91 protein-coding genes, 9 rRNA genes, 1 pseudogene and 5 riboswitches (2 of these 106 only partly in view) are annotated in these 115,343 nt (G+C 42.8%); of the genes and pseudogenes, 79 read left to right on the plus strand and 22 right to left on the minus strand.

Features of this window, described 5'->3' with window-relative positions; all coding sequences use genetic code 11:
• The 3 genes in view from essC to essA are tightly spaced (each overlapping or abutting the next) and all read left to right on the plus strand, a layout consistent with a single transcriptional unit that may run on beyond the window.
• Positions 1–699, plus strand: the end of a protein-coding gene (gene essC / locus QNH43_RS01880; RefSeq protein ID WP_283916605.1) for a type VII secretion protein EssC. It extends 3,783 nt beyond the left edge of the window; 699 of the gene's 4,482 nt are visible here — the last part of the coding sequence; the start codon falls outside the window, past its left edge; its stop codon occupies positions 697–699.
• A complete protein-coding gene (gene esaA, locus QNH43_RS01885) occupies positions 692–3,619 on the plus strand; it encodes a type VII secretion protein EsaA (RefSeq protein WP_283916606.1) in 2,928 nt (975 codons plus the stop codon). The genes essC and esaA overlap by 8 nt, the downstream gene beginning before the upstream one ends.
• On the plus strand, positions 3,606–4,088 hold the full coding sequence (gene essA / locus QNH43_RS01890) for a type VII secretion protein EssA (RefSeq protein WP_283916607.1): 483 nt from the start codon (positions 3,606–3,608) through the stop codon (positions 4,086–4,088). Before esaA ends, essA begins: the two co-directional genes overlap by 14 nt.
• Before the next feature lie 347 nt (positions 4,089–4,435).
• Here essA and QNH43_RS01895 read toward each other — a convergent pair whose 3' ends face one another.
• Both QNH43_RS01895 and QNH43_RS01900 read right to left on the minus strand, forming a co-directional pair.
• Positions 4,436–5,386: an ABC transporter substrate-binding protein gene (locus QNH43_RS01895; protein WP_283916608.1), complete on the minus strand. Its 951-nt coding sequence runs from the start codon at positions 5,384–5,386 to the stop codon at positions 4,436–4,438.
• Positions 5,387–5,389: 3 nt separating this feature from the next.
• Positions 5,390–5,935 (minus strand): hypothetical protein, encoded by a 546-nt coding sequence (locus QNH43_RS01900; RefSeq protein ID WP_283916609.1) that lies wholly within the window; start codon positions 5,933–5,935, stop codon positions 5,390–5,392.
• A gap of 158 nt (positions 5,936–6,093) precedes the next feature.
• A riboswitch (cobalamin riboswitch) is annotated at positions 6,094–6,313 on the minus strand.
• 189 nt (positions 6,314–6,502) lie between these two features.
• Between QNH43_RS01900 and QNH43_RS01905 the strand changes: the two genes are divergently transcribed.
• From QNH43_RS01905 to QNH43_RS01990, 18 genes are all read left to right on the plus strand, one after another.
• Positions 6,503–7,459, plus strand: a complete 957-nt coding sequence (locus tag QNH43_RS01905; protein WP_283916610.1) for an AAA family ATPase — start codon at positions 6,503–6,505, stop codon at positions 7,457–7,459.
• A gap of 38 nt (positions 7,460–7,497) precedes the next feature.
• Positions 7,498–8,652, plus strand: a complete 1,155-nt coding sequence (locus QNH43_RS01910) for a DUF58 domain-containing protein (protein ID WP_283916611.1) — start codon at positions 7,498–7,500, stop codon at positions 8,650–8,652.
• Positions 8,649–10,847, plus strand: a complete 2,199-nt coding sequence (locus QNH43_RS01915; protein ID WP_283916612.1) for a DUF4129 domain-containing transglutaminase family protein — start codon at positions 8,649–8,651, stop codon at positions 10,845–10,847. The genes QNH43_RS01910 and QNH43_RS01915 overlap by 4 nt, the downstream gene beginning before the upstream one ends.
• A gap of 36 nt (positions 10,848–10,883) precedes the next feature.
• Positions 10,884–10,985: riboswitch (purine riboswitch) on the plus strand.
• Positions 10,986–11,127: 142 nt separating this feature from the next.
• Positions 11,128–12,684, plus strand: a complete 1,557-nt coding sequence (gene guaA / locus QNH43_RS01920; RefSeq protein WP_283916613.1) for a glutamine-hydrolyzing GMP synthase — start codon at positions 11,128–11,130, stop codon at positions 12,682–12,684.
• Positions 12,685–12,910: 226 nt separating this feature from the next.
• Positions 12,911–13,012: riboswitch (purine riboswitch) on the plus strand.
• Between the two features lie 105 nt (positions 13,013–13,117).
• The gene (locus tag QNH43_RS01925) at positions 13,118–14,449 is read left to right on the plus strand and encodes an NCS2 family permease (protein WP_063235528.1); all 1,332 of its coding nucleotides are present in this window, start codon (positions 13,118–13,120) and stop codon (positions 14,447–14,449) included.
• A 153-nt stretch (positions 14,450–14,602) separates the two neighbouring features.
• A complete protein-coding gene (gene glcT / locus QNH43_RS01930) occupies positions 14,603–15,445 on the plus strand; it encodes a glucose PTS transporter transcription antiterminator GlcT (RefSeq protein ID WP_283900321.1) in 843 nt (280 codons plus the stop codon).
• Positions 15,446–15,659: 214 nt separating this feature from the next.
• A complete protein-coding gene (ptsG, locus tag QNH43_RS01935; RefSeq protein ID WP_283916614.1) occupies positions 15,660–17,729 on the plus strand; it encodes a glucose-specific PTS transporter subunit IIBC in 2,070 nt (689 codons plus the stop codon).
• A 383-nt stretch (positions 17,730–18,112) separates the two neighbouring features.
• A 16S ribosomal RNA gene (locus tag QNH43_RS01940) occupies positions 18,113–19,663 on the plus strand.
• 178 nt (positions 19,664–19,841) lie between these two features.
• Positions 19,842–22,773: ribosomal RNA gene (locus QNH43_RS01945) — 23S ribosomal RNA — on the plus strand.
• A gap of 64 nt (positions 22,774–22,837) precedes the next feature.
• A 5S ribosomal RNA gene (rrf, locus tag QNH43_RS01950) occupies positions 22,838–22,953 on the plus strand.
• 531 nt (positions 22,954–23,484) lie between these two features.
• Positions 23,485–25,035, plus strand: a 16S ribosomal RNA gene (locus tag QNH43_RS01955).
• A 178-nt stretch (positions 25,036–25,213) separates the two neighbouring features.
• Positions 25,214–28,145, plus strand: a 23S ribosomal RNA gene (locus tag QNH43_RS01960).
• Between the two features lie 64 nt (positions 28,146–28,209).
• Positions 28,210–28,325 (plus strand): 5S ribosomal RNA (gene rrf, locus QNH43_RS01965).
• The 16S, 23S and 5S rRNA genes sit together here, the layout of an rRNA operon.
• An 853-nt stretch (positions 28,326–29,178) precedes the next feature.
• On the plus strand, positions 29,179–30,381 hold the full coding sequence (locus QNH43_RS01970; protein ID WP_283916615.1) for an MFS transporter: 1,203 nt from the start codon (positions 29,179–29,181) through the stop codon (positions 30,379–30,381).
• 70 nt (positions 30,382–30,451) lie between these two features.
• Positions 30,452–31,213, plus strand: coding sequence for a type I 3-dehydroquinate dehydratase (gene aroD, locus QNH43_RS01975; protein WP_283916616.1), 762 nt, complete (start codon positions 30,452–30,454; stop codon positions 31,211–31,213).
• Between the two features lie 60 nt (positions 31,214–31,273).
• Positions 31,274–32,158, plus strand: coding sequence for a quinate/shikimate dehydrogenase (locus tag QNH43_RS01980; protein WP_283916617.1), 885 nt, complete (start codon positions 31,274–31,276; stop codon positions 32,156–32,158).
• A 279-nt stretch (positions 32,159–32,437) separates the two neighbouring features.
• Positions 32,438–33,646 carry an MFS transporter gene (locus QNH43_RS01985; protein WP_283916618.1) on the plus strand — a complete coding sequence of 403 codons (1,209 nt, stop codon included), beginning with the start codon at positions 32,438–32,440 and terminating at the stop codon, positions 33,644–33,646.
• Between the two features lie 222 nt (positions 33,647–33,868).
• Entirely contained in the window at positions 33,869–34,882 is a 1,014-nt protein-coding gene (locus tag QNH43_RS01990) for a LacI family DNA-binding transcriptional regulator (protein ID WP_283916619.1), read from the plus strand.
• Positions 34,883–35,003: 121 nt separating this feature from the next.
• Here the strand turns inward: QNH43_RS01990 and QNH43_RS01995 are convergent, their stop codons facing one another.
• Positions 35,004–35,561: a shikimate kinase gene (locus tag QNH43_RS01995; RefSeq protein ID WP_283916620.1), complete on the minus strand. Its 558-nt coding sequence runs from the start codon at positions 35,559–35,561 to the stop codon at positions 35,004–35,006.
• Between the two features lie 768 nt (positions 35,562–36,329).
• Between QNH43_RS01995 and QNH43_RS02000 the strand changes: the two genes are divergently transcribed.
• The 16 genes from QNH43_RS02000 to purD all read left to right on the plus strand — a co-directional run bounded on the left by QNH43_RS02000 (position 36,330) and on the right by purD (position 55,035).
• Positions 36,330–37,880 (plus strand): 16S ribosomal RNA (locus tag QNH43_RS02000).
• 178 nt (positions 37,881–38,058) lie between these two features.
• Positions 38,059–40,990: ribosomal RNA gene (locus tag QNH43_RS02005) — 23S ribosomal RNA — on the plus strand.
• Positions 40,991–41,054: 64 nt separating this feature from the next.
• Positions 41,055–41,170, plus strand: a 5S ribosomal RNA gene (gene rrf / locus QNH43_RS02010).
• A gap of 540 nt (positions 41,171–41,710) precedes the next feature.
• The gene (locus QNH43_RS02015; RefSeq protein ID WP_283916621.1) at positions 41,711–41,911 is read left to right on the plus strand and encodes an NETI motif-containing protein; all 201 of its coding nucleotides are present in this window, start codon (positions 41,711–41,713) and stop codon (positions 41,909–41,911) included.
• A 74-nt stretch (positions 41,912–41,985) separates the two neighbouring features.
• A riboswitch (purine riboswitch) is annotated at positions 41,986–42,087 on the plus strand.
• A 175-nt stretch (positions 42,088–42,262) separates the two neighbouring features.
• Positions 42,263–42,751, plus strand: coding sequence for a 5-(carboxyamino)imidazole ribonucleotide mutase (purE, locus tag QNH43_RS02020; protein ID WP_098370632.1), 489 nt, complete (start codon positions 42,263–42,265; stop codon positions 42,749–42,751).
• Positions 42,735–43,895, plus strand: coding sequence for a 5-(carboxyamino)imidazole ribonucleotide synthase (gene purK / locus QNH43_RS02025; RefSeq protein WP_283916622.1), 1,161 nt, complete (start codon positions 42,735–42,737; stop codon positions 43,893–43,895). The genes purE and purK overlap by 17 nt, the downstream gene beginning before the upstream one ends.
• Entirely contained in the window at positions 43,892–45,184 is a 1,293-nt protein-coding gene (gene purB, locus QNH43_RS02030; RefSeq protein ID WP_076372692.1) for an adenylosuccinate lyase, read from the plus strand. The genes purK and purB overlap by 4 nt, the downstream gene beginning before the upstream one ends.
• A gap of 104 nt (positions 45,185–45,288) precedes the next feature.
• Entirely contained in the window at positions 45,289–46,008 is a 720-nt protein-coding gene (gene purC, locus QNH43_RS02035; RefSeq protein WP_283916623.1) for a phosphoribosylaminoimidazolesuccinocarboxamide synthase, read from the plus strand.
• Positions 46,001–46,255 (plus strand): phosphoribosylformylglycinamidine synthase subunit PurS, encoded by a 255-nt coding sequence (gene purS, locus QNH43_RS02040; protein ID WP_034306118.1) that lies wholly within the window; start codon positions 46,001–46,003, stop codon positions 46,253–46,255. Before purC ends, purS begins: the two co-directional genes overlap by 8 nt.
• Complete coding sequence (gene purQ / locus QNH43_RS02045; protein WP_283916624.1) at positions 46,252–46,938, plus strand: phosphoribosylformylglycinamidine synthase subunit PurQ; 687 nt, start codon at positions 46,252–46,254, stop codon at positions 46,936–46,938. The genes purS and purQ overlap by 4 nt, the downstream gene beginning before the upstream one ends.
• The gene (purL, locus tag QNH43_RS02050) at positions 46,922–49,144 is read left to right on the plus strand and encodes a phosphoribosylformylglycinamidine synthase subunit PurL (protein WP_283916625.1); all 2,223 of its coding nucleotides are present in this window, start codon (positions 46,922–46,924) and stop codon (positions 49,142–49,144) included. Before purQ ends, purL begins: the two co-directional genes overlap by 17 nt.
• A complete protein-coding gene (gene purF, locus QNH43_RS02055; RefSeq protein ID WP_076372696.1) occupies positions 49,129–50,544 on the plus strand; it encodes an amidophosphoribosyltransferase in 1,416 nt (471 codons plus the stop codon). Before purL ends, purF begins: the two co-directional genes overlap by 16 nt.
• Before the next feature lie 42 nt (positions 50,545–50,586).
• A complete protein-coding gene (gene purM / locus QNH43_RS02060) occupies positions 50,587–51,612 on the plus strand; it encodes a phosphoribosylformylglycinamidine cyclo-ligase (protein ID WP_098370360.1) in 1,026 nt (341 codons plus the stop codon).
• Positions 51,612–52,187: a phosphoribosylglycinamide formyltransferase gene (purN, locus tag QNH43_RS02065; protein WP_063595368.1), complete on the plus strand. Its 576-nt coding sequence runs from the start codon at positions 51,612–51,614 to the stop codon at positions 52,185–52,187. Before purM ends, purN begins: the two co-directional genes overlap by 1 nt.
• Before the next feature lie 18 nt (positions 52,188–52,205).
• Positions 52,206–53,741 (plus strand): bifunctional phosphoribosylaminoimidazolecarboxamide formyltransferase/IMP cyclohydrolase, encoded by a 1,536-nt coding sequence (gene purH / locus QNH43_RS02070; protein ID WP_283916626.1) that lies wholly within the window; start codon positions 52,206–52,208, stop codon positions 53,739–53,741.
• Between the two features lie 19 nt (positions 53,742–53,760).
• Entirely contained in the window at positions 53,761–55,035 is a 1,275-nt protein-coding gene (purD, locus tag QNH43_RS02075) for a phosphoribosylamine--glycine ligase (protein ID WP_283916627.1), read from the plus strand.
• 49 nt (positions 55,036–55,084) lie between these two features.
• On the opposite strand, the gene QNH43_RS02080 is transcribed toward purD, so the two are convergent.
• Positions 55,085–55,351: a YgaP-like transmembrane domain gene (locus QNH43_RS02080; RefSeq protein WP_283916628.1), complete on the minus strand. Its 267-nt coding sequence runs from the start codon at positions 55,349–55,351 to the stop codon at positions 55,085–55,087.
• 146 nt (positions 55,352–55,497) lie between these two features.
• Between QNH43_RS02080 and QNH43_RS02085 the strand changes: the two genes are divergently transcribed.
• The 16 genes from QNH43_RS02085 (at position 55,498) to QNH43_RS02160 (ending at position 73,642) form a co-directional block, all read left to right on the plus strand.
• On the plus strand, positions 55,498–57,243 hold the full coding sequence (locus QNH43_RS02085; protein WP_076372706.1) for an adenine deaminase C-terminal domain-containing protein: 1,746 nt from the start codon (positions 55,498–55,500) through the stop codon (positions 57,241–57,243).
• 43 nt (positions 57,244–57,286) lie between these two features.
• Complete coding sequence (locus QNH43_RS02090; protein WP_283916629.1) at positions 57,287–58,327, plus strand: DUF3048 domain-containing protein; 1,041 nt, start codon at positions 57,287–57,289, stop codon at positions 58,325–58,327.
• Between the two features lie 26 nt (positions 58,328–58,353).
• Complete coding sequence (locus QNH43_RS02095) at positions 58,354–58,668, plus strand: YerC/YecD family TrpR-related protein (RefSeq protein WP_283916630.1); 315 nt, start codon at positions 58,354–58,356, stop codon at positions 58,666–58,668.
• Between the two features lie 220 nt (positions 58,669–58,888).
• The gene (locus QNH43_RS02100; RefSeq protein WP_283916631.1) at positions 58,889–59,572 is read left to right on the plus strand and encodes a heptaprenylglyceryl phosphate synthase; all 684 of its coding nucleotides are present in this window, start codon (positions 58,889–58,891) and stop codon (positions 59,570–59,572) included.
• Between the two features lie 61 nt (positions 59,573–59,633).
• Positions 59,634–61,880 (plus strand): DNA helicase PcrA, encoded by a 2,247-nt coding sequence (gene pcrA, locus QNH43_RS02105; protein WP_283916632.1) that lies wholly within the window; start codon positions 59,634–59,636, stop codon positions 61,878–61,880.
• Between the two features lie 103 nt (positions 61,881–61,983).
• Entirely contained in the window at positions 61,984–63,990 is a 2,007-nt protein-coding gene (gene ligA / locus QNH43_RS02110) for an NAD-dependent DNA ligase LigA (protein WP_283916633.1), read from the plus strand.
• A gap of 11 nt (positions 63,991–64,001) precedes the next feature.
• Positions 64,002–65,171, plus strand: a complete 1,170-nt coding sequence (locus tag QNH43_RS02115; RefSeq protein WP_283916634.1) for a CamS family sex pheromone protein — start codon at positions 64,002–64,004, stop codon at positions 65,169–65,171.
• 380 nt (positions 65,172–65,551) lie between these two features.
• Complete coding sequence (gene gatC / locus QNH43_RS02120; RefSeq protein ID WP_076372748.1) at positions 65,552–65,842, plus strand: Asp-tRNA(Asn)/Glu-tRNA(Gln) amidotransferase subunit GatC; 291 nt, start codon at positions 65,552–65,554, stop codon at positions 65,840–65,842.
• 12 nt (positions 65,843–65,854) lie between these two features.
• Positions 65,855–67,315, plus strand: coding sequence for an Asp-tRNA(Asn)/Glu-tRNA(Gln) amidotransferase subunit GatA (gene gatA, locus QNH43_RS02125; RefSeq protein ID WP_076372750.1), 1,461 nt, complete (start codon positions 65,855–65,857; stop codon positions 67,313–67,315).
• Positions 67,316–67,327: 12 nt separating this feature from the next.
• Positions 67,328–68,755, plus strand: coding sequence for an Asp-tRNA(Asn)/Glu-tRNA(Gln) amidotransferase subunit GatB (gene gatB / locus QNH43_RS02130; RefSeq protein ID WP_076372752.1), 1,428 nt, complete (start codon positions 67,328–67,330; stop codon positions 68,753–68,755).
• 165 nt (positions 68,756–68,920) lie between these two features.
• Positions 68,921–69,463 carry an RNA polymerase sigma factor gene (locus QNH43_RS02135; protein WP_283916635.1) on the plus strand — a complete coding sequence of 181 codons (543 nt, stop codon included), beginning with the start codon at positions 68,921–68,923 and terminating at the stop codon, positions 69,461–69,463.
• Positions 69,460–69,927 carry a hypothetical protein gene (locus tag QNH43_RS02140; protein WP_283916636.1) on the plus strand — a complete coding sequence of 156 codons (468 nt, stop codon included), beginning with the start codon at positions 69,460–69,462 and terminating at the stop codon, positions 69,925–69,927. Before QNH43_RS02135 ends, QNH43_RS02140 begins: the two co-directional genes overlap by 4 nt.
• The gene (locus tag QNH43_RS02145; RefSeq protein ID WP_283916637.1) at positions 69,920–70,990 is read left to right on the plus strand and encodes a hypothetical protein; all 1,071 of its coding nucleotides are present in this window, start codon (positions 69,920–69,922) and stop codon (positions 70,988–70,990) included. The genes QNH43_RS02140 and QNH43_RS02145 overlap by 8 nt, the downstream gene beginning before the upstream one ends.
• Positions 70,987–71,913: a LiaF transmembrane domain-containing protein gene (locus QNH43_RS02150; protein ID WP_283916638.1), complete on the plus strand. Its 927-nt coding sequence runs from the start codon at positions 70,987–70,989 to the stop codon at positions 71,911–71,913. The genes QNH43_RS02145 and QNH43_RS02150 overlap by 4 nt, the downstream gene beginning before the upstream one ends.
• A gap of 176 nt (positions 71,914–72,089) precedes the next feature.
• Positions 72,090–73,004, plus strand: coding sequence for a diacylglycerol kinase (locus tag QNH43_RS02155; protein WP_076372762.1), 915 nt, complete (start codon positions 72,090–72,092; stop codon positions 73,002–73,004).
• 62 nt (positions 73,005–73,066) lie between these two features.
• Positions 73,067–73,642 (plus strand): GNAT family N-acetyltransferase, encoded by a 576-nt coding sequence (locus QNH43_RS02160; protein ID WP_283916639.1) that lies wholly within the window; start codon positions 73,067–73,069, stop codon positions 73,640–73,642.
• 44 nt (positions 73,643–73,686) lie between these two features.
• On the opposite strand, the gene QNH43_RS02165 is transcribed toward QNH43_RS02160, so the two are convergent.
• Complete coding sequence (locus tag QNH43_RS02165) at positions 73,687–73,905, minus strand: methionine aminopeptidase (protein WP_101225004.1); 219 nt, start codon at positions 73,903–73,905, stop codon at positions 73,687–73,689.
• Positions 73,906–74,094: 189 nt separating this feature from the next.
• Here QNH43_RS02165 and rlmD point away from each other — a divergent pair, with 189 nt between their 5' ends.
• Positions 74,095–75,465, plus strand: coding sequence for a 23S rRNA (uracil(1939)-C(5))-methyltransferase RlmD (rlmD, locus tag QNH43_RS02170; RefSeq protein WP_076372768.1), 1,371 nt, complete (start codon positions 74,095–74,097; stop codon positions 75,463–75,465).
• A 194-nt stretch (positions 75,466–75,659) separates the two neighbouring features.
• Entirely contained in the window at positions 75,660–76,181 is a 522-nt protein-coding gene (locus QNH43_RS02175; protein ID WP_397223242.1) for a YitT family protein, read from the plus strand.
• Positions 76,182–76,189: 8 nt separating this feature from the next.
• Here the strand turns inward: QNH43_RS02175 and QNH43_RS02180 are convergent, their stop codons facing one another.
• From QNH43_RS02180 to QNH43_RS02195, 4 genes are all read right to left on the minus strand, one after another.
• Positions 76,190–77,050: a DUF421 domain-containing protein gene (locus tag QNH43_RS02180; protein ID WP_283916640.1), complete on the minus strand. Its 861-nt coding sequence runs from the start codon at positions 77,048–77,050 to the stop codon at positions 76,190–76,192.
• 28 nt (positions 77,051–77,078) lie between these two features.
• Positions 77,079–77,285 carry a DUF1657 domain-containing protein gene (locus tag QNH43_RS02185; protein ID WP_076372773.1) on the minus strand — a complete coding sequence of 69 codons (207 nt, stop codon included), beginning with the start codon at positions 77,283–77,285 and terminating at the stop codon, positions 77,079–77,081.
• Between the two features lie 198 nt (positions 77,286–77,483).
• Positions 77,484–78,488 (minus strand): stage V sporulation protein AD, encoded by a 1,005-nt coding sequence (gene spoVAD, locus QNH43_RS02190; protein WP_076372775.1) that lies wholly within the window; start codon positions 78,486–78,488, stop codon positions 77,484–77,486.
• Between the two features lie 460 nt (positions 78,489–78,948).
• A complete protein-coding gene (locus QNH43_RS02195) occupies positions 78,949–79,152 on the minus strand; it encodes a DUF1657 domain-containing protein (RefSeq protein ID WP_057278507.1) in 204 nt (67 codons plus the stop codon).
• 271 nt (positions 79,153–79,423) lie between these two features.
• Between QNH43_RS02195 and QNH43_RS02200 the strand changes: the two genes are divergently transcribed.
• From QNH43_RS02200 to QNH43_RS02210, 3 genes are read left to right on the plus strand one after another with little or no spacing between them, the layout of a single operon-like run.
• Positions 79,424–79,819, plus strand: a complete 396-nt coding sequence (locus QNH43_RS02200; protein ID WP_283916641.1) for a hypothetical protein — start codon at positions 79,424–79,426, stop codon at positions 79,817–79,819.
• Entirely contained in the window at positions 79,816–81,093 is a 1,278-nt protein-coding gene (locus tag QNH43_RS02205; RefSeq protein ID WP_283916642.1) for an ammonium transporter, read from the plus strand. The genes QNH43_RS02200 and QNH43_RS02205 overlap by 4 nt, the downstream gene beginning before the upstream one ends.
• 44 nt (positions 81,094–81,137) lie before the next feature.
• Positions 81,138–81,365: a hypothetical protein gene (locus QNH43_RS02210; protein WP_283916643.1), complete on the plus strand. Its 228-nt coding sequence runs from the start codon at positions 81,138–81,140 to the stop codon at positions 81,363–81,365.
• Positions 81,366–81,664: 299 nt separating this feature from the next.
• Here the strand turns inward: QNH43_RS02210 and QNH43_RS02215 are convergent, their stop codons facing one another.
• Positions 81,665–82,102: a coiled-coil domain-containing protein gene (locus tag QNH43_RS02215; protein WP_283916644.1), complete on the minus strand. Its 438-nt coding sequence runs from the start codon at positions 82,100–82,102 to the stop codon at positions 81,665–81,667.
• A 249-nt stretch (positions 82,103–82,351) separates the two neighbouring features.
• Here QNH43_RS02215 and QNH43_RS02220 point away from each other — a divergent pair, with 249 nt between their 5' ends.
• The 5 genes and pseudogenes from QNH43_RS02220 to QNH43_RS02240 all read left to right on the plus strand — a co-directional run bounded on the left by QNH43_RS02220 (position 82,352) and on the right by QNH43_RS02240 (position 86,763).
• A complete protein-coding gene (locus QNH43_RS02220) occupies positions 82,352–83,008 on the plus strand; it encodes a 5-bromo-4-chloroindolyl phosphate hydrolysis family protein (protein ID WP_283916645.1) in 657 nt (218 codons plus the stop codon).
• The gene (locus QNH43_RS02225; protein ID WP_283916646.1) at positions 83,005–84,177 is read left to right on the plus strand and encodes a toxic anion resistance protein; all 1,173 of its coding nucleotides are present in this window, start codon (positions 83,005–83,007) and stop codon (positions 84,175–84,177) included. Before QNH43_RS02220 ends, QNH43_RS02225 begins: the two co-directional genes overlap by 4 nt.
• 11 nt (positions 84,178–84,188) lie before the next feature.
• Positions 84,189–84,758: a nitroreductase family protein gene (locus QNH43_RS02230; RefSeq protein ID WP_283916647.1), complete on the plus strand. Its 570-nt coding sequence runs from the start codon at positions 84,189–84,191 to the stop codon at positions 84,756–84,758.
• Positions 84,759–85,370: 612 nt separating this feature from the next.
• Positions 85,371–85,448: pseudogene (locus QNH43_RS27695) on the plus strand (SEC-C metal-binding domain-containing protein); the annotation flags it as partial.
• Positions 85,449–85,767: 319 nt separating this feature from the next.
• Positions 85,768–86,763 (plus strand): S8 family peptidase, encoded by a 996-nt coding sequence (locus tag QNH43_RS02240; RefSeq protein WP_283916649.1) that lies wholly within the window; start codon positions 85,768–85,770, stop codon positions 86,761–86,763.
• 51 nt (positions 86,764–86,814) lie between these two features.
• Here the strand turns inward: QNH43_RS02240 and QNH43_RS02245 are convergent, their stop codons facing one another.
• Together QNH43_RS02245 and QNH43_RS02250 are read right to left on the minus strand one after the other, a co-directional pair.
• Positions 86,815–87,477: a YcnI family copper-binding membrane protein gene (locus QNH43_RS02245; RefSeq protein ID WP_283916650.1), complete on the minus strand. Its 663-nt coding sequence runs from the start codon at positions 87,475–87,477 to the stop codon at positions 86,815–86,817.
• A gap of 18 nt (positions 87,478–87,495) precedes the next feature.
• On the minus strand, positions 87,496–89,130 hold the full coding sequence (locus QNH43_RS02250; protein ID WP_283916651.1) for a copper resistance protein CopC: 1,635 nt from the start codon (positions 89,128–89,130) through the stop codon (positions 87,496–87,498).
• A gap of 300 nt (positions 89,131–89,430) precedes the next feature.
• Here QNH43_RS02250 and QNH43_RS02255 point away from each other — a divergent pair, with 300 nt between their 5' ends.
• The gene (locus QNH43_RS02255; RefSeq protein ID WP_283916652.1) at positions 89,431–90,966 is read left to right on the plus strand and encodes a cadherin-like beta sandwich domain-containing protein; all 1,536 of its coding nucleotides are present in this window, start codon (positions 89,431–89,433) and stop codon (positions 90,964–90,966) included.
• A gap of 52 nt (positions 90,967–91,018) precedes the next feature.
• On the opposite strand, the gene QNH43_RS02260 is transcribed toward QNH43_RS02255, so the two are convergent.
• The 3 genes from QNH43_RS02260 to QNH43_RS02270 all read right to left on the minus strand — a co-directional run bounded on the left by QNH43_RS02260 (position 91,019) and on the right by QNH43_RS02270 (position 94,028).
• Positions 91,019–92,650 (minus strand): PAS domain-containing sensor histidine kinase, encoded by a 1,632-nt coding sequence (locus QNH43_RS02260; protein ID WP_283916653.1) that lies wholly within the window; start codon positions 92,648–92,650, stop codon positions 91,019–91,021.
• 113 nt (positions 92,651–92,763) lie between these two features.
• The gene (locus QNH43_RS02265) at positions 92,764–93,420 is read right to left on the minus strand and encodes a TVP38/TMEM64 family protein (protein WP_076372801.1); all 657 of its coding nucleotides are present in this window, start codon (positions 93,418–93,420) and stop codon (positions 92,764–92,766) included.
• 122 nt (positions 93,421–93,542) lie between these two features.
• Positions 93,543–94,028 carry a QueT transporter family protein gene (locus QNH43_RS02270; protein ID WP_283916654.1) on the minus strand — a complete coding sequence of 162 codons (486 nt, stop codon included), beginning with the start codon at positions 94,026–94,028 and terminating at the stop codon, positions 93,543–93,545.
• Positions 94,029–94,034: 6 nt separating this feature from the next.
• Positions 94,035–94,079: riboswitch (PreQ1 riboswitch) on the minus strand.
• A 169-nt stretch (positions 94,080–94,248) separates the two neighbouring features.
• On the opposite strand from QNH43_RS02270, the gene QNH43_RS02275 reads away from it, so the two are divergent.
• Both QNH43_RS02275 and QNH43_RS02280 read left to right on the plus strand, forming a co-directional pair.
• Positions 94,249–94,770 (plus strand): YbaK/EbsC family protein, encoded by a 522-nt coding sequence (locus tag QNH43_RS02275; RefSeq protein ID WP_283916655.1) that lies wholly within the window; start codon positions 94,249–94,251, stop codon positions 94,768–94,770.
• 132 nt (positions 94,771–94,902) lie between these two features.
• Positions 94,903–95,715: a hypothetical protein gene (locus tag QNH43_RS02280; RefSeq protein WP_283916656.1), complete on the plus strand. Its 813-nt coding sequence runs from the start codon at positions 94,903–94,905 to the stop codon at positions 95,713–95,715.
• Between the two features lie 76 nt (positions 95,716–95,791).
• Here QNH43_RS02280 and QNH43_RS02285 read toward each other — a convergent pair whose 3' ends face one another.
• Entirely contained in the window at positions 95,792–96,088 is a 297-nt protein-coding gene (locus QNH43_RS02285; RefSeq protein WP_076372809.1) for a DUF3892 domain-containing protein, read from the minus strand.
• Between the two features lie 286 nt (positions 96,089–96,374).
• On the opposite strand from QNH43_RS02285, the gene adhP reads away from it, so the two are divergent.
• Positions 96,375–97,388, plus strand: a complete 1,014-nt coding sequence (adhP, locus tag QNH43_RS02290) for an alcohol dehydrogenase AdhP (protein ID WP_076372823.1) — start codon at positions 96,375–96,377, stop codon at positions 97,386–97,388.
• 40 nt (positions 97,389–97,428) lie between these two features.
• Here adhP and QNH43_RS27600 read toward each other — a convergent pair whose 3' ends face one another.
• The 4 genes from QNH43_RS27600 to QNH43_RS02305 form a co-directional block, all read right to left on the minus strand.
• Entirely contained in the window at positions 97,429–97,599 is a 171-nt protein-coding gene (locus QNH43_RS27600; protein WP_349654797.1) for a helix-turn-helix domain-containing protein, read from the minus strand.
• 97 nt (positions 97,600–97,696) lie between these two features.
• Positions 97,697–98,860, minus strand: a complete 1,164-nt coding sequence (locus QNH43_RS02295) for a sigma-54-dependent transcriptional regulator (RefSeq protein ID WP_349654798.1) — start codon at positions 98,858–98,860, stop codon at positions 97,697–97,699.
• A 4-nt stretch (positions 98,861–98,864) separates the two neighbouring features.
• Positions 98,865–100,481 carry a GAF domain-containing sensor histidine kinase gene (locus QNH43_RS02300; protein WP_283916657.1) on the minus strand — a complete coding sequence of 539 codons (1,617 nt, stop codon included), beginning with the start codon at positions 100,479–100,481 and terminating at the stop codon, positions 98,865–98,867.
• A 12-nt stretch (positions 100,482–100,493) separates the two neighbouring features.
• Positions 100,494–101,642: an iron-containing alcohol dehydrogenase gene (locus QNH43_RS02305; RefSeq protein WP_283916658.1), complete on the minus strand. Its 1,149-nt coding sequence runs from the start codon at positions 101,640–101,642 to the stop codon at positions 100,494–100,496.
• A gap of 271 nt (positions 101,643–101,913) precedes the next feature.
• Here QNH43_RS02305 and QNH43_RS02310 point away from each other — a divergent pair, with 271 nt between their 5' ends.
• From QNH43_RS02310 to QNH43_RS02345, 8 genes are all read left to right on the plus strand, one after another.
• Positions 101,914–103,317: a M28 family peptidase gene (locus QNH43_RS02310; protein ID WP_283916659.1), complete on the plus strand. Its 1,404-nt coding sequence runs from the start codon at positions 101,914–101,916 to the stop codon at positions 103,315–103,317.
• A gap of 236 nt (positions 103,318–103,553) precedes the next feature.
• Entirely contained in the window at positions 103,554–103,979 is a 426-nt protein-coding gene (locus QNH43_RS02315; protein ID WP_241590107.1) for a YwqH-like family protein, read from the plus strand.
• Entirely contained in the window at positions 103,979–104,269 is a 291-nt protein-coding gene (locus QNH43_RS02320; protein ID WP_098370402.1) for a YwqI/YxiC family protein, read from the plus strand. Before QNH43_RS02315 ends, QNH43_RS02320 begins: the two co-directional genes overlap by 1 nt.
• Positions 104,266–106,419, plus strand: coding sequence for an ADP-ribosyltransferase (locus tag QNH43_RS02325; protein WP_283916660.1), 2,154 nt, complete (start codon positions 104,266–104,268; stop codon positions 106,417–106,419). The genes QNH43_RS02320 and QNH43_RS02325 overlap by 4 nt, the downstream gene beginning before the upstream one ends.
• Positions 106,420–106,428: 9 nt before the next feature.
• Entirely contained in the window at positions 106,429–107,451 is a 1,023-nt protein-coding gene (locus QNH43_RS02330) for an ADP-ribosylglycohydrolase family protein (RefSeq protein WP_283916661.1), read from the plus strand.
• A 140-nt stretch (positions 107,452–107,591) separates the two neighbouring features.
• The gene (locus QNH43_RS02335; protein WP_283916662.1) at positions 107,592–107,768 is read left to right on the plus strand and encodes a hypothetical protein; all 177 of its coding nucleotides are present in this window, start codon (positions 107,592–107,594) and stop codon (positions 107,766–107,768) included.
• A 9-nt stretch (positions 107,769–107,777) separates the two neighbouring features.
• A complete protein-coding gene (locus QNH43_RS02340; RefSeq protein WP_283916663.1) occupies positions 107,778–107,951 on the plus strand; it encodes a hypothetical protein in 174 nt (57 codons plus the stop codon).
• 144 nt (positions 107,952–108,095) lie between these two features.
• Positions 108,096–108,287 (plus strand): hypothetical protein, encoded by a 192-nt coding sequence (locus QNH43_RS02345; RefSeq protein ID WP_283916664.1) that lies wholly within the window; start codon positions 108,096–108,098, stop codon positions 108,285–108,287.
• 414 nt (positions 108,288–108,701) lie between these two features.
• Here the strand turns inward: QNH43_RS02345 and QNH43_RS02350 are convergent, their stop codons facing one another.
• Together QNH43_RS02350 and QNH43_RS02355 are read right to left on the minus strand one after the other, a co-directional pair.
• Positions 108,702–109,958, minus strand: a complete 1,257-nt coding sequence (locus QNH43_RS02350; protein WP_283916665.1) for a DUF445 domain-containing protein — start codon at positions 109,956–109,958, stop codon at positions 108,702–108,704.
• A gap of 301 nt (positions 109,959–110,259) precedes the next feature.
• Positions 110,260–111,231 carry a bile acid:sodium symporter family protein gene (locus tag QNH43_RS02355; RefSeq protein WP_283916666.1) on the minus strand — a complete coding sequence of 324 codons (972 nt, stop codon included), beginning with the start codon at positions 111,229–111,231 and terminating at the stop codon, positions 110,260–110,262.
• 395 nt (positions 111,232–111,626) lie between these two features.
• Here QNH43_RS02355 and QNH43_RS02360 point away from each other — a divergent pair, with 395 nt between their 5' ends.
• From QNH43_RS02360 to QNH43_RS02375, 4 genes are all read left to right on the plus strand, one after another.
• Positions 111,627–112,304: a response regulator transcription factor gene (locus tag QNH43_RS02360; RefSeq protein ID WP_076370693.1), complete on the plus strand. Its 678-nt coding sequence runs from the start codon at positions 111,627–111,629 to the stop codon at positions 112,302–112,304.
• Positions 112,301–113,680 (plus strand): sensor histidine kinase, encoded by a 1,380-nt coding sequence (locus QNH43_RS02365; protein WP_283916667.1) that lies wholly within the window; start codon positions 112,301–112,303, stop codon positions 113,678–113,680. The genes QNH43_RS02360 and QNH43_RS02365 overlap by 4 nt, the downstream gene beginning before the upstream one ends.
• Before the next feature lie 99 nt (positions 113,681–113,779).
• On the plus strand, positions 113,780–114,886 hold the full coding sequence (locus QNH43_RS02370; protein ID WP_283916668.1) for an ABC transporter permease: 1,107 nt from the start codon (positions 113,780–113,782) through the stop codon (positions 114,884–114,886).
• Positions 114,883–115,343, plus strand: partial view of an ABC transporter ATP-binding protein gene (locus tag QNH43_RS02375; RefSeq protein ID WP_283916669.1) — the 5' portion only. Its footprint extends 217 nt past the window's final position; only the first 461 of its 678 coding nucleotides appear in the window; its start codon is at positions 114,883–114,885; its stop codon lies beyond the right edge, outside the window. Before QNH43_RS02370 ends, QNH43_RS02375 begins: the two co-directional genes overlap by 4 nt.

Here is a 115,343-nt window from a genome sequence, read left to right on the forward strand (position 1 = left end):
TCCATTCCAATCGGGCTTTCAGAGGAAAGTGTTGCACCTGTTTTCGTGGAGTTGAATTCCAATCCATTCCTGCTTGTCGTAGGACAGTCACGTAAAGGGAAAACGAATGTCCTTAAAGTGCTCCTGGAATCGTTGCTTACACAGGCAATTGGGGAAATTGGTTTATTTGACGGAGTTGACCGTGGCCTATCTACTTATGCTTTAGAGGAGAAGGTGAGCTATGTGGAAACAAAAGATCAGATAACCGAATGGCTCGATCATATCACTGAAATATTTGAAGAACGTGAAAGAAGTTATCTAGCGGTATTGGAAAATAAACCGATGAAGCAACTGGAATTCCCGCCGATCATGTTTGTCATAGATAGCATTTCAAGGATCCAGCAAACGATAGACAGCAGGATTCAGGATAGGATCAGCGGTTTGATGAAACAGTACAGCCATCTCGGCTTTAGTCTGATTGTCGCTGGAAATGCCAACGACTTCACGAAGGGGTATGATTCTTTGACAACCGAACTGAAACAAGTCAGGCAGGCTGTTTTGCTTCTTAAAAAATCGGACCAAAGCTTGTATACCCTCTCCTATTCCAGAAAAGAAGAAGAAATACAGCCGGGTTACGGATACTTTGTGCTGAATGGCCAGGAGAGTAAAATCCAAATACCTCTAAGTGAAGAAAGAAGGAGAGTGCAAGAGAGTGTCTGAAAAAATAAAACCGATGCTATTAATCGGTAAAATACTGGTGATCTTAGCGTTGCCGATCTTGTTTTTTTCTTATATTGGCCAAAATCCAATGAAAAAGACAGAAACGGCTTCCCGTGAAATCGCCATTGTAAATGAAGATAATGGCACTGAATTTAATAATAATCCTATTTTCGTGGGCTCAGAGCTTGTTACTACATTGGACAAGGATTCTGAATATCAGTGGTTTGTGGTTAATAGAAGTACGGCGGAAAGTGGACTTGCAAATGAAAAGTATGATGCAATTATATATTTTCCGTCCGATTTTTCAGAGAATATTTATACGTTCGATGATGAACAGCCTGTCAAGGCGGGGATAAAGTACAAGGTACAACCTAGTTTGAATGCAGAGAACATGGAAAAGGTACAAAAGGAATTAGAGAAGACAAAGAGTAAAATGAATAAGCATATTTCAACACAGTATTGGAGCTATGTTTCCCAATCGGTCGAGGACATCCGTAAGAAGTTCGATAATGTCCTTGCTAAAGAAATCGCTTTTCAAAACACGATGTATGAGTTTTATACTCCAAGCTCGGAAAGCCTTGCTGGTGAAATCAAGCAGCATAAGGACATGCTTGAAGGAGTCTTTGCCCAAACGAAGGATGCTGGCAAAACGAGTAATGAAACAATGGATGAAATAGGGAATACCAAGACTCAAATGGCTTCCTTTGTAGAAGATGTAGTTTCTTTTGAGGAATATCAAAAAGCTCAAAGTATTCTTTTTGAGAAGGCTTCGGCTCAAAATCAGCAACTTGTCAACGAGAGTGTTCAATCATATGACAAGGTGCTGAATGAGGGGAGCCAGTCGATACCGGAGATTCAGCAAGGGATGAATACGAAATACAGCCTTAATGATCAAGGCATTAGTGAGAATGTTGGAATCATGCAGCAGAAACTCGATTCCAGCAGTAATGAATTGGACCAATTTTCAACAAGCATGAAAGACAAACAAGTAGAACAAATTACGAAAATCACCCAAGATCAACAAAGCTCGATTGAACAATTGAAACAAACGGAAGAGGCGGGTCTTGATGACCTTCAGTCTACCTTGCTTGTTCAAAGAGGAAATCTTGCAAGCAGCTCTGGTGATGGGGAGGTCATTGATGAAGGAACGACGCCTATAGAAGATATTGAAACGGAAACGGAAAAAGGTGAATCGGTTGCTGCACCTGAAAAGAAGGACCCGATTGATGAACTGTCGCTACAGGTATTGCTGGATCAAATAAATGGGATCAACACGGCACTTGAAAGTTTGGTGCCGGCTGAAGGAAGTGAAGGAGCTGCTGAACAAATCAACATCCTTACAGCAGAACTCCAAGCGGAAATCAATAATCTGAGCGGAACGGTAAACGGCAGGACAGGGAATTATAACCAAGTGATAACTGAGTTTAATACACTGGTAGATTCATATAATGAGCTGCTGGCGCAGTTTACGCAATTACAAGCTGATTATAATGAACTCGGCACGAATTATAAGGATTTAGGTGACCAATGGAAAAAGTCACAGGAAGATATTCAAAAATTACAGGACATCCAGAGTATGACAATCGATGAGGCCATCGCGGAAATCAAGACTCTCGAACAGTCACTTCTTGAAAAAGTGGGGGGAGAAAGGCGAGCGGTTCTAGTGAGGGCCTTTGAGAATCCTATCACCAACCGGGATTCAACTACCCTCCTTGCCTATTACGGTTCACTCTCATCTTATGGAGAATTGGCTGAAAGAGTCACGGAAGCAAATGTAGATAAGGTATTTGCAGCCAATATAAAAGAATTGGAAAACTTGAAAAATGGGGTTTCCGGAAACGTAGATGAAGAAGCGAAACTCGTTAAAGCCAGCTTAGCAGGAGTCAATGAGAACTTCGGCATGTTCTCAGATTCCATTAAGGGTTATATGAAAGAATATGATGCTAACGTTGAAACGGGGCAGAAAGCCACTTTAGCTGAATTAGCGGCAATTACCGGTAAGGCTCAAGAAGTGTCTGCCAGTTTGTCGGATCATATGGAAGTTCCTGAAATGGAGGCCGAACCTCCAGTTAATCTTGATGGAGAAATGTTTGTATCACTTCAAGACAATACGGCAACAACTGTCGGCTTCATTTCCGAACTTGTCAATTCTGTAGCGGAACGACAGGCCACGGTCACGAAGGATACAGCGGACCTGCAAGCGAAAGTGGGGTCAGTACAGGAAAGGGCCGATCAGCTTAATGATAATTGGTCCCAAAATGTAGACTCAACCGAAAGAATCAAGACGGACGTATATAGTGTATTGAACAATACTCTAGTCGATGATCAGCAGAACGGGTATGTGTACGAATATTTAGCGAATCCCGTACAAATCAGCGGGGAAGTCCTTCATCAGGAAAAGGTAAATATCCCGCCAATCGTCATGTTGGTGATCATACTCATTTCTGGGTTATTGATCGGTTTCTTCCTGCATCATTATGAAACCATTCCAATGATGGTCCATGCGGCCTTGTTTACCTTACTGAACCTGATCGTAGGTTTAATCATCAGCATGTATGGGTTGAAGATCTATCCGCTGGGAGATATGCAGGAGATTAAATGGACCGTTTTCACCGTCCTGCTTTTATTCTTCTGTTCAGCGTTTACCCGACTTGCCTTCTCGATTGGGCCGTTTGTCGGTGCTATCCTGGTGATTGGTTTGATCAGTTTCTTTACCATTCCATTATTGGATTTAATCATGCCTAATTTCAATGTAGACCACCCGGTTGCAGACGTATACATGTCCATTCAATTCGGTAATCAGTCGGCATTCATTCCGGCTAGTATCATCTTGATTGTGCTGACGCTTATTGCAACGATCATTCCGTATATAGTGAAGCGTCTTACAGAAAGAAGAGCAATGGCCCATGAAGTGGAATAAATACGTGATGCCTGTCTTGCTCATCCTGTTTTTTAGCCATGCGCCTCATGGCGGGGCGGAAGAGGAACCCATGGTGGAGCCCAATGAATATCAAGAAAAGGATATTGATATTCAAACGGAGTATTTCCATGAAGAAGGATTGTTGGAACAGAAGCGGAAACTGCCTGAAGAACAAAAGGACCTCACTTTTGAAAGAGGGAAATATGATGCCGTTGACTCGATGAAGGACTCACTGTTTCTGTCTCCGGTAACGGAGAATCAGAATAATACCATCGCTTCAAAATCAGAACAGCTTGGATTATTCTCGGAAGTCGCCATTCGGACGAGAAGCGAAGAAGAAACAGAGCCTTCCCTTAATTTTGACCTGACGATATTGCTCGGCATCGTTTTGGCACTTTTGGTCGTTTGTTTGTTTTTTATCCTTATCCCGAAATTGGGGAAGCTGAATGGAGATGTTAAACGAAAATGAAAACAGCCCGATTCCTAAGTCAGGAATCGGGCTGTTTTGCTACATATCCATAACGGTTTTAATAAGCCCTAAAAGAAGGGCGGCCGCGAAGATCAAAATGAAGAATTTTTTATACATGATCAGTACCTCTTATATCTTATGACTGGATTGCATTCATTTTAGCATAAACAAGACAGAAAAGAAGTTTCCTTAAAATGTACAGATCGGTAGGGAGTGGCTTCATTGCCTTTATGAAAAGGTGGACCATTTATTGGAGTTTCTAAAAGGGGTTCGGAATTTTTTAATTCCGAACCCCTTTTGTCTACAAACTTAGATGCGCCGATTAATTGGTGCATCCTCCTATCGTGTTATTTGAACAAGTCAGGATAAACAGTCTTTGCTGCGAGTTCCACAGCTTCCCCGATCCTTGGTCCAGGACGTGACATGACATTTTCATCAAGCAAATGGACGTCATCGTTTTTCACAGCATCGATATCTTCCCAGCCCTTACGCGATTTAATTTCACCAACGGCATCATCTGCATACGTGGCGGTGGTGATGATGGATTTAGGGTTCCTTTTGACGATTTCTTCATCGGATACTTTAACCCAGCCTTTTTGGTCATCAAAGATGTTTTTTATGCCGGCAGTGTCAAGGATTTCATTTTGGAAGGTCTCCGATCCTGTTGTATAGATTTCCGGAGCAGGACTAACTTCAAAGTATGTTTGTTCCTTTTCATCCAAAGTTTTCACTTTTTCTTCGACACTTGTAATTTGGGATTTGATATCTTTCACTAATTCATCCCCTTTTTCGGCAACACCCATCACTTTAGCGATCTGCCCGATATCACCATATACATCATCGAAATTAGCCGCAGATTTAATGATGAATACAGGGATGCCGGCATCTTCGAGGGGTTTCAGTGCCGTTTCATCACCAATGCTATAAGCTATGATGGCATCAGGTTTCAAGGCAATGATTTTTTCTGCATTGATATTAACAGAGTCTGAAACATGTTCGATATCCTTCGCTTCCTCTGGATAATTATCGAAGTCTGTCACGCCAACGACTTTATCACCTTGTTCAAGGGCAAATAAAATTTCCGTATTGCTTGGCTGAAGTGAAACGACCTTTTCCGGGATTTTCTCGAATTTTATTTTCTTACCAGTATCATCCGTAACGGTATAGTCCCTGATTTCTTCGCCCTTCTTAGTATCTTTATTATCCTTTGAGGATTGATCATCGTTCACTCCGCATCCGCTAAGGAAAAGCGTAAGCATCAGCATGGAAATCCAACTGAATCGTAGGGTTCTCTTCATTATTTATTCCTCCGTTTTCTTTTTCATTGTTTTGGTTGGGTAGGATTTACTTATAAAAGTAATCTCCTCGACCCCCTGTTGCTTATTGACGTAGACTGCCATCACGAAAAATACATTTGCAAGCAAGTGAGTGTAATCAAAAAGAATTCCCGGAATTTCCTTTTCTAGACTTACCTTGTGTAAAGCTCGCACGGACTTTTTGGCTTCACTGCGGCAAGTATGCAAAGTACATGCTGCGGTTGATCCTTGTGGGAGGACGAATGTTTCGATTCGATCCTTCACTTCGGCGACATACCGGTCGTAGATTGCACTTAAACGGTCGAGGTCATCGCCGGTAATGGCTAATTTCCCACGGACTGAACCATTTAAATGGTAAGCCATAGGCAACAATTCCATTAAGTCATGGTATACATCGGGGACATTCTCAGTAAGTGAGGCGGCCAAGCCGATTTGTGTCGTCAATGAGTCTGTACGGATTTCAAAATCGACGGTCGATACGGACTCACGCATGTATGGGTAGTATAAAAAACGAAAGTCTTTCTTTGTCATAAATCTTCCTCCTTTTACGTTTTGGGTGAATGACCTCCGTATTGCTTTTCCCAGCAAGACAAATAGCCGACCAAGGGTTTCGGTCGGCTTCGGGCATCTATGTATCTGTAGTAGAAAAAAGATGGGAGAGCCGTACAATCTCCCATCTTCCGAAGAGCATAATACGATGAAAAAAGGCAGGTCTCCTGGCTTATGCGTCATTTTACTCTAAGAACCTTCCCATTTGGGTTAAATGGACGGTAATCAGCGTGCGATTACATCCTCAAATAGTGGTATGCATCTTATTTCATTAGCACTTACAGTTGCGGAAACAGCTTCGGTTTTAAACCGAATTCCCTATTAAGCTGACAATGCAGCACCTTTTTCTGCAAGGTTCATATTCACTTAGCAACAGTTTACCATACCTTTTTCAATAGGCCGCATTAATATTTTTAGACAAATTCGTTTATGGTTTACCGAATATCTAGTAAACTTACAATGTAAGGGTTAATTGGAGCTTAATGTAAAAATTTCGATATAGAAAAGGTATGAAATAATAGTGATACTGTGAATCCCGGGAGGTAGAGAATGATTTATAAGCAGGTCAATCAAAAACTGGAAATGGTTCTGGGGAATGTCGAAAAGGTGATTATCGGAAAACGGGATATAGCAGAACTAAGTATTGTGGCACTCCTTTCCGGTGGACATGTCTTATTGGAGGATGTTCCGGGCGTGGGGAAGACAGTCATGGTAAGGGCACTGGCAAAATCTATAGGTGCAAGCTTTAAGCGAATTCAATTCACACCTGATTTACTTCCTTCTGATGTTACTGGTGTTTCGATCTTCAATCCTAAGGAACAAGAATTCATTTTTAGGCCAGGTCCGATAATGGGACATATTATTTTAGCCGATGAAATTAACCGGACCTCGCCGAAAACCCAGTCTGCATTGCTTGAAGCCATGGAAGAGGCAAGTGTGACGATTGATGGTGTCACAAGGGGATTGGAGAAGCCATTCTTCGTAATGGCGACACAAAATCCGATCGAGTACGAGGGAACATATCCGCTTCCGGAGGCTCAATTGGATAGATTCCTATTAAAAATGAAAATGGGCTATCCAGGTGTGGAAGAAGAGATAGAGGTTCTTAATAGAGCTCAATACACGGTACCGCTTGAGGAGCTGGAATCCGTCATCACATTGGATGAATTGATAGAATTACAGGCTGACGTAAAAGCTGTGATAGTGGATGACACAATAAAACGATATATTGTTGAATTGGCGAATCGAACACGTACGCATGAAGGGGTCTATTTAGGTGTAAGCCCGCGTGGATCGATAGCATTGATGAAGGCAGCCCAGGCTTACGCGCTGATCCAGGGCAGGGACTATGTTCTGCCGGACGATGTTCAATATTTAGTTCCATTCGTATTTTCCCACCGGCTTATTTTGAAACCTGAAGCGAATTATGATGGCTTCGATGCTGGAATGGTGATACATGAAGTTGTGGCGACAACACAGGTGCCAGTGAAGCGGGCTATGACCTGATGCGCAAATTCATCAATATTTTAAGGGGAAATATGAGTGTGGTCGGACTGGTATTACTCATGACCGTTTCCTTTTGCTATGCAATGTTTCAAGGCGGTTTTGTCAGTTGGTTCATTTTTTATTCATTTTTGCCGTTTTCTGTGTACGCTTTGATTCTGCTGTTTTATCCGCTGCAGGATTTGACCGTTGAGAGAAAGGTCAATAAAAGGGAATGCCATTCCGGCGAATCTGTTGAAATAGCATTGACGTTTACCCGTAAAAACCGGCTGCCTCTATTATTTATGGTGGTAGAGGAGGAATTGCCTCAACAGCTGGAAGATAGGGGGTTCCAAAGGAAAATAATTATCTTTCCTGGATTCAGGCGTACCTTCAACATGTCATATACCTTGGAAAACTTGGAGCGTGGAGAGCATTCCTTTCAATTGATCCGCTTTTGGATTGGGGACTTTTTCGGGTTAGTCGAAAAGGAAGCGATATATAGTTCACCTCTGAAAATAACTGTTTTTCCTCGTTATCATGAGCTTGCCTACAGTGATCTTGATCGAGTGTTCAATCAGGGGGCAGTGGTTTCAACAAAGAAAACACAACGGGAACATTCAGTGGTCTCCGGAGTAAGGGAATATCAGCCAGGCGATCAGTTGTCATGGATTAATTGGAAGGCGACGGCCAGAACGAGTGAAATCATGACGAAGGAATTCGAAGTGCAGAAAAACCGGGATGTATTCATCATGCTTGATGAAAAGCCGTCTGATCTATTCGAAGAATCCATTGTAATGGCGGCTTCTCTTGCCCACGCCATGTTAAAGAAAGGCATGGAAATTGGGTATGTGAGTATGGGATCGAGGTTGATCATACCGGCAGCAGCAGGAAATAACCAGAAACGAAAGATTTTTTACAGACTTGTTAAAGAAGAGCCGGGTGTTGTAAACGCATTGAACGAAAGTGTCAGGAAGGGTATTCTTCCGGCAAACGCTGCTGTGATATTCATCGTTACAGACTTAACCTTAGAAAAGGTGGACATATTGAGCGCTTTCCGGCCTAATCAGGGATTAATGTTATGTGTTAAGAAACAGGCAGATCTTACTGATGAGGAAAGGTTGTCAAGTTCTACAGCTGTTTCGAGGGGGATAAAGGTTAGCTTTTTTGAAAATGGCCAACTAAAGTTTGATAGACCAGGGGTGATGGCAAAATGAATGTCACTACCGATAAGCTGGAAAGGTTCATGCATGTCCTAATGTATGTATTTGGTCTGGTGTTGATTACTGAATGGTTAAGGCCTGTCGATAAACTAACGGATACAGGTAATATCATCATTTTTATCTTATTTTTGGTCTATTCCCTGCTACTGCATTATTTCCGCATACATTGGTCAATGCGATTTATTCTCATTAGTTCTTATATAATGATTTCATTACAGTTCCTCCATTCAAAAGACGCTTTATTTCAATTGTCATGGCTGAAAGGATTTCTAGCGGATTTTAAGGGCAATCTTGGTTTTATATATGATGGGAATTGGGAGTTGATCACAAATCCATTTCGAACGTTGCTATTCTTTGTCCTTCTTTGGCTTGTAACATATTTGATTCATTACTGGGTGATGGTTAGGCAAAGCATCTTTTTCTTTTTTATGTTAACGGTGATTTTTATATCTGTACTTGACACATTCACTCCTTATGTGGGGGATATGGCAATGATTAGAATAATCATCATCGGGTTCTTGATGCTGGGCCTGCTTTCCCTGCTGCGACTGACGATACAGGAGAGGATTAAGATTCCGATGGTTTCCATCAATAAGTGGATCTTGATGCTGACCGGCATGATATTGGTAAGTGTCCTTGTTGGTTTCGCTGCACCTAAGCTCTCTCCGCAGTGGCCGGACCCGGTGCCTTATATTACTTCTTATTCTGATGAAGCGGGGAAAGAAGAAGGTGGTTCGAAGCGTAAAAGTGTCGGATATGATGAAGACGATTCGGAACTTGGCGGTTCGATAGAGCCGGATAGTTCCATCGTTTTTTATAATAATGCTCCTGCAGGACATTACTGGAAAGTTGAGAACAAGGATATTTATACCGGTAAAGGGTGGGTTTCCATCATGGAAACGGACTTTCACACTTTTTCCAACGGACAGGATATGGCATCTTTAGGTATTTACGACGTTCCTGAAATGGTGAGGACAGAAGAAATGACGGCAAAAGTGTCCATGACGGAATCATATTCCCATATCCTTCATCCGCAGTCCGGGTATTTAAAAAAGATTGAGGCCAAAAACGGGGTGGATTTCAAATATTATCAGGGTATGGACAAAGTGATATCCGAACAGGGTATTGGCGAACGAATGTCCCCGAAAGAGTATGAGCTTTTCTATGATATGCCGAGTTTTGATATAGCTGAGTTAAGGAAGGTAACGGATCACGACGAATCGATGGATTTAATAATGGAAAAAAACACTCAGCTTCCAGAGGGATTGCCAAACCGGATATATGAATTGGCATCCCGGCTTACAAGAAATGAAACGAATTGGTACGATAAGGCAAAAGCCATTGAGGATTATTTTGACGGACCTGAATTCATTTATTCTAAGGACGATATTCCGTATCCGGAGAGCAATCAAGATTATGTCGATCAATTTTTATTCGAGACACAGATAGGGTATTGCGATAATTTTTCAAGTGCAATGGTCGTTTTGCTAAGAGCCGCCAATATACCTGCAAGGTGGGTAAAGGGTTATACGGAAGGGGAAAAATCAATCCTTGAGGGCGAATCCGTTTATAAGGTGACCAATAATAATGCACATTCCTGGGTCGAGGTTTATTTTGCAGGGATCGGCTGGGTTCCCTTCGAGCCGACAAAGGGTTTCGATGGGGAAGTTGAATTTTACGATTCGGAATTGAAACAGGAAGTGAAGAACCCTGAAGAAACCCCAACTAATGAAGAGCAAACAAAGAAAGCTACCAGGGAATTTCATGATACACCCGATAGGGAAACTCGAACATCCGTGAAAACTGGTATTGGGAACATGGAAAGGTTCTTAAAATGGATTGCCATCACACTGTCAGGTGTATTGATACTCGCTTCTATTGGTTATTTCTTCAGAAGGAAGTGGATTCCTCATCTGCAGATTCTTCGTTATAGAAAGAAAACAGGTGCTCATTTCCCGGCAGCCTATTTAATATTATTGAAACAATTAAAACGAGCTGGGTTGGTTCGTCCGGAGGGGCAAACTTTAAGGGAGTACGCAGCCTATGTGGATGCAGTGTACGATACGGATGAAATGAGTGAATTGACGGCTAAATATGAGTTAATGATATATCGTGGAGACGTGGAAGTTGGCGAATGGAAACACTTTCAAGAGGGTTGGGAAAGCTTAATGAGAAAAACTAGCTCTTGACCAGGTTTTTATTATATTGATACAATAACAAAAACTAACTTAAACTAATATATCCTTCATATATCCTCGATAATATGGATCGAAAGTTTCTACCGAATCACCGTAAATGATTTGACTATGAAGGCGGATTTTAACAGGAAAGCTGAAAATCTGCCTTCGTCTATACTTTTTCTGTATTTTTGAGGGTGGATTTTTAGTTTTTCTTTTTTTATGATAATATTTTTTATAAGAAATTATCACTCGATTTTATGAGTGAATTACATTGATAGAGGTGACGTTTGTGCCGGGGAAAACAGAATTGCAAAAAAACCAGGAAATGATCGTAGTACTTGATTTCGGAAGCCAATATAATCAATTGATCACTCGTCGTATCCGCGAATTTGGTGTGTACAGTGAGCTTCATCCTCATACAATTACTGTAGAAGAAATCGAGAAAATGAACCCAACGGGAATTATTTTCTCAGGGGGCCCGAACAGTGTTTATGATGCGAATGCATTTGGTTGTGATGAACGCATTTTCGAAATGGGCCTTCCGATTTTCGGTATTTGTTATGGCATGCAGCTTATGACTAAACATTTTGGCGGTAAGGTGGAGCCAGCGAAAAACCGTGAATACGGAAAAGCGACACTTGCCATCCAAAATGAGTCCAAGTTATTCAGCGACCTGCCAAAAGAACAAATCGTCTGGATGAGCCATGGTGATTTAGTTGTGGAAACGCCTGAAGGTTTCCAAATTGATGGGACGAACCCGTCTTGCCCAATTTCGGCTATGAGTGACGAGTCACGTAAATTGTATGCCGTTCAATTCCATCCAGAAGTCCGTCATTCAGTATACGGTAATGACATTTTGAAAAATTTCGTATTCGGCGTTTGTGGCTGTAAAGGTGACTGGTCAATGGAGAACTTCATTGAAATAGAAATGGAGAAAATCCGCCAAACGGTCGGAGATAAAAAAGTGTTATGCGCATTGAGCGGCGGTGTGGATTCATCCGTGGTTGCTGTATTGATCCATAAAGCGATTGGCGATCAGCTGACATGTATTTTCGTTGATCATGGATTACTTCGTAAAGGGGAAGCCGAAGGTGTAATGGAAACATTCAGTGAAGGCTTCAATATGAACGTAATCAAGGTCGATGCAAAAGAACGTTTCCTATCGAAACTTGCTGGCGTTTCAGATCCGGAACAAAAACGGAAAATCATCGGTAACGAGTTCATCTACGTATTCGATGACGAAGCAACGAAGCTCGAAGGAATTGATTTCCTTGCACAGGGTACACTTTACACAGACATTATCGAGAGTGGTACGGCCACTGCACAAACAATTAAATCGCATCACAACGTTGGCGGTCTGCCGGAAGATATGCAATTTAAATTGATTGAGCCATTGAACACTCTATTCAAGGATGAAGTGCGGGCACTTGGAAGTGAAATGGGCATTCCGGATGAAATCGTTTGGCGTCAACCATTCCCGGGCCCAGGTTTAGGTATTCGTGTATTAGGCGAAATTTCAGATGAAAAACTAGAAATCGTTCGTGAATCTGACCATATCTTACGTGAAGAAATTAAAAAGAATGGTTTGGAACGTGAAATTTGGCAGTACTTTACGGTGCTTCCTAACATTCGAAGCGTTGGGGTTATGGGCGACGCGCGTACGTATGATTATACAATCGGAATCCGTGCTGTTACATCCATTGACGGAATGACGTCCGATTGGGCGAGAATCCCATGGGATGTACTTGAAATCATCTCAACGAGAATCGTTAATGAAGTAAACCATGTAAACCGCGTCGTGTATGACATTACGTCTAAGCCGCCTGCAACGATCGAGTGGGAATAGAAGATTAAAATCATCCAATCAGTGAAGGAATTGACCTTCACTGATTTTTTTTGGTTAAATTAATTTTTGAATATGTAGATTACTTACATTTCCCGTATGTTGGCGAATATATAGTCATAATAAGTAAGGAATATATAGTGAAAAGCGAACATTGCCTAAAATTACATAAAAAATATTCGTTTGGTATATTGACGATTATTTTAGTGATTGGTACACTATACCTATAATAATAAAAAAACATAATTGTCGTATAATATTGGGGATATGGCCCAAAAGTTTCTACCAAGCTGCCGTGAACGGCTTGACTACGATGTGTATGGATTGGCGAGTATGGATAAACCGCCACTTCTTTACATGACCGCAGTCAAGCCCCGTTCGAAAGTGAATGGGGCATTTTCTGTTGGCTTATGATTTTAGATAGGGGAGACTCATAATGAAAAATTATTTTCGGTTTAACGAGCTGGGAACTAATTATCGCCGTGAAATACTTGGCGGGCTGACTACGTTCCTTTCAATGGCATATATCCTGGTTGTTAACCCTGTGATGCTGACTTTACAAAGCATCGAGGACTATCCGGATGAATTGAGAATGGACTACGGAGCGGTTTTTGCAGCTACCGCCTTAGCAGCTGCAATTGGCTCGATATTGATGGGGCTTATAGCCAGGTATCCAATCTCGCTTGCCCCGGGCATGGGATTGAATGCTTTCTTCGCTTTCACCGTTGTACTTGGTTTTGGGATTCCTTGGCAGACGGCTTTATCAGGGGTATTGATTTCAGGTATAATCTTCGTTTTGCTTTCCCTATCGGGAATACGTGAGAAAATCATTAATGCAATTCCGGTCGAATTGAAATACGCAGTTGGAGCCGGTATCGGTTTGTTCATTACCTTTGTAGGGTTTCAGAATGCTGGAATCATCACGAATGATGACAGCGTGCTTGTCGGACTGGGCGACTTGACATCAGGAAATACATTATTGGCTGTGTTCGGAATTGTCGTAACCGTCATTTTGATGACGAGAGGCGTCAAAAGCGGCGTGTTCATAGGAATGGTCATTACGGCCATTGCAGGGATGATCTTTGGACAAGTTCCGGTGCCGGAGAAAATAATCGGTGCCGTCCCTAGCATAGCGCCAACATTCGGGGTTGCTTTCGATGCCTTCGGAAATCCCGGTGATCTCTTCACTGGTCAAATGTTAATCGTGATATTGACCTTCTTGTTCGTAGCTTTCTTTGATACAGCCGGTACGTTAGTGGCTGTTGCGCAACAAGCTGGACTAATGAAGGATAATGTACTTCCTAGAGTGGGAAAAGGATTGCTTGCTGATTCATTATCCATCGTTTCAGGAGCAATTCTTGGTACATCCACCACGACATCATATGTAGAGTCTACATCAGGTGTTGCGGCTGGTGCTCGAAGCGGTTTTGCGGCTGTAGTGACAGGTTTACTGTTTGTCCTATCCCTTTTCTTCTTCCCGCTTCTTTCAGTGGTGACATCTGCGGTGACTGCGCCGGCATTGGTTATAGTCGGAGTGTTAATGGCATCATCACTTAAAAATATTGACTGGCAGAAGTTCGAAATTGCAGTTCCGGCCTTCTTTACGGTCATCATGATGCCTATGACATATTCAATTGCGACAGGTATAGCTTGCGGATTCATTTTCTATCCGATCACCATGTCGATGAAAGGGAGAGCTAAAGAGGTTCACCCAATCATGTGGGGTCTTGGAGTCGTCTTCCTGCTATATTTCATTTTCTTGAAGTAATAATGCAAGTGTATAAGGAGAGTCCCGATTTCGGGGCTCTTCTTTCATGTTGTAAGAGAAAGCTCATATCGTGTATAGTAAAAAGACTAAGTACTTAGTACTTTATCCTGTATGGGGCATAGGGATGACTTTGAGAAAAAAAGAGGGAGAAAAATGAATGGTTTTATCGTTGAAAAGGTTTTGAACAATAACGTGGTGATTGCCACGCATCCGTCGTATGGAGAAGTCGTTTCTATTGGAAAGGGCTTAGGCTTCAACCGAAAGAAGGGCGAAGAGTTAAGTCCGGAACTTGCGGAGAAAACGTTTGTCCTGAAAAATGTTAAGGAACAGGAAAGTTACAAAAAACTTTTGCCGCAGATCGATCAAAATCTTCAAGCTGCCATTATAGAATCCATTCATCTCATTAACGACCGAGTAACTGGAAAACTCAATGAACATATACATGTCGGCTTAACTGATCATTTATTGTTCGCCCTTCAGCGTGTTTCACAAGGAATGACTATCAAAAACCCATTCTTGAAAGAAACGATAACCCTTTATCCTTTTGAACATGATATTGCTGTTGATGTAATCGAATTAATTCAAGATAAGACAGGCATAGGCCTGCCCCAAGGGGAAATCGGTTTTATTACGCTTCATATTCATAGTGCAATATCAAATAAGGACTTATCGGAAGTCAATCAGCATTCGCAGTTAATCTATCATCTTATCCAAGTCGTTGAAGAACAGCTCAACGTACAAATTAATAAGGATAGCATAGACTATTCACGTTTGGTCCGTCATTTAAGATTCATGATAGACAGGGTGTTGGCTGGGGAAAAAGTTGAGGAACCCGAAAAAATAGCAATGCTATTGAAAGAAGAATATCCTCTGTGTTACAATATCTCTTGGAAGCTAATAAAAATTATGCAGCAGAAATTAGGCAAACCGGTTTGTGATGCGGAAGCTGTCTATCTAACGATGCATATCCAACGATTACAAAAGAAAATAAAATAAAAGTACATTAACTTACGTGTTACTGATTCGATCAGGCATAAGTGAGGAGAATGATTGTTATGAAAGAGGGTATTATATACCTGAATTTTCATTTCAATCCTATCTTTGCTTATGCCTTTTTTGTATTTGAATTCTGATGCGTGGGAAGATGAATGCCATCGTTTAATGTAACCGTTTTATTAGCATGGAAAAACAGTAAAGAGGAGGAAAACCTATGTTTAAGAAGTTGTTTGGCGTTTTGCAAAAAATCGGAAAAGCTTTGATGCTTCCTGTAGCCATTTTACCGGCGGCCGGAATTTTACTTGCGTTTGGTAATGCATTGCAAAACGAAACTTTGTTGGATATCGCCCCGTTTCTTGCGAGTGGCGGAGTGGAAATGGTTGCATCGGTAATGGAGAATGCCGGAAATATTATTTTTGGGAATCTTCCCTTGTTGTTTGCTGTTGGGGTCGCAATTGGGTTAGCTGGCGGAGAGGGTGTTGCCGGCCTGGCTGCGATTATCGGGTTCTTGATCATGAATGTAACGATGGGAACTGTTCTTGGGATTGACGCTGCCGACATTGAGAACAATGGTGCGGTGTATAGCAATGTCCTGGGGATCCCGACGTTGGGAACGGGCGTGTTCGGCGGTATTATTGTCGGTGTCATGGCTGCTGTTATGTATAATAAATTTTATGAAATTGAACTGCCTTCTTATTTAGGATTCTTTGCAGGTAAACGTTTTGTACCCATTGTAACAGCCGCAAGCGCAGTTATTCTTGGGTTGTTGATGATTTTGGTTTGGCCGACGATTCAATCGGGGTTAAATTCATTTTCCGAAAACATGTTGGGTGCTAACCTGACTCTGGGAGCGTTCGTGTTTGGGGTTGTAGAACGTGCGTTGATTCCTTTTGGATTGCATCATATCTTCTATTCGCCATTCTGGTTCGAATTTGGCAGCTATATCCCTCAAGGCGGGGGAACGCCAGTCAGAGGAGACCAAGCCATCTTCATGGCACAAATTAAAGATGGTGTACAGAATTTAACGGCAGGTACCTTCATGACCGGTAAGTATCCATTCATGATGTTTGGGTTACCAGCTGCGGCTTTGGCCATTTATCATGAAGCAAGACCGGAAAGAAAGAAAATAGTCGGGGGCTTGATGGCTTCTGCGGCACTTACATCTTTCTTGACGGGGATTACTGAGCCACTTGAATTTGCATTCTTATTTGTTGCACCGGTGCTTTTCGGAATCCACTGTCTGTTTGCGGGTCTATCATTCATGACCATGCATTTACTGGATGTGAAAATCGGGATGACGTTTTCAGGTGGGTTGATCGATTACGTACTGTTCGGTTTAATTAATCCGCAAACCAATGCATGGATCGTTATTCCGGTTGGTTTGGTCTTTGCGGTTATCTATTACTTTGGATTCCGATTTGCGATAAGGACGTTTAACCTTAAAACTCCGGGCCGTGAAGTGGAAGAGGATGAGGAAGCGGAAGGATCTGCAAGTACAGCGGGAAGTCTTCCTGGAGATATCTTGGATGCTATGGGCGGAAAAGAAAATATTTCTCACTTGGATGCATGCATTACCCGTCTTCGTGTATCAGTCAATGACATCGGTAACGTTGATAAAAATAGGTTGAAGAAACTTGGTGCCGCTGGAGTTCTGGAAGTGGGCAATAACATCCAGGCAATCTTCGGGCCGCGTTCGGAAACTATTAAGGGGCAAATGAAAGATATCATCGATGGAAAAAGGCCTCGTAAAGTAGAAGCGTCTCCTGAAGTAGGCGTGGAAAAACAAATTGAGGATGTCGTCCCGAACCCTTTACGGACGGATGAAGATTCCGAGCGTTTTGTTTCTCCTATTAAAGGGGAATTAAAACCGATCACGGAAGTGCCTGATGCAGTTTTTGCCGAAAAAATGATGGGTGATGGATTTGCAATTGTACCGGAGGAAGGCTTGGTTGTTTCTCCTGTAGACGGTACTATCGTTAACCTATTCCCGACTAAACATGCAATAGGTATCGTTTCAGAAGCTGGACGTGAAATCTTGATTCATGTCGGGATCGATACAGTTAAGTTAGAAGGCAAAGGTTTCGAAGCACTTGTCGCTCAAGGAGATAAAGTGACAAGCGGACAGCCGCTGCTTAAAGTTGATATAGAGTATGTCAAAAACAATGCCAGCTCTATCATTACGCCAATCGTCTTTACTAACCTTTCCGAAGGTGAAGGTGTGAAGATTGAAAAGGCCGGAAATGTAGATAGGGAAGAAGCGGACGTAATTTCCATCAATAAATAATCATTAATAACAGGAGGGCAGCTATTATCGGCTGCCCTCCTGTTTTTGATAATTCATTAGCAGGGTCCGGCTTCTATAGAAGGAAAGTAGTGTATATATAGAAGAAGGTGGGTCATGAAAAAAATAAGGGAATTTTAAAAGATTAAATTGACTTATCTATATGCAAGTGCTAATATATTAAATACACCGCTTGAGACAAAAAAGATAAACAAGTAAATGATAATTTGTTGTTGACTTTATGTTTGAAAGGTGTTAGACTAATTAAGTCGCTAAAACAAGCGATGGAAAATATTGCTCTTTGAAAACTGAACAAAACAAAGCGCCAACGTTAAATTTTAAGTGAGCACACACTATCAAAAAAGCGAATGAGCAAGTCAAACATTTCTTCGGAGAGTTTGATCCTGGCTCAGGACGAACGCTGGCGGCGTGCCTAATACATGCAAGTCGAGCGAATCGACGGGAGCTTGCTCCCTGAGATTAGCGGCGGACGGGTGAGTAACACGTGGGCAACCTGCCTATAAGACTGGGATAACTTCGGGAAACCGGAGCTAATACCGGATACGTTCTTTTCTCGCATGAGAGAAGATGGAAAGACGGTTTACGCTGTCACTTATAGATGGGCCCGCGGCGCATTAGCTAGTTGGTGAGGTAATGGCTCACCAAGGCGACGATGCGTAGCCGACCTGAGAGGGTGATCGGCCACACTGGGACTGAGACACGGCCCAGACTCCTACGGGAGGCAGCAGTAGGGAATCTTCCGCAATGGACGAAAGTCTGACGGAGCAACGCCGCGTGAACGAAGAAGGCCTTCGGGTCGTAAAGTTCTGTTGTTAGGGAAGAACAAGTACCAGAGTAACTGCTGGTACCTTGACGGTACCTAACCAGAAAGCCACGGCTAACTACGTGCCAGCAGCCGCGGTAATACGTAGGTGGCAAGCGTTGTCCGGAATTATTGGGCGTAAAGCGCGCGCAGGTGGTTCCTTAAGTCTGATGTGAAAGCCCACGGCTCAACCGTGGAGGGTCATTGGAAACTGGGGGACTTGAGTGCAGAAGAGGAAAGTGGAATTCCAAGTGTAGCGGTGAAATGCGTAGAGATTTGGAGGAACACCAGTGGCGAAGGCGACTTTCTGGTCTGTAACTGACACTGAGGCGCGAAAGCGTGGGGAGCAAACAGGATTAGATACCCTGGTAGTCCACGCCGTAAACGATGAGTGCTAAGTGTTAGAGGGTTTCCGCCCTTTAGTGCTGCAGCTAACGCATTAAGCACTCCGCCTGGGGAGTACGGCCGCAAGGCTGAAACTCAAAGGAATTGACGGGGGCCCGCACAAGCGGTGGAGCATGTGGTTTAATTCGAAGCAACGCGAAGAACCTTACCAGGTCTTGACATCCTCTGATAACCCTAGAGATAGGGCTTTCCCCTTCGGGGGACAGAGTGACAGGTGGTGCATGGTTGTCGTCAGCTCGTGTCGTGAGATGTTGGGTTAAGTCCCGCAACGAGCGCAACCCTTGATCTTAGTTGCCAGCATTCAGTTGGGCACTCTAAGGTGACTGCCGGTGACAAACCGGAGGAAGGTGGGGATGACGTCAAATCATCATGCCCCTTATGACCTGGGCTACACACGTGCTACAATGGATGGTACAAAGGGCTGCAAACCTGCGAAGGTAAGCGAATCCCATAAAGCCATTCTCAGTTCGGATTGCAGGCTGCAACTCGCCTGCATGAAGCCGGAATCGCTAGTAATCGCGGATCAGCATGCCGCGGTGAATACGTTCCCGGGCCTTGTACACACCGCCCGTCACACCACGAGAGTTTGTAACACCCGAAGTCGGTGAGGTAACCTTCATGGAGCCAGCCGCCTAAGGTGGGACAGATGATTGGGGTGAAGTCGTAACAAGGTAGCCGTATCGGAAGGTGCGGCTGGATCACCTCCTTTCTAAGGATAATTACGAGAGCGCTTTTGTTTTGTTCAGTTTTGAATGAGTAATTCATTCAAATAGGAAAGAGATGCATCACGATGTGATGAAAATCCTTTCTGCTTTGTTCCTTGAAAACTAGATAATAGATAGAAGGCAATTAATTTTTTTCAAAGCATCTGTAAGATCTTTTTTAACGGTTAAGTTAGAAAGGGCGCACGGTGGATGCCTTGGCACTAGGAGCCGATGAAGGACGGGACTAACACCGATATGCTTCGGGGAGCTGTAAGTAAGCTTTGATCCGGAGATTTCCGAATGGGGAAACCCACTGTTCGTAATGGAACAGTATCTTTACCTGAATACATAGGGTACTGAAGGCAGACCCGGGGAACTGAAACATCTAAGTACCCGGAGGAAGAGAAAGCAAACGCGATTTCCTGAGTAGCGGCGAGCGAAACGGAATTAGCCCAAACCAAGAGGCTTGCCTCTTGGGGTTGTAGGACACTCAACATGGAGTTACAAAGGAACGGGGTAAATGAAGCGATCTGGAAAGGTCCGTCGAAGAAGGTAAAAACCCTGTAGTTGAAACTTCGTTCCCTCCTGAGTGGATCCTGAGTACGGCGGGACACGAGAAATCCCGTCGGAAGCAGGGAGGACCATCTCCCAAGGCTAAATACTCCCTAGTGACCGATAGTGAACCAGTACCGTGAGGGAAAGGTGAAAAGCACCCCGGAAGGGGAGTGAAATAGATCCTGAAACCGTGTGCCTACAAGTAGTCAAAGCCCGTTAATGGGTAATGGCGTGCCTTTTGTAGAATGAACCGGCGAGTTACGATTTCATGCGAGGTTAAGTTGATGAGACGGAGCCGCAGCGAAAGCGAGTCTGAATAGGGCGAATGAGTATGAGGTCGTAGACCCGAAACCAGGTGATCTACCCATGTCCAGGGTGAAGTTCAGGTAACACTGAATGGAGGCCCGAACCCACGCACGTTGAAAAGTGCGGGGATGAGGTGTGGGTAGCGGAGAAATTCCAATCGAACCTGGAGATAGCTGGTTCTCTCCGAAATAGCTTTAGGGCTAGCCTCAAGATGAGAGTATTGGAGGTAGAGCACTGATTGGACTAGGGGCCCCCAACGGGTTACCGAATTCAGTCAAACTCCGAATGCCAAATACTTATTCTTGGGAGTCAGACTGCGAGTGATAAGATCCGTAGTCGAAAGGGAAACAGCCCAGACCACCAGCTAAGGTCCCAAAGTATACGTTAAGTGGAAAAGGATGTGGAGTTGCTTAGACAACCAGGATGTTGGCTTAGAAGCAGCCACCATTTAAAGAGTGCGTAATAGCTCACTGGTCGAGTGACTCCGCGCCGAAAATGTACCGGGGCTAAACGTATCACCGAAGCTGTGGATTGACACCATTGGTGTCGATGGTAGGAGAGCGTTCTAAGGGCGTTGAAGTCAGACCGGAAGGACTGGTGGAGCGCTTAGAAGTGAGAATGCCGGTATGAGTAGCGAAAGAAGGGTGAGAATCCCTTCCACCGAATGCCTAAGGTTTCCTGAGGAAGGCTCGTCCGCTCAGGGTTAGTCGGGACCTAAGCCGAGGCCGAAAGGCGTAGGCGATGGACAACAGGTTGATATTCCTGTACCACCTATACATCGTTTGAACGATGGGGGGACGCAGAAGGATAGGGTAAGCGCGCTGTTGGATATGCGCGTCCAAGCAGTTAGGCCGGAAACGAGGCAAATCCCGTTTCCATTAAGGCGGAGCTGTGATGGCGAGGGAAATATAGTACCGAAGTTCCTGATTCCACGCTGCCAAGAAAAGCCTCTAGTGAGATGTAAGGTGCCCGTACCGCAAACCGACACAGGTAGGCGAGGAGAGAATCCTAAGGTGTGCGAGAGAACTCTCGTTAAGGAACTCGGCAAAATGACCCCGTAACTTCGGGAGAAGGGGTGCTTTTTAGGGTGAATAGCCCAGAAAAGCCGCAGTGAATAGGCCCAGGCGACTGTTTAGCAAAAACACAGGTCTCTGCGAAGCCGCAAGGCGAAGTATAGGGGCTGACACCTGCCCGGTGCTGGAAGGTTAAGGGGAGAGGTTAGCGCAAGCGAAGCTTTGAACCGAAGCCCCAGTAAACGGCGGCCGTAACTATAACGGTCCTAAGGTAGCGAAATTCCTTGTCGGGTAAGTTCCGACCCGCACGAAAGGTGTAACGATCTGGGCACTGTCTCAACGAGAGACTCGGTGAAATTATAGTACCTGTGAAGATGCAGGTTACCCGCGACAGGACGGAAAGACCCCGTGGAGCTTTACTGCAGCCTGATATTGAATTTTGGTACAGCTTGTACAGGATAGGTAGGAGCCTGAGAAGCCGGAGCGCCAGCTTCGGTGGAGGCGTTGGTGGGATACTACCCTGGCTGTATTGAAATTCTAACCCGCGCCCCTCATCGGGGTGGGAGACAGTGTCAGGTGGGCAGTTTGACTGGGGCGGTCGCCTCCTAAAGAGTAACGGAGGCGCCCAAAGGTTCCCTCAGAATGGTTGGAAATCATTCGTAGAGTGTAAAGGCACAAGGGAGCTTGACTGCGAGACCTACAAGTCGAGCAGGGACGAAAGTCGGGCTTAGTGATCCGGTGGTTCCGCATGGAAGGGCCATCGCTCAACGGATAAAAGCTACCCCGGGGATAACAGGCTTATCTCCCCCAAGAGTCCACATCGACGGGGAGGTTTGGCACCTCGATGTCGGCTCATCGCATCCTGGGGCTGTAGTCGGTCCCAAGGGTTGGGCTGTTCGCCCATTAAAGCGGTACGCGAGCTGGGTTCAGAACGTCGTGAGACAGTTCGGTCCCTATCCGTCGCGGGCGCAGGAAATTTGAGAGGAGCTGTCCTTAGTACGAGAGGACCGGGATGGACGCACCGCTGGTGTACCAGTTGTCTTGCCAAAGGCATAGCTGGGTAGCTACGTGCGGACGGGATAAGTGCTGAAAGCATCTAAGCATGAAGCCCCCCTCAAGATGAGATTTCCCATGGCGCAAGCTAGTAAGATCCCTGAAAGATGATCAGGTTGATAGGTCAGAGGTGGAAGCATGGTGACATGTGGAGCTGACTGATACTAATAGATCGAGGACTTAACCAACGCTTTTTAAAAAATGAAATACCTTCTTATTATCTAGTTTTGAAGGAACAACGTTCCTTACATGTTTGGTGGCGATAGCGAAGAGGTCACACCCGTTCCCATTCCGAACACGGCAGTTAAGCTCTTCAGCGCCGATGGTAGTTGGGGGTTTCCCCCTGTGAGAGTAGGACGCCGCCAAGCCATTTAGAAAGATCAGCCATCCTGGCTGGTCTTTTTTGTTTCGAGGTCATGAAACAAGAATGAAAACTTTTAAGGTTTTTTCAGGATACCTTCAGCTCTGTCCAACTAATGTGTGTATTTTCCTTCAGTAAAACGGACCCTTGAACCCATTCATGATCTCACTTTGAGAGAAGAAAATATTTATTTTGAAATGTGTTGACTTTATGGCAGGAAAGGATTAATATAAATAAGCACCAACTAAGACAAACGAAAAACTTCATCACTTTCGGCAGATTGCTGAAAGAAATAACTGTTGACTTCTTACTATGAAAATGATAAGATGAAATGGTCGCTGAAAAACACAGCGATTTAAAATAAGTTAAAAACTTCGCAGAAGTTGACAACTAATCAATAAGATGTTATGATGAATAAACAGCCGTTCGAAAGAACGAATGTGAAATTGCTCTTTGAAAACTGAACAAAACAAAGCGCCAACGTTAAATTTTAAGTGAGCACACACTATCAAAAAAGCAAATGAGCAAGTCAAACATTTCTTCGGAGAGTTTGATCCTGGCTCAGGACGAACGCTGGCGGCGTGCCTAATACATGCAAGTCGAGCGAATCGACGGGAGCTTGCTCCCTGAGATTAGCGGCGGACGGGTGAGTAACACGTGGGCAACCTGCCTATAAGACTGGGATAACTTCGGGAAACCGGAGCTAATACCGGATACGTTCTTTTCTCGCATGAGAGAAGATGGAAAGACGGTTTACGCTGTCACTTATAGATGGGCCCGCGGCGCATTAGCTAGTTGGTGAGGTAATGGCTCACCAAGGCGACGATGCGTAGCCGACCTGAGAGGGTGATCGGCCACACTGGGACTGAGACACGGCCCAGACTCCTACGGGAGGCAGCAGTAGGGAATCTTCCGCAATGGACGAAAGTCTGACGGAGCAACGCCGCGTGAACGAAGAAGGCCTTCGGGTCGTAAAGTTCTGTTGTTAGGGAAGAACAAGTACCAGAGTAACTGCTGGTACCTTGACGGTACCTAACCAGAAAGCCACGGCTAACTACGTGCCAGCAGCCGCGGTAATACGTAGGTGGCAAGCGTTGTCCGGAATTATTGGGCGTAAAGCGCGCGCAGGTGGTTCCTTAAGTCTGATGTGAAAGCCCACGGCTCAACCGTGGAGGGTCATTGGAAACTGGGGGACTTGAGTGCAGAAGAGGAAAGTGGAATTCCAAGTGTAGCGGTGAAATGCGTAGAGATTTGGAGGAACACCAGTGGCGAAGGCGACTTTCTGGTCTGTAACTGACACTGAGGCGCGAAAGCGTGGGGAGCAAACAGGATTAGATACCCTGGTAGTCCACGCCGTAAACGATGAGTGCTAAGTGTTAGAGGGTTTCCGCCCTTTAGTGCTGCAGCTAACGCATTAAGCACTCCGCCTGGGGAGTACGGCCGCAAGGCTGAAACTCAAAGGAATTGACGGGGGCCCGCACAAGCGGTGGAGCATGTGGTTTAATTCGAAGCAACGCGAAGAACCTTACCAGGTCTTGACATCCTCTGATAACCCTAGAGATAGGGCTTTCCCCTTCGGGGGACAGAGTGACAGGTGGTGCATGGTTGTCGTCAGCTCGTGTCGTGAGATGTTGGGTTAAGTCCCGCAACGAGCGCAACCCTTGATCTTAGTTGCCAGCATTCAGTTGGGCACTCTAAGGTGACTGCCGGTGACAAACCGGAGGAAGGTGGGGATGACGTCAAATCATCATGCCCCTTATGACCTGGGCTACACACGTGCTACAATGGATGGTACAAAGGGCTGCAAACCTGCGAAGGTAAGCGAATCCCATAAAGCCATTCTCAGTTCGGATTGCAGGCTGCAACTCGCCTGCATGAAGCCGGAATCGCTAGTAATCGCGGATCAGCATGCCGCGGTGAATACGTTCCCGGGCCTTGTACACACCGCCCGTCACACCACGAGAGTTTGTAACACCCGAAGTCGGTGAGGTAACCTTCATGGAGCCAGCCGCCTAAGGTGGGACAGATGATTGGGGTGAAGTCGTAACAAGGTAGCCGTATCGGAAGGTGCGGCTGGATCACCTCCTTTCTAAGGATAATTACGAGAGCGCTTTTGTTTTGTTCAGTTTTGAATGAGTAATTCATTCAAATAGGAAAGAGATGCATCACGATGTGATGAAAATCCTTTCTGCTTTGTTCCTTGAAAACTAGATAATAGATAGAAGGCAATTAATTTTTTTCAAAGCATCTGTAAGATCTTTTTTAACGGTTAAGTTAGAAAGGGCGCACGGTGGATGCCTTGGCACTAGGAGCCGATGAAGGACGGGACTAACACCGATATGCTTCGGGGAGCTGTAAGTAAGCTTTGATCCGGAGATTTCCGAATGGGGAAACCCACTGTTCGTAATGGAACAGTATCTTTACCTGAATACATAGGGTACTGAAGGCAGACCCGGGGAACTGAAACATCTAAGTACCCGGAGGAAGAGAAAGCAAACGCGATTTCCTGAGTAGCGGCGAGCGAAACGGAATTAGCCCAAACCAAGAGGCTTGCCTCTTGGGGTTGTAGGACACTCAACATGGAGTTACAAAGGAACGGGGTAAACGAAGCGATCTGGAAAGGTCCGTCGAAGAAGGTAAAAACCCTGTAGTTGAAACTTCGTTCCCTCCTGAGTGGATCCTGAGTACGGCGGGACACGAGAAATCCCGTCGGAAGCAGGGAGGACCATCTCCCAAGGCTAAATACTCCCTAGTGACCGATAGTGAACCAGTACCGTGAGGGAAAGGTGAAAAGCACCCCGGAAGGGGAGTGAAATAGATCCTGAAACCGTGTGCCTACAAGTAGTCAAAGCCCGTTAATGGGTAATGGCGTGCCTTTTGTAGAATGAACCGGCGAGTTACGATTTCATGCGAGGTTAAGTTGATGAGACGGAGCCGCAGCGAAAGCGAGTCTGAATAGGGCGAATGAGTATGAGGTCGTAGACCCGAAACCAGGTGATCTACCCATGTCCAGGGTGAAGTTCAGGTAACACTGAATGGAGGCCCGAACCCACGCACGTTGAAAAGTGCGGGGATGAGGTGTGGGTAGCGGAGAAATTCCAATCGAACCTGGAGATAGCTGGTTCTCTCCGAAATAGCTTTAGGGCTAGCCTCAAGATGAGAGTATTGGAGGTAGAGCACTGATTGGACTAGGGGCCCCCAACGGGTTACCGAATTCAGTCAAACTCCGAATGCCAAATACTTATTCTTGGGAGTCAGACTGCGAGTGATAAGATCCGTAGTCGAAAGGGAAACAGCCCAGACCACCAGCTAAGGTCCCAAAGTATACGTTAAGTGGAAAAGGATGTGGAGTTGCTTAGACAACCAGGATGTTGGCTTAGAAGCAGCCACCATTTAAAGAGTGCGTAATAGCTCACTGGTCGAGTGACTCCGCGCCGAAAATGTACCGGGGCTAAACGTATCACCGAAGCTGTGGATTGACACCATTGGTGTCGATGGTAGGAGAGCGTTCTAAGGGCGTTGAAGTCAGACCGGAAGGACTGGTGGAGCGCTTAGAAGTGAGAATGCCGGTATGAGTAGCGAAAGAAGGGTGAGAATCCCTTCCACCGAATGCCTAAGGTTTCCTGAGGAAGGCTCGTCCGCTCAGGGTTAGTCGGGACCTAAGCCGAGGCCGAAAGGCGTAGGCGATGGACAACAGGTTGATATTCCTGTACCACCTATACATCGTTTGAACGATGGGGGGACGCAGAAGGATAGGGTAAGCGCGCTGTTGGATATGCGCGTCCAAGCAGTTAGGCCGGAAACGAGGCAAATCCCGTTTCCATTAAGGCGGAGCTGTGATGGCGAGGGAAATATAGTACCGAAGTTCCTGATTCCACGCTGCCAAGAAAAGCCTCTAGTGAGATGTAAGGTGCCCGTACCGCAAACCGACACAGGTAGGCGAGGAGAGAATCCTAAGGTGTGCGAGAGAACTCTCGTTAAGGAACTCGGCAAAATGACCCCGTAACTTCGGGAGAAGGGGTGCTTTTTAGGGTGAATAGCCCAGAAAAGCCGCAGTGAATAGGCCCAGGCGACTGTTTAGCAAAAACACAGGTCTCTGCGAAGCCGCAAGGCGAAGTATAGGGGCTGACACCTGCCCGGTGCTGGAAGGTTAAGGGGAGAGGTTAGCGCAAGCGAAGCTTTGAACCGAAGCCCCAGTAAACGGCGGCCGTAACTATAACGGTCCTAAGGTAGCGAAATTCCTTGTCGGGTAAGTTCCGACCCGCACGAAAGGTGTAACGATCTGGGCACTGTCTCAACGAGAGACTCGGTGAAATTATAGTACCTGTGAAGATGCAGGTTACCCGCGACAGGACGGAAAGACCCCGTGGAGCTTTACTGCAGCCTGATATTGAATTTTGGTACAGCTTGTACAGGATAGGTAGGAGCCTGAGAAGCCGGAGCGCCAGCTTCGGTGGAGGCGTTGGTGGGATACTACCCTGGCTGTATTGAAATTCTAACCCGCGCCCCTCATCGGGGTGGGAGACAGTGTCAGGTGGGCAGTTTGACTGGGGCGGTCGCCTCCTAAAGAGTAACGGAGGCGCCCAAAGGTTCCCTCAGAATGGTTGGAAATCATTCGTAGAGTGTAAAGGCACAAGGGAGCTTGACTGCGAGACCTACAAGTCGAGCAGGGACGAAAGTCGGGCTTAGTGATCCGGTGGTTCCGCATGGAAGGGCCATCGCTCAACGGATAAAAGCTACCCCGGGGATAACAGGCTTATCTCCCCCAAGAGTCCACATCGACGGGGAGGTTTGGCACCTCGATGTCGGCTCATCGCATCCTGGGGCTGTAGTCGGTCCCAAGGGTTGGGCTGTTCGCCCATTAAAGCGGTACGCGAGCTGGGTTCAGAACGTCGTGAGACAGTTCGGTCCCTATCCGTCGCGGGCGCAGGAAATTTGAGAGGAGCTGTCCTTAGTACGAGAGGACCGGGATGGACGCACCGCTGGTGTACCAGTTGTCTTGCCAAAGGCATAGCTGGGTAGCTACGTGCGGACGGGATAAGTGCTGAAAGCATCTAAGCATGAAGCCCCCCTCAAGATGAGATTTCCCATGGCGCAAGCTAGTAAGATCCCTGAAAGATGATCAGGTTGATAGGTCAGAGGTGGAAGCATGGTGACATGTGGAGCTGACTGATACTAATAGATCGAGGACTTAACCAACGCTTTTTAAAAAATGAAATACCTTCTTATTATCTAGTTTTGAAGGAACAACGTTCCTTACATGTTTGGTGGCGATAGCGAAGAGGTCACACCCGTTCCCATTCCGAACACGGCAGTTAAGCTCTTCAGCGCCGATGGTAGTTGGGGGTTTCCCCCTGTGAGAGTAGGACGCCGCCAAGCCATTTAAAAAGATCAGCCATCCTGGCTGGTCTTTTTTTGCGTTATAAAATCAAAAAACTGTAAAAATTATGAGGCCCCATTATTTCTATATATACAGAAGTTGTTATATCATCATCCGCATCGTTTTGACCCATCCTCAACTTAAGCGAGATATTCTTCCAACTTACTTAGGAACGGGGTATTCATATCGACTGCAAATAACTGGAATTGGATTTAAATAAACAGCAGTTCATATATTTTAGCTAAAAAGAAATTTATTCAGAAACTGATAACTAAAAAGGTGGAGAATATCGAAAGGAAGGGAGCCTTCATAAATAATAAAATAATTTGTGCCACAGTAAATATAAGTGTTCTTCATCTTGTATGAACAATAACACTTTTAACGTAAATAGGATCCAAAATGAGCACTTCGGAAATTAGAAGTAATGAGTATGAGGCTCGCTTTATAGTTATTAAGGACTGTTTCGTAAGTTTGACACAATTAAATTAGCGCAGTATAATAGTTTGGTAGAACGATATACTAAAGAAAGTTAACTAAATAACTTTAGCGCAAGAGCTAATTCAATACCTTTTGAATTTAGAAGCTAATCGTTCAATATTAGTATAACGATATACCAATATTGTTGGTAGAACGATGTACTAATATTAACTAAGATTAGTAGAACGATATACTAGTCTGCTTAAGTTAGTAGAACGATGTACTAACTTAAGCAGGTTAACCTAATCAAGTTTATTGTTTTTATTTAGTACGTAACTTGTTTCTTAAATTTATGGTATGGGGCAAGGGGGAAACTTCTGAAAGGCTTAAGAATCAAATTGTATTTCGATAACTTTTTTAATAGGGGTGTGTTTCATGAAAAATCCATTTATAAAAATGGCCACAGGTTTATATATTAGCTATTTTATTTTAGGCATGATCAATATTATCATTGGGTCAAATATGGAAAATTTATCCGAACAATTAAATGCAAGTGCCTCAGGGATAAGTTACTTGGTCTCTGCAATAGGAATCGGTAAGTTAGTTTCCTTGTTTTTCGCAGGTAGACTGTCGGATAAGTTAGGAAGGAAGCCGTTTGTCGTTTCAGCATCTTTTATCTACCTGATCTTCCTCATAGGTATACCTTTGGCTCCTAACTATACATTGGCATTTATATTTGCTGTGTGTGCTGGTGTTGCAAACTCATTTTTGGATGCTGGTACGTATCCAGCACTAATTGAGGCTTTTCAAAAGAAAGCAGGTTCCGCTACTGTATTAATAAAAGCATTCGTTTCAGTCGGTGCCGCACTTCTACCATTTATCATGGCGTTCTTTATGGCTAGAGATATGTTTTACGGATATACATTCTTCTTAATGGCCGCTGTTTATCTTGTTAATGGATTTTTCCTGCTTAAGGTTTCATTCCCGGATCATAAAGCTCAAATCCAGACTCAAGATGATGAACAAGCTGTGCCGGTTCAACACCAATTCCTCTCAAAACCGAAGTTTGCTCAGGAGGGGGTTGCCATCATACTATTAGGCTTCACATCAACTGCTTTATTCATGCTGGTTCAAGTCTGGCTCCCGAACTTTGGACAAGATGTATTGGGGCTGACCCAAGCTAAGGCTGTTCAATTGCTTAGTTACTATAGCATTGGCTCCCTTGTTTCTGTCATATTACTAGCAGTCCTATTGAATAAAGTCATTAAGCCCATTACCGTCATGATTATTTATCCGATCATTGCTGCATTATCTTTATTGTCACTCCTATACATCCAACAACCATTTATAACTGTTTTGAGTGCTTTCTTCATAGGGCTTTCAACTGCAGGGGTGTTCCAATTGGCCATGACAATAATAACAGAGTTCTTCCCTGCCAATAAAGGGACGATTACTTCGTATGTAAACATTGCAGCTAGTTCAGCCTTTATCATCATACCTTTCGTTACAGGTATCATTTCTAAGAGTGCTGGTTTAACTGCGGTCTTCTTGTTTGATGTGGCAATTGCGGTAGTAAGTATTTTATTGGCCGTATTCGTTGCCTATCGATACAAAAAGGTAATTAAGGTTTCCAATTAAACGGTTTTAGCCGAAAAATCAGCGGGGCATGAATCTCCACTGAAGATAATGATAAAAGGGGGAAACATCCATGAAAACAATCACGATCAAAGACGTAACGATCGGAGAAGGGGTACCAAAGATCATCGTTCCACTGATGGGAACAACTGAAGAAGAACTGCTTAAAGAAGTTGAAACGGTAAATGCGCTACAGCCGGATATCATTGAATGGCGAGTAGATGTCTATGAACAAGTCGAAAGCTTAGAAGCCGTTTCGGATATGATTTCTAAACTTAGAAGTGCTGTACCCAATACTTTGCTGCTTTTCACTTTTAGAAGCCATAAAGAAGGCGGGAACAAGGAAATCAGCGATGAATATTATTTCCAACTTCTTCATGCAGCAATTGGAACGAAGAATATTGATCTTGTCGATGTGGAATTATTTTTTGAAGAATCATCAGTGAAAGAGACTGTAAAGGCAGCTGAAGAAAATGGCGTATACGTAGTAATGTGTAACCATGATTTCGATAAGACACCAGCAAAAGAAGAAATCATTTACCGATTGCGTAAAATGCAGGAATTTGGCGCCCATATTCCAAAAATCGCTGTAATGCCCCAGACGGTTGGTGACTTACTCGTTTTATTAGATGCAACTTACACGATGAAAACAAAGTATGCCGATCGTCCATTCATTACGATGTCAATGTCGGGCACAGGCCTGGTCAGTCGATTATCAGGTGCGGTGTTTGGATCTGCTTGTACATTCGGTGCCGGAAAAGAAGCATCTGCCCCAGGACAAATTCCTGTTGCTCAATTAAGAGATGTATTGGAGATCATTGATCAAAACATTTAACTCATAATTCCTTCCAAGAAGGAGTTTATATAAAGTTTTAAAAATCAGGGGGAATAGAACATGGAAAATTTAGGACGGATTAATGGGAAAACAGAATTAGTAGGATTGCTGGCAACACCTATCGGCCATTCTTTATCACCTGCAATGCATAATTTGGCTTTCGATAAATTAGGCTTGAATTGCGCCTATTTAGCATTTGAAGTTGGAAATGAACAGCTGGAAGATGCAGTCAAAGGGATGCGTGCATTAAATGTGAAAGGATTTAACGTATCCATGCCTAATAAAATGAAAATCCTTCCGTATCTTGATGAATTGGCAGACAGTGCTAAATTTTCAGGAGCCGTTAATACAGTTGTCAATGTCGATGGAAAGTTCGTAGGGCACAGTACCGATGGAATGGGATATACTCGGAACCTAAAAGAACATGGTATAGATATTAATGGCAAGAAAATGACTCTTATCGGTTCTGGTGGGGCTGCTACTCCAATTGCCATTCAATCTGCGTTGGAAGGTGTGGCGGAAATCAGCATTTTTGCTCGTGATGATGCTTTCTTCCCGCAAGCAGTAGAGAATGTACGGATCATCAATGAAGATATGAAGCACTTAAATGTGAAAGCTAATGTATACCCTCTTGAAAATGTTGAACAATTAAAGGCTGAAATCGCAACTAGTGATATTTTGGCAAATGGAACCGGCGTTGGCATGAAACCACTTGAAGGCTTAAGTGTCATTCAAGACGAATCAATGCTGCGTCCTGATTTAATCGTAACCGATGTTGTATACATCCCACGTAAATCTAAACTTATGGAACAAGCTGAGGCTGCCGGTGCTACAGCCATTAATGGCCTTGGGATGATGCTTTGGCAAGGTGCATTGGCCTTTGAATTATGGACAGGACAACAGATGCCTGTTGATTACATCAAAGAGCAATTGTTTGCAGAATAAGATGATTCCACTCTGGAGATTATTCTCCATTTTATCGTAATAGAGGTTTAGTCATAATCGATGTGCATCATCGTTATATGATTACCATCAAATGAGTGCAGAAACCTCGGAGCTAAGAAAATGCAGGGAGTGAAATTCCTTGTTTTTCTTAGCATTTTTTTTTGAAAAGTGGTTTTCATGTAAATGGATAACATAAAGGGGAGGCACTAATGTAATTACATTTTGCATTAAAGTGTCCTAGGGGAGAAACACAACGTGATTTATTATAGGGGTGTAATAATGAAAAATCAGTATTTTAAATCGGCATCTGGCATGTATATTAACTATTTTCTGCTGGGGATGGTAAATATAATTCTCGCCTCAAACATGCCCTCTTTAACAGAACAATGGGATACGGACTCTACTGGCATCAGTTATCTTATTGCAGCTATAGGAATAGGTAGATTACTCACCTATGGTCTCTCGGGAGTATTATCTGATAAATTTGGAAGAAAGCCATTGGTCATTGTCTCTTCGGTTATAATGGGAGTTTTTTTAATTGGGATTCCATTTTCCCCCACATATGAAATGGCCTTTGTATTTGCTTTACTTGCGGGAATATCCAACTCAGCCATGGATGCTGGTACATATCCGGCGCTAACTGAAATGTTTCCTGAATCTGCTGGTTCCGCCAGTGTTATGGTCAAGGCTTTTGGTTCACTTGGTGCAACCATCCTGCCATTACTCATCTTGTTTCTTACTAGGAACCAATTATTTTATGGGTTTTCATTTTTATTACCGGCTGTCATCTATTTCATGAATATGTTTTTTATGTTGTCCGCTTCATTTCCAAAAAGCAAATCCGATGCTGTCAGTCATGAGGAGGGTTTGCATATGAACAGGTTCATAACTGAACCTAAATTTTGGAGCGAAGGAGTCGCGCTAATCATAATTGGGTTTACATCAACTGCGTTATTTACAGTTTCGCAAATCTGGTTACCGAGTTTCGGCCAGGAAGTTGCAGGGATGTCATCTTCAGGTGCAATTAAATTATTGAGCTTTTATAGTGTTGGATCTCTAATTTCCGTCCTGCTATTATCCATCTTATTAAACAAATGGATTAAGCCCGTGACGGTGATATTGCTTTATCCAATGATTACTTTTCTTACGGTAATCATCATATTAACGATACATTCACCTATTGTCTTAAGTATTAGCTCCTTTTTCCTTGGAGCATCGACAGCTGGGATATTTCAATTAACCATTGCAATAATGACTGAACTCTTCTGGAGGAAAAAAGGAACTGTAACGGGGATCGTTGCGACGGCATCCAGTTTGGCGAGCGTCATATTACCAATTGCAACGGGCTTGATCGCTAAGAGTGGAGATATATCGCATATATTTCTTTTCGATTGCTTTATTGCAACGATAGGAATCCTAGCTGCAGCTTTTGTTTATTACCGGTATAAAAAATTAACACAGCACCAGACCATATTTAACCATGGCTAAAATATTGAAGGAGTATTAAAACTCCATCTGCTATAACTAGGGTGGCGTTTTTTTGGGGGATAATGAATATTGGATATAGATGTATGGGAGGGATTATTAATCGATGAGATAACCATGTTCCAAAAGCAAGGGTGTAATAATGACAGTAACTATATTATTATTATAGTAAGAACATGATAATAATAAGTACATCAAAAATACATTCAAGATGGTGATTGAACTATGAAACAATCCAAAAAAGGACGGGTCACGCTGCAAGAGGTAGCGAAACATGCTGGGGTATCTACATCCACTGCTTCCCTTATCGTTCGTAATAACCCCCGAATATCGGAAGCGACGCGAAAAAAGGTATTAAAATCCATGCATGAATTGGGCTATGTTTACGATAGAATTGCAGCAAACCTAAGGTCGCGGAGTTCCGATACTGTAGGAATCATCATTACCGACATATCAAATACCTTTTTTTCAGAATTCCTGATAGGCGTTCACGATGCATTGGATGAGGTCGGGTATACAGTGTTGCTGGGGACTACATTCGACTCGGTTGCCAAGCAAGACCATCTCCTTTCGACCATGATGGAGCATAGGGTGGGAGGCCTGATTCTTTGTCCTGTCTCTGAAAGCTCACAAGATACAATTGAACGGTTAAATGAAATTGACACGCCTATGGTCCTTGCTGTTAGGGAACTACCTGGAGTGAATAGTGACTATGTAGGCATAGATTATCCAGAAGGAGCCAGGATCGCTATTGATCATCTCCTTGGAAAGGGGCATAAAAGAATTGCGCTCCTTGGTGGCATCAAGGAATCTTCTACTTGGATCGAGAGAATGGAGGGATACCGTGAAGCTCTTTCAAGAGCTGGATTGGAAGTGGATGAATCGTTGGTGATAGATAGTGCCCCTACACGGGAAGGAGGGCTGGAGGCTGTATTGAAAGTACTGGAGAATCCTAATCCGCCTACGGCGATTTTTTGCTTTAGTGACTTAATTGCCTTCGGTGTTATGCAAGGATTAATGATGAAAGGATACACACCTGGAAAAGATATAGATATCGTAGGGTTCGATAACGTTCCAGTCGCAGAAATCTATCATCCTCCGCTAACGACCATTTCCTCATTCCCTAGACGTATTGGAAAAGAGGCAGCGAATCTTCTGTATCAGCAAATGGAGAAAATTGAACGTGAACAACAGCGAATCATATTGAATCCGGAACTCATTATTAGAGAGTCCTCCTAAAAAAGAAAAATAAAAAGGTGATTAGTTTACAGGAGGCTAGGAATCCATACCGCTGTACCCTTTTCATCTTTTCTATTATTCTTTTATTGGGAACATTGATTACATAACAAAAAGGATGGTCTTACTTAAGCGGTTCATAAATATCCCAGGCCACTTTCAATGAATCGACTATGAAGTCTGCCACTTCATCAACATCAAGATCATTGGTATTCACTTTTGAATGATGATAGGAGTATATTTCTTGTCTGGTGTAAAAGAGTTCTTCGATTTCCTCAAGGGACCGACTTTGTAAAACAGGTCTACTATCAATTAATAAGCCGATTCTCTCTTTCCAGTATTCCCAAGATAAGTCCAGATAAAAGACAATGCAATTGGATAAACAGATATTCCGTATATCCTCTTGTAAAAATGCCCCGCCACCAACTGAAATGATTTTCAATTGTTGTTGACTGAAGCTTTCAATCACACTTTTTTCTTTTTCGCGAAAAACTTTTTCGCCAAACTTCTTGAATATTTCTGTAGTGGGCATATTGAATTCCTTTTCAATTTCTTGATCTATATCAATAAAGTCCCTATATAATTTCCTTGCTACTTTCTGTCCGATCGTCGTCTTTCCTACCCCCATAAAGCCAATAAAAACGATACTTTGCATCCTCAAAGATGTGTTTTTATTAATCATTTATAAATCCCTCTCCCAACTATTTTTATAATGATTAAAAGTCTCTCCTGAAATTTTTAAAATATATTTATTATAGTACAAGAAAGTAAAATTGTAAAAAAAATTTTTTAATATTTGGACAATGGAATTCCGTGATTTAGCGGTATATTTTAAATCAATCCATTCGAAAGGAACAATCAGTTTTCTTTATCGATTTATACATCTAACTATACGTCCATCCAGTTTGTTATTGCCGATCCCTATTACTTACAGGTTTTAGGGATTTTGCCTAAAGCATTATTAGGTTGAAGGGGAATTGTTACAAATGGGTCTTTGATTTAATGAAAAGGGTGGAGCGATGATTTTGTTCGTTTGCATGTTTTAAGCGGAAGCCAAGGGACGACGAGTGCATTTATTCCTATCAAGTGATTAAATCATTTAACAAAGAAATGTATTGACTTTATATTGGGAAAGGATTAATATAAATAAGCACCAACTAAGACAAACGAAAAACTTCATCACTTTCGGCAGATTGCTGAAAGAAATAACTATTGACTTCTTACTATGAAAATGATAAGATGAAATGGTCGCTGAAAAACACAGCGATTTAAAATAAGTTAAAAACTTCGCAGAAGTTGACAACTAATCAATAAGATGTTATGATGAATAAACAGCCGTTCGAAAGAACGATTGTGAAATTGCTCTTTGAAAACTGAACAAAACAAAGCGCCAACGTTAAATTTTAAGTGAGCACACACTATCAAAAAGCAAATGAGCAAGTCAAACATTTCTTCGGAGAGTTTGATCCTGGCTCAGGACGAACGCTGGCGGCGTGCCTAATACATGCAAGTCGAGCGAATCGATGGGAGCTTGCTCCCTGAGATTAGCGGCGGACGGGTGAGTAACACGTGGGCAACCTGCCTATAAGACTGGGATAACTTCGGGAAACCGGAGCTAATACCGGATACGTTCTTTTCTCGCATGAGAGAAGATGGAAAGACGGTTTACGCTGTCACTTATAGATGGGCCCGCGGCGCATTAGCTAGTTGGTGAGGTAATGGCTCACCAAGGCGACGATGCGTAGCCGACCTGAGAGGGTGATCGGCCACACTGGGACTGAGACACGGCCCAGACTCCTACGGGAGGCAGCAGTAGGGAATCTTCCGCAATGGACGAAAGTCTGACGGAGCAACGCCGCGTGAACGAAGAAGGCCTTCGGGTCGTAAAGTTCTGTTGTTAGGGAAGAACAAGTACCAGAGTAACTGCTGGTACCTTGACGGTACCTAACCAGAAAGCCACGGCTAACTACGTGCCAGCAGCCGCGGTAATACGTAGGTGGCAAGCGTTGTCCGGAATTATTGGGCGTAAAGCGCGCGCAGGTGGTTCCTTAAGTCTGATGTGAAAGCCCACGGCTCAACCGTGGAGGGTCATTGGAAACTGGGGGACTTGAGTGCAGAAGAGGAAAGTGGAATTCCAAGTGTAGCGGTGAAATGCGTAGAGATTTGGAGGAACACCAGTGGCGAAGGCGACTTTCTGGTCTGTAACTGACACTGAGGCGCGAAAGCGTGGGGAGCAAACAGGATTAGATACCCTGGTAGTCCACGCCGTAAACGATGAGTGCTAAGTGTTAGAGGGTTTCCGCCCTTTAGTGCTGCAGCTAACGCATTAAGCACTCCGCCTGGGGAGTACGGCCGCAAGGCTGAAACTCAAAGGAATTGACGGGGGCCCGCACAAGCGGTGGAGCATGTGGTTTAATTCGAAGCAACGCGAAGAACCTTACCAGGTCTTGACATCCTCTGATAACCCTAGAGATAGGGCTTTCCCCTTCGGGGGACAGAGTGACAGGTGGTGCATGGTTGTCGTCAGCTCGTGTCGTGAGATGTTGGGTTAAGTCCCGCAACGAGCGCAACCCTTGATCTTAGTTGCCAGCATTCAGTTGGGCACTCTAAGGTGACTGCCGGTGACAAACCGGAGGAAGGTGGGGATGACGTCAAATCATCATGCCCCTTATGACCTGGGCTACACACGTGCTACAATGGATGGTACAAAGGGCTGCAAACCTGCGAAGGTAAGCGAATCCCATAAAGCCATTCTCAGTTCGGATTGCAGGCTGCAACTCGCCTGCATGAAGCCGGAATCGCTAGTAATCGCGGATCAGCATGCCGCGGTGAATACGTTCCCGGGCCTTGTACACACCGCCCGTCACACCACGAGAGTTTGTAACACCCGAAGTCGGTGAGGTAACCTTCATGGAGCCAGCCGCCTAAGGTGGGACAGATGATTGGGGTGAAGTCGTAACAAGGTAGCCGTATCGGAAGGTGCGGCTGGATCACCTCCTTTCTAAGGATAATTACGAGTGCGCTTTTGTTTTGTTCAGTTTTGAATGAGTAATTCATTCAAATAGGAAAGAGATGCATCACGATGTGATGAAAATCCTTTCTGCTTTGTTCCTTGAAAACTAGATAATAGATAGAAGGCAATTAATTTTTTTCAAAGCATCTGTAAGATCTTTTTTAACGGTTAAGTTAGAAAGGGCGCACGGTGGATGCCTTGGCACTAGGAGCCGATGAAGGACGGGACTAACACCGATATGCTTCGGGGAGCTGTAAGTAAGCTTTGATCCGGAGATTTCCGAATGGGGAAACCCACTGTTCGTAATGGAACAGTATCTTTACCTGAATACATAGGGTACTGAAGGCAGACCCGGGGAACTGAAACATCTAAGTACCCGGAGGAAGAGAAAGCAAACGCGATTTCCTGAGTAGCGGCGAGCGAAACGGAATTAGCCCAAACCAAGAGGCTTGCCTCTTGGGGTTGTAGGACACTCAACATGGAGTTACAAAGGAACGGGGTAAACGAAGCGATCTGGAAAGGTCCGTCGAAGAAGGTAAAAACCCTGTAGTTGAAACTTCGTTCCCTCCTGAGTGGATCCTGAGTACGGCGGGACACGAGAAATCCCGTCGGAAGCAGGGAGGACCATCTCCCAAGGCTAAATACTCCCTAGTGACCGATAGTGAACCAGTACCGTGAGGGAAAGGTGAAAAGCACCCCGGAAGGGGAGTGAAATAGATCCTGAAACCGTGTGCCTACAAGTAGTCAAAGCCCGTTAATGGGTAATGGCGTGCCTTTTGTAGAATGAACCGGCGAGTTACGATTTCATGCGAGGTTAAGTTGATGAGACGGAGCCGCAGCGAAAGCGAGTCTGAATAGGGCGAATGAGTATGAGGTCGTAGACCCGAAACCAGGTGATCTACCCATGTCCAGGGTGAAGTTCAGGTAACACTGAATGGAGGCCCGAACCCACGCACGTTGAAAAGTGCGGGGATGAGGTGTGGGTAGCGGAGAAATTCCAATCGAACCTGGAGATAGCTGGTTCTCTCCGAAATAGCTTTAGGGCTAGCCTCAAGATGAGAGTATTGGAGGTAGAGCACTGATTGGACTAGGGGCCCCCAACGGGTTACCGAATTCAGTCAAACTCCGAATGCCAAATACTTATTCTTGGGAGTCAGACTGCGAGTGATAAGATCCGTAGTCGAAAGGGAAACAGCCCAGACCACCAGCTAAGGTCCCAAAGTATACGTTAAGTGGAAAAGGATGTGGAGTTGCTTAGACAACCAGGATGTTGGCTTAGAAGCAGCCACCATTTAAAGAGTGCGTAATAGCTCACTGGTCGAGTGACTCCGCGCCGAAAATGTACCGGGGCTAAACGTATCACCGAAGCTGTGGATTGACACCATTGGTGTCGATGGTAGGAGAGCGTTCTAAGGGCGTTGAAGTCAGACCGGAAGGACTGGTGGAGCGCTTAGAAGTGAGAATGCCGGTATGAGTAGCGAAAGAAGGGTGAGAATCCCTTCCACCGAATGCCTAAGGTTTCCTGAGGAAGGCTCGTCCGCTCAGGGTTAGTCGGGACCTAAGCCGAGGCCGAAAGGCGTAGGCGATGGACAACAGGTTGATATTCCTGTACCACCTATACATCGTTTGAACGATGGGGGGACGCAGAAGGATAGGGTAAGCGCGCTGTTGGATATGCGCGTCCAAGCAGTTAGGCCGGAAACGAGGCAAATCCCGTTTCCATTAAGGCGGAGCTGTGATGGCGAGGGAAATATAGTACCGAAGTTCCTGATTCCACGCTGCCAAGAAAAGCCTCTAGTGAGATGTAAGGTGCCCGTACCGCAAACCGACACAGGTAGGCGAGGAGAGAATCCTAAGGTGTGCGAGAGAACTCTCGTTAAGGAACTCGGCAAAATGACCCCGTAACTTCGGGAGAAGGGGTGCTTTTTAGGGTGAATAGCCCAGAAAAGCCGCAGTGAATAGGCCCAGGCGACTGTTTAGCAAAAACACAGGTCTCTGCGAAGCCGCAAGGCGAAGTATAGGGGCTGACACCTGCCCGGTGCTGGAAGGTTAAGGGGAGAGGTTAGCGCAAGCGAAGCTTTGAACCGAAGCCCCAGTAAACGGCGGCCGTAACTATAACGGTCCTAAGGTAGCGAAATTCCTTGTCGGGTAAGTTCCGACCCGCACGAAAGGTGTAACGATCTGGGCACTGTCTCAACGAGAGACTCGGTGAAATTATAGTACCTGTGAAGATGCAGGTTACCCGCGACAGGACGGAAAGACCCCGTGGAGCTTTACTGCAGCCTGATATTGAATTTTGGTACAGCTTGTACAGGATAGGTAGGAGCCTGAGAAGCCGGAGCGCCAGCTTCGGTGGAGGCGTTGGTGGGATACTACCCTGGCTGTATTGAAATTCTAACCCGCGCCCCTCATCGGGGTGGGAGACAGTGTCAGGTGGGCAGTTTGACTGGGGCGGTCGCCTCCTAAAGAGTAACGGAGGCGCCCAAAGGTTCCCTCAGAATGGTTGGAAATCATTCGTAGAGTGTAAAGGCACAAGGGAGCTTGACTGCGAGACCTACAAGTCGAGCAGGGACGAAAGTCGGGCTTAGTGATCCGGTGGTTCCGCATGGAAGGGCCATCGCTCAACGGATAAAAGCTACCCCGGGGATAACAGGCTTATCTCCCCCAAGAGTCCACATCGACGGGGAGGTTTGGCACCTCGATGTCGGCTCATCGCATCCTGGGGCTGTAGTCGGTCCCAAGGGTTGGGCTGTTCGCCCATTAAAGCGGTACGCGAGCTGGGTTCAGAACGTCGTGAGACAGTTCGGTCCCTATCCGTCGCGGGCGCAGGAAATTTGAGAGGAGCTGTCCTTAGTACGAGAGGACCGGGATGGACGCACCGCTGGTGTACCAGTTGTCTTGCCAAAGGCATAGCTGGGTAGCTACGTGCGGACGGGATAAGTGCTGAAAGCATCTAAGCATGAAGCCCCCCTCAAGATGAGATTTCCCATGGCGCAAGCTAGTAAGATCCCTGAAAGATGATCAGGTTGATAGGTCAGAGGTGGAAGCATGGTGACATGTGGAGCTGACTGATACTAATAGATCGAGGACTTAACCAACGCTTTTTAAAAAATGAAATACCTTCTTATTATCTAGTTTTGAAGGAACAACGTTCCTTACATGTTTGGTGGCGATAGCGAAGAGGTCACACCCGTTCCCATTCCGAACACGGCAGTTAAGCTCTTCAGCGCCGATGGTAGTTGGGGGTTTCCCCCTGTGAGAGTAGGACGCCGCCAAGCCATTTAAAAAGATCAGCCATCCTGGCTGGTCTTTTTTTGTATTGATATATTTTCATCTTTCAGGGAGAAGGGAGGTAGATTAACATCCTGTTCGGCCTATAGACTTATCTAGTCGACCTGAAACGAAATGGTTAAACCAGGAGACTATTAATTCCGACCAAAATTGGAAAAATACACCTTTATCCTATTTAATTCGACCTATCGTTAAAACTTGAATTGAAATAATTCATGAGAGCAAGATACGGATATGTACCGATAATGGAGCAATGGTTGATTTCATGAATCAGGCTATAGTAATTCAGAAGGGGAGAAGGGTAGGATAATGAAGGGGATGCATAAATTATGTGCGTAGGGCTTTAACTGAAGACAGGGATATCATTATCTGAGGCATTATGGAATTTCTATTATGATGATGAAATCGGTTTTATAGAAATGTATTCTTGTCTTTACTTGTTCTTTTCATTATACTAGGAAGAATTTATTGTTGATGAATGCTAAGGACGAAGACAGGCAAAATAGATGATGGAAGGGATCGGTATTGTGAGTAAAAAGAGTAAGGAAAAGTTTGAGGTCATCGAGGGCGAGACGATCGATGCGTGTTTAGATCGAATTAAAGCGGCAGGATATTTTCCTGTAAGGCGAACGGAGGAGCCTATCTTTGCCGAGAGAATGGAGAATGGCAAAGTCCAATATGTGCCAGTTGATCGAAAAATTGTATTCGAAGCAAAATTAATTGAGTAAAACACGAACGATTAATTAATATCGTGTAAAAATATTCGATTTTAACTTGACATTAAAATGGCCGGAAGGTAAGATGAAGTTACATTAATACATCTCATATAATCATGGGGATATGGCCCAAAAGTTTCTACCTGATGACCGTAAATCATCGGACTATGAGAAAAGCATCTGACTATTTCGGAAACTAGCCAAGTCTTTTTGCACTTTTTCAAAAAGGCTTTCTTTTCCGGACAGGTTGCTTTCTCGATGAGGAAGCAACCTGTCCGGATTTTTTATTTACATGTTATAGATAATGATAAGCGTCCGTCTGCATACTCGGGACGCCATAATATGAGTGTTGGAGGGAAAGATATGAAACCGCAAGTTGGGGTTATTATGGGAAGTGTCTCGGATTGGGAAACGATGAAATACGCTTGTGAATCATTGGAACAGCTTGAGATTCCCTATGAAAAAAGAGTCGTTTCCGCCCACCGGACGCCGGATTTACTATTTGAATATGCAGAGAGTGCAAAAGAGAGAGATATTAAAGTGATTATTGCCGGAGCAGGCGGGGCTGCACATCTTCCAGGTATGACCGCCGCTAAAACGATTGTCCCTGTGATAGGCGTGCCAATACAGTCGAAGGCATTAAATGGGATGGATTCGTTATTATCGATTGTTCAAATGCCTGGTGGCGTACCGGTTGCAACGGTTGCGATCGGAAAAGCGGGCGCAGTCAATGCCGGTTTGTTTGCGGCTCAAATATTAGCAGCTTTTGATTCTGACATTGCTGATAGGTTAGAGGCTTTACGAAACGAAACCAGAGAAAAGGTGTTACAGAGCAGTGAACAACTTAAATAATACAGTCATTTTACCGGGACAGACCATTGGAATAATCGGCGGCGGGCAATTGGGCAGGATGATGGCCTTATCGGCTAAGGCATCGGGCTTTAAGATAGCGGTCCTTGAGCCGACTGCAGAAGGTCCATGTGCTCAAGTGGCGGATATTGAAATCACTGGTGCTTATGATGATATCGAAGCATTGAAAAGATTAGCTGAGGTCAGTGACGTCATAACGTACGAGTTTGAGAATATCAGTTCAGAAGCCCTGGATTGGTTAAAGCAACATGCATATCTTCCGCAGGGCTCAGAATTATTAAAGCTGACACAGGATAGATTGACGGAGAAAAAAGCCATATCCGATGCAGGAGCTTCCGTTGCTCCATATCGGGAAATACAGGATATTTCAGAAATTTACCTTCATATAGAGAATTTAGGGTACCCTAGTGTGTTAAAAACGACGCGGGGCGGTTATGATGGAAAAGGGCAGTTGGTCATTAAGGAAGAAGCCGATATCAAAAAGGCTGAATCCCTGCTCAAAACAGGTAAATGTGTGCTGGAAGCCTGGATTCCTTTCGTAAAAGAAATCTCCATTATCGTGACGCGCAAGGCAAATGGTGAGGCAAGTCATTTTCCGATTGCGGAAAACATTCATATTGAAAACATTCTTCATAAAAGTATTGTTCCCGCCCGTATTAGTCAACAAGCTGAATGGAAAGCTATTAACGAAGCTTTGCAGCTTGCAGAGAAACTTGATTTGGTGGGGACATTGGCAGTCGAGATGTTTTTAACCGCTCAGGATGAGATCATCATTAATGAATTAGCGCCAAGACCTCATAACTCAGGGCATTATACAATGGAGGCATGTGAGACTTCACAGTTCGAACAGCATATAAGGGCTGTCTGCAATTGGCCGCTCGGAAATACGGCATTATTGAAGCCTGTGGTAATGATAAACATCCTTGGAGAGCATATCGGGCCCTTAATGGATGAAATTCCTACGCTTTCAGATTGGAAGGTTCACCTTTACGGTAAGAAAGAAGCCAAGATTAAGCGGAAAATGGGTCATGTGAATATTTTACGTCCAACGATTGAGGAAGCTCTTTTGGAAAGTGATCGAAGCAAAATTTGGAATCAACAGGTTGAAACGGAGGAAGTAAAATGATTGAACGTTATACCCGCCCAGAGATGGGAAACATTTGGACAGAAAAGAACCGCTTTAATGCGTGGTTGGAAGTTGAAATCTTAGCTTGTGAAGCATGGTCTGAATTAGGTGTCATTCCAAAAGAAGATGTGAAGCTTCTTCGTGAAAAGGCAACATTCGATGTGGACCGTATCAATGAAATCGAAAAAGATACACGCCACGATGTTGTTGCTTTTACACGTGCGGTTTCTGAAACGTTGGGCGAAGAACGGAAATGGGTCCATTACGGACTGACTTCCACTGATGTAGTGGATACAGCTCTTTCATATGTGATAAAGCAAGCGAATGAAATCCTTGCCAAGGATTTAAATAACTTCGTGGAGATCCTGAAAAATAAAGCGAAAGAACATAAATACACGGTTCAAATGGGGCGTACACATGGAGTTCATGCTGAGCCGACCACTTTTGGGTTGAAACTGGCTCTTTGGTATCAAGAAATGAAACGCAATGTCGAACGTTTTGAAGAAGCTAGAAAGAACATAGAGGTTGGGAAAATCTCTGGGGCTGTCGGAACATACGCAAACATCGACCCGTTCGTTGAAAAATTCGTTTGTGAAAAGCTTGGCCTTGAAGCAGCGCCAATTTCAACACAAACATTGCAGCGCGATCGCCACGCACATTATATGAGCACATTGGCTTTAATAGCGACATCAATTGAAAAGTTCGCAGTGGAAATTCGCGGCTTGCAAAAAAGTGAAACACGCGAAGTGGAAGAATTCTTTGCAAAAGGACAAAAAGGATCTTCGGCAATGCCTCATAAACGGAATCCAATCGGTTCTGAAAATATGACGGGTATGGCTCGTGTAATCCGCGGTTACATGATGACAGCATATGAGAATGTGCCATTATGGCATGAACGTGACATTTCACATTCTTCTGCTGAGCGCATCATCTTGCCGGATGCAACGATCGCATTAAACTACATGCTGAACCGTTTCAGCAACATAGTGAAGAACTTGACCGTTTATCCAGAAAATATGAAACGCAATATGGACCGTACGCTTGGATTGATTTTCTCACAACGTGTACTGCTTTCCCTTATCGATAAAGGGCTTGTCCGTGAAGAAGCTTATGATACGGTTCAGCCGAAAGCGATGGAAGCATGGGAGCTTCAGGTTCCATTCCGAAGCCTGATCGAAAAGGATGATAAAATCACAAGCTTGCTTACGAAAGAAGAACTTGATGATTGTTTCGATCCTACACATCACCTGAAAAATGTTGATGTAATCTTTGATCGTTTAGGTTTATAAAAGTGAAGGCGGCAAACATGGCACCTCTAAACGGTGATATGTTTGCCAAGCCTGATCAATGGCAGGAAGATTCATAATATTCACAATGTGGGGGTTCTGTACAGATGGAAAAACGAGAATTGTTGTATGAAGGAAAAGCGAAACAGATTTTTGCAACGGACAACAGTGAAATAGTATGGGTGGAATACAAGGATTCGGCAACAGCGTTCAATGGTGAGAAGAAATCAGAGATTGCCGGAAAAGGTAAGTTGAATAATCAGATTACTAGCTTACTATTTTCAAAGCTTGCCCAGGAAAATATCCCGTCCCATTTTATTGAAAAGCTTTCCGACCGGGAGCAGCTAGTCAAGAGGGTATCCATCATTCCGCTTGAAGTAGTTGTCAGAAATACGGCAGCCGGCAGTTTTTCTAAAAGGACTGGCATTGAGGAAGGCCAGCCGCTCAAGAAAACGCTGATAGAGTTTTACTATAAAGACGACGAGCTCGGCGATCCACTGTTAACGGAAGACCATATTGAAGAATTGGAACTTGCAAGCAAGGAAGATGTTGCCATTTTAAAAGAAAAGGCAAAAGAAATCAGTATCGTCTTAACTTCCTTCTTTAAAGAATTGGACATTAAATTGATTGATTTTAAATTAGAGTTCGGCAAAACCCCGAATGGAGACATTCTGCTGGCAGATGAAATTTCACCTGATACCTGCCGATTATGGGATATTAACACGAACGAAAAGTTAGACAAAGATGTATTCCGCCGTAATTTAGGAAGTTTAACAGATGCTTACGAAAAAATACTAGCAAAGTTGGAGGGCACTCAACATGTATAAGGTTAAGGTATATATCACACTACGCGAAAGTGTACTAGATCCACAGGGAGCAGCAGTGCAACAATCACTTCATAGCTTGACATATAACGAAGTCAGTGATGTTCGAGTGGGGAAATACATTGAACTTACAATTAAAGATACGGATCGCGATTTAGATCAACTTGTGAAGGAAATGTGTGAAAAACTATTGGCCAATACGGTAATTGAAGCTTACCGTTATGATGTTGAGGAGGTTATCACCCAATGAAATTTGCTGTCATAGTTTTCCCTGGTTCCAATTGTGATGTCGATATGTACCATGCGATAAAGGATGCACTGGGGGAAGAAGTGGAGTATGTTTGGCACTCTACAGACAATCTAGATCAGTATGATGGGATTCTCCTTCCAGGAGGTTTCTCTTATGGAGACTATTTACGCTCTGGAGCAATTGCACGATTTTCGAATGTAATGGCCGAAGTCGTAAAAGCGGCACAAGCAGGAAAGCCTGTCTTGGGTGTCTGCAATGGTTTTCAGATTTTACTTGAAGCAGGACTTTTACCTGGAGCAATGCGCCGTAATGAAGCTTTGAAATTCATTTGCCGCAATGTAGGATTGAAGGTTGAAAATAATCAATCGATGTTCACGACAGGATATGAATTAAATGAAACGATTACGATCCCGGTTGCCCATGGTGAAGGGAATTACTACTGCGATAATGAGACATTGGCTGAATTAAAACGAAATAACCGCATCTTGTTCACGTATGACGGTGAAAATCCAAACGGAAGCTTGGAACAGATAGCGGGAATTACAAATGAACAAGGAAATGTCCTCGGAATGATGCCTCATCCCGAACGTGCTGTTGATTCGCTGCTTGGCAGTAAAGACGGCTTAAAGATTTTTCAATCCATCGTAAAAAACTGGAGGGAATCACATGTTATTACAGCTTGAACCAAGTCCGGAAAAAATTAAATCGGATCGTTTGTACGCAACTATGGGACTATCCGATGATGAATTTGCAATGGTGGAGAAAATCTTAGGCAGACTGCCGAATTATACGGAAACTGGATTGTTTTCGGTTATGTGGTCAGAGCATTGTTCCTACAAAAATTCGAAACCCATCTTAAGGAAGTTCCCGATTACAGGGGAGAAAGTGCTGCAAGGTCCTGGTGAAGGAGCAGGTATCGTTGATATCGGTGATGATCAGGCTGTCGTTTTTAAAATTGAAAGTCACAACCACCCTTCGGCAATAGAACCTTATCAAGGTGCTGCTACTGGTGTCGGTGGTATTATCCGTGATGTTTTCTCCATGGGTGCCCGTCCGATTGCGATGTTGAACTCGCTTCGCTTTGGTGAGTTAGACAATGATCGCGTGAAATATTTATTTAAAGAAGTGGTTGCCGGGATTGCAGGATACGGGAATTGTATCGGAATTCCAACTGTCGGCGGAGAAATTCAATTTGATCCATCTTATGAAGGGAATCCTTTAGTCAATGCCATGTGTGTAGGATTGATCGATCATAAGGACATTAAAAAAGGCCAAGCGCATGGAGTGGGCAACACAGTGATGTATGTGGGTGCCAAAACTGGGCGTGATGGAATCCATGGAGCAACATTTGCATCTGAAGAGCTATCAGAGTCTTCAGAAGAAAAACGGCCTGCCGTACAAGTAGGCGATCCATTCATGGAGAAGCTGCTTTTGGAGGCATGCCTTGAATTGATTCAAAATGATGCCCTTGTTGGTATTCAGGATATGGGAGCTGCGGGTCTTACAAGCTCATCTGCCGAGATGGCGAGTAAAGCTGGATCAGGAATAAAAATGAATCTTGATTTGGTACCGCAGCGTGAAACGGGAATGACAGCATATGAAATGATGCTTTCTGAATCACAAGAGCGGATGCTGATCGTTGTAACAAAAGGACGCGAACAGGAAATCGTCGACTTGTTTACGAAATATGACCTAGAAGCGGTTGCTGTTGGAGAAGTAACGGATGACAAAAATCTAACACTTTCCCATCAAGGTGAAATCGTTGCCGAGGTTCCGGTTGATGCATTGGCTGAAGAAGCTCCAATTTATCACAAGCCATCTGCAGAACCTCAATATTTCCGTGACTTCCAAAGCATGACGGCAGAAGTGCCAGTCATTGGAGATTATAAAGAAACATTGGTATCACTATTGAAGCAACCGACAATTTCGAGTAAGGAATGGGTCTACGACCAATATGATTACATGGTCCGCACGAATACAGTCGTCTCACCTGGATCGGATGCGGCGGTAGTGCGTGTACGGGGTACGAATAAGGCCCTTGCCATGACGACGGATTGCAACTCCCGCTTTATTTATCTAGATCCTGAAACAGGTGGTAAAATCGCAGTGGCTGAAGCTGCCCGTAACATCATTTGCTCGGGTGCGGAGCCTTTGGCGATCACGGATTGCTTGAATTTTGGGAATCCAGAAAAACCTGAAATATTTTGGCAGTTGGAAAAAGCGGCAGACGGAATGAGTGAAGCTTGCAGAAGCTTAAGTACTCCTGTAATTGGCGGAAATGTCTCCCTTTACAATGAAACGAATGGTGAAGCGATTTATCCGACACCTGTAGTTGGGATGGTTGGTCTTGTCAGTGACCTTCAGCACATCACTACACAAACATTTAAAAATGAATCCGATTTGATTTATGTGGTCGGCGAAGCGAAAGTTGAATTTGGAGGCAGTGAATTACAGAAAATGCTTGAGGGCAAAATCTTTGGACGCGCTCCAGAACTTGATTTGGCCATTGAACAAAAACGTCAGCAGCAAATTCTAACTGCAATCCAAAAAGGACTTATTGCCTCAGCCCATGACCTTTCGGAAGGCGGTTTGGCAGTGGCTTTAGCTGAATCTTTATTCGGGGCTAGCAAACTTGGGGCAAAAGTGAATATATCCGGCGAACCGGTATCCGAATTATTCAGTGAAACGCAATCACGATTCTTACTGTCCATCAAACCTGAAAACCAAGCGGCATTTGAAGCACTTGTTGAAGATGCGATATGCATAGGTTCAGTAACGGCTGATAATAAATTAGTCGTGGAGACAAGCAATGATAGCAAAGTATTGGAAGCGGACGTTGAAGATTTACAAACAGCTTGGAAGGGAGCCATACCATGCTTGCTGAAATAAGAAGCCTAAACGAAGAGTGTGGTGTTGTAGGAGTCTGGGGACATCCCGATGCTGCACAGCTTGCTTACTACGGTTTGCATAGCTTGCAACATCGTGGTCAAGAGGGAGCAGGCATCGTCGTGACGGATGGTGAGCAGATGTCCATCTCTAAGGGCGAAGGGCTTGTCACGGAGATATTCACTGCCGAAAAAATGCAGGCACTTTCCGGTTCCGGAAAAGCGGCAATCGGCCATGTCCGTTATACAACGGCAGGCGGCGGCGGGTATCAAAATGTTCAGCCTTTCCTGTTCAATTCGCATACAGGAGGGCTGGCACTTGCCCATAATGGGAATATCGTCAATGCCCATCAGTTAAAAGCTCAGCTTGAAGGTCAGGGAAGCATTTTTCAAACGACATCTGATACGGAAGTTCTGGCACATCTGATTAAACGCTCCGGCTACTCGGATGTAAGAGACTCCGTGAAGAACAGTTTAAGCATGCTGAAGGGAGCCTATGCCTTTGTCATCATGACCGAAAACCAAATGATCATGGCAAGAGATCCGCATGGCTTCCGCCCACTTTCCTTGGGGAAAATAGGCGATGCATATTTCGCTGCATCAGAAACATGTGCACTTGATATTGTAGGTGCAGAATTCATCCGCGATATTGAGCCGGGTGAACTCGTTGTCATTAATGATGAGGGAATCACATCCGAGTATTTTTCGCTTTCCAGTCAACAGGCAATGTGTACGATGGAGTACGTGTATTTTTCCCGTCCGGATAGCAACATTGATGGTATCAATGTTCATACGGCACGAAAAAACCTTGGCAAGCAAATGGCACTGGAAACCAAAATTGAAGCCGATGTAGTTACAGGTGTACCTGATTCCAGCATTTCGGCAGCGATTGGCTATGCTGAAGCTGCTGGCATTCCTTATGAAATGGGTTTAATAAAAAATCGGTATGTTGGACGGACGTTCATTCAGCCATCACAAAGCCTGCGTGAACAAGGCGTGAAGATGAAACTATCACCTGTAAGAGGGGTAGTGGAAGGTAAGCGGGTCATAATGGTTGATGATTCAATCGTCCGTGGGACAACGAGCAGAAGGATTGTCCGCATGTTAAAAGATGCTGGAGCGAAAGAAGTGCATGTAGTAATCAGCTCACCACCGATCAAGAATCCATGTTTTTATGGCATAGACACGTCTAAAAAGGAAGAACTGATTGCGAGCTCTAAATCGGTGGAGGAAATTAGGGAAATCATCGGTGCCGATTCCTTAACTTTTTTAAGTGTCGAAGGTATGGTCGAAGCAATTGGACGACCGTTTCCTGGAGAAACGCGCGGTTCATGCCTAGCTTGTTTCACCGGAAATTATCCGACTGAAATTTTTGAATACGAACGAGAAAAAACAAAATGTTAATCAAGTCGGCAATGATGATTGATTTTCGGAGGAGGATTTCAAATGGCTAATGCATATAAACAGGCTGGTGTGGATATTGAGGCTGGTTATGAAGCGGTAAATCGAATGAAAAAACATGTAAAGCGCACATTTCGTCCAGAAGTTATGAATGGTCTGGGCGGTTTTGGCGGCATGTTTGATTTATCTTCCTTGAACCTTAAAGAACCTGTGCTCATTTCAGGTACGGATGGAGTGGGTACAAAACTTTTGTTGGCGTTCATGATGGATAAACACGATACAATTGGAGTGGATTGTGTAGCTATGTGCGTCAATGATGTTGTCGTTCAAGGTGCTGCACCTTTATACTTTTTAGATTATATTGCCTGCGGTAAAGCAGATCCTGAACGAATTGAAATGATCGTCAAAGGAATTGCAGATGGCTGTGAGCAGGCGGGCTGTGCTTTAATCGGCGGAGAAACGGCTGAAATGCCTGGCATGTACGAGACGGAAGAATACGATGTTGCAGGTTTTACTGTAGGTGCCGTTGAAAAATCACGTCTAATTACTGGTGAAGCAATCTCGGCGGGCGATGTCGTCATTGGACTCGCTTCAAGCGGCATCCATAGTAATGGGTATTCCCTTGTTCGTAAAATCCTCCTTGAAGACTCAGGTATGGGGCTTCATGACTTCGTACCGGAACTGGATTGCAAGTTGGGAGAGGAATTATTAAAACCAACAAAAATCTATGTGAAGTCCGTTTTATCTACGTTGGAAAAATTTGAGGTTAATGGTCTTGCGCATATCACTGGTGGGGGATTCATCGAGAATATTCCGCGTATACTTCCTGAAGGATGCGGTGTTGAAATCGAGCTCGGAAGCTGGGAAATTCCAACTATATTCTCATTCCTTGAAGAAAAAGGGAACCTTGTAAAAGAGGAAATGTTCAATATTTTCAATATGGGAATTGGAATGACGGCCGTCGTGAAAAAAGAAGTGGCATCAGATGTGCTAGCCCATCTACGTTCTTGCGGTGAAGAAGCCTCAGTTATTGGAACGGTTGTGGACGGAAATGGAGTGTCGTTCAAATAATGAAACGCCTTGCTGTCTTTGCATCAGGTAACGGTAGTAATTTTCAATCAATTGCTGAAGCAATAAAAAGTGGAAAGTTAGAGGCGGAAATCTGTCTTGTCGTTTGCGATCGTGAAGACGCATATGTGCTTGAGAGAGCTAAGCTTGAGAATATTGATTCTTTCTCCTTTTCAGCGAAGAATTACTCGAACAAGACTGAGTATGAATCGGAAATCCTCGAAAAACTTCGCCAGTATGAGATAGAATTTATCATTCTGGCTGGGTATATGCGTTTGATCGGTCCGACTTTATTACAAAAGTATTCACAAAGGATTGTGAACATCCACCCTTCACTTCTGCCTAGTTTTCCAGGCAAGGATGCAATTGGCCAGGCTTTTGACGCCGGAGTGAAGGAAACGGGGGTAACGGTTCATTATGTCGATGATGGAATGGACACAGGACCGGTCATTGCCCAAAAGGCAGTGCCAATTCTTGAGGGGGATACGAAAGACATCCTTCAAAAAAGGATTCAGGAAATGGAGCATGACTTGTATCCGTCAGTTTTGCAGGAGCTATGCCACAAGAAACTTACTTAATGGAGGGACCAACATAACATGAAGAAACGTGCATTAATTAGTGTATCGGATAAAACAGGTATCGTAGAATTTGCTCAAGGTTTAATTGAAGCAGGTTTTGAAATCATTTCTACAGGCGGTACCAAAAAAACGCTGCTGGATAATGGCATTGATGTAATTGGAATCAGTGACGTCACCGGTTTCCCGGAAATATTGGATGGACGTGTTAAAACACTTCACCCGAATGTCCATGGAGCAGTGTTGGCAAAACATGATGACAAAAATCACGCAGCACAACTTGCAGAGCATAATATTGAACCCATTCAACTTGTCTGTGTGAACCTATATCCATTCCAAGCGACTATTTCCAAACCGGAAGTCACTGTGGAAGATGCTATTGAAAACATCGATATCGGCGGACCGACAATGCTTCGTTCTTCTGCTAAAAACCACGAATATGTGACTGTTATAGTTGATTCCAATGATTATCCTACCGTATTGGCTGAGCTGAAACAAAACGGCGGGGTTTCAAAAACCACGAATCGCCGTCTGGCTGCTAAAGTTTTCCGCCATACAGCAGCATATGACGCCGTTATTTCAGAGTATATGACAGAGCTTGCCGATGAAGAAAATCCTGAATCATTGACTGTTACCTATGAATTGAAACAGTCGCTTCGTTATGGAGAAAATCCACATCAAAAAGCCGCATTTTATAAAAAACCGCTTGGTTCCGTTTTCTCGATTGCAGAAGCGAATCAATTACATGGAAAAGAACTTTCATACAACAACATTAATGATGCTGATGCAGCACTTCAAATCGTTAAAGAATTCAATGAGCCGGCTGCAGTTGCAGTCAAACATATGAATCCTTGCGGCGTCGGTGTCGGTGCGACCATTTTGGAAGCATATGAAAAGGCTTATGAGGCAGATGCCACTTCCATTTTCGGTGGGATCATCGCTTTGAACCGTGAAGTTGACAAGGAGACTGCTGAAAAGCTTCATGAAATTTTCCTTGAAATCATCATTGCCCCTGGGTTTACACAAGAGGCAGTGGAAGTATTGACAAGCAAGAAAAACCTTCGTTTATTAACGATCGATTTCGATGCGGTTAAAAAGCCTGAACGTAAATTGACATCCATTGAAGGCGGATTACTTATTCAAGATCGGGATGCACATAGCTTAAAGGATGCAGAAATAAAAGTGGCAACGAAACGTGAGCCTACCCCTGAAGAGTGGAAAGCCATGGAACTTGGCTGGAAAATCGTGAAACATGTCAAGTCGAATGCAATAGTGGTTTGTAACGATCAAATGACATTAGGTGTTGGCGCAGGTCAAATGAACCGTGTGGGAGCTGCAAAAATTGCTCTGGAACAAGCTGGGGAAAGGGCGACAGGAAGTGCATTGGCATCAGATGCTTTCTTCCCAATGGATGATACTGTAGAAGCGGCAGCGAAAGCGGGCGTCACGGCAATCATTCAGCCTGGTGGATCTGTCAAAGATGAGGATTCAATCAAGAAAGCTGATGAATATGGGATTACGATGGTGTTTACAGGAATTCGTCACTTTAAACATTAATCAAAAATGAGGTGCGATAATGAATGTACTAGTAATTGGCCGGGGCGGCAGGGAGCATGCCATAGCCCGCAAACTATTTGAAAGTAAACGGGTTGGGACTGTTTTTGCAGCACCGGGAAATCCAGGGATGACCGATGTAGCGACTCTTGTTCCAATTGATGAAAACAATCACGGTGATTTAGTTGCCTTTGCCAAGCAGAATGCAGTTTCATTAACTGTGATCGGGCCCGAAACCCCATTGTTGAATGGACTTGCCGATGATTTCACGGAGGCGGGATTACAGGTATTTGGCCCTAATGGCCGTGCTGCAGTCATCGAGGGAAGTAAGTCCTTTGCTAAAGATTTAATGAAGAACTACAGCATTCCGACAGCAGAATATGAAACATTTTCTGATTATGATTCAGCAAAGGCGTATATCGAAAAAATGGGTGCTCCCATCGTCATAAAAGCGGATGGTTTGGCTGCAGGAAAAGGTGTCGTAGTTGCTATGACGATGGAAGAGGCGTTAGACGCCATCCATGATATGCTAGTCGGAGCAAAGTTCGGTGAAGCATCTGCCAAAGTCGTTATTGAGGAATTCCTTGATGGAGAAGAATTTTCATTGATGGCATTCGTTAATGGGGAAAAAGTGTATCCGATGGTCATTGCTCAAGATCATAAGCGGGTTTTTGATGGAGATCAGGGTCCGAACACAGGTGGAATGGGTGCATACTCACCGGTGCCGCAAATTTCCGATGAAATGATTCAGACTGCAGTCGAAACAATTCTTAAGCCCACGGTAAATGCGATGATTTCGGAGAATCGGAGTTTTACAGGAATATTATATGCCGGGTTGATCGCTACTGAAAAAGGCACAAAAGTCATTGAGTTCAATGCTCGTTTTGGCGATCCGGAAACGCAAGTTGTTTTACCACGCCTAAAAACAGATTTCGTGGATACGCTTGAAGCGGTTCTTTCTGGAGCGGATTTAGAACTTGAGTGGCATGAAGAAGCTGTTCTTGGAGTGGTCGTAGCAGCTGATGGATATCCAGGGGAATATAAAAAGGGTTCTATCATTAATGGCTTGGAAAAGATCGATCCGAATGCCCATGTATATCATGCTGGAACGGCCCTCAATAGTGAGGGGAATTTCATCGCGAATGGCGGACGTGTACTTCTGGTTGCTGCAAAAGGGAAAGATTTGGCCTCAGCCCAAGCTGAAGTATATAAAGAGTTAGGAAATATTGAGAAAGACGGCTTATTCTGGCGAACGGATATTGGCTACCGTGCAATAAAATTCAATTTTTCATCATAATATAAAGAAGCTGACTCTAAGCGGAGTCAGCTTCTTCTTTAGAAAAAACTTAATAGTGATCAGATTGATTAGATACATGTCCCTGTTTTGGTTCATTTGTCATTAAGTTTTGTCCGTTTTCCATTGCATCGACGACAGGACAATATCGGAGTATGCCTTCGCCTATTTTCATGGCAGAAAGCATGACCACGAATATATAAGATTGGTTTTTCCATGGTTTTTTCACCATTTTAGTCATAGCCCATGTTAGCAATGTAAAACCACAGGTAATTCGCATTAATGCATTTATTATACTGATATTTTGTTTAAACTTCACTTAAAGTCCATCCCTTCACAAAAATTTAACAATATTCTGGATAACATTACTGTTCTAATGAGGCAAGTATGTTACTATGAAATAAAATTGGATTGAAAATGGTTTTTTTCATACATCTGTTTCTATAAAATTATGGGGGAATGTTTATGCTTGAACAGCGCTATAGATGGAAAAATAAACATCTAAGAGAACATATAGATGTGCTGGATGGCAATAGGGCACCACACATTCTGCTAAAAAATACGACTTATTTAAATCAGGCTTTACGAAAATGGGTAAAAGCGAACATATGGATATATGATGACCGCATCGTATATGTTGGCGATAAGCTTCCTGATAATATAGACCGCTGTGAAATGGTGGACTGTACAAACCAATACTTAGTCCCGGGTTATATTGAGCCGCATTCACACCCTTCTCAATTATATAATCCCCTTTCTTTTTCACGTTATGCATCTCATTTCGGCACAACGACATTGATCAATGATAACCTGCCGTTTTTATTGCAGTTAGATAAAAAGAAAGCGTTTTCTCTTTTGAAAGAATTACGTAACATTCCTGTAACAATGTATTGGTGGAGCCGTTTTGACGGACAAACGGAACTGATCGATGAAGACATGGTCTTTTCCCATGGGGCCGTTAAATCATGGCTGGAGCATGATGCCGTATTACAGGGCGGGGAACTGACTGGATGGCCGAAGCTTCTCGATGGGGATGACATGATGTTGCACTGGATTCAGGAAGCCAAGCGAATGAGGAAGAAAATAGAAGGACACTTTCCAGGTGCCTCAGAGAAGACTTTAGCAAAAATGACCTTATTCGGCGCCGATTGTGATCATGAGGCAATGACAGGTGATGAAGTCATGTCGCGCTTGCTGCAGGGCTATTATGTATCGTTAAGACATTCTTCGATCCGGCCGGATTTACCTAAGATGATACAGGAAATCCATGAGCTGGGCATCGATCATTATGACAAATTCTTTTATACGACAGATGGATCGCCGCCATCCTTTTATGAAGGTGGTTTCATAGACTGCTTGATCAAAATAGCGATAGAAAATGGCGTTCCGGTCATCGATGCATACAATATGGCAACTATAAACATCGCACGATATTATAACATTGAATACCTTCATGGCAATATTGCCACGGGAAGGGTAGCGAATATCAACTTCCTGACCGATGTAAAGGAGCCCGCACCGGTTTCGGTAATGGCAAAAGGGAAATGGGTTAAAAGGGATGGTGAGATCATTCCGGATAAACAGGAAATCGAATGGAGTGATTTCGATTTTAAACCACTTGATCTTGATTGGGATCTTAGTTTAAAGGAAGATTTTGAATTTTCCATGCCGTTCGGGATTGAATTGGTCAATAATGTAATTACGAAACCGTACTCCCTTGCCAATGATGTTGGCTATGAAGAACTGAACTTTGAGGATGATGAATGCTTTTTCATGCTTATTGATCGGGAAGGGAAATGGCGCATCAATACGATATTAAAAGGGTTTGCGGACAAATTGTGTGGCTTTGCTGGCTCTTATACAGATACAGGTGATATCATACTGATCGGTAAAAGGAAAAAGGATATGCATTTGGCATTTAACCGGCTGAAGGAAATCGGCGGTGGAATCATTTTAACGGAACAAGGCAAGGTGATCCATGAACTTCCTCTGAAATTAAAGGGGGTCATGTCCACCAAGGAGGTTCCTGAACTGATAGAAGAAGAAAATGAATTGAAACATTTGCTGCGGGAGAGAGGTTATCGCTTCGCCGATCCTGTGTACACCCTTTCATTCTTTTCGACAACCCATCTGCCATATATAAGGCTAACCCAGCGAGGAGTATATGATGTAATGAATAAAACTATACTCTTTCCCACTATAATGCGTTAAAATATAAGAGAAGAAATGGCTAATAAATCAGAGGAGTGGAAAGATGAATTTTAAGAGAGTTCTTTTCATGGTTATTGCTATTTTACTGCTGGCAGGCTGTTCTACGAAAGAAGATCCTGCATTGGATGACAGTAAGCCGAAAGACCAAGCTGTCATCAAAAATACAGATGTGAAAAATGAACCTTCCAATGATGAGTTTCCACTTACAGGTATAGCCACCGATGCAGGCAGTGAGCAAAGGGCTGTAGCAGTGATGATTAATAATCATCCAGAAGCACGCCCACAATCGGGCCTCTCGGAAGCCGATATGGTCTACGAAATGCTTGCAGAAGGTGACATAACCAGATTTTTAGCTATCTTCCAAAGTGAAATGCCAAGCCAAATCGGTCCGATTCGGAGTGCAAGGGACTATTATATCGAATTGGCTAAAGGCCTTGATTGCATCTATGTCTGTCATGGGAATAGCCCCGAGGCAAAAACCATGCTCGAAAAAGGGTATATTGATAACTTGAACGGATTATATTATGATGGTACTTTGTTTCAACGTTCGGCAGATCGAAAAGCACCGCATAATTCCTACACCACCTTTGAGGATATCCAAAAAGGTGCGAAGGAAAAGGGATATGAGTTGAATGGTGCACCGGAGCCTTATGCCTTCCTTACAAAGGAAGAGGCGGCTGGCCTTCAAGGGGAACCGGCATTGAAAACCGAGGTTTCCTACGGATCAGACGAGTATGATGTTCAGTATGAATACGAAGCCACGGAAGAGAAATATAAACGTTATTCGAATGGAGAGCAAACAGTCGAACATAAGTCGAGTAAACCTATTTTACTGGATAATATATTGATCATTGAGGCTGCTCATCAAGTGATCGACGATAAAGGGCGTCGTAAAATCGACTTGAAAAGTGGCGGAAAAGGTTATTTACTTCAAAAAGGAAAAGCGAATGAAGTAGAATGGGTTAATAAGGATGGTCGAATTATACCAGTGAAAAACGATAAAGAAGTAGGGTTGATTCCAGGGAAAACCTGGGTCAATATTATTCCGGATGAACCTGGTTTAGTAGGAGACGTCTCATTTTGATACCCATGAAATTGAGGGGGAGTAACATGCAAATTGATAAGTTGAGAGGAAAAGAAACGGATCAGCTGTTTAAGTCGATCCTTTCCTTGCGTGATTTGGACGAATGCTATCGATTTTTCGACGATTTATGCACAGTTAATGAAATTTCATCACTGGCACAGCGTCTTGAAGTAGCCCGCATGCTTGAAGAAGGGAAGACCTATCATAAAATCGAAACGGAAACGGGTGCAAGCACGGCTACGATTTCCAGGGTCAAACGCTGCTTGAATTACGGAAATGACGCTTATTCCATGGCTCTTAACCGTATTAAGGATAACGTCGAGGGAACAACTGAATCTTAATTCTTTCGATTATAATAAAAAGCCGGGGAATTCATTTCCCGGCTTTTTACTTTGAGTCCAGCACTCTCTTTGCCGGCTGTCTTTCAGTCGTATCCATGTTATATTGGATTTTAGATTCAGAGGTTCCATTTGGTAATAACATTTTATCGATACTTCTCTTTTTTAATGAAAAATCTTAATGCTATAATGGTGTAATGGGAAGTGTGAATGGAGGATTATAATGTACGATTTTCGCGAGTGGAAACATGTTTTCAAACTCGATCCAAATAAAGAAATAAGTGATGAAGCCCTTGAAAAAGTTTGTGAATCCGGTACCGATGCAATAATGGTCGGGGGAACGGATGGAATCACGCTTGAGAATGTGCTTCATTTAATGGCACGTGTCAGACGATATACCGTCCCATGTGTGATGGAAATTTCTTCTGTAGAAACGGTGACGCCAGGTTTTGATTTATATTTCATTCCGAGTGTCCTGAATAGCACCAACCCTGATTGGATGATGAAGCTGCATCAGCAAGCAGTCAAGGAATACGGATACCTTTTGAATTGGGATGAAATTTTCGTTGAAGGGTACTGTATCCTGAATCCTGAGTGCAAGGCGGCCCAATTGACGAAAGCCAATACAGATTTGGATATGGATGATGTGGGTGCATACGCGATGATGGCGGAAAAAATGTTCAACCTGCCGATTTTTTATTTGGAATACAGCGGTGATTACGGCGATGTCCAGATGGTGGAAGCGGCCAAAGAGAGTTTGGAGGATACCATACTATTCTATGGCGGTGGGATAAAATCGGTTGAACAAGCCAAAGAGATGTCTAAGGTTGCGGATGTCATCGTTGTCGGCAATGTAATTTATGAAGATTTGAAAGTGGCACTTGCAACAGTTTCGGCAGTTAAATGAAAACATGTAATAAATATAGTATACTAAAACAGAAACGAATGTTCGTATAGGTGGTGTGATAATGCAATATTTAGCGGAAAAATTACTAATAGGTTTGAATGAACAGCAACAAAAAGCAGTGAAATCAACTGATGGCCCACTTTTAATCATGGCTGGGGCAGGAAGTGGAAAGACGCGTGTGCTGACTCACCGAATAGCTTACTTGATGGTCGAGAAGGAAATAGCGCCTTGGAACATCCTTGCAATCACGTTCACCAACAAGGCAGCACGTGAGATGAAGGAGAGGATCCGTGCCATACTAGGCGGTGCTTCCGAAGATATCTGGATTTCGACTTTCCACTCGATGTGTGTCCGCATTTTACGAAGAGATATCGACCGTATCGGATTTAATAGGAACTTCTCGATATTGGATACGACGGATCAGCAATCGGTCATAAAACAAATCATGAAAGATCGTAATATGGATACAAAGAAATATGATTACCGTGCCATTTTGGGTAGCATCAGTTCAGCGAAAAATGAATTGGTCGGGCCGGAAGAGTACCTGAAGACGGCGTCTGATTACTTCACTAAAGTAACTGCCGATGTATATACGGAATATCAAAAACGGCTGCGTAAAAATTCAGCGCTCGATTTCGATGATTTGATCATGATGACGATTCAATTGTTCCAGCTTGTACCTGAGGTGCTTGAATATTATCAGCGTAAATTTCAATACATTCATGTTGATGAGTACCAAGATACGAACAGGGCTCAATACATGCTTGTTAAACTATTGGCTTCACGCTTCCGTAATCTCTGTGTTGTCGGGGATTCCGATCAATCGATCTATCGCTGGCGCGGTGCGGATATTGCGAATATCCTTTCATTTGAAAAAGATTATCCGAATGCCAACATGATTTTCCTTGAACAGAATTACCGCTCGACGAAAAAGATTCTTGAAGCGGCGAATAAGGTCATCGATAACAATCAAAACCGGAAGCCGAAAAATCTTTGGACCGAGAATGCAGATGGCAATAAGATATTCTATTACCGTGCGGACAATGAACAAGGGGAAGCGCAATTTGTAGCCGGAAAGATAAATGAGCTGGTTCAGGCCGGCAGCAGGAAATATTCAGATATAGCAATACTTTACAGGACAAATGCACAATCACGTGTCATGGAGGAAGTTCTGCTTAAATCCAATATAAATTATGCAATAGTCGGGGGCACCAAGTTCTATGACCGTAAAGAGATCAAGGATTTACTTGCCTATCTTCGCCTTATTGCGAATCCTGATGATGACATCAGTCTTCGCCGTGTAATTAATGTACCAAAACGCGGAATTGGTGCGACTTCAATGGACAAAGTGGCAGATTATGCAGATCAATATGATGTTTCCATCTATAAAGCACTCGAATCCGTTGAAATGGTAGGGATAAGCGGGAAGGCTACCAAAGCGGCAAGGGAATTCCATACGCTGATCACTAACTATACAAATCAGCAGGAGTACTTATCCGTGACGGAACTTGTGGAGGAAGTCATTCAGAAAACCGGTTACCGTGAGATGCTGCAGGCGGAAAAAACGATTGAATCACAAAGCCGGCTTGAAAATATAGATGAGTTTTTATCTGTTACGAAAGCATTCGAAGATAACAGCGAGGACAAATCATTGGTGGGCTTTTTGACTGACCTGGCGTTGGTTGCCGATATAGACCAACTTGATGAGAATTCCGAAGAAGCTACAAATACGGTAACGTTGATGACACTGCATTCAGCGAAGGGACTTGAATATCCGGTGGTCTTTCTATTGGGCCTTGAAGAAGGGGTTTTCCCTCACAGCCGCTCGCTTATGGATGAAGAGGAGATGGAAGAAGAACGCCGTCTGGCTTATGTGGGAATTACAAGGGCTGAAAATGAGCTATTCATAAGCAATGCCCAAATGCGGACATTGTATGGACGGACGAGCATGAATCCTGTATCACGTTTCATTAATGAAATACCAGAGGAACTGCTTGAAGATTTAAAACCGAAACCGGCTCCTAGAGCAAGGCAAACACCTTTCAGTTCTTCAAGAACCGGATCTCCTTCAACAGCTTCAGCAAGAAAAGTGCCTGCCTTTGGAAGAGCTGTTTCTGCACCATCCGCAACGGGCGGTGAAGAAATCGGCTGGGCCGTCGGCGACCGTGCATCCCATAAAAAATGGGGTATAGGAACCGTGGTGAGCGTAAAAGGGGAAGGCGAAGGGAAGGAACTGGATATTGCCTTCCCAAGTCCAATTGGCATCAAACGCCTATTGGCGAAATTTGCACCAGTTGAAAAAGCATAAGCTATTAATATGCTTCTACTGGTGAAGAATAGGGATATCTGACTTTAGACACCGCTCTTCTTAAAGAAGTGCGGTGGAGTCTTCTTTAGAAAGGATTGAACGTATGGACTTACAAGCTGCAGAGAAGAAAGTTTTAGAACTGCAAACTTTATTGAACCAATACAGCTATGAATATTATGTAATGGACCAGCCATCAGTACCTGATGCTGAATATGATCGGCTACTCCGTGAACTTATTGAGTATGAGGAGAAGTTTCCGGAACTGCAAACGGCGGACTCACCGACACAACGGGTCGGTGGCGCCATTTTGGATATGTTTGAAAAAGTGGAGCATACCACACCGATGCTAAGTTTAGGCAATGCCTTCAATGAAAGTGACTTACGGGATTTTGACAGAAAGGTCAGACAATCTGTAGGTGACGATTTTTCCTATGTATGTGAATTGAAAATTGATGGACTTGCCGTCACTCTTCAGTACGAGAATGGATATTTCGTAAGAGGGGCAACTCGTGGAGATGGTACGATCGGTGAAGATATTACCGCTAATTTGAAAACGATCAAGTCGATTCCATTGAAGTTGCGGGAGCCGGTTACCATAGAAGTGCGCGGTGAGGCTTTCATGCCAAAAAAATCATTCGAATCATTGAACAAGGCTAAAGAAGAACGCGGTGAGGAACCATTTGCAAACCCACGAAATGCAGCTGCCGGTTCGTTAAGGCAGCTTGACCCAAAACTTGCTGCAAAACGGAACTTGGATATTTTCCTTTATGCAATTGCCGATTTTGGGGAAACAGGGGTCCGTTCCCACAGTGAGGGTCTGGATTTATTGGATCGACTCGGGTTTAAGACGAATCGGGAAAGAAAAACGTGCTCGAATATAGAGGAAGTAATGGCTTATATAGTAGAATGGACGGAACAGCGTCCAAACTTAGCCTATGATATTGATGGAATTGTCGTTAAGGTGGATTCCCTTGAACAGCAGGATGAATTAGGTTTTACTGCAAAAAGTCCGCGATGGGCCATTGCTTATAAATTCCCGGCTGAAGAAGTCATTACAACCCTTAGGGATATCGAGCTGAATGTGGGCCGTACGGGTGTGTTGACTCCGACCGCGGTTTTGGATCCCGTTCGGGTAGCAGGTACGACAGTGCAGCGAGCTTCACTTCATAACGAAGACTTAATCCGTGAAAAGGACATCAGAATCGGAGATCAAGTGGTCGTGAAAAAAGCGGGTGATATCATTCCAGAGGTGGTCAATGTACTGGCAGAGCGCCGTACAGGGGAAGAAGTCGAGTTTAAGATGCCGACTGAGTGCCCGGAATGCAACAGTGAACTTGTCCGGCTGGAGGGGGAGGTTGCTTTACGCTGCATCAACCCCAAGTGTCCTGCACAAATAAGGGAAGGCTTGATTCACTTTGTTTCCCGTACAGCAATGAATATAGACAGTCTTGGAGAAAAAGTGATTAGCTTGTTGTTTAAAGAACAACTCATACAAGATGTGGCTGATATTTATAAGCTTACATACGATCAACTGATTGCTTTGGAAAGGATGGGGGATAAATCCGTCAATAAACTCCTTCAAGCAATCGAGGCTTCGAAAACAAATTCGTTGGAAAAATTACTATTCGGGCTGGGCATTCGCCATGTTGGTTCAAAAGCGGCCAAGACACTGGCACGGGAGTTCGGGACGATGGAAGCCTTAAGCAAGGCGAGCCGTGAAGACCTAACGGCCATTAATGAAATAGGTGATAAGATGGCCGATTCCATCGTAGCCTATTTTGAATTGGAAGAAGTCCATGCGTTACTGAATGAATTGGAAGCAGCCGGTGTGAACCTTGCTTTTAAAGGGCCAAGAGCTGTTGCTATTGAAGAAATCGATTCCTTTTTTGCCGGTAAAACAGTCGTTTTAACGGGTAAATTGCATCAGTTAACGCGTAACGAAGCAAAAGAGAAATTAGAGGCGCTAGGAGCTAACGTTGCTGGAAGTGTCAGCAAGAAAACCGATTTGGTCATAGCTGGCGAAGATGCCGGTTCCAAACTGGAAAAAGCGGAAAGCCTTGGCGTCATGGTATGGGATGAAGAGAGACTGATTGAGGAACTAAATAATTAAGAGGTGTAGCTATGAGGAAACACTCTATTTTGGGGATGATTCTTATACTGCTTCTTGCTGGATGTGCGCCTAGTTTTGAGGATAAGCAAGAGGTAGTTCAAGACTCCAAAGACAAAAAAGAAACGGCAATTATTCCGAAGTATAAAATTTCGGAAGAATACTACCAAACAATCCTACCGTTTGAACCATCAAAAGCACGCGGTTTGGTCGTATCCAATCTAAATACCCGATATGACATTGAAGAATTCGAAAATGGATTGATGCGGTTGGCCCAAACCCAATTCGACCCGGAAGATTACCTGTTTCAAGAGGGGCAAACGCTGGATAGTTCCAAGATATCTTCCTGGCTGAACAGAAAATATACCGATAGTCAGTTGAAAGAAAAGAAGATGAAGGCAAAAGATAACGTTGGCTTGAATCCTGTTGATCCAGGTAAAGGAGACATTGATAAACGGAATGAAGAAAATCCGATTTATCTTGCTCATATTTTAGAACATAATTACTTGGTCAAAACAAAGGATAATTCGGTGAGCCTTGGCGGGGTTGTCATAGGTCTTGCGTTGAATTCAGTGCATTACTATCAAAAAGAGGCATTCGGTGCTACCTATGAAAATAAAATCGATAGTAAAAAGCTGAAGCAAGAAGGGGAGAAAATTGCTGCAGTAGTCTTAAAAAGGCTACGTAATATGGACAAGCTGAAAAATGTTCCGATTACGATTGCCTTATTCGAGCAAAATGAAAAATCCTCAGTAGTCCCTGGGAATTTCATTTCCTATACAAATATCGATAAAAACTCTGACAATATTGGAAAATGGACGGACTTGAACGAAGAGTATTTCCTATTTCCTTCTGCTAGTGCTGAAAAAAAATACCGTGATGACGTCAATACCTTCACGAACTTTAAAGAAGATGTCGAAGAATACTTCCCTAACTTTAACGGAGTCATCGGCAGGGCGTTCTATATGGATGATCAATTGCAAAGTCTGAACATCGATATCCCCATTCAATTTTATGGGAACTCGGAAGCGATCGGCTTTACCCAATATGTTGCCGGGCTTATAATGGAACGTTTCCCGAACTACATCGCCGTCCAGGTATCCATTACCTCTGTAAATGGACCTGAAGCGCTCATAGTCCGTGAAGCAAATCAAGACGAACCAACCGTGCATATATACGAATGAAAAAAGATGAAGCTTAACGGCTTCATCTTTTTTGCGTCCCGCTTAAAATTCGGATCTGTTTTTTGTGAATTCCAAAATAACCTCTAAACTGGAACAAAAATATATAACAGTAAGTAAACCCTTCCATCTTAGGGAGCAAATGCATTATAAAGGGAACATTTGTCGAATTTTACAGGCCTACTTGTCATTTCCTCGGAAATTCCGGCAACTTTCCCATATTTCCCGGAAAATATCTCTTTTTCCTTATGAAATAATTGATTTTCGACATTGTATCTCTTGTTGCTTTACTGTGCAATAGTTTGATATGATTTAAACGATGATTATATGGAGAAAAGCGACGGAATTCAGTCGATTTGGATATTTTTTCGGAGGTGAAGAGAATGTCACGTATTTCTATGGAACAAGTTAAACACGTTGCCCATTTGGCTCGTTTGGCCATTACGGAAGAAGAAGCACAACAGTTTCAGCATCAGCTTGACCAAATGATTTCATTCGCGGAGCAGTTGAATGAGCTTGATACGGATCAAGTAAACCCGACTTCTCACGTTTTGGATATGAAGAATGTTATGCGGGAAGATGTCGCAAAACCGGGATTGCCAGTAGAGGAAGTAGTTAAAAATGCACCGGATAGCAAAGAAGGATATATCCGTGTACCATCTATAATTGAATAAGGAGGGACAATGATGTCGTTGTTCGAACAAAAAGTTTCTGAGCTTCATGAACGCTTACATAAGAAAGAGATAAGTGTCACTGATCTTGTTAACGAATCGTACAAGCGGATCGGACAGGTAGAGGACAAGGTGAAGGCATTTTTGACACTTGATGAAGAAAACGCCCGCAGTCAAGCAAAACGATTGGATGATCAATTGGTAAAAGGCGAGAACGAAGGCGCTTTATTTGGTATGCCAATTGGAGTGAAGGATAATATTGTCACTAAAAATTTGCGTACCACTTGTGCGAGCAAAATTTTGGAGAACTTTGATCCAATCTATGATGCAACCGTCGTTCAAAAACTACAAAAAGCAGAAACGGTTACGATCGGAAAATTGAATATGGATGAGTTTGCGATGGGTTCCTCTAATGAGAACTCCGCATTTCAAGCAACACGCAATCCATGGAACACGGAATATGTGCCAGGCGGTTCTTCGGGTGGTTCAGCTGCATCTGTCGCTTCCGGTGAAGTCCTATTCTCTTTAGGTTCAGATACGGGTGGTTCGATCCGCCAACCAGCTGCATATTGTGGAGTTGTCGGCTTAAAACCTACATATGGACGGGTTTCCCGATTCGGACTTGTAGCTTTTGCGTCTTCATTGGACCAAATTGGGCCGGTCACAAGAACGGTTGAAGATAACGCATATTTGCTTGAAGCGATTTCAGGTGTAGATCCAATGGATTCTACCTCTGCTAATGTTGACGTGCCGAATTTTGTGAATTCATTAACAGGCGATGTTAGAGGATTGAAAATAGCCGTGCCTAAAGAATATCTTGGTGAAGGCGTTGGCGAAGAAGCACGTAATTCCGTACTTGAAGCATTAAAAGTATTAGAGGGGCTTGGAGCTGAGTGGGAAGAGGTATCATTGCCGCATTCCAAATATGCCTTAGCTGCCTATTACCTGCTTTCTTCATCTGAAGCTTCGGCTAACCTTTCACGTTTTGACGGAGTGCGTTACGGGCATCGTACCGATAATGCAGAAACTCTTATAGAAATGTATAAGCAAACCCGTGCAGAAGGATTCGGTGACGAAGTGAAGCGCCGTATCATGCTTGGAACGTTCTCCTTAAGTTCCGGTTATTATGATGCTTATTATAAAAAGGCTCAAAAAGTACGTACGTTAATCAAAAAGGACTTTGAAGATGTCTTTGAAAAATACGATGTCATCGTTGGGCCGACTACACCTACGCCTGCATTTAAAATTGGCGAGAAAGTCGACGATCCATTAACGATGTATGCAAATGATATCTTGACGATTCCAGTCAATCTTGCTGGTGTACCGGGTATATCCGTGCCGTGTGGATTCGCAGCGAATGGCCTTCCGCTTGGACTGCAAATGATTGGAAAGCATTTTGATGAAAGCACGATTTACCGCGCGGCTCACGCATTTGAGCAAGCAACAGATTTTCATAAACAATTTCCTAAGCTGTAAGGGGTGAAAAAAATGGACTTTGAAACGGTGATTGGTCTAGAAGTACACGTAGAATTAAAAACGGATTCTAAAATTTTCTCGGCGAGCCCAAACCATTTTGGTGCCGCTCCAAATAGTAACACGACTGTAATCGACCTAGGCTACCCAGGTGTATTGCCTGTCGTCAATAAAAAGGCTGTTGATTTTGCAATGAAGGCTGCAATTGCCCTGAATTGCGAAGTGGCGGAAATTACGAAATTCGACCGGAAAAACTATTTTTACCCGGACAATCCTAAAGCATACCAAATTTCACAGTTCGATCAGCCGATCGGTGAGCATGGCTGGATTGAGATCGAAGTGGGCGGCAAGAAAAAGAAAATTGGCATTACCCGCATTCATATGGAAGAGGATGCTGGAAAGCTGACACATAAAGGGAACTATTCACTTTGTGATTATAACCGCCAAGGTACGCCACTTGTTGAAATCGTATCTGAACCGGATATCACTTCCCCGGAAGAAGCTTATGCTTATCTGGAAAAGTTGAAATCGATCATTCAATACACAGGCGTTTCCGATTGTAAAATGGAAGAAGGCTCACTTCGCTGTGATGCTAACATTTCCTTGAAACCTGTCGGGCAAAAGGAATTCGGTACGAAAACCGAATTGAAAAACTTGAACTCATTCAACTTTGTCCGCAAAGGATTGGAACATGAAGAAATCCGACAAGCGGAAATCTTGAATGAAGGCGGCATAATCGAACAGGAAACTCGCCGGTTCGATGAAGCTACAGGCAGAACGGTACTAATGCGAATTAAGGAAGGCTCCGATGATTACCGTTACTTCCCGGAACCGGACTTATTGACAATCCATATCGATGAAGAATGGAAAGCACGTATTGCTGCCGAGATTCCGGAACTTCCGGATGCCCGGAAAAAACGTTATGTCGAAGAATTCGGCTTACCTGAATATGATGCAGCCGTTTTGACGGTAACGAAAGAAAGTGCTGATTTCTTTGAAGCGACAGTTGCTTCAGGCGCGGATGCGAAACTAGCATCAAACTGGATCATGGGTGAGGTTTCCGCTTTCTTGAATGCAGAAGGAAAAGAGCTGCATGATGTCAAATTGACTGCTGAATCGTTGGCTGGAATGATCAAGCTGATTGAAGATGGCACGATTTCTTCTAAAATCGCTAAAAAAGTTTTCAAAGAATTGATTGAAAATGGCGGAGATGCTGAAACGATCGTCAAGGAGAAGGGACTAGTCCAAATTTCCGATGAAGGCGCATTGCGTACAGCCGTTGAAGAAGCATTGAATAATAACCCGCAATCAATTGAAGATTTTAAGGCCGGTAAACAAAAAGCAATCGGCTTCCTTGTGGGGCAGATCATGAAAGCGACAAAAGGACAAGCCAATCCACAACTTGTAAATAAAATTTTGGTGGAAGAAATCAATAAACGTTAATATTGGCCGTATCACTTTTAAAGTGGTACGGTTTTCTCTTGATTAAGATAAGGGTTCATTGTGGAAAGCTTAAAATAATTTTTGGTTTTTTTCGAGTTACCTGTAGGGGTAACTCCTTTTTTGTCGTCTATTACATGAATGCTTAACAGGAAAGGAGGAAGAGAAGTGACGGATGAGTTAGTTGAGAAGGTTAGGGCTGGGAATGATCATGCATTCCGAATGTTGATCGAAACTTATAAACAGACGGTTTATAGAACCGTCTATTCCGTCTTGCGGAATCAAAAGGATGCAGAAGATGTTACCCAGGAAGTCTTTATCAAAATCTACACTTCCCTTCCTCAATATAAGAACCAAGGTTTCAAAACGTGGATTACCCGAATTGCGGTCAATCATGCAATCGATCTAAAGAGAAAGAGGGAACGCCAAAAGGAAGAATTGCAGGACGAACATTCATCGGAAGCTAATCTGGGCTTAACTGATGATGTCGAGGCAGTATTTTTTCGGAATGAAAGGCGAAAGCAAGTATTGCGGAAGCTGAATGACCTTCCACAGGGATATCGGGAAGTTGTATATGGCTATTACATAAGGGAAAAGACATTCAAGCAAATTGCAGAGGAACAGCAGATTCAAGTGAAATCCGTGGAGGTAAAGCTATATCGGGCAAGAAATTGGATGAGAAAACATTGGAAAGAGGAGGATTTTTCATGAATCATGTGCCTGAAGCAGAATGGGTTGCATATTTGGCAGATAAAATACCAGAGGCTCTAAAAATTGAATATGAAAATCATCTATACTCCTGTGACAAGTGTTTGTCCGCCTATATGGAAGCGATGGAAAAAGAAGAATTCGGTCCGGACATTGAAGGATTTGATATTGCAGGTCCTGTCATGGACTCGATTAGCCGATTGAAAGAAGGCCTTGTTGAAGGGGAAAAGCAACTCCGAAAAGAGAAATCACTGCGGACGATAACAAGACATTACCTGATTGCGGCCGGGTTTACGATCTTATTAATGGCAGGGGGAGTATTTCAATCATTGACAGAATACGTGGATTCTGTGGAATCAATCAGTGAAAAGGAAACGCAGTCCTTAACCGATGGACTTATTGATAAAACATTTAATTGGATGGACACTATCGAAAAGAAAAATAAGGAGGGGTTTAGAAATGAATAAAAGGCCGGTATTAGCTTTCTTATTATCGTTTTTGCCAGGTTTCGGACATTTTTACCTAGGAAGGAAATATAAAGGGTTATTTTATTTTCTGGCCACGGCTGGATTGGGGCTTGGTGGTCTTTTTCTTTCGTTGATCAGTCAATCGGATGCGTTTCTGGCTTTTTCCATTATTGGAATGGTGTTTTATTTCATCAGTATATTTGATTTGGTGGTCACCTCACTGAGGAATCCTAAAAGGGAAGAGGATGTAGAGCGTATGGCAGATCAGCCGGAAGCGGAAAGATTTTATGTAATCATCCTTTCATTCGTTCCTGGATTAGGGCATTTTCAGCTGGGCCTCATGAACCGTGGGCTTATTTTTCTTATCGGCTTTTTAGGCCTGGGCATCATGGTGATATTCATTAGTGTAATGACACAAATGGAAGGTCTGTTAATATTCATGGCACTATTGCCTGTTATCTGGATTTACAGCTTTTTTGATTCTGTTCAACAGCTGAATAAAAAGCAAAGAGGTGAGGAGCTTATCGATCGGACCGTTTTGGAAGATTTCGAGGAGAGACGGGAATCCGGGAAGAAGAGTAAATCGGTCGCGACTTTATTCGCTATTTTCCCTGGTGCAGGTCACTTATATTTGGGGCTGCAAAAACGTGGGATACAATTGATGGCCGGCTTTTTATTCGCCATTTACATACTGGATTTACTCCGGTTAGGTTTCTTCTTTTTCCTTATTCCGATTATCTGGTTTTATAGTTTTTTTGATGGATTGCAAAAAGCCTCGAAAATGGAAGAGGGTCCATTAGAAGATACGCCCATCATTTCGGGAATGGTCAATCATCAAAAATGGGTAGGATTTGGGCTGGTGGGACTTGGAATCTATTTCTTGGCCAGTAATATAATCGTCCCGGCCATTGCTCCTCATTTAGATGAATGGATTGGAAGCAACTTGGAATACTGGTTTAGAGATTATTTTCAAAAAGGTCTTGTATGCATCCTTCTTATAGGCGGGGGAATTAAATTGCTGTCGGGAAGTAAAAAAGGAAGAGCCAAGGAGGAGACAAAATGAGAACATGGAGAGTCGGAACGATTTCGATGGGAATCTCCCTGGTTGGTTTGGGATTGGTTTTACTGGTTTCACAAATTGCGGATATGAACTTGACGACGATTCTGCTGTCATGGTGGCCGTTGCTGTTCATTATCTTGGGTGCAGAGATTCTCTTCTACATTTATTTTTCCAGAAAAGAAAGTTCTTTTGTAAAGTATGATATTCTTAGCATTCTTTTCGTGGGATTGCTTGGAACGACGGGAATAGTTTTAATTCTGCTAACATCAAGCGGATTGATGGATCAAGTTAGGGCTGCCGTGAATAGTGAAGTGAAAACGGTCAATTTGCCTGGTTTCAATCAAAAGGCAGGGAAAGACATACAGAGAGTTGTCCTGGACTCTGGCCCATACCCATTAACAATTGAAAGTGGTAATGTCGGGGAAATTTCCGTTTTTGGAACATATGGTGAGCGGGTAATGGAAGATACTGATTCGTTGTTGAAGAAGGCGGAGGATTATTTACTCGTTGAGAGAAATGGTGATACGCTTTATATAAGCTTCAAGGATTTGCCGATTCAAAATGGACTTTTTGACAATGGTACAATGAATCTTAAGGCAACTCTTATAATCCCTGCTGAGTTGGCAGTGGAGATAGACGGACAAAGTACCGATCTTGTCCTGAAGCCTAGGAAACTCTTGAATGACTGGAGTGTGAAGGACAGCGGAAATCTAAGTGTATTCCTTCAGGATAATAGTGATATCAAGGTAGATGCTAGAGGGGTCGAGGAACTTGAAGGTCCTAAGAATGGCTGGAAGATGACTGAAGTGAAAGAAGAAACAAGTGAAGAGGGCATTGTAAAAAAGAATGGGATATTCAATATTGGTGAAGGGAAACATACTTTAACGGTTACCGATACATTTAACGTGAATGTTCAATATCCATGAAATCATTTACTAGAATAAAATTGTAAAAAGCATTATAATTTCCCTGATACGATTTCTAGTAAAATGCAAAAGATATGGACCGGAATATACGGTCCTCTTTTTTCGAATATTGCTTTTCATGTAACGAAGGATTAAGATGTAAATTATGGAATCAATATGTATAAGGATGATGGGAAATGAAAAGAGCAAGGTTGATTTACAACCCGACTTCGGGCCGGGAAGCCATTAAGAAGAGCCTGCCAGGTGTGCTAGCAAAACTTGAAGAAGCTGGCTATGAAGCTTCTGCACATGCGACGACCGGTGCCGGGGATGCGACGAAAGCGGCTAAGATAGCGATTGAGCGCGGCTATGATATAGTTATTGCAGCAGGGGGCGACGGTACGATTTATGAGGTTGTTAATGGACTGGCCACTGCAGAGAAACGTCCGAAACTAGGAATCATTCCGACGGGAACGACCAATGATTTTGCGCGGGCGCTGCATTTACCGAAGACGATCGAAGGGGCAGCCGAAATTATTGCCGGTGGGCATACGATGCCTGTCGATATTGGGAAAATGAACGATAAGTATTTCATCAATATTGCCGGCGGAGGCAGATTGACCGAATTGACCTACGACGTGCCGATCAAACTGAAAACCATGCTTGGTCAGCTAGCGTACTATATTAAAGGAATTGAAATGCTTCCTTCAATTAAGCCGACGGAAGTTTCTATTGAATATGATGGAAAGCTTTTTGAAGGAGAGATCATGCTATTCTTGGTGGCTAACACGAATTCGGTCGGCGGCTTCGAGAAACTGGCTCCTGACGCCTCTTTGAATGATGGTATGTTCACGTTGCTTATTTTGAAAAAGGCAAACCTCGCTGATATTGTCCGTGTCGCGACATTGGCAATGCGCGGTGAGCATATCCATGATAAGAACGTCATTTATGAAAAAGCCAATCGAATTAAAGTACATGCCAAAAATGACATGATGCTTAATTTGGATGGGGAATTTGGCGGGATGGCCCCAGCTGAATTCGTAAATCAGTACCGCCATTTTGATGTATTCATCCCGCAAGGAATACTGCCGGACGATCCGGCAAATAAATAGGGTGAAAAGGCCACTGAATCTGGTGGCCTTTTCAGTTTAATGAAGCAAGGGGAATTGCAAACATGTATATCAGGAAAGCGACACCGGAAGATGCGGACAAGGCAGCCGTATTGACCCGGTTAGCGATTAAGGAAATTGCAGAGGTTTTGACAGGTGAAACGGAAGAAGAAAGAATACTTTCCGTTCTTGCCGATTTGTTCAGGAAAAGTGGGAATCGGATCAGCTATGAAAATACGCTTGTCAGTGAACATGATGGACAAGTATCTGGATTGATCATTGCTTACCATGGCAAGGATGCCGAAAGCTTGGATGAACCGATAGTGAAACAATTAAGGATGAAAATGAAAGACCCAAGCGTTACGCTCGATAAGGAAGCGGAAATGAGAGACTTTTATTTGGATACAGTCTCGGTTGACCCGAATTTTCAAGGAAAAGGAATTGGTAGTGCACTGATTCAATATGTAGAGGAATACGCTAAACATAAGGGATATCCAAGAATTTCTTTAGTCGTTGAAAATGAAAATGAAGCGGCGAATCGTCTCTATAGCAGATTAGGGTATATGGAAATTAAAACCATTTCGATTAGCGGCCATGAATTTCGCTATATGGTGAAGAAAATAGAAGAACCTCCTGTTTAACAGGGGGTCCTTTTTGGTCATTTGAAATTTGGCACTGTATGCGGTTACATTTGCTGCCCGTTCATGGCTGCCCAATCAGCGTAAGCTCCGGTGCCATTACAGCCGGGACAGTCGTGTATATCGGAAAAATGATATTCCGTGGGTACGAAGGAGCTGTATCCACGTCCGTAACAATCCGGACAGAGTCCTTTTTCCTCCATACTCGCTCGATGTTTCTCTAACCTTGTAGCATTCCAGGCTGATATAGAGTTAAATAAACCCATTTCCTCACCTCATCTGTTTTTCCTTATTTTTCATTTTTTATTGAACTTTTATTCATGGAACTATGAAAAATCCGTAATTCCTTCCACTATATTTTTATGAAAACCAGGGTAAATTGGTGAGTGGTTTTGTGGCTAGGCCTCTATTGTGGTAAAATACAGGCTAGCATAAAAAAGAAAAGAGAAGATGACATGAAAAAAACAGCACCAGTGGCTAAAAATGATATTATAGAGGTTTTATTTGAAGATTTAACACATGAAGGAGCAGGCGTCGCTAAAGTCGATGGCTACCCGATCTTTGTTCAGAGCGCCCTTCCAGGTGAAAAAGCAAAAATTAAAGTGATGAAGGCTAATAAAGGTTATGGCTTCGGACGCTTGATGGAGATTATCGAAAACAGTCCATACCGGGTTGAGGTCACGACTGAAGATTACCATAAATACGGTGGATGTCAGCTGCAGCATATGAGCTATGAAGGACAGTTGAAATTCAAGGAAAGGCAAGTGCGTGAAGTGATGACACGCATTGGGAAACTTGAGGATGTGAAGGTTCACCCGATCATCGGGATGGAGAATCCGACCCATTATCGTAATAAAGCGCAAGTGCCTGTTGGTGAAAAGGATGGCAAGCTAATAGCAGGGTTCTTCAAACCGCGGACACATGAAATTGTTGAAACGAAAGAAAGCATTATCCAAAATGAAGTGATCAATGAAGCCGTTCAAGTTGTTAAAGAGATTTTCAGTAAACTTGGTATCCCTGCTTACAATGAAGAGGCACATAAAGGTGTATTGCGGCACATCATGGCCCGTTATGGCAAGCAAACAGGCGAATTAATGATTGTCCTCGTTACAAGAACGAATAGTATCCCTTTTATCGAAACAATCGTGAAGGAAATCGTTGAACGTCTTCCACAAGTGAAATCCATCGTTCAAAACGTTAATTCCAAGAAAACGAATGTTATCTTAGGCGATAAAATGACTGTACTATGGGGCGACGAAGTGATCCATGATATGATCGGTGATGTGAAATTTGCGATTTCAGCAAAGTCCTTCTACCAAATCAATCCGGACCAAACGAAGGTCCTTTATGATAAAGCTCTTGACTATGCAGGGCTGACTGGTGAAGAAACGGTGATTGATGCCTATTGCGGCATTGGAACCATCTCTTTATTTTTAGCTAAAAAAGCGAAAAAGGTAATCGGTGTCGAAGTAGTCGAAGAAGCGATAGAAGACGCACGCCGCAACGCTGAATTGAATGATATCTCAAATGCGGAATTCATGGTTGGAGATGCGGGTAACGTTATTGCTGAATGGTACCAAAAGGGCAACACTGCGGATGTCATCGTTGTGGATCCTCCTCGCAAAGGTTGTGAAGAGTCTCTCCTGAATACGATCATCGAGATGAAGCCAAACAAAGTCGTATACGTATCATGCAACCCAGGCACTCTGGCGCGTGATCTTCATATCTTGGAAGACGGCGGATATAAAGCGGTTGATATCCAGCCTGTCGATATGTTCCCAATGACGACACATGTTGAAAATGTAGTGTTATTAGAGCTGAAATGATGGAATGGGGCCCGGTCTGAATGACCGGGCCCTTTTTCGCGTAGTTAAATTGAAGTGAAAGGAGGGGGGATTTTTTTTTGAATGGATATTCTTGACGCTCTGACTTGGACATATAGTAAGGATATATAAAATGCAAGGCAGGTGATTTTATTAATTTTCAAAAAGCGGTTGCTGTAATTGTTGGTAGCTTTTTGGTGGGTATTGGAATCAATGGCTTTTTAGTTCCGCACCATTTAATAGATGGCGGCGTTATTGGGATTGCACTCATCCTTCATTATTTCTTTGGTTTTCAAACAGGGCTATCCATGTTGATTCTCAGTATTCCTATATTTTTATATGCATGGTATTATGAACGGCCTTTTTTCTATAGCAGTGTTCACGGATTGCTTCTGACATCCCTTTTTATGGATTGGCTTAATCCATTGAAAAAAGTCTTTTCCATGTCGATACTAACAAGCTCTTTGATTGGCGGTGCCATCATAGGGATGGGCATAGGTCTCATGCTTCGGTATGAGACAAGCAGCGGGGGAACGGATATGTTAGCCAAAATTATCTCAAAGTCTACTTCCATGGATATTGCATTGGCGATTATCGTTATAGATACACTAATCATTTCAGCTGCAGCATTCACCTTAGGTATCGAAATTTTTCTTTTTTCATGTGTGACGATCGTCATCATTGGGCTGATCACTTCGCTTATGAAAGTGAGGAAATGAATATATAATCAGTTCCTTAAGATATGGGTCACTTCATCTATTGCCCTTTGCAGCTTTTCGCTATTTTTGCTAAACATCTCTTTAGCTTCCTTTGATTCAGTTCCAAGTGCAAACAACTCTAAGTCCGCCTGGCATTTTTTCAAGGTCGCGAGCATAAGAGGTTTTTCTTGAGGAGAAGGAACTTTAAGTTTATCATCAAAAAGGTCCACGGTTAATTCCCCGTTGGAATTAGCTTGACCAAGAAACACATTATCGAGGATAACACCCAACTTATCCAGTTCAGTATGAAGCCAATTTCGGTTCAGTCCAATCGTGGAAAGCGGTTCATCAAGTATGCTGCCGTCCATGATGATGGTTTGTGGCTCCTTTACAGCAGCCACTGACAGGTTAAGGTCCTTAGGTGTTATAGGTTGATTTTGCTTCTTTAACATTACGGAAAAATCCCCGTTGGCTTCCAATAAGGCAAATTCAACTTCAGAAATATCGAAGACATCCTTTTTCCGGAGCAATCCCAATAATTCATCAATGGTATATTTCTCTTTTTTTAAATTATCTTCCATGACTTTCCCATCTTTGATGAAAACCGATGCTTTACCTTCCACAAGATCACGGAAAGTTTTACTTTTTAGGGATATTGATCCTGCAATGAAGGGAGCTATGGCAAAAACAAGAATGGACAGTACGCCATGTACAATATTGCCCTCAACTTTCGTAGCTAATTCTGCCCCGACATTACCAATGGTTATGCCCGTTACATATTCAAAAAAGGAGAGTTGGGACAATTGTTTTTTTCCTAACACTTTTGTTATCACAAAAAGAACAATTAAAAAGAATAATGAACGCAAAACAATTTCTATCCAATCCGGCATTACAAACACCTCCTGCTTGATCATTGTTTTAAAAACCTTTATATTGCGGTTCTTCCCGTTCTAACTCTCCCACGCGCTTCTGTACATCCTTCATAACTTCATTCACCACCAGCATCGTTTCATGCAAGATGCGTTTAGATTCATCATCTTGAGTCCGGAGTGCTAAGCTGGATAAACCTGCTTCAACTCCTTTCAGGCTAGAGACACATTGTTTTACATTAGAAGCTATCGTCATGCAGCATCCTCCTTATCCTTTGGATCTAAATATAATGGCTTGTAACACTCCGAGACTGTTTTTCCGGCACTGATTACATAAATCGTGCCAGTGGCACAACCAATCAATCCATGATTTTCCCCATCCGCTAACCTCCCGAAACAATGTCAGCAGTCACGATCCGATTAGACAAGTGAATCATGGTTGTCATTCAATCATTCATTGATATTCGATCGAAACGGCATGCGCAATGCACGGGATCGTCTCACTTTGTTGAAAGGATAGGGGGGATAACAAGGCACCGGTAGCCACGACGAGCAATCGTTTTATTTCTCCCTTTTTCATGCGATTTAATAAATGACCATAAACAACGGTTGCGGAACATCCAGGGCCACTCGCCCCGGACAAGACCGGTTGACCATCCCTGTATATCATTAAACCGCAATCTTTATATTGCTCTTCTTTAATCGGCGTACCATGTTTTTCAAATAATGCCAGAGAAACTTCATGTCCGATCTTTCCTAAATCCCCGGTCACTATTAAATCATAATAGGATGGATCGATGTTCCGTTCTCTTAAATGGGCTTCAATCGTATCTACAGCAGCTGGGGCCATGGCACCGCCCATATTGAAAGGATCAGTCAATCCCATGTCGATGACACGTCCTATCGTAGCTGAAGTGACCCTAGGGCCTTCCCCGGCACTACTCAATAAAGCCACTCCTGCACCCGTAACGGTCCATTGGGCTGTTGGAGGTTTCTGCCCCCCGTATTCAGTAGGGTAGCGAAACTGCTTTTCTACTGCAGCGTTATGACTGGATGCTCCTGTCAATAAGTACTCTGCCCCTTTGGTATTGACAAGGTATGCACCAAGAGCCAGTCCCTCCATGGAGGTGGAGCAAGCGCCAAATAAGCCGAGATAAGGTGTTCCCAGTGTGCGACAGGCAAAACTCGTAGGGGTTATTTGATTGATAAGGTCGCCTCCAAGGAAAAATTGAATCTGCTCTTTCTGAAGACCCGCCTTTTCGATTGCTTTTGTACTCGCTTCTTCCAATAAGACTTTATGTGCCTTTTCATAAGTATCTTGATTTATCCATAAATCGGAATGGAGAAGATCGAAATCATCCGCAAGCAAACCCTCTGCTTCAAATGGACCGCCAACGGTTCCTGTGGAGACGATGACAGGCTTTTGATCAAACACCCATGTGCGATGCCCAGTAAGCATTTTAAACCACCCCATTGTAGAGTATTGTCAGTGCTAAGATAAAACCTTGGAATAACATAGATCCTTCAGTCAACTTGAATATATTACAGCCATTTCCTAAAACGAAACCATCCTCCCGGTTTTCTATGGCTGCGGATATGGCGGCATCAGCGAAACATGATCCCGCCGGTCATTACTGTCCTTTTCATTTCCAAATGAGTTTGAAACTGCTGAGGTTCCTGATGGATAGGAGTAAGCTTATGGCTTAATTCTTTTGGAATCCTTTTGATAAGGTCTTAATTAATTGCTTCAGCGACTTCGTCCTGCTTCATTATTCAGGCTTGATTGACCGCAGTTCGGTCAAGTGGATTGCTTGTATGTAACCTTATGGCATATTCAAGCCCTTATTAAAAATCCTGTCTTATGGAATAAAGATATAAAAAAGGCTGGTTGTTTTAACCAACCTTTTTTATATGAATGATTATTGTTTATATTGAGGTTCCTCGTTTTGAATCTCTTCAATGCGAGGCGTGATGCTGTCCACGATCGTTTGTGTTTGTTGGGCAGCTTGTTGGTATAGTTGTTTGGCTTGCTCATTATCTGTGGAAAGGGCGAAGGTTTCAAAGCTCGCTTGAGCGCTTTTTAGCCCTGCTATAGTTGTTTTGACATCGTTTATTACTGTCATGTATGAACCCTCCTTAAATTGAAACTGCCTTATTAGAGTAAGGAAAAAATGATTATCTATACCTTCCAAATTTCTCTAGGAATCGAATTAATCAAACGTTTGATTAATGAAAGGGAAAAGGCAGAAGTGTAGTTAATATCTTTCTCCACTTATTTGTTACGCAAAATTGTTTTTATTGTTTAATTATTGACTGAATTCAGAAATCTTAATATAATTACAGAAAACATAACATGATTACGTGAGGTGATATGACATTTATATTCGGGATGATTTGCATGGTAGAGTTGTTTTTGAAATTTCATCTGAGGCAGTGTTAAAAGGCCTGTTATTTTATAAAAACAAACAGGAGTCGGAAATTGAATCGATCAAAGGTAAAATACATAAATATGAGCAAAAACGAAGAGCTGAGGAAGCTTGGTATCAATCCCTATCACCATTTAAACGTTTTTTTACAGGACGTGCCCCAAGTCATCACCAGGCCGTTGAGCATTTGGTGAATGTTAAAGATAGATATAAAAAAATTGAGATGATAAAACAGAAGGTAGCTTTTTTAAATCAGTTGATCGGTTTACTCGAAGCTGATTCGGAAAAACGGGAAATGAATTTACCATCAGACATCATTAAAGAAATAATGGACTGGCAGAAAGCGGAGGGGACGCCAAGATGACTCTAGAAACATTGAACACTGGATTGGACACGGTTTGGGTGGTTCTGACAGCAGCCATGATTCTATTAATGGAGGGCGGGTTTGCTTTATTGGAGGCGGGGTTCGTCCGTACGAAGAATAATGTGAATATCATCATGAAGGTTTTTGCTGATATTACGATCGGAACGCTTTGCTATTTCGTGGTTGGTTTTGGCTTAATGTATGGAACGGATGTATTTGGAACCATTGGGACAAGTGGCTTTCTGCTGAAAGGTGATTTGTCGCACATCGACCTTACGATTTCCATTGATGCATTTTGGTTATTTCAAGGGGCATTCGTCATCGCCGTTATTTCGATAGTTTCGGGAGCGGTTGCGGAAAGGATTAATTTTCGGGCGTATCTTATTTTTGTCGTAATGATGACGGCATTCATCTATCCGATTGCCGGTCATTGGGTATGGGGTGGTGGCTGGTTAAGCGGGTTGGGCATGCAGGACTTCGCGGGGTCTGCGGTCATACATGCACTAGGCGGCTTTTCTGCACTTGCGGCTGCCATTGTCATCGGTCCGAGAGCAGGTAAATTCTCTTCACGGGGGACTAGCTCCATTTCGCTGCCGAGTAATCTTCCACTGGCATCTGTCGGGGCATTCCTTTTATGGTTTGGCTGGTTTGGGTTCAATGCAGGAAGTACCTTGCAGGCTACGGATGTACGCATTGGCCATATTGCCATTGTCACGATGCTCTCAGCTGCATCAGGGGGGGCGGTGACCATGCTTTATACACTATTTAGATATGGGCGCTCGGATGCACCTTCCGTCATCAATGGCTCACTTGCAGGTCTTGTCGGGATTACAGCTGGATGTGCATTCGTTAGTGATCTGGCAGCGTTACTGATTGGAGCGGTTTCTGGAATGTTGATGTTAGCTGCGACAAATTGGTTGGAAACCCGAAAAATCGATGATCCGGTTGGTGCGTTTCCCGTTCATGCGGCATCAGGAATGTGGGGTACCATAGCGGTAGGGCTTTTTTCAACAGAAAACGGATTGTTTGCAGGTGGGGGATGGCATTTGCTTGGAGTTCAAACGTTAGGGTTATTGGTGTTATGCATCTGGGGCTTTTCAGTGACATGGCTCGTTTTTAAAGTTATAAATGTTTGGCTGCCTATAAGATCCACTGAAGAAGAAGAAGAACTTGGGTTGGATATCAGTTATCATGGCATCATGGCCACACATACTTCACCGGAGTTCATCAAGGTAGAGGACTACTATAAGCAGGATGAAGAATTGACAAGGTAATGTCCATTATACAATGGTAGAATCAAGTAAGAGGTGAATTTTAAATGGGTGCATGCAATCTTAATCATTCGCAACAAGATGTCAGGCTGAAATTTGAGAGTCAAAAGGCATTTTTACCAACCGAATTGAGTCAAACATTGGATCGATATCTTGAAAGAGGGAATTCGCAAGAAACATTGAATGAACTTTTTCATCTATTGAAGAAGTATGACTTGTCTACCCAGGAGGAACAGGAATCTAGAAACGAAAAGTTGAAACGGATCATGCTGTAAACGAGAAAGAACGAGAGTGCAAGGATGACTCCCGTTCTTTTTTTTTGTTTTTTCATCATGAATCTTCTGTAAAATGAATTAAAGTATCCGCGGGAATGTGGCTGTCCCTATTTACTTTTTATAAAGAGCATCAAAAATTGTATCTGCTTAATTGATTAAACATTTTAAGTAACGCGGACAAGGGTTTAGTGGAGCTTTAAAGATTTAATCAATCGTTTGATTGAATCTTAACAGAGCCTTCAATAAAAGCAGGGAGAAAATAAAAAAGCGAGAGCCCATAAGGAGCTCCTGCTTTTTCTTTAAAAACCATCATCTGTTGCGGTGAAGGGGATGTTAAGGTTTCGTTCAACGGCACGAAGTCTTTGATTTAGTCGATTCAGCCTATTCGTATGACGTTGATCATTTTGACTCAGTCTGGTTATTTCCTGGTTAATGCGGTTCACTTCTCGATTTATCCTTGTGATTTCTTGGTTCTGCCGATTGAGTTCCCTCGTTTGTCGCTCGTTTTGACGCTCAAGTTCCCGGACTCTTCTTTCAAGTTGTTGAGGCTGCCTTTCAATATCAAATTGGTCGGGCACCTGGCTATATGGATTTTCTTGTACCTGCTGAAGGTTCCAATCTTGCTGTGGCGTGTAATCAAATCGTTCAGGCTGTTGGAAATATGGGTTATAATTAGGCTCAAAGTACTGGTAATTTCCATTTTGTTGTGGAAAAGGATAAAATCCGTATGAATTCATGGTCAACTCTCCTTTTTTAATCAGGATGGATACGTTATAACTTATGTAAGTTCCGGTGAAGTGACTAGGCGTTAGCCCATAAAAGCGGGGAGAAGAGTTAATTTACAGAAAATATTTCAATAAATTTGCAGAAACCCTCCGGTTCCTATATCGTTTAGGATAGGAGAAATTCTTTTAATCCATCTTGAAACCAATTCCAAGGATAATCCGTATATATAGAAAAGAGTGTAAGTCAGGAGTGTAATGATTATGAATCGATTTCTTGCTGATTTTTTTCCGATATTGATCGCATTTCCAATGGTTTTGCCGGTTTGGATAATTAGCTATTTTGCATTGAATCAACCGTTTGCCCTATCCGTTGTCATATCTTTAGCAGGAGGGGTGCTTGCATACTGTCTAAGCTCCGTATATTTTTCATCAAGATACCTCAAAAAACATGAATTGACGAGAAAAGAATATCAATATATAAAGAAAAATTTAATTGAAGCAAAATCGAAGATATGGCGGGTTCAAAAAGCACTAATCTCGGTCAGGCATATCTCTTCTTTTAAACAGAGGAAGGATATGATTAAAATGATCAGGAAAATATATAGTCTGACAAAAAAAGAACCGAAGCGGTTTTACCAGGCGGAACAATTTTATTACTCACATCTGGATTCCGCCATGGAGCTTGCGGAGAAATATGTTTTTTTAGCACAGCAGCCAAAAAAGAGTAGGGAACTCGAACTCTCCTTAACAGAGACTCGCAAAACTTTAAAGGAACTCACTAATACGATAGAAAAGGATTTATATAAAGTGATTGCCGATGATATCGATAACCTTAACTTCGAGTTGGATGTTGCTAAGCAATCCATTAAAACTAGAAAAGAGTCACAAGTAATTGATGAAAGCAGGAGGTTAAAATGAATAACAATGATCCCAACCTGTTGAATAAAACGAATAATGCCAGTTTGATCGATGATCTTTTAGCCAATCCATTTGATGGGGTGCAGGAGCTGGAGAAAACATCTTCCCAGGAAGCGAAACCGGTTAAACTGATTGATGTCATTCCTGAAGAGAACAGGGCAAAGGCATATCAGCTTGCGGAACAAATCGACCCTACGAATCATCAGGCGATGATATCCTATGGTACACCCGCCCAATCAAAGCTTCTGACCTTTTCTAATTCCATGCTTGAGCATGTCCAGAAAAAAGATGTAGGTGAAGTGGGCAACATTATCAGTGATTTAATGAAAAAGTTAAACGAGCTGAGCCCTGATGAGCTAAAGCCGGATAAGCCCTCTTTCTTTGCGCGTATGTTCGGGAAGCTCTCGGGATCAGTACAGGAAGTGCTATCCAAATATCAAAAAACTGGGGCCCAAATTGATCGAATCAGTGTGAAACTCGATCGGAGCAAGAATATCCTGCTATCGGATATCGTAATCCTTGAAAAGCTGTATGAAACGAATAAGGATTACTTCCAGGCATTGAATGTCTATATTGCAGCCGGGGAAATTAAACTCGAAGAAATCCATGGGAAAACGATTCCGGAGTTAAGGCAGTCCGCTGAATCGAGCAATGACCAAATGAAGTTCCAGGAAGTCAATGATATGCTGCAATTTGCTGAACGGTTGGATAAAAGGCTTCATGATTTGAAATTGAGTCGCGAAATCACGATTCAAAGCGCACCGCAAATCAGGCTGATCCAAAACACGAATCAGGCACTAGTCGAGAAAATACAATCTTCGATCATGACAGCCATCCCCCTTTGGAAAAATCAGGTTGCAATTGCATTGACATTAATCAGGCAAAGGCATGCTGTAGAAGCACAAAAGCAGGTTTCCAAAACTACAAATGACTTGTTATTGAAGAACTCCGAGATGCTGAAAACGAATACCATCGAAACGGCAAAGGAAAATGAGCGCGGACTTGTCGATATCGAAACATTAAAGAATACCCAAGCTAACTTGATATCCACGCTTGAGGAAACCATGAGGATTCAAGAAGAAGGAAGGCATAAACGCCGGCAAGCCGAACAGGAATTGGCATCAATGGAAAATGAACTGAAACAGAAACTATTAGAGATAAAGGGATAAGGGGAGATAATATGGAAACTATCGAGGCTATAAAAACGAGAAGAAGCATTGGAATCGTCAAGCAAGATCCGGTACCAAAGGAAATGATCGAGCAAATCATTGAAGCTGGAACGTATGCACCTAATCACCATCGAACTGAGCCTTGGCGCTTTTTTGTATTGACTGGAGAAGGAAGAAATAAACTTGGGGAGGTATTCGAAGAAATCACAAGAATTGAAAATGCTGATGATACCCCTGAAAGTTTAATCAGCAAGCTCGAAAGGCAAAAAAAGAATCCATTAAGGGCTCCAGTCATCATCGCAGTGGGCATAGAGCCTAGTGATAAGAATAATGTCCTAGTGGCAGAAGAATATGCGGCAGTGAACAGTGCCATTCAAAACATGCTTCTTGCAGCACATTCCTTAGGTCTGGGAGCAGTATGGAGAACGGGAAAAATAACTTATCATGAAAAGGTACGTGAATTTTTCAATTTATCCCCAAAAGGAGAAGTATTGGCTTTCATATACTTGGGTTATCCTGATATGGAGCCAAAACCTGCCAAGAAAACACCGATTGATGAATTGACCACATGGATCGAATGAAGGGGTGAGGGGAAGCTGCATCAGTAAATACACACTGATGCAGCTTTTTTTTGCCTTTCCTTAAATCTGATTTTAATGAAAGGGATTTGGATTCGTCAGGCTTCGTTTCAAGTGACGGTTGATGAATTAGGCTGTACAATACATAGGAAGAGTAAATTTTTATGAATTAGGATGTGTCTATAGATGAGAACGATTGATCCATTCGAGATACTTGATGGAAAAGCGATAAAATATTTGGATGTTTTTGGCATGGAGGATGGAATTGCTTTAAAGAGTAAGTACGAAGATAAAACGTATTGGATATATGATTATTATTGCATGCACCAGTCTTGTGATTGCCAGGAAGTATACCTTGAATTCGTTGAGGAGCTTAAAGGCAATAAACAGGCAGGACAGCATTTTGGAGTGAGGGTTTCTTTCGGGGATAATCAATTTGTCCTGGAGGACTATAATATTTCCAAGCAAAAGGCGATGGATATTGCGGAAGATACGTTAAAATACAGTAAAGATGTAATGGAGTTATTTAAACAGCGGTATCAGCAAATGAAGGATAAAGGCACCCAAATCATCATGGAAAGTGCAAAGGCAGCTAAAATGCCGCATGTTCATACAGAACCGGTCATTGGCAGAAACGAACCTTGCCCATGTGGAAGCGGGAAAAAATACAAAAAATGCTGCGGCGCAGCTTAACATCTCATGGAAGCTGACTCGATTCGGGGTCGCTTCTTTTTTATTTGGGAAAAAATTGAGTAATGAATAAAAAAATATGGCATTTAACGAACGTTTGTTCTATAATAAGAGTACCAGATAATAATACAAAGGGAAATAAAAAGTAGTCATTTAGACGGAATTTTCCAAAAACTTCTTTTTTATTTTCATAAATCTGGTATATATAAGAGAGAAGAGTTTTTTGATCTCATCTCTTTCAACGGTAGACGGCAACCAGACGGGATGAATATCCCTACACTGATGGCAGTTTAACTTATTGAACGAAGGAAGGGGTAATCAAATGACAAGAGAAAAAAGATTAATACCTTACAAAGTTCTTGAAGTAATGGAAACGGTGAAAGAGAAGATACCTGAGGGTGTCGAGCTTGTGAAAGCCCCGGCAATTTGGGAGAAAAGCAATTATGGTGAGAGCGTGGTAGTTGCCGTCATCGATACAGGCATTGATAAGGGACATCCAGACCTCAAAGAAAGAATCATTGGTGGGAAGGATTTTACCAATACCGGAGATTATCAAGATGATAATGGACATGGGACACATGTTAGCGGTACGATTGTGGCTGCAGTCAATAATGCTGGTGTAGTGGGAGTGGCTCCAAAAGCGAGCATATTAGCGTTAAAGGCCCTAAATGGTCAAGGGCAAGGTGATATAGATTGGATTAATGGAGCTCTAGAGTATGCAATCAATTGGCGGGGACCTAATGAAGAAAAGGTTTCGGTTATTTCACTTTCACTTGGCGGGCCTCCGGATGAGGCTGAACACAAACTCATTCAAAAAGCCCTACAGAACGATATCCTTGTTGTTTGCGCAGCTGGAAATAGCGGTGATGGGCGTCATGAAACGGATGAATTGGATTATCCAGGAGCATATCCCGAGGTAGTGGAAGTCGGAGCTGTGGATTTAAGCAGAAATTTAGCGGATTTTTCGAATACAAATGATGAAATTGACCTGGTGGCGCCAGGTGTCGATATTCTTTCTACGTATCCAGGGAATAAATATGCCAGGTTGAGCGGAACGTCAATGGCTACGCCTCATGTAAGCGGTGCAGCAGCCCTCTTGAAAGTGATTGCTGAAAAGGAATTTGACCGCAATTTAACAGAAGCGGAATTATATGCACAGCTGGTGAAAAGTACGGAAGATCTGGGAATAAGCAAAAAAGCACAGGGAAATGGATTGCTTAACTTAACGATAGCGGACCAAAGAGCTGAAAAATCGATTAAGATTACCATAGAATCAGAAAACATTAAGTTACCGAGTAAATCGGTGGTCATGGAATAATAGAAGAGAAAAAAGGTGCCTCAAGAATTTTTGGGGCACCTTCCATAATGATTATTTTTTAGTTTTCCTTAGAGCTGCAAAAAGCGCTACAATGGACAGAATTAGTGAAATGACAGCCAGAGTGATGATCAGTGTTTGATTGCCAGCACCTTCTGTTGTTGCTGAATCCTTTGAATTGTCAGTTGCCGTGGAATCATTAGTGTCAGCTTCATCTTTGTGGCCATGGTCCGCAGGTTCTGCATCAGCCTTGGGCGCAACTGTAATCTCCGTTACAGAATGCGGTAGGTCTGAGCCTTCATCACCGCTCCATTCAACAATTTCACCATCTTCGTAATATTGAAATGCATCCCAGGCAACTTTCGTTTCTTCTTTAGGGTTTTGTGCTACGAAAGAGAATTGCTGGAATTGTCCAGCGGCAATTCCTTCATCGGTTGCTGCCCAAGTTACCGATTTTACATGCCCATCTTTGTCATCTTCCGTTGTTACTTTCCACCCCGGTATAGGCTGATAGCTTTCAAAAGTAACCCCTTCAGGTACTTTTAAAGTCACCTTTGTAGTGGCAGTTTCTTTTTCTACTGGTACTTTGAGTGTATAAGTTTCCCACGCCTCAGGTGCAGATGAACTAGGCTTGACTGTAACGTGAGCATATGCTGAACCGGAAAAAATGAATAATGCGGCAAATGTGAAAATAAGTAGCTTTGAAATATTTTTCATTAGTATAAATCCCTCCTATTATGAATTCCCTATCAAAATTATAAAATCAGCATTAATTGAATCCAGGTTTTCAGTTAATCCGTGAACATGGATATTCCACTTTCCTGGCATGGTTAATAAAGACTTGGATGTAAATGTACCTGTGTTTTTCTCCTTCATTTGCAATTTTATTTCACCGCTTGGCGTATCTACTGGCTGCATAGTGATTGTAAGCTGCTCTATTTCAGCAATGGGTTTGCCTTCATTGGAAAGATTTACTTGAATCAGGTTATCCCCGACTTCATTGGGAGTTACCATTAATGTAACCTCATTATTTTCTTCAGTCATTAACGTCTTTTCAATGGGCCCTGGAGAAGACATGGCAGTTTGGACATTTGTCAATAGAGATGCAACGAGAAGTATGACGATCCCTAAACCAAACTCCATTCCCACACTATAACCAAGTTTTTTCGTTTGTTTTTTCCCTCTGAGAAAATGAAAGCCTCCTAAAACGATCATGACTAACATGAGACCGATTTTCGCCAGTAACAATTGTCCATATGTTGTGTTGAACAATGAATGGACAGTCGGAACATGCTGTAAACTGCTATATATCCCGCTAACAATCAGTATGATTACAAACAGAAATGCCCATCTGGAAAACCTTTGAATGATCGACCAGTAAAATGTTTTCTTATCTTCTTGGACTGCCTGCCGTTCAGCAAGCCCAGGTAAAATCACCAATAAGGCCATAATGCCGCCGAGCCATAAAGCCATGGACAACAAATGAAGGAAATCCATCAAAACGGCCAGAAACTGATTAGGAACAGCTGCTGTATGTCCAGTTAAAGCCTTACAAATCATCAAGCTTGCCATTATGATGAAAGAAAGGAAAGGCAATGATTTATTCAGGGAGTTCTCGAGCATGAAATAAATCACTAAAAATAGAAGCAGCAATATTAGAACTTCAATGATCCAGACAGTTCCAAAGTTTGTAGCATTCAATACTTCTTTTATATAACTCAATTTAAATGCATCTGTCCAACCTACGCCAGCGTCAATCGTAACTTTTAAAGGCAGATTGAATAAGATGGAAAATGCTAAGCCTGCATATGAAAGCCAAAGGTATAGACGTGTTCTTCTGCTTTCTTCAAAAAGTCGAGAATCCTTCATTAAAGATAATCTGAAAAAAAGGATTCCAGTAAGTGCAGCGAAGCATATGTATTGAAGACTTTGAAGGATAACATTGATGGAATTCGGAAAACTTGCATTCACTACGGGATTTTCTTGGTCTGAAAGGCCCGCTGAATCTCCAAATTGAAAGGGAATTGTTCCTTCAATGGGATGCCCATCACTTGAAACAACTCTCCATTTAATGTAGTAAATCCCTTCGTCGATAGTGCCCTTCCACTTAGCTTCCAGTATTCTTTCACTTTGTTCCGAGATTGTACTGTCTTGAATTTGAATTTTGTCCCCATCATGGCTGAATACCTCAAGCGAATGGAAAGATGGTTGGATATTCTCGCTGAATTGAATGCTGATCTTTTCAGGAAGAGTATCCATCGCTTCATTCGGGCTAGGATTAGAGCTAATTACCGTAGCATGACCAAAAGCCGTTGCTGGGTATAAAAGCAAACTGAATAGGCTGACTACCAGCCATAAATATTTTTTCATCTTGGTGTGCCATCATCCTTTCATCAGATCATGTAAGCCCATTATAAAAGGAAAATGTGAAAAAACAGTGAAAATAAATTAGTTATCTAAAGGCAGTTTGAAAGGTTCGCTAGAAAAGTGATAATAATAAGTTTAGATTTGCCTTCCTACCTCCATTATAGCCATAAATCTTGGTTTGGAATTCCGCTTTGCAAAACATTAATAGGCATCCTGTTGTTATAAACTGCATTAAGAAATAATTAAGGTTCCTTTGATAACCTGAACCTATCATGTTTACAGGAATTATAGGAGGGATAGGCTTTGCTAAAGAAGGGATTAAAAGAAAAAAGTGTGAAAGTAATCTTGGTTGGTTCCCTTGTGGGGATGGGAACATCCACTTATATGCCCGCAGTAGGGGCTGAGGAAGTCACTTCCGTCATTCAAAAAGAGGCACAAACGGTAAATAGTCTTTCAAAGTTAGAAATAGAGGGTTTAGCACTGGATCAAAAATTTTCAGAAGATGTACACGACTATAGCTCGGCAGTGGGGAATGATGTGGAAAAGATCAACTTACTTGCAGCAAGTCCTAACGAGAATGCATCCATCTATGTGAATGGTGTCAAAATGACAGAGGGGAAGGTGAAGGACTTACCGCTTCAAACTGGCATGAATACATTTGAAATCATCGTCAGCGATGGGCAAAATGAAACGGTTGCCTATACTCTCAAGGTCAAAAAACTTGAAAGTGATGATAACCTTTTAACATCAATCGGATTATCAAAAGGCTCATTGACATTCGATTCTAAAGTGACAGCTTATAATGCTTCTGTTGAAAATGAAGTCCAGTCCATTACAGTAACTCCGACATTAAGTGACAGTACTGCAATTGTAAAGGTGAATGGAAAGGATGCAACCAGTGCAGGTGTAAAAGTTACCCCTCCAATCGGTAAGACAACGGTGAAGATTATCGTTACAGCAGAAAATGGAGAGGAAAAAACTTATACGCTTACGATTACACGGGCGGCAGCCAAGGAAAAAGAAGAATCGCAAACTGCACCTAAAGAGGGTGAAGTTCAACAGGAGCCCTCAACAGGAACTAGTAAAACTCAACCTTCCTCCGATAAGGGGAATGAATCATCTGTAACACCAACGGAACCCTCCGATAAGGGGAATGAATCATCTGTAACACCAACGGAATCCTCCGATATGGGGAATAAATCATCTGTAACATCAACGGAGACCACCAATAATCTAAAGCCAAGCAGTGGTGTCAGCCAAGTACCGAAAGCACAGCAACTTGAAAGCATTTCAACACAAAAAGCGAAAACGGATTCTATAGAGAAGGTAACGTCAGCAGATTCTTTAGGTGAGGAAGGCAATGATGCTCCAGTGTTAAACAATCTGACTGTATCATCAGGAGTATGGAACAAATCCTTTGAATCTAATGAGCATACCTATCATATCGAGGTCGATAATGATATTTCTTCAGTCGAAATGAATGCGACGGCAAATGCCAGTGGAGCAACGATTGAATATGACGGTGAGAGCAGTAATAAAGTGAAGATCAAGGATAAAGCGAAAACGGCCATTTCCGTTACCGTTTCAAAGGATGGGGAGCGCCGTACTTACGTCCTTGTTTTCGAAAAGGATATGGATGTGGAAATGGATGAGGAAGAAACCGTGGATGATGTCGAAACAAAAGAGGTGGAAGTTGAGGCAACGCAAATGAGTACAGCTGGCAAGTCGGAGAACGATACCTTCAATAATACTGAAGGCCAGGTTAATGGCGAACAACCTGTTGAGGCCGTGTCATTCTTTGGGAAAATAAAGGATTTCTTCACCTCCCTGATTAAATAGGAATGGGTCTGAATCCTGAAAAAAAGGACAAGGTTTAGGCTTGTCCTCGGATTTATATTTTTATGGGCAAAATGATTTGGACCTCGGTTCCATGGTTTAATTCGCTGTTAAAGCTGACCTTTCCCCGATGAGCCTCAATGATTCGGCAGCTGACTGTCAGTCCTAATCCGGTTCCTTTTTCTTTGGAAGAGTAGAAAGGCTCGCCAAGATGCTTTATCCGTTTTTTTTCAATTCCGCTTCCATTATCTTTGATGGTAATGGAAAGGTTATTGTCGATGCGTTCGAAATCTATCCAAATGTGATCGGCGGATGCCTCCATTGAATTCTTGAGCATGTTTATGAATACTTGTTTTAATTGGTTTCCCTCACATAATAGAAGTGGTATTTCGTTTTTAACAGATATTGATATTTGGGTGGGGTACGAGTCCGCCTCTGGTTTCAATAAGGTTTTGACATCATTCATCAGGTCGATGATTTGATGTTTGGTGAATGGAAGTTCCTGTGGTTTTGCCAGAACGAGTAACTCGCTTACAATAAGATTGATCCGGTCCAATTCACTTAACATGATCGTGTAGTATTGTTCATAGGGATGGTCGCTCTTTTTAAGCAGCTGGACGAAACCTTTTAAAGAAGTCAGCGGGTTTCGTACCTCGTGGGCCACACTTGCGGCAAGTTCGCCGACTACCGATAATTTTTCAGTTCTTCTTAAGCGTGCTTCGGTTTCCCGAATTTGAGTGACTTCTTTAGCATAAGTGATGATTCCGACTAAATCCTCTCCAACCATCATCGGGACAAACGTACAAGAAAGTAAGATGGACTTCCCGTACTTCGTCAGGAATTCTATATCTTTCCCTTTTTTTATCCCCTTTTGGTTTTCCATGACATATTGGCAAGATGTACGGATCAATTCCGCGTCTTCAGCTGAGAAGTTCAAATTAATGAATGAGGCTCCATGTATTTCTTCCTGTTGAAAGCCTGTTACAGTTTCAAACCTTGGATTTACGGTCGTGATCATTCCGTTTAAATCAAGCATCAGCATCGGATAAGGGTTGTGTTCAAACAATGATTTATAGCGTTGTTCACTATGGAATAATTGATTCTCCGCGACTACTCTTTCAGAAATATCCCTGCCGATGACGACTAAGCCTTTTCGTGAACCATCCTCATTGAACAGGGGAACTTTGATCGTATCAAAGGTCTTGTGATTGCCATCGGGAAGAGGGACGATTTCCTCACACCTTGTGATTTCCCCTTTTATCCACGTTTCTTCATCGGAAACTTCACAGTAGATCAACGACTCTTTATAAAATTCGGAGTATTCTGCGAGCTCACTGTCTCTTTTTCCCTTATAGTCGACATGTTCCAATTGGAATAATTGCAGCCCGAAGGTATTGGATTCAAGCCATCGGCCATCACCATCCTTGAAGTTAACGAAATCCACCATTGAATTTATGAGTGTACGCCGACGTTGTTCCGCTTCTTTTAATTGTTTGAATTCTTCCCTTTTAGCCAAATAAAGATATAAAACCAAGCCTATTGATAAAAGGAAAACAAATCCTTCCGCTCTTTGAAGTTGAATGAAGACCTCTTTGTTTTGGATATTTGTAGTTAAAAAATAGTCGAACACGACTAGTGTAAGAATCCCGAATAGGATATATATTGCTAAGATGGAGCGTTTGGACATGGAGATTCTCCCTGATTTTAAGACATTTCTATGGTAAAATTACATACACATTTTAACAAACTATCGGAAAAAAATATATGCAGAATCCTAAATAAAAAAACAGGGGCCAATGGTCACCTGTTTTTTCTGAAGAAGGTCAGTTTCTTTTTCTTTTTTGCGCGCTTATAGATAATGAAAAATAGTAAGAGGACGAGTGCGAGTGCTGCTAGCGTATATTGGTTCATTTCAACAGATAGCAGTCCATATGGAATGAGCGAAAGGAAGAAAAAGTAAATAAGGTTGCCAAGTGCCGTCGCTAATAAAAAATCCTTGAAAGTGACGGTGCTGACACCAGCTACCAAGTTAATTAAGCTTGTTGGGATCAGAGGGAAGATCCTGCCTGTAAAAACGTACATGAAGCCATGCTCCACAACAGTTTCTTGCCACTTTTCACCAATCTTCTTTAAGAGAGGCTCCTGAAACCAGTTTCTTGCTGCATAAAAAATGAAACCTGAGGCAACAACGCTTGTAAACCAACTCCATAGATATCCATATATGAATCCGAATATCGTGACATTGATAGTCAGGAGCAAAATTAAGGGAATGATTGTAAAAGAATTTTGTACAAACATCAATACGAATGTCACAATAAATGTAAGTAAAAGGTTTTCCTTCAAAATGCCAATAACAGAATCCAGATCACTTTTCCAAACCAAAGTGAATAACTCTGCATTAGAAATAATAAATATTGCAATTACCAATAGACCGATTATGGTCAGGACTTTTTTCAAAGGGCCACCACCATTCTTACTAGTAGTTTATCATTTTCGAGTTCATTGGTGAAAAAAAAGAGCTGCCGCATCATGCAGACAGCTCTTTTCCATTATAGTGGGTTCACGGCGCGAAGATTCCATTAAAGCCACTTTTCAAACTGAATTCTTTTATTCATTCCATAAATGATTGGAGCCCCAATCAAGAGGACAACGAATTCACCGACAGCCGTGGTCATCCAGCTTAACCAGAATGGGAAGCCCAGGGCAAGGTTCAGTTCAATTGCAATTAAAAACATTGTGAACGTGAAAAAGATAATCGTGGCGATCATCCGTCCTTTAATGCCTTTTATGAACCGAGAAACAAAAATGACAAGCAATAAGGCGAGCAGAGATTGCCCCACCCCAAAAATCAAATCATATGGAACCATCGGCGAAAAAAGCAGATTCGATATGAAGACTCCGCCGACGATACCGTAGATATACTTTTTATTGAATACAATCAGATGATTCAATATTTCCGGTACACGAAATTGGAACATCTGAAATGATATTGGTTGGAACGCCAATGAGACCGCCACATACAAGGCAGCCAATAACCCGCTTATCACGAGTGTACGAACATTCATTTTACTCTCTCCCTAGTTTTTTATCGTGGGATGGTTACGAACCACGTTTAGGCGTTTGCCCGATTATTAATAGTATCCCATGCAAGCTTGTTTCGTCAATTTGTAAAGAATGGTTTTAATTTATAGTTTCCAAGCAGGGGAGGTAGCTTAATTGGATTTTGATTTATTGCAATGAAGGATGATATTATTTCAATATGTACTTCTAAGGAGTGAATATATTATGTCGATCGAGAGTGTCAAAAGCCATTTTAAACAATGGGATCGGGAAGGCGATGTGATGGAGTTCGAAACATCGAGTGCTACGGTGATTGAAGCGGCGGAAACCATCGGTGTTATCCCAGCGCGGATTGCTAAGACTCTTTCCTTTAAGGGGGAAGGTGAAAAAGCCATTTTGATTGTTGCTGCAGGAGACGCGAAAGTGGATAATAAGAAATTTCGTCAGACGTTCGGTTTCAAGGCACGAATGCTTTCACCAGAAGAAGTGCTTGCACAGACCGGCCATGCCATCGGAGGAGTTTGCCCGTTTGGTCTGGCAAATGATCTAGCTGTTTTTCTTGATGTATCGATGAAACGCTTTGAGTCATTGTTTCCGGCATGCGGCAGTGCGAACTCTGCAATAGAACTTAAACTCGCTGAGTTGTTTGAATATTCAGGCGCGAAGGATTGGGTGGATGTTTGCAAAGGTTGGGAAGAGAAGGGGAATGAGGAAACGGCGGTTGGCAATGCAGTTGATGGCCTTTGATGGTTTCGAAAAATGCACATGAATGGAATTGAGTCCACTATGGTGGACTTTATTTTAGTGGTGAACGCATACATTTTCTATGATTTAAGCGGAAAATCGGGCAGAAAGTGTTCCTTGAGCGGAGGTTGAAAGATGTTAAATGAAAGCAAAAGAAAAAGCAATAACAGCTATCTTAGTCTTAAAACTCTTTATGAAGAGAATATAACGGTTAAAAGCATTGCCCAGGAGCTTGAGTTTTGCCATAATAACGATCTGGCGAAGGATATCCAGAAAGCATTGGAAAAAAAGAATTATGATATATTGGCAGTCCAAGATCAGGGGGAAATCATCGGGTATATCGAAAGGGAAGAACTCGGTGAAGGAAGCATCTCTGAATATTTGAGAAACTTCTCACCAAGGGAAATGGTATCGGATTCAACTCCTTTGATCCAGCTTCTCCAGATTTTCAAGTATAAAACAAGGGTGTTCGTATTAGAGAATAATTCGATAAAAAAGTTGATCACCCATGCCGACCTTCAAAAGCCTCCGATCAGGATGCTGATATTCGGATATATTACTTTATTGGAAATGAGGATGAGCGATATCATCCAGGATAGATTCGGCGATGGTAGCTGGTATCCAATGATCAGCGAAGACCGTTTAGAAAAGGCAACCGAATTATATAGAAGGAGAATCGATAAAAACGAGGATATCAATATAATAGAGTGCCTGCAAATCAGTGATAAATTCGATATCATACATAAAGATAAAGATTTGAGGCGCTTCTTCCAAATCCCTTCGAAAAGTAAAGGGAAAAAGGATGCGAATGCCATCCGGAAATTAAGGGATAAGATTTCCCATGCTAATGAACTGGGGCTGGACATGTCATGGATGGAAATCATCGAGGTTGTCGAGACCTGTGGCCGACTGCTCGAAATCTCTGAATCTTATCAGTATGAAAAATAAGGATCCGGCTAATCATGCTGGTTCTTTTTTAGCGCATCCAAACAGAAAAAACTGCCCGTATCAGGCAGTCTCCCCCTCAAAACTCCGGCAGTTGATCCAGGTTATTTTCTTTTATCCCATCGGGCTCACTCCGCAATATGTCACGTCCATATTTATGAAAGACGTCAACATTGGCCAGGTTGCCTGCTTTGGCTTCCGAAAGGGCTGTGGGGTAGTCGAGTTCGCGGCCGGAGTTCGTCTTGATGGCGATAATATTGTCCTCTTCATTTTTCCTTACAGCGATGATTTCTTCTTTTCCTGCTGAATCAGCTTGGTTTGCTTGCGGTGTTCCCTGCTGTTTATATGATTCATAGGCCTTTTCAAATTGGTCCATGTTTTAGACACCTCCTATTTATAGGGTGAGCCATTTTTTCTGCAATATACAAACCGGATTTCGTCCAACTTGAGCCATTGATTCGTCCAAATGGGCCGAATTTTCGGCACTTTTTTAAAGTGAATGCTGTCTTCTTTGCCTTTTTGCAGTGGCATGGCACTTGCATCTTGTGTAAGTAGTAGGTGTAAGTAGCAAGAAATAATATCCACTGGAATAGGGAGGAAAATGAATCATGAATGTAAATCAAGGGGCAAGCACTGTAAATGCAAAACAAAAGGTCAAGTCAATGAAAGCGGCGGTCGTCAATGAATTTAACCAAAAACTTGAGATTAAAGAAGTTCCCATCCCAGAGTTGGAATATGGTGAGATATTAGTGAAAATTAAAGCATGTGGCGTGTGTCATACCGATTTGCATGCGGTACATGGTGATTGGCCGGTAAAACCAAAGCTTCCGCTTATCCCCGGACATGAGGGTGTGGGCATTATAGAAAAGGTGGCAGAAGGCGTAACTTCCTTGAAAGTAGGTGACCGTGTTGGGATCCCATGGCTTTATTCGGCTTGTGGCGATTGTGAATACTGTCTGACCGGAAGGGAAACGCTTTGCTTGGATCAATTGAATGCAGGCTATTCCGTGGACGGAGGGTATGCTGAATATTGTAAAGCACCCGCCAAATATGTGGTGAAGGTTCCTGAAGGGCTTGACTTTGCGGAGGTTTCACCAATTTTCTGTGCAGGTGTAACGACCTATAAAGCGCTTAAGGTATCAGAAGCAAAGCCTGGTGATTGGGTAGCGGTTTATGGAATTGGCGGATTGGGACATGTTGCCCTGCAATATGCGAAAGCGATGGGCTTTAATGTCATTGCTGTCGATATTCAAGATGATAAGCTTGATCTTGCAACGGAACTTGGGGCGGATTACACGATTAATGGACTGAAGACCGATCCTGTACAGGCTATAAAGGATAAAGTTGGCGGTGTGCAGGCATCCATTTCTGTAGCGGTTACGAAAAAAGCTTTCGAACAGGCTTACAGTTCAGTCAAGAGGGGCGGGACACTTGTCGTAGTCGGATTGCCGAATGATGAACTTCCAATCCCGATTTTTGATACAGTGCTGAATGGGGTAACTGTAAAAGGGTCAATCGTCGGCACGAGAAAAGATTTACAGGAAGCTGTTCAATTTGCGGCTGAGGGTAAAGTCAGAACGAATATAGAGACGAGGAAACTTGATGAAATAAATGATGTGTTTTCAATGATGGAAAAGGGAGAAATCAACGGACGCATCGTATTGACGTTAGAATAGGAACAGAGGAGGATGCCCCAGGGACGGGGCATCCTCCTTTTTATGTCTGGTTCTTCTCATTTAATATATAACGTAATTTCCTTATGGATATCTGCAAGCGTTTGGCTGCTTCATTCCGGTTACCGTAGGTTTTTTGCAGGGCCTGCATGACGAGCTCCTTTCCAATTGTGGATTGAAGCTGTTTGATTTCCGTAAGAATTTCTTCAAGCATCAGTTCATCCTTCTCATTAAAGTCAGCCACCAGTCTTTTTCGCCATTCTTCAAGAAGGTTTTCAGTTGACTGAATTCCACTAGTGGACACGTTTTTGTCAGGGGGTGATCTGGCTGTTAGTGAGGGAGATATCATTGGCTGATATTACCGACTTATGGTCTGCGAGAGTTAATGTGCGCATGACCACATTAGATAGTTCGCGTATGTTGCCTGGCCAATTGTATTGCTGTAATTTTTCAATGGCTTCATTGGAAAAAGAGATATCTCCATGACCATTCCTCTCAATCAAGTGACGGACAAGCAGGGGAATATCCTCTTTTCGGTTCCTTAAAGGCGGGATATTGAGAGTCACGACGTTCAGTCGGTAAAATAGGTCTTCCCGGAATTTATTTTTGTCCACTGCCTGCTGCAAATTTTCATTGGAGGCCGCCACTAACCGGGCGTTCGTCCGTAATGTCCCGCTGCTGCCAACCCTCATGAATTCCCGCGTTTCCAAAACACGAAGCAATTTGACCTGGATGGCGGGACTCGCATCCGCAATTTCATCAAGAAAAAGCGTCCCGTTCCCGGCAATTTCGAAAAAACCCTTTCGCAGCTGGGTCGCTCCGGTGAACGCACCCTTTTCATGACCGAATAATTCGCTTTCAAGCAGGGACTCAGAGATCGCTCCACAATTGATGCCGATAAAAGGTTCATGGTTTCGGGGGCTGGCAATGTGAATGAAGCGTGAAAGCACTTCTTTACCGCTTCCGGTTTCTCCCTCAATTAATACATTGACGGTTTTTTGAGCCACCTTGAAAGCCATTTCAATCAAATTCTTCATTAAAGGACTTTCGCCGACAATGAGTCCTGAATCCTCGGCAAGTTTATGGATGAAATGCTGATTCAAATCTTCATTTTCATTCAAAAGGTTGTCAATCTGCCTTTCCAGTACTTCAATATCCACAAAGGGCTTTTCCATATAATCACTCGCGCCAAGTTTCATTGCATCAACAGCGGTCTTGACGGTGCTGTATCCGGTCATGATCAGTACCTTGCAACGCGGCTGCAGCTGTTTTAGATGCTGCAGGAGGGAAAGTCCATCACAATCCGGAAGCTTCAGGTCTATCATTGCGACATCAAAACGCTGCTGATTCCAATCGATTTCATGAAAATCCTTCCCGCTATTCACAACTTGTACGAGATAACCTTTCATCGTAAAAAGGCGGGAAAGAAAAGTCCCAACCTCTTTCTCATCGTCTACCACAAGTAAATGAACCATATTATCATCCCCTTTCCTCTTCTGCTTGTAAGGGAAGCCTCAGGAAAAAAGTGCTTCCTTGTCCTGGTGTGCTCAAAACATCGATCTTCCCACCATGGTCTTTGGCGATGCCAAGGCTTACAGACAGCCCCAAACCCGTACCCTTTTCACGGTCTTTAGTCGTATGAAAGGGATGGAATATGAAGGGCAGGCGTTCTTGTTCAATCCCCGTTCCGTTATCAGTCACCTGAACCACCAAGAACTCGTTTTCTGAATAGGTAGTGATCGCAATCGATTTTTCCGTTTGTTCGGACTCATCCAATGCGTCCTTTGCATTCAATAGCAAGTTGATGATGATCTGTTCGATCTGCGGCTGGCTGCCCTTTATGAAAGGAAGGTCTTCCTGAAGGCTAAGGTGGAGGGAGATTTGCTTCTTCCCAAGTTGGTACTTCAAAAGGTTCAGGACCTGGTGAATGGCTTCGTTAATAGAGTAATAGTGGAATCTATACTCATCCTGCCTAGAAAAGGTAAGCAGGCTTTTCACGATTTGCCTGCATCGGTCCCCGCAATTCTTAATGTCGTCCAATAGCATATAATCCGGATTGTCCTGTGGGGTTTTCCGCAATAAAATTTGCGAGTTGCCAAGAATGGCCGTTAATGGGCTATTCAATTCATGGGCAATCCCTGCTGCCATTTCACCGATCGCCCCAAGTTTACCGGCATGTAATAGCTGGACTTCCATCTGTCTTCTTTCGGTGACATTTTTATAATAAGCAATGACCCCATATACTTGATGTTCCTTATTCTGAATCGGGTAGGCATACATTTCCAGGATGGTATCATGCTGAAGGGGAATTTCCTGAAACCCTGGCTTATTAAATGAAAAGGTATCTTGAATCAGATTTTGGGATTTTTCAATTAAAGGAACCAGGTCGGAAAAGTCCCTGGCCGAATCATTGGATTGATAGACCGCTCCTTTGTGATCAAAGACGATGATCATGTCTTCAACTGCCTTGAATGTATCCTCCCATTCCTGTTTGGAATGAAGGACTTCCTTATAAAGCTGGGCATTCTCCAAAGTTAACGCAAGCTGATTGGATAGTTGTTCAAGAAATTCGAGTTCATCTTTAGGCCATGTTTTCTTTTTCTTCCTGCCGAAAGTCCAGATTCCGATTTTTTTACTTTTTCCGTATAAAGGGACCAATAGAAGTGATTCGATCTCAAGGGATAATAGACGTTCCTTTTCCCGGAAGTCCGGTAACCGTTTAACTTCCACCTGAATCGGCTGTTTTTCTTTCAAGGCGGACGAGAAATCCTGAAAAGGGTATAACAAGTTTTTTGCATCCATTTCAAGTTCACAGTGACCATTAGGGCAGATATGAAGCAGGGCAGGCTCTTCCTCATACAATATGACAAAATGACTGTCATCGAAGGTAATGAGTTGCTTAAGTTTTGCAATAACATTTCGGAGAATTTCTTGGATGTCGATGTCCATATTCATATTTTTAGTGATGTCATTCATGATTTCAAGCTGCATATTCTTCTTCTTCAGCTGATCCACGGTTTTCTTAAGTTCCGTGTAATACGTTTTCTTTGAAGATTTCACACCTGTCATTAAATCTATCAATTCAAGTTTGTTCATGCTTTTCACCTCTTAAAGGGCTGTAAGAAGCAGCTGATTAATCTGTTCTAATGACATATCACGAGGATTTGTGATCATGCACGCATCCTCAAGAGCGGTCATCCCTATGGGGTCTATCATTTCTCTTGTAATGCCGACATCACTTAAACTATTGGGAGCCCCTATATCCTGGGATAATTCCCTTACGAAGTGTATGGCTGCCATTCCTGCTTCCTGCTCGGTCAATGTCCGTGTATCGATGCCCATGATACCTGCAATCTCACTGAATCGCCTTGGTGAGGCAATTCGATTGAATTCCATGACATGGGGAAGGAGTATCGCATTGATTTCACCATGCGGAAGGAGGTATTTGCCGCCTATGGCATGTGAAATGGCATGGGCAGCTCCCAAAATGGCGTTGGAAAAAGCCAGTCCAGCCTGCAGGCTCGCCATCGCCATCGCTTTTTTTGCTTCCTCATTATGCCTGGATGCAACAGAGGGGCGTAAGTGGCGGGCAACGATGGAAAGCGCGTTTTTGGCTTGTACATCTGTCAATGGTGTCGCAGCGATTGAAACATAGGATTCAATGGCGTGGGTTAAAACGTCCATTCCCGTGGCTGCGGTCAAATCCGGTCCCAAGGTGGTTAAGGTACCAGGGTCGACTATTGCAATATCGGGGACGAGTGATTTTGAAATGATTGTCATTTTTTTCTCGCGGAATGAATCGACGATCACCGAAAACTGAGATACTTCCGAACCCGATCCTGCAGTGGTCATGATCATCACCATGGGCGGGAGGGGTGAGTGGACTTTATCAACACCTTCATAATCACTGATGATGCCGCCATTCGTTACTAAAAGGGCAACCCCTTTGGCGACATCCAAAGCACTGCCTCCTCCCAAGCCAATGATGGCATCACATTCTTGTTCTTTAAATGTCAAACAGCCGGCTTCAATCTCCCTGTCCTTCGGATTGGTCGTCATTTCAATGAAGGTAGCAAAAGCAAGGCCCGCATCTTGGCAGGATTCAATGACTATTTCTAACCAGCCGGCATTGGCCACCCCTGAGTCGCTGACTATCAAGGCCTTTTTGGCACCCAAACGCAAGCAGGCCTCGCCAGCCTGTTCAATCGAACCTTTTCCAAAAATCACTTCCGGCATCACGAATTTAGTTATCGACATCTTTGCGCCTTCTCCCTGTAGAAATTCTATCTCTTCTGTATTATTTTCCCGAAAAAGAGCGGAAATCCTGTTTGGATTACAGGTATTTTTATATAATATGACAAAATATCGAATGATGGAGAACTTTTAGCAGGGGTCAAACTTCCTGTGAATTTCTTTAATTTGTAAATTCGTTACTTTAGACATGTATGAATAGGGATAAACCTACCTAGTTAGTATTTTCTCTATATTGTAAAATTATGGTGGAATCTATTAAACTGGGAGGCAATCTATGAAAAAACAATTACTATCAGTAACCTTAATCGCAGCATTGACATTCGGAACAGCTGGGACAACCACCGCTTTAGCAGCGCCACATTCTTCGCCGGTGCTATCAGCGCCATCCACGGACAAGCAAGTCATTAAAAGAATCGATGCCGATAAAATCTACAGGAATATTGAATACCTCTCACAAACACCTCGGGTGGCCGGTACGGATTCTGAGTATAAAGCCGTCCAATTCATCAAAAAGCAATTCCAATCTTATGGCTATAATGCCGCTATCAAAGAGTTCAATTTTTTATCTTATACAGACCCAAATCTGGTCGAACTGTCCGTTGCCGGATTTGATGGGGAAATCCAAGCGAACCATTTAACCTATTCAGTTAATGGGGACCTATCCGGTGACGTTGTATATGCCGGTTTAGGAACGAAAGAAGAGCTGGAGGAAACCGATGTTGCAGGGAAGATTGCCCTTATACAAAGAGGCAGCCTCACTTTTGCAGAGAAAGTATTGAATGCAGCAGAAAAAGGGGCAGCGGGTGTCATCCTATTCAATAATGCAGATGGGGAATTGAACGGGACACTCGGAGAGGATAATGACAAGTTTGTTCCATCTGTCACGATAACCAAAAAGGATGGGGAAGCCCTGCTGGGAAAATTGAATGCCGGAGTTAAATTGACAGCATCATTAAAAATCGAAGGAGCTTATTCCGGAGAAAAAACCTCTTATAATGTAGTGGCAACGAAAAAAGCAACAAAGAACAATAAAGCAAAGAAGAGCGATATCATTTATATTACTGGACATCATGATTCCGTCGCGGGGGCACCCGGAGCGAATGATGATGCATCAGGAACATCCGTCACCCTTGAACTTGCACGTGTTCTGAAGAATCTTCCGACAGATACGGAAATTCGCTTCGTCACCTTTGGGGCAGAGGAAAATGGATTGCTAGGTTCACAGCATTATGTGAGCAATCTCCCTGATAATGATATCAAGCGGACCATTGCCAACTTCAATCTCGATATGGTGGGAAGTAAGGATGCCGGGGATTTGGTCATCTTGACTAATGATGGAGAAATGAACCTTGTAACCGAGCTGGCCCAAGCATCAAGTACAAGAATGAATGGAGAGCCGACTCCATATGGACAAGGCGGGAGAAGTGACCATGTATCCTTTGCTGAAGCTGGGATTCCCGCTGCTTTATTCATCCACAGTCCATCAGAACCTTGGTATCATACTCCTGATGATACCATTGATAAAATCTCAAAGGAAAAGCTTCAAGATGTTGCTGAAATTGTCGGCACCGCTGTCTATGACCAAGCTAAAATCGAAGCTAAAAAACCTGATCTCAATCATAAAAAAGGGAAAAAGGTGAAAGTACCGCATTTATTTGACGAAAAGGAATACAAATAATGCAGTAAGTATTTAAAGGGTGCAGCCTGCATCCTCTTTTTTTTGTTTAAAAATGGAAAACGAGGGGTAATAAGTCTAATTCGTAATTGATGACTATGGGAAGGATTCCCTAAATACCTAGCATAAATAGCTTATTTATCCCTATTTAACTCTAAGACTATAATCCTTATAATAAAAATTATGAAAAATATGACAGTCTACATAATGAGAATAGTATGTTTGAGGTGATTTTTTAAGTGTATGCAAATTCATTGAGTGAAATTCACTCAGCCCTCTCCAGCAAAATGTCCGATGTGAATGAAAAAATCAATCGTTTGGAGCAGGCAAAAAGACAAATCAAAGACGAACAGAATGCTTGTCTGGGGGAAATTGCTAAAATAAAAAATCCGGACTTGGGTAAAAGCTGGACGGGAAACCGTGCAGAAGACTTTCAGGATGCCCGCAGTGATGCTTACAAGGCAATGTCAACGATCATTCATGATGATTATGACGACTATCAAGAGAAAATCGACGGTAAAATCATGATGCTTAATATAGAAAAAAAGGCTCTGAGTGCAGCAGGCACCATAGCACATGAAGCGGATGTTCTATTAGGTAAAGGGGAAGCCGTCATAGATCAATTGGAAAGTAAAATATCATATTTAAAAGGGTGGTTGTTTTAATGACGACAATCAAACTGAATCATCCTGCCGTAACGAAGCAAGTCGATCAGGTGAAGACGGCACTTGGTACAGTCACGCTTGGAAATTTGCCGGCAGGCGAGCTTGGCAGCAATAAATTGGAATTCACCTCGAAATGGATCGACCGGGAAACGAACCTGGAAAAGGTCTTTGAGCAATATATCAAAATCGTCCAGAAAAATGTGGAAGATACCCGTGCCAACATTGACTTATTAAAAGAACAGGATGAAGCCATCGCCCATACGTCTTCACATGGGTATCCTACGCGATGAAAATATATGAAGCCAAGACATTGACGGCCGCAACCAAGTCGCGCGCCAAGCAATATGAAGAACTAAAGAAGGAAGTCACAGCCCTGAAAAAGGAATTTCAGGGCATCGTCGGCCTGGATAACGAGTTTCAAGGGGCCGGTGCCACTGCCATCAAAAGCTTCTATGAAGCGCAAATCGAGGTGGCGGACGCCTGGATGGAACTTTTTACGACCCAGATCAGTTTTTTGGAAGGCATTCCGGCAAGTCTGGAAGAGGCGGACCTTTCCGGAAATACGGTGGTCGAGGTTCCCTTTTTAGATGGCGAAGTCTCGAACGGCATCAACCAAGCGAAGTCGCTTGTCGATGAACAAGCAAACGATCTCCAAAGGATCCTCGACAGCATTGACGATATCCTGCCTCTTGATAGGTTCGACCAAAAAGACTTTAATGAAAAAATCACACTGGCCGGCCAGAGGCTGGATGACACCGTGACAAAAGTCGAGAATGTCGACCGGCAATTGGTCGAGGAATATGATGTATCCGTCGGGCAGGAAAACGTGGCCGTTGGCCTCTTCCGCGCCTTGCTCGATGCCACCAAACAGGACGGCAACGTTTCGCCGATGACCTTCAATCAATCGGCCTTCAAGAAAAGTGATGTCTATCAAGTGAAGGATGAAGTCGCCGGTCAGATGAAAGACTATCAGACCTTCAAAAAGCAGCAAGCCGAAGCCCGGAAAATCGAACAAGAAATGGAAGAACTCGAAAACCGCCCATGGTACGAAAAAGCCTGGGATACGACAAAAACCTTTACAGGCGAATTCACGGGATATTATGATTCAATCAGGGCCTCAACCGGAGTCGATCCAGTAACCGGCCGCAAGCTGTCCGATGCCGAAAGAATCGCCGCCGGCGCCATGGCCGCCGCTGGATTCATTCCCGTCGTCGGCTGGGCCGGCCGGGCCATCAAAGGCGGCAGCGCCATCTATAAAACGGCCAAAGGACTCAACGCGGCGAACCACGCGCTCGATGCCTATAAAACGACAAAAGGCTTTAGCCTCCTCCAGAAAACCGAATACGGGATATACGGCCTCCTCGCAGCCAACGGCCTCTTTGAGGCCGTCACCGGCAAAGACATGTTCGGCAACCAGCTAACCGAGGAACAGCGCCAGAACGGCCTGATGATGGCACTCGGAATCGGCGGTGTGGCTGGTGCGGCCAAAGTCGCCGATAAAGTAGCAAGTGGTACAAAGTTCGTCCCTTACAGCAAGGAATTTGCGCAAAAGCAGGTACATAAGGCTCAAGCCATCATCAACGGTATGGGCAAAGCCACATATGAAAATGTGATAAAGGTGGGTAAAGCAACTGGGAATGTTGCGAAAACAACCGGCCGCTTTATTGCCAATGAAACAAAAAACTTTAAGGAAATTGCCGTTTCTCATGGGAAAGCGGCTGGACGGGCAATTGGTGAAATCAAAATGCCTGTTCTCAGACCATCCCTTCAACCTGCTGGGCATAATATGATTGGACTTGAAACTGATTCAGTAAAAGTGAAGGAGCTCGTACAGAAATTTAGTGTTAGAGGTGGGGCCGGTGAAGCAACCCCTACAATTAGTAATATAGCCGAAGCTCATGAATGGGGTAATAAAAACTATGCTAATTGGTTGAAATCGTTAACTGAAAGTGAAAGAAAAGCTATTATTAAATATACTGGAATTGACTATCAATATATTAATAATTATTTAAGAGGAATCGATGATTCTTTACATGGCATAAATATGCAGGTTATTGATGATATTAAAAGTGGTCTTAGTAAAGCAACCGTTCCACATAATATGCAGGTATATAGAGGAACTGACTTTAGACCGTTTGAAGATATTTTTAGCATAAATAAATATGGGAATATAGATGTTGAATCTTTAATAGGCAAGACTATTAAGGATGAAGGATTTATTAGTACGGCGATTGTAAAAGAATCTTCTTTTGATTACAAAGAAGTTTTATGGACAATTAATATACCCCAAGGAGCAAAGGCTGCCTATGTCGGCGATATTAGTAACGTCCCTGATGAGGCAGAATTACTTCTCAATGCAGGTCAAGAATTGTTCATTAAAGAAGCGAATGAAGATGCAAATGGTAAATTGCATCTTATACTAGACTTAATTAAAAAGTAGGTGTAATGAATGACAAGCAGAAGAATGGTAGACAGATGGGAAGACGATAGTAAAAGTTTTTTGAGATTTAATCTAAAAAAAAGAATGTTACCAAGTCTGTATGGCAGTATTATTGGAGACATGCTCGGTGTCCCGGTTGAATTTAAAAAAAGAGGGACTTTCACTATTAATGATATAACGGGATATGGTACCTATAATCAGCCGCCAGGCACTTGGTCGGACGATACTTCGTTAACTTTATGTTTAATTGAAAACTTAATTGAAAAAAGCGATTCAACGGAGCTGATGCAAAAATTCGTTCAGTATATGGAATCTGGCTATTGGACACCACATCATGAAATGTTCGATATTGGCAGAACGACAAGTGAAGCCATAATCAAGTTTAAAAATGGAACACCGGCACCAGAATGTGGCGGAAACGCCATGTTTGATAATGGGAATGGGGCGTTGATGAGGATCGCTCCAGTGGCATTTATCCTTTTTAATAACTTTAATTTCATTGAAAAAATCCAAACCATTAAAAAGTACACGGAAGTAACCCATGCACATCCGCGTTCTGTGGTAGGTTCCATTATTTATGTCGAGTTTTTACTTAGACTTTATTATAATAATTCTCCTGAAGTTTCAAAAAGGGAAATAAAAGAACTTTTTGATGAGAATTTTGATAAAGATCATATATACCAAAAAGAGCTGCAATTCTATTCAAGAATTTTTGAGGAAGATTTCTTTTCATTACCACAAGAAGAAATTCAGTCAGATGGTTATGTCGTTCATACGTTAGAAGCAGCCATTTGGTGCTTAGGAAATTCAGATTCATTTAGCGAAGCCGTTTTAAAAGCAGTGAATCTAGGGGATGATACGGATACAGTAGGTGCCATTACAGGCACGATGGCAGGTATGTACTATAAAATGGACGACATCCCTAAAGAATGGCTTGAGAAAATCACAAGAAAAGAAGATATTGATCAATTAATCGAGAAATTTCATAGTTTTTGTGCAGATAAAGCAATTAAAGAAGAGTATGGAGATTGATGGAAATCACCCATATAAAAACCCCCTATAAAAGACTTTTATAGGGGGTTTTTATGTCCAGAGTCCAGTTTATGCTATGTTAAACGGAAAGCGAAGCTGTTTGAATTTGGGTGATGGAAAATTAAAAAGGAAAGTATGCAATGCATAATGGTAGCGAGTATAGTTTTAGTCTACTGGAAGATAAGTCTATAAGGTTAATAAGTCATAAACAAGCTGATCTATCTCAAGGTTTCAAACATTTAGATGAAAATATCTATATAAAAAATGTTTCTGTAGAAGAGGTAGATTTATTTAAGATAAATTCAAAGGCAATATAAAAGGGAGAGGTGTTTCGAGCATCTGAAGAAAGAAAAACTGGAAAAGTATTGTTGGATACAACAAACACTGAACTTGCTAAAAAGATGGGGTTTGAACGAACCGATAAATATATGTACTCCAAATCTGTGGAATGGGACGAAGTGGAGATAATCGAGGAGAGGGAGCCCTATTCGTTAGATTAATTTCCTCATTTAAAGCGCCTACATAAAGTAAAAGCGATTATTCCTTCAATAAGTGGGTATAAAGTATTGAGCGGTCTTTCATTTAATATCTAGCACTAAGTTTTCTTTATGTTGTATAAGGAGAATTTGGTGGGAGGTGATTAAATGAGGAAAGCCTATGGTATAAAAAGTTTAATGATTTACCTTGAGTCGGTAAATTATCCAATTACCGAAGAGGAAATCAATGATCTAATATTAAATAAAAAGATACCCCATCTCAGACCCATCGATAATTTGCTGATTTTTAATTTAGATCATATTGATGGCTGGCTTAGTGATCATCAATTCAAGCCTTAGTTAATTGAAGCCCTGCTTTAAGTGGGGCTTTGATGAATATGTTGTACAAAAGGAAAAGCTAGCCAAGGTGTTTCTTGAAAACCTTGGCTAGCTTTATGTTTAAAAAAGGCTCTTTTCGTAAAGATTGTTGTTTTTAAAACGAAACGATTTAAGGTTGATTGGAGCGGAAGTGCGAGACTCCTGCGGGAGCAGCGGGACAGGTGAGATCCCACAGGCGTTCACGCCGAGGAGGCTCACCGCCCGCCCCGCGGAAAGCGAGCATCTGGAGGGGAAATCAACCACACCGCATTATTTGGTAAATAGCAACAAAGAGGGCCCTGCATATTAACGGCATACTAATGGTAACGAATAAGCACCAGTTGATTTGGTAACAACAGTATACTGCAGTTACCAAACCGGCCGAAGGTGCCTGAATTATAACAGCTTAAGTAGAGCCTGTGCACCTGTTAGGATAAGCCCTATTATAAAACCACAGACCGCTCCGTTCACACGAATCCATTGTAAGTCTTTTCCTACACCATTTTCCATCATATCAATCAGTGTTTCATTGTCTAGCTTATCTAAATTTTCTTGGACAAGATTACCGATCTGCGTATGATTTTTTTCAATGAGAACAGTAATTTGTTTCTGTACCCATTGATCGATGTGCGTGCTATTTTCTTTTATGTTGTCCAGTACGTCCTGAATTATTGGAGTCAGGTAAGTATCCATGAAATGTTCATCTTCTACGAAATCTAACGCCTCTTGTTGAATTTGTTGTAGACTTCCCTTTATTGTCGCCTCAGGCTCCCATTTTGTCAGAAGTTGATTTTTCCATTTTTCAACTCCTTCTAACAGCTCCTGGTTATGGTTAATGCCTTGTATCTCTTTCCGGATATATAAGATTAGAGCCTCTCTATTTGGTTCTTTCTCGTTTTGTAAATTATTTACGACACTTAACAAAAGGTTTTGTATGATATTCCCAAGTTTCTCTTCATTAAGCAGACTTTGAATGGATTTGACTGCAAACTGAAGCATACCATCCAGTTCAATCTTGCTGAGTACATCCATGGAAACAGTGCCAAGTCGACGGCTGGTTTGTTTTTTCCTTAACCAATCTTCCGCTTTTTTCAAAACATGATCCAAGGCCTTCTTATCAAATTGTTCATTAAGTAACTCTGAACTTACTAGATGAAGAATCTTGCCCATGTCTATGTTGGAAAGTGATGCTTTAATTTTTTTTGCAACGAAAGGTGTAATCTTTTCTATATCTATATAACAAATCATTTGCTTGATAAGTTTAATCAGGACTTTTCTAAAAGTATCACTTTGTATCTCTTTTACTAAAATGGGGATTAATTTTTCTGTAAAAGGAATATGTTTTACTTTGTCTTGAATACTTTCCTTTGATAGCCAGTCATTTTTTAGCATCGAAACAAGTGCATTTGTCATTCGTTTACGATTGTTGGGCAAAAGTGCTGTATGGGGGATCGGTAATCCGAGCGGGTGCCGAAATAATGCAGTGACTGCAAACCAATCTGCTAGACCACCAACTAATCCTGCCTCAAACCCTCCATGTAATAAATCCAGCGGCAACGTACCCTGAAATGGAGTGGTTGCAATATAACCCGCCCCCATGACCATTAGTGAATATTTAGCGATTTTTCTTGACGATTTTATTTTTGGTGACATTATATTCCTCATCCTTAAAATGATATTCAATTACTATAACCCGAATCATTAGCAAATTTTATAAACTTACTTTTATCTAGTAGTATAGCAGGTAGTTCAAAAAAATACTCCCAACAAGGGCAGTCAGTTCATTTATCGGGGAATGGGAAAATCGCCTATTAAGTATGAAAGCTTAAAATATGCAATATGAATCGAACCCACAATCATTGGTATTTTCCTTTGAATTTCAAAGATGAGGATGGTTGATTCACAATAAAAAAAGCCGATTTATTCAATCGGCTTTTTTATTCATCCAACAATATTATGATGCGTCTGTTTTCATCGAATTATTTGTGCCTGCATTTTTTTTATCTTTCATGCGACTGAAAATAAAGGCTAGAACGGAACCTGATATATTATGCCAAACACTGAAAATGGCACTAGGTACAGCGGCCAAAGGTGAGAAATGGGCTGTTGCTATAGCTACACCTAAACCTGAATTCTGCATACCAACCTCCATTGCAACAGCTTTCTGTTTAGCTAAATCCATCCCGCATAATCGAGCAAAGAAAAAGCCGAGAAGAAAACCAAGAACATTATGAAGAACGACGACTGCAAAAATAAGCAAACCTGTTTTAGCCAGCTGAGCTTGGCTGCCAGCCACTACGGCAGATACGATCAGAACGATGGAAATGACAGATACTAGAGGCAGGGCCTTTGCCCCGGCTTCTGCTTGTTTACCGAAAAACTTTTTAACAATGAATCCAAGCAGCAATGGGATGATCACCACTTGAATGATGGAAATGAATAATGATCCAATACTGATATCGACCCATTTACTTGCTAAGAGCAAAATAAGCAGGGGGGTTACGATAGGCGCTAGAATAGTGGAAACAGAAGCGATGGCAACTGCAAGCGCAACATTTCCCCTCGCAAGAAACACCATGACATTTGATGCTGTTCCACTAGGGCAACATCCAACCAAAATAACCCCGACAGCCACTTCTTTCGGTAAATCGAACCCTATTGCTAATACAAATGCCAGTAATGGCATAATGATAAAATGTCCTGCTACTCCTAGTGCCACTTCTTTTGGACGTCGGAAAACTTCTTTAAAATCCGATGCTGATAGTGTAAGTCCCATGCCAAACATGACAATTCCTAATAATGGAACAATATAGGCTCCAATCCATATAAAATGATTAGGCAAGATATAAGCGATAATGGCAAATATAATGACCCAAATGGTAAACGTTTTACCAGCAAATGTGCTGATTTTCTCTACTACTGCCATAGTGACCCTCCTAGATGTTTTGAAATAAAACAATTATAGTTTATATTCAGAATATTTGAAACCTTTTTTTGAAAAAATCAATACATTTTTAAACAGCCTTTTGGGTATTTTCATTAGGGACAGTCATATTTAAAACGATGATTTTTGGAACTATAATTCTCTTCCGCAACTAGTGTGAATATGACGATTTACTATGGAAATAGGGACAGGGTCTTTAGAGATTCTGTTCGCTTTTTTACTTTATCTTTTAATATAAAATAAGAGGGTGCTGTATATTAGTCACAAACTAGTTTATAAGGAACTGGAGATTGAATTAGTATTTGTTGTTTTACAGGATTGATTATTGCTATTGTAAGTTTAGCTAGGGATATAAAAGAAGTGGAGATGTGGTTTCTTTGATACATATATTAATTGCGGATGATGATCGGCATATTCGGGAGTTGCTTAAATTTCACTTGGAAAAGGAAGGGTACATGGTATCGGAAGCGAAGGACGGGAATGAGGCTTCCTTGATACTGGAGAAGGAACGGATCCATCTGGCGGTTGTCGATATTATGATGCCGTTTAAAAACGGACTGGATCTTTGTAAGGAAATCCGGGATCAATATGATCTGCCGGTCATTTTATTGACAGCTAAAGATCAACTTATCGATAAGGAAAAGGGGTATTTTGCGGGTACGGATGATTACCTCGTGAAGCCATTTGAGCCACGGGAACTTCTATTCCGGATAAAAGCGCTATTGCGAAGGTACCGTATGGTGAATTCTGAATCCATCTCATTGAATCAAACGGTCATTGACCGCAAAAGTTATGAAGTTCGAATAATGGGGAATACGCTGCTCCTGCCGCTTAAGGAATTCGAGCTGCTGGCTCAGCTGGGGAGCTTTCCTGATCAGGTCTTTACGCGTGAGCAGCTTATTGAATTGGTATGGGGTGCTGATTTTGAAGGGGATGATCGGACGGTTGATGTCCATATTAAACGGTTAAGGGAACGTTTTGCCGGGCGGACCGATGATTTTGTTATAACGACTGTCCGTGGCTTAGGTTATAAACTGGAGGTCAACAAGAAGTGAAAACACTCTATTTCAGGATAGTTATTCAAACCATTTTGATCATGGTGCTTGCCAGTGTCATCGCTTTTTTAATTTCCAATGTTTATTATCATCAGGTTCAAAAACCCAACAATGGTGAGAAGATAAAGAAAGTCGCAAGTGAGATCGTCTCCTTATATGAGGAGAATCCTGATCAGGATATTGATGCGTACTTAAACCATATTGCAGGATTGCACTATCAAATGTATCTATTTAATGAGCAGGGTGAAGGAACTTTATATGGTGAGCCGTTTCGGGAAACGGCATTGGACCCAGATACGATTTCCGGAGTTTTGAACGGGAAGACCTATCAAGGGATCGCCCATTATAATAATGGGTTATTTATTACCGGATTTTTTGAAGATGTATTGATTAATAGCATTGGGGTCCCGTTGAACGTCAATGGCGAAAAGCATGCATTGTTTGTAAGGCCGAATATAGAGCTGCAGTTTGGTGAATTCCGCTTTTTCCTTGCAGTTTTGCTTGTACTCACGCTCCTTCTCAGCTTTTTATTTGTGATCATTAACACGCGTTTCATCGTTAAGCCGATTACGAAATTAACGGAGGCTACAAAGAGGATCGCTGATGGGGATTATAATAATGAATTGAATGTCACCCGGAGCGATGAGATAGGGGATTTGGCACAGCATTTCTCGAAAATGACCCATAGTATCCAACGGTTGGATGATATGAGGCAGGAGTTCGTTTCGAATGTATCTCATGAAATTCAATCTCCGCTTGCATCCATCCAAGGTTTTTCCCAAACGCTACAATCGGAGGAATTAACAAAAGAACAGAGAGATCAGTACTTGTCCATTATTGAAAAAGAAAGCAGGCGCATGTCTTTGTTAAGCAAACAGCTGCTCATGCTTGCTTCGTTGGATAAAGTGGATGATCCGCTGCAACGGTCCAATTTCGATTTAGCGCAACAAATACGGCAAGTGCTGTTCATGCTGGAATGGAATTGGCGGGAAAAAGATATGGTGATCGAAATGGATTTGCCTTCAACCGTCATTTCTGCAGATGAGAAACTTTTAAATCAAGTATGGACGAATTTGATAACCAATAGCATTAAATACTCGGAAAGCGGCAGTTCAATCAATATTCGGATAAAAAAAATAGGCAGTAATGTTGAAGTGATGATTGCGGATACGGGTATGGGAATTCCGGAAGAAGACCTCGCTTATATCTTTGATCGGTTTTATAAAGTCGACAAAGTGAGGAACAGGAGTGAAACAGGCAGCGGATTAGGACTTTCGATTACGAAGAAGACGGTCGAACTTCATGGGGGAACGATCGAAGTTCATAGCGAACTCGGTAAAGGGACCACTTTTTATATACGGTTGCCCCTTATGTAATCAGTTGTTCATCTTCCATTCATATTGATTGTTTACAATCGGTTCATACCGAATCAAGTTGGACTTGATAGGTAAACAAAAGGAATGGGAGATGAAATAATGTTTTTGGCAATACGTGAACTAAAGCATTCAAAGTTACGTTATCTGCTGATTGGGCTGATCATGGTATTGGTCGCTTTGCTTGTCTTTATCATTTCAGGATTAGCTAATGGACTTTCTTCGGATAATGCTTCATCCATACAAAACATGAAGGCCGACTATTTCGTAATGGAGCATGACTCCAAAAATAAATTGAACCGATCGATCATATCCATGGAGAAGCTGGATGAAATCCGGGCTTCGGCGGATGTTAAAGCAGCCGAAGGTCTGGGGCAAATGATGATCACATTGAATAAAATCGGCTCATCGGAGAAAACGGATGTCACCATTTTTGCGACCGATGCCAGTGGTATTTTAGCACCGAAGGTCATTGAAGGAACGAACTATGACAATGAGAAACAAGGTGAAGTCGTGGCAGATCGCTCTTTAAAAGAAGTGGGTTATAAATTGGGTGATTCACTTAAAGATGAGCTATCAGGTAAGGTTTTCACCATTGTTGGGTTTACTGAAAAGCAGTCTTACAGCCACTCGCCGGTAGTTTACATGAATGTTAAGGGGTGGCAGGAGATTAATCCTGCATTGAAAAATCAAGAGAAAGATTCAATCAGCACAATAGCCGTGCAAATGGATTCGAAGGCAGAAGAAAATGTACGTGAATCATTGCCTGAAGGACTGACGCTCATTTCGAAACAAGAATCACTTCAGAGTATACCAGGCTACAAAGAGGAACAGGGTACGTTGACGATGATGATTGCCTTCTTGTTTGTCATCGCAGCTTTCGTTTTGGCTGTATTCTTTTATGTGATTACCTTGCAGAAGACGAATCAATTTGGAGTCCTTAAAGCACTCGGGGCCAATACTGGCTACCTGGCAAAAAGTATCGTTGGTCAAGTAATGCTGCTTGCCGTGACATGCATAGCCATCAGTGTTGCCCTGACATATGGCGTCACGTTAATCATGCCAGAAGGAATGCCATTTGAATTGAGTACCGATTTGGTCGTAAAATATTCCGTGTTACTTTTGGTTGTATCCGTATTGGGTTCGCTGCTATCACTATACCGAGTAGCGAAGATAGATGCGATCGAAGCGATAGGGAGGGTATCATGATGGGGGATAAACTAATATTTGAAAACGTCAGTAAGATTTATGGGGAAGGCGATAATAAGGTGACCGCCCTTGATAATATTTCCCTGAATGTGAGGGCGGGGGAATTCGTTGCCATCGTGGGTCCTTCAGGCTCAGGAAAAAGTACATTTCTTTCAATAGCAGGTGCATTACTATCTCCGAGCAAAGGTCGCTTACTGCTGAATGATGAAGATATTACAACATTATCTCCAAAGGAATTGACTAGAGTGCGCCTTGAAAAGATCGGATTTGTATTCCAGTCATCGAATCTTGTGCCATATCTCAGCGTACGGGATCAGCTTCTGCTACTTTCTGAACTGATTGGCAAGAGGGATAAAAAAACCATGAAAAAGGCGGACGAATTGCTTAGCCACCTTGGACTTGGACATCGGGCAGATCACTTGCCGGAAGCACTGTCGGGCGGTGAGCGGCAGCGTGT

Source organism: Peribacillus simplex (assembly GCF_030123325.1).
Classification (GTDB): Bacteria; Bacillota; Bacilli; order Bacillales; family DSM-1321; genus Peribacillus; species Peribacillus simplex_D.

What these genes read in the sequence shown, in the direction of transcription:
- essA (WP_283916607.1), top strand. Translation starts at nt 3,606, where the DNA reads ATGAAGTGGAATAAATACGTGATGCCTGTCTTGCTCATCCTGTTTTTT.
- QNH43_RS01895 (WP_283916608.1), bottom strand. Translation starts at nt 5,386, where the DNA reads ATGAAGAGAACCCTACGATTCAGTTGGATTTCCATGCTGATGCTTACG.
- QNH43_RS01900 (WP_283916609.1), bottom strand. Translation starts at nt 5,935, where the DNA reads ATGACAAAGAAAGACTTTCGTTTTTTATACTACCCATACATGCGTGAG.
- QNH43_RS01905 (WP_283916610.1), top strand. Translation starts at nt 6,503, where the DNA reads ATGATTTATAAGCAGGTCAATCAAAAACTGGAAATGGTTCTGGGGAAT.
- QNH43_RS01915 (WP_283916612.1), top strand. Translation starts at nt 8,649, where the DNA reads ATGAATGTCACTACCGATAAGCTGGAAAGGTTCATGCATGTCCTAATG.
- QNH43_RS01925 (WP_063235528.1), top strand. Translation starts at nt 13,118, where the DNA reads ATGAAAAATTATTTTCGGTTTAACGAGCTGGGAACTAATTATCGCCGT.
- glcT (WP_283900321.1), top strand. Translation starts at nt 14,603, where the DNA reads ATGAATGGTTTTATCGTTGAAAAGGTTTTGAACAATAACGTGGTGATT.
- ptsG (WP_283916614.1), top strand. Translation starts at nt 15,660, where the DNA reads ATGTTTAAGAAGTTGTTTGGCGTTTTGCAAAAAATCGGAAAAGCTTTG.
- QNH43_RS01970 (WP_283916615.1), top strand. Translation starts at nt 29,179, where the DNA reads ATGAAAAATCCATTTATAAAAATGGCCACAGGTTTATATATTAGCTAT.
- aroD (WP_283916616.1), top strand. Translation starts at nt 30,452, where the DNA reads ATGAAAACAATCACGATCAAAGACGTAACGATCGGAGAAGGGGTACCA.
- QNH43_RS01980 (WP_283916617.1), top strand. Translation starts at nt 31,274, where the DNA reads ATGGAAAATTTAGGACGGATTAATGGGAAAACAGAATTAGTAGGATTG.
- QNH43_RS01985 (WP_283916618.1), top strand. Translation starts at nt 32,438, where the DNA reads ATGAAAAATCAGTATTTTAAATCGGCATCTGGCATGTATATTAACTAT.
- QNH43_RS01990 (WP_283916619.1), top strand. Translation starts at nt 33,869, where the DNA reads ATGAAACAATCCAAAAAAGGACGGGTCACGCTGCAAGAGGTAGCGAAA.
- QNH43_RS01995 (WP_283916620.1), bottom strand. Translation starts at nt 35,561, where the DNA reads ATGATTAATAAAAACACATCTTTGAGGATGCAAAGTATCGTTTTTATT.
- purE (WP_098370632.1), top strand. Translation starts at nt 42,263, where the DNA reads ATGAAACCGCAAGTTGGGGTTATTATGGGAAGTGTCTCGGATTGGGAA.
- purB (WP_076372692.1), top strand. Translation starts at nt 43,892, where the DNA reads ATGATTGAACGTTATACCCGCCCAGAGATGGGAAACATTTGGACAGAA.
- purC (WP_283916623.1), top strand. Translation starts at nt 45,289, where the DNA reads ATGGAAAAACGAGAATTGTTGTATGAAGGAAAAGCGAAACAGATTTTT.
- purS (WP_034306118.1), top strand. Translation starts at nt 46,001, where the DNA reads ATGTATAAGGTTAAGGTATATATCACACTACGCGAAAGTGTACTAGAT.
- purQ (WP_283916624.1), top strand. Translation starts at nt 46,252, where the DNA reads ATGAAATTTGCTGTCATAGTTTTCCCTGGTTCCAATTGTGATGTCGAT.
- purL (WP_283916625.1), top strand. Translation starts at nt 46,922, where the DNA reads ATGTTATTACAGCTTGAACCAAGTCCGGAAAAAATTAAATCGGATCGT.
- purF (WP_076372696.1), top strand. Translation starts at nt 49,129, where the DNA reads ATGCTTGCTGAAATAAGAAGCCTAAACGAAGAGTGTGGTGTTGTAGGA.
- purM (WP_098370360.1), top strand. Translation starts at nt 50,587, where the DNA reads ATGGCTAATGCATATAAACAGGCTGGTGTGGATATTGAGGCTGGTTAT.
- purN (WP_063595368.1), top strand. Translation starts at nt 51,612, where the DNA reads ATGAAACGCCTTGCTGTCTTTGCATCAGGTAACGGTAGTAATTTTCAA.
- purH (WP_283916626.1), top strand. Translation starts at nt 52,206, where the DNA reads ATGAAGAAACGTGCATTAATTAGTGTATCGGATAAAACAGGTATCGTA.
- purD (WP_283916627.1), top strand. Translation starts at nt 53,761, where the DNA reads ATGAATGTACTAGTAATTGGCCGGGGCGGCAGGGAGCATGCCATAGCC.
- QNH43_RS02085 (WP_076372706.1), top strand. Translation starts at nt 55,498, where the DNA reads ATGCTTGAACAGCGCTATAGATGGAAAAATAAACATCTAAGAGAACAT.
- QNH43_RS02090 (WP_283916629.1), top strand. Translation starts at nt 57,287, where the DNA reads ATGAATTTTAAGAGAGTTCTTTTCATGGTTATTGCTATTTTACTGCTG.
- QNH43_RS02095 (WP_283916630.1), top strand. Translation starts at nt 58,354, where the DNA reads ATGCAAATTGATAAGTTGAGAGGAAAAGAAACGGATCAGCTGTTTAAG.
- QNH43_RS02100 (WP_283916631.1), top strand. Translation starts at nt 58,889, where the DNA reads ATGTACGATTTTCGCGAGTGGAAACATGTTTTCAAACTCGATCCAAAT.
- pcrA (WP_283916632.1), top strand. Translation starts at nt 59,634, where the DNA reads ATGCAATATTTAGCGGAAAAATTACTAATAGGTTTGAATGAACAGCAA.
- ligA (WP_283916633.1), top strand. Translation starts at nt 61,984, where the DNA reads ATGGACTTACAAGCTGCAGAGAAGAAAGTTTTAGAACTGCAAACTTTA.
- QNH43_RS02115 (WP_283916634.1), top strand. Translation starts at nt 64,002, where the DNA reads ATGAGGAAACACTCTATTTTGGGGATGATTCTTATACTGCTTCTTGCT.
- gatC (WP_076372748.1), top strand. Translation starts at nt 65,552, where the DNA reads ATGTCACGTATTTCTATGGAACAAGTTAAACACGTTGCCCATTTGGCT.
- gatA (WP_076372750.1), top strand. Translation starts at nt 65,855, where the DNA reads ATGTCGTTGTTCGAACAAAAAGTTTCTGAGCTTCATGAACGCTTACAT.
- gatB (WP_076372752.1), top strand. Translation starts at nt 67,328, where the DNA reads ATGGACTTTGAAACGGTGATTGGTCTAGAAGTACACGTAGAATTAAAA.
- QNH43_RS02140 (WP_283916636.1), top strand. Translation starts at nt 69,460, where the DNA reads ATGAATCATGTGCCTGAAGCAGAATGGGTTGCATATTTGGCAGATAAA.
- QNH43_RS02145 (WP_283916637.1), top strand. Translation starts at nt 69,920, where the DNA reads ATGAATAAAAGGCCGGTATTAGCTTTCTTATTATCGTTTTTGCCAGGT.
- QNH43_RS02150 (WP_283916638.1), top strand. Translation starts at nt 70,987, where the DNA reads ATGAGAACATGGAGAGTCGGAACGATTTCGATGGGAATCTCCCTGGTT.
- QNH43_RS02155 (WP_076372762.1), top strand. Translation starts at nt 72,090, where the DNA reads ATGAAAAGAGCAAGGTTGATTTACAACCCGACTTCGGGCCGGGAAGCC.
- QNH43_RS02160 (WP_283916639.1), top strand. Translation starts at nt 73,067, where the DNA reads ATGTATATCAGGAAAGCGACACCGGAAGATGCGGACAAGGCAGCCGTA.
- QNH43_RS02165 (WP_101225004.1), bottom strand. Translation starts at nt 73,905, where the DNA reads ATGGGTTTATTTAACTCTATATCAGCCTGGAATGCTACAAGGTTAGAG.
- rlmD (WP_076372768.1), top strand. Translation starts at nt 74,095, where the DNA reads ATGAAAAAAACAGCACCAGTGGCTAAAAATGATATTATAGAGGTTTTA.
- QNH43_RS02180 (WP_283916640.1), bottom strand. Translation starts at nt 77,050, where the DNA reads ATGCCGGATTGGATAGAAATTGTTTTGCGTTCATTATTCTTTTTAATT.
- QNH43_RS02185 (WP_076372773.1), bottom strand. Translation starts at nt 77,285, where the DNA reads ATGACGATAGCTTCTAATGTAAAACAATGTGTCTCTAGCCTGAAAGGA.
- spoVAD (WP_076372775.1), bottom strand. Translation starts at nt 78,488, where the DNA reads ATGCTTACTGGGCATCGCACATGGGTGTTTGATCAAAAGCCTGTCATC.
- QNH43_RS02195 (WP_057278507.1), bottom strand. Translation starts at nt 79,152, where the DNA reads ATGACAGTAATAAACGATGTCAAAACAACTATAGCAGGGCTAAAAAGC.
- QNH43_RS02205 (WP_283916642.1), top strand. Translation starts at nt 79,816, where the DNA reads ATGACTCTAGAAACATTGAACACTGGATTGGACACGGTTTGGGTGGTT.
- QNH43_RS02210 (WP_283916643.1), top strand. Translation starts at nt 81,138, where the DNA reads ATGGGTGCATGCAATCTTAATCATTCGCAACAAGATGTCAGGCTGAAA.
- QNH43_RS02215 (WP_283916644.1), bottom strand. Translation starts at nt 82,102, where the DNA reads ATGAATTCATACGGATTTTATCCTTTTCCACAACAAAATGGAAATTAC.
- QNH43_RS02220 (WP_283916645.1), top strand. Translation starts at nt 82,352, where the DNA reads ATGAATCGATTTCTTGCTGATTTTTTTCCGATATTGATCGCATTTCCA.
- QNH43_RS02225 (WP_283916646.1), top strand. Translation starts at nt 83,005, where the DNA reads ATGAATAACAATGATCCCAACCTGTTGAATAAAACGAATAATGCCAGT.
- QNH43_RS02230 (WP_283916647.1), top strand. Translation starts at nt 84,189, where the DNA reads ATGGAAACTATCGAGGCTATAAAAACGAGAAGAAGCATTGGAATCGTC.
- QNH43_RS02240 (WP_283916649.1), top strand. Translation starts at nt 85,768, where the DNA reads ATGACAAGAGAAAAAAGATTAATACCTTACAAAGTTCTTGAAGTAATG.
- QNH43_RS02245 (WP_283916650.1), bottom strand. Translation starts at nt 87,477, where the DNA reads ATGAAAAATATTTCAAAGCTACTTATTTTCACATTTGCCGCATTATTC.
- QNH43_RS02250 (WP_283916651.1), bottom strand. Translation starts at nt 89,130, where the DNA reads ATGAAAAAATATTTATGGCTGGTAGTCAGCCTATTCAGTTTGCTTTTA.
- QNH43_RS02260 (WP_283916653.1), bottom strand. Translation starts at nt 92,650, where the DNA reads ATGTCCAAACGCTCCATCTTAGCAATATATATCCTATTCGGGATTCTT.
- QNH43_RS02270 (WP_283916654.1), bottom strand. Translation starts at nt 94,028, where the DNA reads ATGAATGTTCGTACACTCGTGATAAGCGGGTTATTGGCTGCCTTGTAT.
- QNH43_RS02275 (WP_283916655.1), top strand. Translation starts at nt 94,249, where the DNA reads ATGTCGATCGAGAGTGTCAAAAGCCATTTTAAACAATGGGATCGGGAA.
- QNH43_RS02280 (WP_283916656.1), top strand. Translation starts at nt 94,903, where the DNA reads ATGTTAAATGAAAGCAAAAGAAAAAGCAATAACAGCTATCTTAGTCTT.
- QNH43_RS02285 (WP_076372809.1), bottom strand. Translation starts at nt 96,088, where the DNA reads ATGGACCAATTTGAAAAGGCCTATGAATCATATAAACAGCAGGGAACA.
- adhP (WP_076372823.1), top strand. Translation starts at nt 96,375, where the DNA reads ATGAAAGCGGCGGTCGTCAATGAATTTAACCAAAAACTTGAGATTAAA.
- QNH43_RS27600 (WP_349654797.1), bottom strand. Translation starts at nt 97,599, where the DNA reads ATGCTTGAAGAAATTCTTACGGAAATCAAACAGCTTCAATCCACAATT.
- QNH43_RS02295 (WP_349654798.1), bottom strand. Translation starts at nt 98,860, where the DNA reads ATGGTTCATTTACTTGTGGTAGACGATGAGAAAGAGGTTGGGACTTTT.
- QNH43_RS02300 (WP_283916657.1), bottom strand. Translation starts at nt 100,481, where the DNA reads ATGAACAAACTTGAATTGATAGATTTAATGACAGGTGTGAAATCTTCA.
- QNH43_RS02305 (WP_283916658.1), bottom strand. Translation starts at nt 101,642, where the DNA reads ATGTCGATAACTAAATTCGTGATGCCGGAAGTGATTTTTGGAAAAGGT.
- QNH43_RS02310 (WP_283916659.1), top strand. Translation starts at nt 101,914, where the DNA reads ATGAAAAAACAATTACTATCAGTAACCTTAATCGCAGCATTGACATTC.
- QNH43_RS02320 (WP_098370402.1), top strand. Translation starts at nt 103,979, where the DNA reads ATGACGACAATCAAACTGAATCATCCTGCCGTAACGAAGCAAGTCGAT.
- QNH43_RS02325 (WP_283916660.1), top strand. Translation starts at nt 104,266, where the DNA reads ATGAAAATATATGAAGCCAAGACATTGACGGCCGCAACCAAGTCGCGC.
- QNH43_RS02330 (WP_283916661.1), top strand. Translation starts at nt 106,429, where the DNA reads ATGACAAGCAGAAGAATGGTAGACAGATGGGAAGACGATAGTAAAAGT.
- QNH43_RS02335 (WP_283916662.1), top strand. Translation starts at nt 107,592, where the DNA reads ATGCATAATGGTAGCGAGTATAGTTTTAGTCTACTGGAAGATAAGTCT.
- QNH43_RS02345 (WP_283916664.1), top strand. Translation starts at nt 108,096, where the DNA reads ATGAGGAAAGCCTATGGTATAAAAAGTTTAATGATTTACCTTGAGTCG.
- QNH43_RS02350 (WP_283916665.1), bottom strand. Translation starts at nt 109,958, where the DNA reads ATGTCACCAAAAATAAAATCGTCAAGAAAAATCGCTAAATATTCACTA.
- QNH43_RS02355 (WP_283916666.1), bottom strand. Translation starts at nt 111,231, where the DNA reads ATGGCAGTAGTAGAGAAAATCAGCACATTTGCTGGTAAAACGTTTACC.
- QNH43_RS02370 (WP_283916668.1), top strand. Translation starts at nt 113,780, where the DNA reads ATGTTTTTGGCAATACGTGAACTAAAGCATTCAAAGTTACGTTATCTG.